This window comes from Acinetobacter sp. TAC-1 (assembly GCF_029025845.1).
Taxonomy (GTDB): Bacteria; Pseudomonadota; Gammaproteobacteria; order Pseudomonadales; family Moraxellaceae; genus Acinetobacter; species Acinetobacter guillouiae.
Window position 1 is genome coordinate 230,687 of record NZ_CP118892.1, and the last position, 115,343, is coordinate 346,029.

The following is a 115,343-nucleotide window of genomic DNA, read 5'->3' on the forward strand; positions in this document are numbered from 1 at the left end:
TGCGGACCTTGATTATAAGTAGAAGACAATGCCCAGATATTATTGGTTTTTTCTACGCCTGCTTTACCTGTGCTTGCATAATCCACATCGACAGGACCAGTTGCAGAATAGGTATTGGCATTTTTATCAAACTTGGTGTGATAACCACTGAAATCGAAAGTTAAAGAACTTTGATTTGCCAATGGGTATTTATAATTTGCATTGATATAATGACGTTCTAACGCATTTTTAGAATCTAAACCATAATAAGACGCGCTAAGCTGGTCATCAAATTTGTATTTAGCACCCCAAACAATCGCATCATCTAATTTATTACCATCAGTACTGATCTGATCAGACATTTGGTCTTTAGTGAATTTACCCGCAACAAGTTCTAAATTTTTAATTTCATGGCTGGTTAATAACGTACCTGTAAAATATTCAGGAACAAGACGTGTTGTATTACTTGCCAGTACAGGTAAATCTAAAACTTGCGTACCATAACGTACAGTCGTATTTGAGAAACGAGCTTTTACGTTTGCACCACCACGCGTCCATTGATCATAAGGATCAACTCGACCATTTGCATCTCTTGCACCATTATTTTTAAGTGCAATCATATTGTTGCCAGCATGGGTATTTGGACCGATTTTAAAAGAAAAATCACCAACTGCACCAACACCAAAACCGACGATACCTGGAGTGAAGCCTGAATCTAAATCAAAAATTGCCGTTTGTGCAAATGAGCTTTGATCATCAATACCATGTTTTTTATCGCGAAGAATATAACCTGTACGAAACAATACAGAACCTTTGGCATCTTCAACGAACCCTTTTGCTTCACTTTGTTCGCTAGCAAATGTAGGGGATATTAGAACCGCGTTAATTAATACAGCTAAAGTAAGTTTTGGAGCATTCAACATGAATTGCCTCGTGAACGAGAATAGATTGCACTGACTGATTGAATTCAGAACAGATTGTGGATGAATTGTATATTTAATCTATAAAAAGGGAATCTCTTTTGATCAAAAATATTACATTTCTGTAATCTTTTACGCAATATTAATTTCTTTACTTATGAGAAAAAGTTCTAAAGATTTATTAAAATGATGATTTTATGTGAAATGTAAAATAAATTAGAAAATATGCTGAATTTATCTCCATGTTTTTTACCAAAAATTTAAAAACACAGTAAAATTCGCCTTTATTTATACGCCCACCTGTTTGCCATCATGAACTCACTTATTTCTAAACTGTTATGGGCAATGCCTATATGTATCGCGTCGTGCCCTACATTTGCTGACGAATCAAATGTCTTGGTTAAAAATGGCACGATCTCTGGAAATGTGGGACTGGTATCCAAGTATATCTATCGAGGTGGAGTTGAAAATGATGATATTGCTGCACAAGGCGGTTTAAGTTATGCACATAAAAGTGGCATCACAGTGGGGTATTGGGGTTCTACACTGAGCTATAACCCCGCAGATGATACGCAAAATCATGGTTTTGAAAATAATTTTTATTTAGCTTATGCTCAGGAAATTGCGCAAAATTGGAGCTATAACTTAAAAACCACTGCATATGTTTATCATAAAGGCGGTACTGTTTATGCCGATCAAGCTGATCATCGTAAAACCACCTATACCGATTTATCTGCTGAGCTAAGTTATAAGAATCTAACTGCGGGTGCTTCAGTGATGTTAGCTGATGCATCTTCTGCCAATGCTGGTGATGTTTATCTCAGCATTGCGTATCGTCATGCGTTGGTTCAAGATTTTATTTTTAACACTTCTATTGGTGCATCTCTATATAACAGTCATCATGATGACAGTATTGTGCAAACCGAACAGAATTTTGCATTGAGCGAAATACGCTTGGGAGTCAGTAAAGCCATTGCCAATACAGGTGTTGCTGCTTCATTAGACTATGTGATTGGCGGTAAAGATCGTTTAGGTGAAGCGTATAAGGACAATCTGGTCTTTGGTTTAGCTTATAGTTTTTAACATGAATATGCGTGAGTCATTCAGCCTGACTCATTTTATTTAAGTGTATGACTGAACATTGGGCATGCACTTTTTTTAGGCATTTTTTAAACTGTGTGCTTTTTCTGAGCAAAAACAATATCCACCCCTAAAATCATCCTATATAAAAAGCCTAAAGCAATATTTATACGCTTTTTATGATAACAATAAAGCACATTATAGAAAATTTACGCTTAGATTTTTCATACTACTTTGCATTAAAACCATGTTTAAAGTAGGTCGGTATGAATCAGTTCCATCAAGTGATGCTTGAAATAGCATGTGTTCAACAATTGAAGAATAAAAAAAATTATCCACAATATTTTAATTTTAAAATATTGATAATCAATAGATTACTGCGTATTTCTGAATTTTATAAACAGCTTGAGTTTCATCTTGGCATGGCAATTGCTAATTGCTTAGGGAGTTCATCAAATTTTAGCATAACAAATAAACATCGTATGATGGGGGAGCACTTAAGATGAAATTCTCAACTAAAGCACTAACATTGGCAGTTCTATCGTCTACAGCAACAATGGCAATGGCGGAAGACAACGCACTGTCAAAATTAGGTTTAAGCTTTTCAGGTAGTGCTGCCGTAACGAGTGACTATCGTTTCCGCGGTATGACTCAAACATTAAGTGACCCAGCAGTACAAGCGGGTTTTACCTTGTCGCATAGTTCAGGTTTATATGCGGCTCTTTGGGGTTCAAATGTAAATTTTGGTGAGGCAGATCCACATTTAGAATTAGATCCATCTATTGGTTATACAACAGCATTGGCATTATCTCCAACCTTTAAACCGACTTTGGATGTTGGTGTTGTTGAATATAATTATCCAAGTGCAACAAGTGATTTTAACTGGACTGAGTTTTATGCAAAATTAATATTTGCCGATGTATTGGTTAAAGGCAGTAGTTTATTGACCAATGTGAACTATACCAATGACTGGGCAGCAGTTGGTGGAAACAGTTGGAATTTTAACGTTGGTTATTCAGCGCCATTTGGTGATACAGGGTTTGGTGGGCTTGCCAATGTGGGCTATACCACAATGGATAAAAAAGCATTACCTGATGGTAAAGACAATTATGTCGACTGGAAAGTTGGGGTGAACTATGCAGTTAAATCTATTCCAGGAGTAACAGCGGAACTTGCAGCAGTCGGAACCAATATTGATACTGATGGATTCACTAATTCTGGGAAACGTGGTGTTGAAACAGGTGCGGTGTTTACTTTAACTAAAGCGTTCTAAGCGCAAATTAAAATCTATAAAGGTGACCTTGAGTCACCTTTATTTTTTGCGATTTTGAAATAAATTAGGCTTTCACTTCAAATGCTGGATGATATTTTACCGTTCCTTGTGGAATGCTTTGGTCAAAGCTAAGGACTTGAAAATATTCAGCAGGGACACCTTCAAGGATCAAACTGTCATGTGGTTGAAAGCCAAATTTGGAATAATAGGTAGGATCGCCAAGGACCACACACCCAGCAGCGCCAAGTTGTTTTAGTTGCTGTAAGGACTGTTGTATTAACGCCTTACCCACACCTTGGTGTTGGTGTTCTGGTGCAACTGAAATTGGACCTAAACCATACCAATGTTGTGCGCCAGAAGAAATCTCCACAGGTGAAATTGCCACATGCCCAATAATCTGTTGATCCAATTCAGCAACAACTGAAATGGTTAATTGATTTGCCTCTCTGAGTGCATTGACGATCAAGTGTTCTGTATGGTCAGTATGCGCTGCATTTAGAAAAGCCAGTTGAGTGACATTGAAAATATTTTCAATGTCGTCTGCATGTTCGTTGCGTAGGGTTAGATTTAGCATGTCATTTATCTTCTATACGTCATAGTTTGGATTCTAAGATTGAGTTCCCCGATATGACAAGGCTTCGGTTAAATGGGTACTTTGGATTTGCTCACTTTGAGCCAAATCTGCAATGGTCCTTGAAACACGTAAAATACGATGATATGCCCGCGCAGATAAATTCAAACGTTGTTGTGCCATTTCCAGCATCTGCTTGGATGTTTCATCTAAAATCACATATTTTTCTAAGTCTTTTGGCGATAAGTTGTGATTTAAATAGCCTTGTCTTTGAATTTGAAAATCGCACGCATCAATCACCCGTTCCCGTACTGTTGCTGAATCTTCGACAGGCGTTTGATTCTGTAATTCTTGGGCTTTTAATGGTGGCACATCGATATGTAAATCAATGCGATCCAATAATGGACCTGAAATTCGATTTTGATAGCGCTTAATTGCTTCAGCCGAACATTGGCAGCGACTGTCTTGATTAAATGCATAACCACAAGGGCAGGGGTTCATTGCTGCAATCAATTGAAAGTTGGCGGGAAATGTAATTTGGCGTGATGCTCTAGAGATAACGATTTCTTTAGATTCAAGCGGTTGCCTTAAAACTTCGAGCACTTTTTTGTCAAACTCAGGCAGCTCGTCTAAAAATAGCACCCCTAAGTGCGCCAGCGTAATTTCTCCGGGTTTGGGATTTGAACCGCCACCGACAAGAGCGATTGCAGACGCGGTATGGTGCGGGGCACGAAATGGGCGCTGTCCAAAATGGTGTTTGGTCTTGGCAATTGAATAAATACTGGCAACTTCAAGATTTTCTTGTGGATTTAAGGCTGGCAAAATACTCGGTAAGCGTGACGCTAACAGGGTTTTACCTGTACCCGGTGGGCCTTTAAATAAAAGCGAATGTCCACCTGCTGCTGAAATTTCTAAAGCGCGTCGTGGGCGTAATTGCCCTTTGACATCTGCCAAATCAAATTTGTAGGTATTGTCTTGCGGTATTTTTTGCCGAGCGGTTGCATCAATTTTTTGTAAATTTAAGAAATGCTCACAGACTTGTTTTAGGTGCTGTGCAGCAAATACCTGAAACTCAGGCAATTGCGCTGCTTCAGCAGCATTTTCCTGCGGCAACATCAATTGATGCTTGGCCATTTGACATGCCATTGCAATGGTTAAGGTCCCTGTAATTGGTCTTAAGTGTCCATCCAACGCTAATTCACCAATAAACTCAAAATGATCTGTGACATTTTCAGGAAGTTGCCCTGTGGCAATCAAGATACCGAGTGCAATGGGCAGATCTAAACGAGAGCCATCTTTAGGAAGATCCGCAGGTGCGAGATTGATGGTTAAGCGCTTGGTAGGGAATTGATAACCACTATTAATAATGGCAGATCGAACACGATCCTTACTTTCACGAACTGCTGCTTCAGCTAAGCCAACAATTGTTAAAGAAGGCAGCCCTGCACTAACATGGACCTCAACTTCAATTAAAGGTGCATGCAGCCCGAGCAAACCTCGGGTATAAATTTTGGCTAAAGACATTGTTGTTTTCCACTTTTGCTTTATTTTTAATCATTATTATATTTTTTGCACCAATAATGTGCAAATTTAGTTTATTTTTTATCCTGAATCAACACCTCAAGTGCTTTGACCTGTTCTTGTAAATCGGTCAAGCGTAAATTGGCATTATTTAGTGCAGTTTTTTGACGTTCAATTTCGTCTTTTGAAACGATATCCATTTTAGAAATGGCTTCATTCAGCAAGGCACGTAAATTATGTTCTATATCTTTTTTAGGCTGATCAACCTGTTCCAAAATTGCTTGTAATAATGTTTCAATCATGAGGAATCCAAATGAGTAATGTTCTTTGCCTAGTGTAACATCGCGTATTGATTTTATTTAAGTAATTTTTTATCCGATGCGTAAAGCATGATGTCTCCTATAATTTAGCAATGAAATCTAAAAAAACACGCAATATTATGTGTTTTTTAAAGTTGCAACTTCACCTAAGTATATACAATAGGTTATAAAGGCAATGCATGTTGATTGAATTAATCACCCCAACCATTAATAAGATTGGCATGAAAATTGAACATAAAACCTTACTGGTGAAATAAGCCGAAGGAAAACAATATGAAGCTCGTAACTGCAATTGTAAAACCGTTTAAATTAGATGACGTGCGTGAAGCACTGTCTGATATAGGCGTTCAAGGGATTACCGTAACTGAAGTTAAAGGTTTTGGTCGTCAAAAGGGGCATACTGAACTTTATCGTGGCGCTGAGTATGTTGTTGATTTTCTGCCTAAAGTGAAAATCGAAATCGCAATCAGTGATGATATGGTAGATTCAGTGATTGAATCTATTACACGCGTTGCTAGCACTGGCAAAATTGGTGATGGAAAAATTTTCGTGACTAATTTAGAGCAAGTAATTCGTATTCGTACAGGTGAAACAGGTCCAGACGCTGTTTAATTTGGCACGAAGATTGCTGGTTATGTATATCAATACATAACTCACAAAATTAGGTTGGGGGATACGAATGAAAAAAATGCTATTAGCGCTCAGCCTGTCTGGCGCACTTCTTGGCGGATCAGTTGCGTGGGCAGAAGAAAACGTAGCTGAGCCTGCATCTACAGCTGTTGCAACGGCAAGTGATGTGACTGCAACAGTCGCCGATACATCGGCAACCGTTGCGCCTGAAACGGTGACTGCCACAGCTGCGCCAGCAGCAGAAGCAGAAAAACCAACTTTAAATACAGGTGATACAGCGTGGATTCTTGTATCTACAGCACTTGTATTGCTAATGACAATTCCCGGTTTAGCATTGTTCTACGGCGGTATGGTTCGTAAGAAAAATGTGCTTGCCACCATGGCGCAAAGCTTTACTGCCGCAGCAGTGGTCAGCATCGTATGGGTGGTCATTGGTTATTCACTTGCATTTGGTTCTGGTAATGCTTTTATTGGTGGTTTCGATAAAATCATGTTATCTGGAATTACAACAGATGCGCTGAGTGGCACAATTCCAGAAATTCTTTTCGTTATTTTCCAAATGACTTTTGCGATCATTACCGTTGCCATCATCAGTGGTTCTGTGGCTGATCGTATGAAATTTAGTGCTTGGATCACATTCATTACGATTTGGGTCATTATTGTTTATGCACCGATTGCACACTGGGTGTGGGGTGGTGGCTGGTTAATGAATGATGGCGCGCTTGATTTTGCTGGTGGTACTGTTGTTCATATTAACTCGGGTGTTGCCGGTCTAGTTGCTGCGTATTTACTGGGTAAACGTATGGGCTTAGGCAAAGAATCTATGGCACCACATAACTTAACTTTAACTGTATTGGGTGCAAGCTTGGTATGGGTCGGTTGGTTTGGTTTCAATGGTGGTTCTGCTTTAGGTGCCAATGGTTCAGCAGCGTATGCTTTGGTCACAACTCAAATCGCGGCCGCAGCGGCAGCAATTGCTTGGTTAGTGGTTGAAAAAATTGTTCGTGGTAAAGGTTCAGTATTGGGTGCAGCATCGGGTGCAGTTGCTGGTCTGGTTGTGATTACGCCAGCGGCAGGTTTTGTGACAGTAAGTGGTGCGTTGATCATGGGCTTAATCGGTGGTGTGGTGTGCTTCTGGGGGATCTCAGGTCTTAAACGTATCCTTAAAGCAGATGACTCATTGGATGCATTTGGTTTACATGGTGTAGGTGGTATTGTTGGTGCGATTTTAACAGCAGTATTTGCCAGCTCATTCATTATGGGCGACAAAGCACCGACAGATGTCATGCATCAATTATGGGTACAAGTTGAAGGTGTGTTAGCAACAATCGCATACTCAGCAGTTGTGACCTTTATCCTACTTAAAATTATCGATGTGGTGATTGGGATCCGTGTTGAATCTGATGATGAACGTATGGGTCTTGATTTAAGCCAACATGGCGAACGTATCGAATAAGCAATCTAATTAGAATAATAACTATATATAGTATAAAACAGTCCGTAAGGGCTGTTTTTTTTCCATATCTTGCGAAAGGCTCAACAAAATCTGGTTTTTTTGCTACACTAGCTGAAATCATGAATTTTGTTCAATAAAACCACTATGCATTGTCCATTTTGCAACGCTGCAGATAGTAAAGTAATCGACTCTCGTTTGGCCGCTGAAGGTAGCCAGATTCGTCGACGTCGTGAATGTATCAGTTGTGGCGAACGTTTTACGACATTTGAGAGTTATGAAGTGGTCATGCCACGCGTGACCAAGTCAGATGGTAAAAATGAACCGTTTGACGAAGCAAAATTACGACGCTCTTTAATGCACGCCTTACAAAAAAGACCCGTGACTCAAGAACAGATTGAAACCGTCATTAGTGATATTCAATTGCAAATTCGCCGCCTCGGTGAACGTGATGTACGTTCACGCACCATTGGTGAAATTGTCATGAAATCTTTGTTTGCATTGGATCATGTGGCTTATGTGCGTTTTGCATCGGTGTATCAGGATTTCCAAGATATTGATGCGTTTCGTCATCAAATTGAACAAATGCAAGATCGTGGGCAAGACCACTAATTTATTTTTGAACGTTATTGATTAGGAATTTTATGTCTGAGTTTGATTCAAATTCTAAACCCGAAGATTATGTCAACATAGATCAGGTTTGGATGCAGAAAGCAATTGAGCTCGCGAAGCTTGGACAATATTCCACACGACCAAACCCGAACGTCGGTTGTGTCATTGTAAAAGATGGGCAATGGGTGGGAGAGGGTTTTCATCCTAGAGCTGGTCAACCTCACGCCGAAGTTTTTGCCATGCGTCAAGCAGGCGAGTCTGCGAAAGGTGCAACCGCTTATGTCACTTTGGAACCTTGTGCGCATTATGGTCGTACACCACCTTGTGCCAAAGGCTTGGTTGAAGCAGGTGTCAGCAAAGTTGTCGTTGCATGCGCTGATCCAAATCCTTTGGTGGCGGGAAAAGGCGTGGATATTTTACGTCAGGCAGGGATTGAGGTTGAAACTGGGGTTTGTGAGCAACAAGCGGCACAACTCAATCAAGGCTTTTTAAAAGCAATGGCAACGGGTGTGCCTTATGTACGGTTAAAGGTGGCGTCAAGTTTAGATGGCCGTACGGCAATGGCGTCTGGTGAGTCTAAATGGATCACTGGGGCTGAATCACGTCAAGATGTTCAGCATTGGCGGGCCATTTCAGGTGCAGTAATTACCGGGATCGATACCATTTTGGCAGATGACCCTCAATTAAATGTGCGTTCATTGGGCGATATTGATATTGCAACGATTGTCCAGCCTAAGCGGGTGATTTTAGACCGACAAGGGCGTTTGCCGCTCAATGCTCAAATTCTTAGCGCACCTGAAACAGTGATGGTTATGGGACCATTTCGTCAAGAACTTGCCAAGCTGGGCGTGGTACAATTAGAAGTTCAATCTTTAAAAGATTTGCTTACGACTTTAAAAGATTTCCAAATTTACGATGTGTTGGTTGAAGCAGGTGCGACATTATCCACTGCATTTTTGCAGGAAAAACTGGTGGATGAATTAATCAGTTATGTTGCGCCAACCTTTTTAGGACAATCAGCACGTGCCATGTTCAATGCCGAATTTGAAACGATGGCACAACAATTACGTTTTAAGTTACAAGATGTTCATCAGTTTGGTGATGACATTCGCTTAAGACTTATCCCTTCACAAGAGTCAGTATGAATCCAGAGTCAACATCATCGGTTTACCATAAACGTCGTCATGCTGCGCGTACAACAGATGAATATCTTTTTCATCAGTTGGTTCCCTATTTGGGAAACAAACGTCGTTTGTTGCATCTGATTCTTGAAGCGCTTGAAATCACAGGTACTTTGAATCCTAAGGGTAAACGTGCCCCGATTTTTGCCGATTTTTTTGCAGGCAGTGGGGTGGTTTCACGTTTAGCACGTCAAAATGGCTATCGGGTGATTGCCAATGACTGGGAACCGTATAGTCATGCATTAAATCATGCTATTTTGGCATGTACAGATGCACCTGCATTTAAAGAATTGGGTGGGTATCAAAAAGCCATCGATTATTTAAACCGCTTGCCTGAAGTGAAAGGATGGGTTACGCATAACCTTTGTCCGCGGAATGATGAAATTTATGACCCCGCACGAGACCGTTTGTTTTTTAAACGCCGTAATGGGATGCGTATAGATGCAATTCGCCAGCAAATTGCCACTTGGCAAGCACAGGGTGCAATTGACGATGTAGAAATGAGTGCCTTATTGGCACCTTTGCTCTATTCAGCAAGTTTTGTCAGTAATACCAGTGGTGTATTTAAAAGCTTCCATCATGGTTGGGGTGGTAAGACTCAAACTGCGCTGGAGCGGATTGAGTCGTTATTGTGGCTTACCCCCAGCCGCTTTAGTGAAGTTGGGCAGAATAAACAGAAAACCCCAATGGCAGAAGTGTGGTGTGTCGATGCACAACACTTGGCAAATCAAATGAGTGGTTTTGAAGTCGATGTGGCTTATCTAGATCCACCGTATAACCAACATGCCTATAGTAGTAATTATCATGTACTCAACTCGCTAACATTGTGGGATCAAGTTGATTTACCGACACCGGATACCAAAGGTTTTAAAAGCGGGATTGACCGTGCATGGCGTAAAGAACGTCCTAGTCCTTATAATTCTTCTAAGCATGCACAAGAAGCTTATGAGAATTTGTTGGAAACCATTAATGCGCGCTATATTCTCACCAGTTACTCAACCGATGGAAATATTGAGGCCAAAGACTTATTGGCGGCCAATCTGAAACGTGGCAAAGTCACCTTATTGACTCAGGATGTGCCTCGTTATCGTGTCAGTAAACAGCGTCAGTCTGAACGTGCACGTGTGCTTGAGTTTATTGTGATCACTGATACCCATGCCAAGTCTGGACCACCATTGCGTCAGCTGTTGGGACAACTTTATCATTTTGCGGAATTGGGTGGTGTGGATACTTCGGGTGTAAGTACACAACTGGCCTTATGGTAACAACTCGCCTTTACCATTAAAATATGGGGCGAGTGCAAATAAACACGATTGAACTTCATCAGTTCCTCTCACTGCAGCAGTAGGTAGAATTATGTTCACAGGTATCATTGAAAGTTTGGGTAAAGTCGAGAGTTTACAAAATGTAGGCGGTGATGTGCGCTTACGCATTCAGACAGACTTGGATATGTCTGATGTACATTTGGGCGACTCTATTGCAACCAATGGCATCTGTTTAACTGTGATCGACTGGGGTGAAAATTGGTACGCAGCTGATGTATCCCGTGAAAGCTTAAATCGTTCGACTTTAGCAAGTTGGAAAGCGGGGCAAGCGGTCAATGTGGAAAAAGCAATGTTGCCGACAACACGCTTCGGTGGACATATCGTCAGTGGACATGTCGATGCTGTGGGTGAAATCACCGTAGTGCGTTCAGATGCTCGCTCACTGTATTTCGAAGTCACTGTACCTGTTGAAATTGCTAAATATTTGGCTGAAAAAGGGTCTGTGACTGTAGATGGAATTAGCCTCACCATCAATCATTTACGTGGAAATATCTTAAGTTTAAATTTAATTCCACATACTGCTGAACGGACCAATATTGCAACGTGGAAAGTGGGCTCTCAAGTCAATTTAGAAGTCGATGTATTGGCACGTTATATAGAAAGGTTGTTGCTTGGTGATAAAGCTGCTGAGCCAAAAGCAGAGTCTAAACTCAGTATGGAATTTCTGGCAGCTAATGGTTTTTTAAAGTAAATAAAAACCAAACCCGATTAAAAAAAGCCTAATTTATTTAGGCCTTTTAATATATACATGATTAAATTAGGCTAATATATCGTGAATTCTTCTGTAAGAGAGTTGAGTATTGCTTGAATTTTTATTGCATTTAGAACAATTATTGCCCACTTTTTTAGAAAATTACGGGCTGTGGATTTATGCCATTTTGTTTCTAATCATTTTTGCAGAAACTGGCTCAGTCTTTATGTTTTTTCTCCCAGGCGATAGTCTATTGATCGCTGTTGGTGCTTTATGTTCTACCGCTGAATCTGTGCATTTGCACTATATGGGTGTGTTGCTGATTATTGCTTCAATTTTGGGGTATATGGTGAACTATTATACGGGACGTGCGCTGGGTTTTAAGTTTTTCCACGCGCATTCACGTTGGTTTAAGCCTGAATATATTAAAAAGACCAACCATTATTTTGAAAAGCATGGTGGGAAAACCATTCTGGTTGCCCGTTTTGTGCCTTTTGTTCGTTCTTTTGCTCCTTTTGCAGCGGGTGCAGGGCATATGAAAATGCCAGTATTCATGTTGTATAACATTTTAGGCGGATGGATTTGGATTGCGCTGTTGCTTGGTGCTGGTTATGGCGCGGGCAATTTATTATCTTTGCTGCTCGATTCATTTTAATCAGATTCAAACCGTCGTAAACTGCCCCGATGAATAAGCCGAATGCTGATCCTCAACATTCGGCTTATTTATATTGAGAATAGAATAAAACCACTCGTGGTTTTATTTAAGAAATCAGCTGTATTTATTAGAATAATCTGCTGCTATTTTTACGCACTGACACAAAAAAATAGCCAGAAAGTGCAAACAGAAAAAGCTTTCAAATCGCCAAAGTGCTAACATTTTGCAAGTTTTAAAATCTTAATGCTGGTGAGCAAAAATGTTAATACAACGTGGTGGGTTAAAAGTTGTGGCTGGGCTTGGAATTTCAGGCGTTTCAGCCGTAAATTTTCTTCATGAAAATGGCTACCGTGTTGCAGTCACAGATTCTCGTGAAGTTCCACCAGGACATGAGCAAATTCCAGCAGCAGTTCAAACCAGCTTTGGTCAACTCGATCAAGATTTACTTTTACAAGCTGAAGAAATTGTCATTAGCCCGGGGTTAGATCCTCAGTTGCCAGCAATTCAAGCTGCGATTGCAAAAGGTATTCCCGTCATCAGTGAAATTCAAATTCTCCGCCGTGCTACAGATAAACCGATTGTGGCGATTACTGGTTCAAATGCAAAAAGTACCGTGACCACTTTAATTGGTTTAATGGCACAAGACGCAGGGGTTAAGGTTGCGGTAGGGGGTAACTTGGGGCGTCCAGCTTTGGATTTAACCCATGATGATCCAGATGTTTATATCCTTGAACTTTCCAGCTTTCAATTGGAAGCAACCTCAAGTTTAAATGCAGAAGTGGCTGTGGTCTTGAACATGAGTGAAGATCACTTGGACCGTCATGGGGATATGGCAGGTTACCATGCGGCAAAACATCGTATTTTCCAAGGTGTGAAAAAAGTCGTATATAACCGTGACGATTCATTGACGCGTCCATTGGTGCCAGATGTCACACCAATGCAAAGCTTTGGGCTCAATGCACCTGATTTAAAACAATACGGTATTCTAAGAGAAGATAACGGTACGATTTGGTTAGCGCGAGGTCGTGAGCGTTTACTTAAAAGTTCAGAGATGTATATCCAAGGAACGCATAATGTTGCCAATGCTTTGGCATGTTTAGCTTTGGGTGAAGCGATTGGTTTACCAATGGACAAAATGCTTGAAACCTTAAAAACCTTTAAAGGTTTAGAGCACCGTTGCGAATTCGTTAAAGAAGTGAATGGCGTTCGTTATTATAATGATTCTAAAGGCACCAATATCGGTGCAACTTTAGCAGCATTGGACGGCTTAGGTGCTGCAATTGAAGCTCAAGGTGGTCAGGTTGCAATTATTTTGGGTGGTCAGGGCAAAGGGCAGGACTTTACTGCACTACGTGAGTCTCTGCAAAAATATGCCAAAGTTGCGGTACTGATGGGTGAAGATCGCTCAATCATTGAAAATGCCATTGCAGGGACAACAACGCTGCTACATGCAGCATCTTTGCAACAAGCTGTAGAACTTTGTCAACAACATACGCATGCGCAAGATGTAGTGCTATTATCACCTGCATGTGCAAGCTTTGATATGTTTACAGGCTATCCTGAGCGTGGTCATCGCTTTGTTGAATATGTAAATGCTTTAAACTAAAAAGAATCATAAGGAAATAAGTATGGCTGGGTTAGCTCAGACGACTATAAGTAAGATTCACCAAGTGTATGATCGCTGGATGCCAAAATTGCCGGCAGAGATTACACCGCGTAATGTACTGATATTTTGCGTCATTTCATTGTTGTGTATTGGTACGGTGATGGTGGCTTCGGCTTCAATGCCTTATGCCGAACGGATGCATGAAAACGAATTTCACTATGTGATTCGTCATGCAATTTCGATCGTGGTGGCTTTTGTTGCGGCGGCAATTACCTATCGAGTTTCACTCAACCTTTGGTTTAAAAATACATTTCCATTGTGGTTGATCACCATTGCTTTATTACTCGCCGTCTTGGTGGTGGGTACAGAGGTCAATGGTTCAACACGTTGGATTCGTGTAGGTGGATTTACCTTGCAGGCAACCGAAGTCGCCAAGGTGATGATGGCCATATTTACCGCAGACTATGTGGTTCGTCGTGCTGAAGAAGTCCGTAATAATATTAAGGGCTTGGTACGTCTAGGTGTGGTGATGTTGCTGACGGTCGGACTGATTATTGCAGAGCCTGACTTAGGGGCAACGGTGGTGATTGCTGTTTCGATGCTGGGTGTGTTCTTCTTGGCTGGCGCACCCATGATTCAGTTCGGCTTTGCATTCGGCGCGATTTTGGTGGCATTTGTATCCTTAATCGTGTTTGAACCATATCGTTATGAACGCTTAATGTCATTCTCAAACCCTTGGGCTGATCCGTTGGGCTCTGGTTATCAATTGTCAAATGCCTTGATGGCCTTTGGTCGTGGTGAATGGTTTGGGGTGGGCTTAGGACATAGTATTCAAAAAATGTCTTATTTGCCTGAAGCACATACTGACTTTATGTTGGCAATTTTAGGTGAAGAATTCGGTTTCTTTGGTATTTCGACCGTTTTGCTGCTCTCGTTTGTGATGTTGATTTGCTGTATTCGTATCGGTCAGCGTGCGCTCAATCATCAATATTTGCGCGCAGGTTACTTGGCTTACGGGATCAGTATTATTTTCTTATTACAGATCTTGGTGAATGCGGGTATGAATATGGGCATGTTACCGACCAAGGGGCTAACGCTTCCATTTATTAGTTATGGTGGTTCATCTTTAATTATGTGTGCGGTGATGATCAGTTTAATTCTCAAAATTGATGCAACCACCAAGGATGCCAATCCAGCGCGAGAAGAGTCTAGTTTTTAATTTTTTATTGAACTTAAATAGACAAGCCATTTGATCACAAATGGCTTTTTTTATGGGTAATTTATTTTGGATTTTGCGTATTGCAATATTTTAATGCTGATCGGGTGGTCTTAAATTTTACCCAATCCCAAGTTTGATAACCGGACTCACTCAGTCGTAATACATCTATCGCTGTTGGGGAATAATAAAACGAAGTTTCCAATACACCATTGGCATAAATCTTGATCTGATGTTTTCCAGAGGTATTTGCAAGTTTAAGTTTGATTGGGGTTTTGTGATCGACCTTGATGATTGCAGAGTGATCAACTTGAACTGAATAAGTTGGTAATGGTTTACCCCATTGTTCACGTGGCGCGCCACTCATTTCATCAACAACAGCAGTTTTAGAAATCGGGGAAATACATAAAATTGCCATTTGTGCATAGACCTGTGTAAGGCCCATGAGCATGAGAAAACTCAGCGTTATTAGTTTTTTTAAAAGGTTCATCTCAATCCTGAATGATGTTGGTATTCTTATGTTGGTATTGTTGCTTAATCAGGGATTACTGATAAATGGATTGTAGCGTTGTCCCTTGAGGAATGCGAGAGATATCCCATTGAGCGACAGCTTGAGCCAACATGAGATCTGGCTGATCTAGGTCTACTGGAGCTTGTCCAAGTGCTATAATCGCTTGTAACAGCAATTCAGGTGCATGTTTGAGATCAAGCGCTTGCGCTAGGTTTTGTTTAGAGAGTTTCTGCCCCAAATGATTCATGGCGAGGGGTAAGTGCATATATTCAAGAACGGGATAACCCAAAAGCTGTCCTAGCCAAATTTGACGTTCAGTATTATCCAATAAATCCGCACCACGCACGACATGGCTGATTTCTTGTAAATAATCATCGACAACGACTGCCAGTTGGTAATTGATAATGCCATCACGACGTTTAAGTACAAAGTCACCCAAATCGTGTTGTAAGTTCGCGCAATGTTGTCCTTGTAAGCGGTCATTGAAACAAATGTTTTGATCAGAAACTTTTACACGAATGGCTTGGTCTTGAAAGTCGAGCTGTTTGTCTCGGCAGGTGCCAGCATAGATATGATTTGAGCCTAATATTTTGCGGGTACATTCACAGGCATAAACACAATGTTTTTGTTTGAGTTGTTCGATTACAGATTGATAAATGTCTAAGCGATGTCGTTGATAAATGATTTCAGCATCGGATTGGAAGCCAAAAGCATCTAGGCATTTTAAAATATGCTGTTCACTATCTGGGTAAATACGTGGGATATCCGTGTCTTCGATACGGACGATCCATTGCCCATGATGCGCTTTAGCGTCGCAATAGCTCGCGACAGCGGTCACTAAGGAACCAAAATGTAACGGCCCTGTGGGTGAGGGTGCAAACCGACCTTTGTATACGGTACTCTTCCTCCCTCCCTTTGGAAAAGAGAGGGTTGGGGAGGAATTTGACACAGTATTAACCGTTATTTTGCTTCTCTTTGATCTCTGCAAGGGTTTTACAGTCGATACATAAAGTTGCAGTTGGTCGTGCTTCTAAACGGCGTAAACCAATTTCGATACCGCAAGTTTCACAGAAACCATAGTCATCATTTTTAATCGCTTCAATAGATTGCTCTATTTTACGAATAAGTTTACGTTCACGGTCACGGGTACGTAATTCGATGGCAAACTCTTCTTCTTGCGTCGCACGGTCATTTACATCAGGTAAAGAAGAAGATTCATCTTGCATTGTATTTAGGGTGCGATCCACTTCCGACATCAATTCTGCTTTCCATGCCAGCAAAATTTTACGAAAATGTTCGAGTTGCCCCTCAGACATGTATTCTTCATTTTTCTTTGGCTGATAAGGCTCGATACCGAATAGACTTGCTGTAGTACCGTTTTCATTGGTCTTCGGCTTGGTTTTACGCACTCGCTTTACAGACTTATCATCTGCAATTGCTGTTTGTTCTTCCAAGACTTGATTTTGGTTGTCATTCGCCATAAAGGGCATTCCTCATCATATACGTATTATCTATACGCAAAAAATATGGTGATATGCAAGTATTTTTATCACTACCAACAGAATGAATCTATCGGGGGCGTCATCATATAGATTTTTTTACCAAGATGAAAGTCACCTAACCCTGAATTCGACTTTCTGCATATCTCGTTGGACGAATAACTTAATAGAAAAAAACCAAAATGAAAAGCTAGTAACCTGAAATTTCTTCATTAATTGTAACTTTGAAGTGATCCAAGCGGTGTACAGAGGTCTCAAATTCACCATTGGCTTTTAAATGTAAGCAACGGTAACCAGGTGCAATCGGATCAAATGAAAACTCTTGGCTGAGGGGTTTAAATTGTACACACGTTGCAGGAGTAGAAATAAACTGTATTCCATTCCACAAGTTATAGGATTCTTGATGGACATGACCATGTAACACAGCTTTGATATTATCAAAGGGTTCGAGTACGGCCTTTAATTCATCGGCATTTTTGAGCTTATGTTGATCGAGCCATTTGGAATGCATATCAAAAGGATTGTGATGACAGGCGATAAGGATAAACTTGTCACGCAATTGTTCCAATAGCCGTTTTAGATGGACCAATTGTTCTGTTTGAATGTTTCCATCGGTACGTCCACCCACAGCACTATTCAACAAAATGATACGCCATTGATCTAACTCAATCACTGCTGGAATAGGTTCTGGCGAATGGAACGGGAACAAGTTTATATTGTCGTGATTTCCCGGAATTTGGTAAAAATCGACACCAAAACGCTGCATATATTCTAAATAGCGCGCATAAGTTTCTGGAAATGCAGCTTGAGCCAAATCACCAGTATGTAAAATCAGATCGATATTTTTATAACGTTGCTGAATATCATCCATGACGGCATGAAAGCTTTCTTCAGGATTAATCCCGACAAACTCTGCATCAGGTTTATCCATCAGGTGTGTATCTGTGATTTGGATAATCACTCTATCTTTATCTGTTTGCGGCAATATCTCTGATTGCATGCCTTTCCCCTAGACATCTTCAAATGCATGCAAGTGCTGTTGTAGCCATTGCAAAGCCATAATCACAGGTGCATTTTTTAAACGATTACTTTTTAATAATAGACTCAAATCTGAATAATCAATGATATGAAGTTGGATATTTTCACCTTCATCTGGCATACCAAACACACCACCTTCAGCAGGTAATGCGGCTTGTGCTACATAGAGATGAAAGATTTCATCACATGCGCCAGCAGATGGATAGAAGCTAAACAGGTGTTTGATTTGGTTTAATTCACATCCAGATTCTTCGATGCTTTCCCGTCGAATGCAACTTTCTGGAGATTCATCTCCATCAAGTACGCCTGCAATGATTTCGAGTTGCCAAGGTGAAATTTCATCATCAATTGCCCCTACACGAAACTGTTCAATCAATGCAAATTTTTGTTGTTGATCATTATAAATCAGTACACCAGCAGCTTCTTTACGGCGAATTAATTCACGTTGAATGGCTGAGGTATATTCAGTTTGATTAAATAATCGGTGTCGCAAGCTCACTTTTTCGACTTGAACAAAACCTTTAAAGGCATATTCACGAGATTGTATTTCTACATCATTATGGGTGTAGGTTGCTTGCTGAATGATGTTCATGTGCACAGTTAGGATGAAACATATTCACTTCATCCTAACTGAGAAATAGTGAAAGACAAAAGTTTTTTTTAATCTTTACACTTTATGGTACAACTTTTGCCCTTGTTCCTGATAAACGGATTTCATGGTTTTGAGACCATCTTCTATAAGCGTTTCGCTATTTACAGGGTGGGCTGCATTTTGTTGATTTTGTGCATAATCTCGCACGTTTTGGGTGATTTTCATCGAGCAGAACTTAGGTCCGCACATTGAACAGAAGTGCGCAGACTTATGTGCTTCTTTAGGCATCGTCTCATCATGCATCGATCTAGCAGTATCTGGATCTAAGCTGAGATTGAATTGATCTTCCCAACGGAACTCAAAGCGTGCCTTAGATAAAGCATTGTCACGAACTTGTGCGCCCGGATGACCTTTGGCTAAATCCGCTGCATGGGCTGCGATTTTATAGGTGATAATCCCGTCTTTAACATCTTTCTTATTGGGCAGACCCAAATGCTCTTTGGGAGTCACATAACACAACATTGCAGTGCCGTACCAACCAATCATCGCTGCACCAATTGCCGAGGTAATATGGTCATAGCCCGGAGCAATATCGGTGGTGAGCGGACCAAGAGTATAGAAAGGTGCTTCCTGACAAACTTCAAGTTGCAAGTCCATATTTTCTTTGACCATATGCATTGGCACATGGCCTGGCCCTTCGATCATGACCTGAACATCATGCTTCCATGCCCGATGGGTCAGTTCACCTAAAGTGCGTAATTCGGAAAATTGCGCTTCATCATTGGCATCCTGAATACAGCCCGGACGTAAACCATCGCCTAAGCTGAAAGACACATCATAGGCTTTCATGATTTCGCAGATTTCATCAAAATGCGTATAGAGGAAGTTTTCTTCATGATGTGCCAAACACCATTGCGCCATGATCGAACCGCCACGTGATACGATCCCCGTTAAACGATTGGCTGTCATCGGCACATAACGTAATAAGACCCCAGCGTGAATGGTGAAATAATCGACACCTTGTTCAGCTTGTTCAATCAGGGTGTCTTTAAAGATTTCCCATGTCAGGTCTTCAGCAACACCATCGACTTTTTCAAGTGCTTGATAAATTGGTACCGTACCAATTGGAACTGGTGAGTTGCGGATAATCCATTCACGGGTTTCATGGATATTTTTACCCGTCGATAAGTCCATGATGGTGTCAGCACCCCAACGGGTTGCCCAAGTCATTTTCGACACTTCTTCATCAATCGATGAACCCAAAGCTGAGTTGCCAATATTGGCATTGATTTTTACCAAGAAATTACGCCCAATGATCATGGGTTCGCATTCAGGATGGTTAATATTGGCTGGAATAATGGCACGGCCTTCAGCGACTTCTTTACGCACAAATTCAGGGGTAATCTCCATGAGGTTGTGTGCACCAAAATTTTGTCCTGCATGCTGGCGCATATCGACACCTTCATGCTGGCGCTGATTTTCACGAATCGCAATGTATTCCATTTCAGGCGTGATGATGCCTTGTTTGGCATAATGCATTTGTGTGACATTGTTGCCTGTTTTTGCACGACGTGGTTTTTGAATATGGGCAAAACGGATTTCAGCAGTACGAATATCTTTCAGACGTTCTTGGCCAAATTTAGAGGTTAAGCTGGCTAAATGCTCAGTATCGGCACGTTCTTCAATCCAAGTTTCACGGACATTGGGTAAGCCTTTATTCAAATCAATGTGTACGTTGGGATCGGTATAAACACCTGAAGTATCATAGACCATAATTGGTGGATTTTTTTCACCACCAAGGCCTGTCGGAGTATCCGTGAGTTCAATTTCACGCATCGGTACTTGAATATCTGGGCGTGAACCTTGAATATAAACTTTTTTAGATGCGGGTAAAATTCGAGTCAGATCTTTGGCTTCTTGCTCGTGTTGAGCCAATTGATCAGCAGGGGATAGATTCGTTAATTGGTTCATTACAATGATCCTTATGAATGACATCAACGAATCAAGCACGACCAAAAACGGTGGCAAATTTAGTCTATTTTATCTGCTAAATCCATCATCAGAATAAAGCGCTATTGCGAAAAAATAGATAAATTATGGGCTGTCAGTTTTTAGATGCTTGATTCCTACGCAGGTCTTAACCTGATCAGGTTCAACGGTACTTTAGTTTAAGTTTTGGCAAGGAGATGCAAAACTGACTAAATCTCAGCGAGGAATTACTCGCGCTCCGTCAAGCGATGTTTAAATCTTAGCATGTTCTCATTGAAAATATGCTGGCATGCAGATATCAATTTCAATTATTTTTTTGAGCCAGAATTTCCTCGACAGATTTTCTAATTTTTTGTTCAAATGCTTCACGTTGTGCTCGGATCTCTTGCTGTTCAGGTGAGTTATCTTCAGGATACTGTCTAGATGGTTTTGGCATTTGCTGCCAAAGCGTTTCACTTGCGTTGATTAAATTCACAAATTTCTGTGCAGTTTGGCTACTTGCAGTTTTACTTTTTGCAATTTTTTCAATCGCTTTGATTGCTTGTTCATCTGCAATTTTATCGTCATCGAACCAAAGCGTACGGGTGTTGTCGTCGCCTTGAAAAAGTGCACTACGGTATTGTTCAATGTTCTCTACGACTTGAGGTTTAAAATGGTTGTTGGGGTAGTCTTTATTAAATTTTTCCCAATATAACAGTCGATTGGCCACTTCATCAAAACTAATTGCTAGCCCTGCATCCATAATATAGTTAGCACCTGTATACTCTTTACGGATCTGTTTAAAGTAGACCTGATCTGATTTTTCTAAATAGGGTGCAAAAATATCCAGATTATATTGTGGATGCTGTACAAAGGTGTATTCACCTTCACCGATATAAAATTTTGCTAAATATAAGTCCTTTGCGTGATCAACTAAATATTTCTCACGCGGTTTTAACTTTTTATACAGTTCTTGTTTTTGTTGAGCTGTCATAGACTGACCGTCTGCAAGTGTATCGGTCATATATTGAAAGACTTCAGGCGAGGCATCGGCAATGAGTTTTTGATAAATGTTTTCAATTTTTGCTTGCCATTGATAACGTGTTTTTAACGGTGCAGATGCGAGGCATTTTTTTAGTAATTGATTGAGGTCATTTAAATCTTCAACGATGACCGTTTTTTCTAATTTTTTGATGCTTGTATCTATCTCGTTACAGTCTTGTGGAAGTGCTGGTATTTCAGCTGTACTGGTCTGAGTCGCTTTAGAAGCTGCTTTAGTTGTCTCAATTGTTTGATTGTTCTCGTGCTTTTGGCAAGCGCTGAATAGGGTACACAGGCAGAGTGTTGTGAGTGATAGATGTTGTTTTAAAGCTTTCATAGTATGACTGTTGTTGTGTATTTTTGAATGTCACAAGGATAATAAAAATTGAGCTAAAATAACATCTAACTGTTAGAACAAATCGCATCACTAAAGCAATCTTTTTTAACATGCTTAAAGTCGATCGGGCTTAAATTTAGATATTGATTGAGCTGGGACAGCGCCAATAATTGAGGGATATTTTCCAGTTTAGTGCGTTCTTTTTCACTAATTTGAATTTTTTGCTGTCTTTGCTCTTTGCTCATCGCTAAAAAATGAACAAACTTCTTGGCCTGAGCTGAAAGCTCACCATCATTGGATTTTGCCAAGCGTTCAATCACCAACCAGCTGGCTGCATCGATATCAGTTTGATTTTCAAAACTGCTCGATATAGGTGCTTCTTCAGTGCCTAAAAACAATAAACTGCTATAGGCATTTTTTAAGAACTGCGCATCATGTAAAAAAGGGCTATTGGGATAAGTTTGCAGATATTCTTGCCAAAACTTAGCTCTTTTTGCAATTTCTTCAGCCTCAATATCGGGTTTGTGGTTTTTAAAAAGCGGTTGGGTATTTTGTTGTGCAAGATTTTCGATAAAAACTTGTTCAGGTGCAGTCAGATACGGCGCGAAAACTTTTGCTAAATATTGTGGGCTTCTCCGATAGACAATTTTATCATCTGTTTGTTCGGTCAATTCGATATACGCTTGGCCTTTGTGACGTAATAAATATTGGTCACGCAGATTAAGTTGTTCAAATTTACTCTGTTGAATGGTCGGGTATGCAGCTTGATCTAAAGCATAGTTTTCAAATGCTTGTTGTTGTTCTGAAGTGCGCTCAATTTGTAAAAATTGTTGATACATACGTTTCGACTGATGCATCAATTCCATTTGTTCCGCAGGTTTCATCAAGGGCAAACACATACGAATATCTTGATTGACTTGTTCTATCGCAAGCGTGGTTCTTTTTGCATTGATTGCCAGCATCTCATTTTTGAGATTTTGGCAAATTTGGGTTAAATCAGGAATTGGATTTTCTTTTTGCGGCGCTTCTTTAGATTCTTTGACAATGTCAGTTGTGGGTTTTTGACACGCGATAACCACCATGCAACTCAAGATAACGAGTATGCCTGAAATGAGAAAATGAAGGGTATTGCGAGGAAATTTCATTCGACCAGCATTTAAAAGAAGCTCAGTTTTGTTCGATGCCATTGTCGCTGAATCGAGGCTAAATAAATGAAATATTTTGTAGTTTTGTGATAATGAAACGTTACTTTTTGCAAGAAACTGAGTCATGTGTCTGATTTAAGATCTGCAAAAATTAAGCTGAGTACAGCATCGTGAATTTGCGATAAATGGATGCTCACAGCAAAGTGACATATGTAAATTCAGCAAATTGTAGTAGTATCTTTACTCTAAATTGCTTTGATCAGAAGTGAAATGAGCGATATTGAGAAATTCATTTGAAAGAAAAATACTTGTCATAAAACATTCATAATGAATATGCTTTAATATTAACCCATAAAAATAGTTTTTGTTGCGTGTGGAGCATCTGACCTTGAGCCCAAGTAATCCTGTATTAAACCATCATATATCTTCTCAATTTAATGAGGACTTACAGGATGTGAATACCAAATTTATGACCATGGGCGGTTTGGTAGAACAACAAGTCGCAAATGCAGTGCATGCTTTATTGGATACCAATGCCAATATGGCGATTGATGTTCAATTTCAAGACAATACAGTCAATCGTTATGAACGAGAAATTGATGAAGCACTGACTTTGATTTTGGCGCGTCGTCATCCAGCTGCAATCGACTTACGTATGGTGATTGCCATGAGTAAAGCCAATACCGATTTAGAGCGTATTGGTGATGAAGCTGCAAAAATTGCCCGTATTGCACAGACTTTATGTGAAGAGGGCGAATCGCCACGTGGCTATATGGAAACACGGCATATTGGCAATCAAGTGCGTGTCATGATTCATGATGCTTTAGATGCTTTTGCGCGTGTGGATGCAGAACAAGCATTAAAAGTTTTGTTGGCCGATGCCGATATTGACCGTGAATATCAATCCGCGACGCGTACACTGATGACCTATATGATCGAAGATCCACGTCATATTAGTCGTGTCATCAATGTGATGTGGGTATTGCGTTCACTGGAGCGGATTGGTGACCATGCACGTAACATCTCAGAACAAGTGATTTATATGGCAAAAGGTTTTGATGCGCGACATACTAGTGTTGAAGAGATTGAGCAAAAAGTTCAAGGTAAATAATTGAATTTAGAATAAGCAAAAAGACCTGAATGATTCAGGTCTTTTTATTTGAAAAATTTAAGATCACAAAAAGAAAATTACACTTGAGCAAGTGCTTGTTCTAAGTCTGCAATCAAGTCATCAATATGTTCAATCCCCACAGATAAACGCACCATATCAATACTCACGCCTGCTGCTTTTAGCTCTGTTTCATTCAGTTGACGATGAGTGGTGGTTGCTGGATGACAGGCTAAACTTTTTGCATCGCCAATATTCACCAGACGCGTAAACAGCTGTAATGCATCGATAAAACGGGTGCCACCTTCACGACCATCTTCAACACCAAAAGACAGAATTGCAGATGGTTTACCTTTGACGTACTTTTGTGCCAAAGCATGTTGTGGATGATCTTTTAAACCTGCGTAGTTGACCCATTTTACTTTTGGATGTGCCTGTAAATATTCAGCAACTTTTTGTGCATTTTCAGTATGGCGTTCCATACGCAAATTGAGTGTTTCTAAGCCTTGTAAAATTAAGAATACGCTGAGCGGGCTGATCGCTGCGCCTGTATTTCTTAATGGAACAACACGTGCACGGGCGATATATGCCGCAGCACCTAAAGCTTCTACATAGTTCACCCCGTGATAACTTGGATCTGGGGTATTTAAGACTTTGAAGCGCTCGGGATATTTGCCCCAAGGGAATTTACCACTATCGACAATCGCACCACCAATTGAATTACCATGACCGCCAATATATTTGGTCAATGAATGCACCACGATATCTGCACCATGTTCAAAAGGTTTTAGTAGAGCAGGTGTTGCAACGGTATTATCCACAATCACGGGTACACCATATTCGTGTGCGATTTTAGCAATAGCATCTAGGTCAATAATATTACCCAGCGGATTGCCAATCGACTCAACGAAAACCAACTTGGTTTTTTCATCAATCAAGCCGCGCAATGCTTCAGGATCTTGGTAATCAAAGAAACGTACTTCAATGCCTTGTTTTGGCAAAGTGTGGGCAAATAAATTATATGTTCCACCATAGAGTGTTGAAACCGATGCAATATTGTCACCCGCTTCTGCAATGGTCTGGATAGAATAGGTGATCGCAGACATACCTGAAGCCAATGCTAAAGCACCAATACCGCCTTCAAGTGCGCTCAGACGTTGCTCAAGCACAGCGGTCGTTGGGTTCATGATCCGTGTATAAATATTACCCTGAACTTTGAGGTCAAATAGATCCGCACCATGTTGGGTATTATCAAAGGCGTAAGAGGTGGTCTGATAAATTGGAACGGCGACCGCTTTAGTGGTTGCTTCTGGTTCATAGCCTGCATGTATGGCAAGAGTTTCGTCTTTATATGTCATGTTCTTCCGTCAACTTTTTATTAAATTTCAATAGAGTGTAACAAATAAATATATGAAGTAAACAAGGGTTTATATATTTTAAAATCATAAAAACAGATAAAGCCAACAATACAGCCCGAGATAAATTGAGTTTCAGCGAGGAAAAACAGACCGAATATGGCTGAGTTTGTGAGCTGTCATTGTGGTGTCATTTGCTGAAACTAGCATAACAAATTCCATAAATTCAGTTATTAAAAACACAATGAAAAAAGCAGCAATAAATAAACTGACCCGCCATAAAAGCACTTTAACTTTAGTCCTCTGTAGTTTACTGGGTTTGACCGCATGTTCTGATGATGATCAAGATTCAACAACACAGAAGACCTTAACCCAAAATATAACATTGGCATTTGGTGATGAAGCCTGTGTAATGGGGGGAACACGTATTCAGAGCGGTTTAGATCGCAATGGCAATGGCAAACTTGAAGCCAGTGAAATCACTAAAACCGAAAACAGTTGTAAGCCCAATTTGTTTGCACAAGGTGTAGCATTGCCATTTAACGTACTGGGACGTTACTCTGCGAATGGTACGACCATTGATAGCTCGTTTGATATTCGTCAGGGTGGTTTTGGTTCTGATGTTGCTGCACATCCAAGTAATAAAAGACAATTTTATGCATTGACTGATCGGGGGCCAAATGCTGACTTTACTGATAAATTATATGGTGCTGGTAAGGTTTTCGCCATTCCAGACTATGTGCCGAAAATTGGTTTATTTGAAGTTCAAGACAATGGTACTGTGAAATTAATTAAAACCATCAATTTAAAAGATATTAATGGAAAAGACATCACGGGATTACCCAACACTTCTGCTTTAGGCGGCACAGGGGAAACACCGTATGATGTCAATGGGAAAGTAATTACTGTAGATCCAACCAAGCCTTACGATGTGGTGAATAATCCAATTCGATTGGATGATTATGGCTTGGATAGTGAAGGGCTCACTGCACTTAACGATGGAACGTTCTGGGTCAGCGATGAATATGGACCGCATATTGTGCATTATGATGCCAATGGTAAAGAAATAGGGCGTATCAACCCATTTAAGGCGGATAAACGCAACAATTGGACTTTGCCGAATGAGTTTAGTTATCGCCGTGCCAATCGAGGGATGGAGGGCTTAACCATTAGCCCAGACCAAAAAACTTTGGTTGGGATTATGCAATCGACCATGAGTTTACCGAATAAAAATGTCAATAAATCAACGTTGACGCGTATTGTGACGATTAATCTTGAAACAGGCAAAGTCGCACAATATTTATATCAGCAAGAGATAGCTGAAAATTCAAACTCTGCCATTATTGCCCTCAGTGCAACACAATTTCTGGTTTTAGAACGAGATGGACTGTTTTATAAAGATACGCCCAATGTGATGAAAAATGTCTATCGTATTGATTTAAGCAAAGCCACCAATTTAGAAGATATTCAAACACAAAATGATGTCAAACAAGATGAAAAGCTTGGTTTAACCATTGCGGGCAAGACCTTAGAAGAATACCAATTGGATAAAGGCTGGGACGGTTTAAAAGCATTTAATATTGTTCCTGCACCTAAAACATTGGTACTGGATATGGGGAAAGCGGTTAAATATCCACATGATAAAATGGAAGGTCTCTGGTTGATCAATAGTACGACACTTGGGATTTTAAATGATGACGATATGGGGCTTTGGAATAATGCCAAAGGCATGGAGCCAAAGTATCTGGATGCGGCACGTACACGTATTGATATCAATACCTTATACATCATGGATAAATTGAATTTAAAAGGTCAATAGTTGCATAACAACAGCCGCCCAAGAGGCGGCTTTTTCTATAACCATCATTTAAAAATAATAGGTTCCTCAATGAAAAAAATAGCCATTCTCACCGTTCTAACAAGTTTAATCACTACAACTACTTGGGCTGTACCGCAAGTGACATCGCGTGAATATAAATTGTTGTTACAGCCAGACAAATTTAGCTATGCCAATGAGTCCGCTAACGTAAATAGCTATATGCAACAAGCCAAAACGGTTATTGCACAACAAATTAACCGTACAGTTTCAGGAACGATGATCTTAGACAAGCAACGCCAAATACGTTTTTATGATTCACCCAGCAGTTGCCTACTCAATAATATGGGCTATAGCTTTCGAGAACGGATTGAAAACGGAGCATCTGAAGTGACGCTTAAATTTAGAAGCTATGATCATTATCTGTCTGATTTTTCCGATTTGAGTAGCTCGACTGCGGGAGCCAAAACCAAGCTTGAAGATGATATCACGCAAACAGCAACACAAGGATTTTTGGTGGGTTCCAGTAAATCCACCACAGTGGCAAATACACGGACAATCAATAAGTTTTTAGACATCCATACGCATTTTCCAAAATTTAAAGAAACCTTTGCCATCAGTGATAATCAGCTGTTATCACCTGTAGGTGGACTCACCCTTTATGAACGAAGTTATCGTGGGGTCAGCATTGATTTAGGCGAGTTTGATGCAGAGGTAGATATGAGTTTATGGTATACCCAAGCACCTTATGCGGGATTAAAACCTGCTGTAGTTGAAGTCTCGTTTAAGTACCAAGACCCAAATGCAAATTACACCAATAAGGTTGTACAACGTGCTGCTATTAGTTTTTCTGCTTTGAAATCATTGTCAAACTACAATGCGCCAAGTTCAACTCAAACCAAGACGCAATTTGTATATCAGTATCAGCCGGATTTTTGTTCGTGATCATGTGTGAGATCGCGATTTGATTACATGCATTGGTGTGGAAAAATGTTTTCTTGATGCTTTTAAAATATCTCAATCAATTGGACAAATCTGAACAAAAATAGATAAATTCAGCGTATAATTGACGGTATTTATTTATTCGCATTTTGCGAATTTCTATTCATTATAGAGGAGTCCTACGTGGCCCAATATATTTACACGATGAACCGTGTGTCGAAGATGGTTCCGCCTAAGCGCGAAATCCTAAAAGACATCTCTTTATCATTTTTCCCAGGTGCAAAAATTGGTGTACTTGGTTTAAACGGTGCAGGTAAATCTACCCTACTCCGTATTATGGCTGGCGTAGATAAAGATTTCTCAGGTGAAGCTCGTGCGCAACCAGGTATTAAAATCGGTTATCTAGAGCAAGAACCACCATTAGATCCAAATAAAGATGTGCGTGGAAACGTTGAAGATGGTTTACGTGAACCATTAGATGCATTGGCACGTTTAGACGAAGTTTTTGCTGAATATGCAGCTGAAGATGCTGACTTTGATGCACTTGCAAAAGAGCAAGAGAAATTAGAAGCAATTATTCATGCTTGGGATGCACACAATCTTAGCAACCAAATGGATCAAGCTGCAGCAGCATTGAATCTTCCAGCATGGGATTCTGACGTAAGCTTACTTTCAGGTGGTGAACGTCGTCGTGTAGCATTGTGTCGTTTGTTATTGTCTAAACCAGACATGTTATTGCTGGACGAACCGACTAACCATTTGGATGCAGAATCTGTATCTTGGTTAGAACGTTTCTTAAAAGACTTTGCTGGTACAATCGTTGCGATTACCCATGACCGTTATTTCTTGGATAACGTTGCAGAGTGGATTCTTGAGCTTGACCGTGGACATGGTATTCCTTACCAAGGTAACTATTCTTCTTGGTTGGAACAAAAGAATGCACGTTTAGAGCAGGAAAATAAACAAGAAGAATCTTTTGCTAAAGCATTGAAAAAAGAATTGGAATGGGTTCGTTCAAATGCTAAAGGTCAGCAAAAGAAAAACAAAGCACGTATGGAGCGCTTTGAGGAGCTTAACTCACGTGAGTTCCAACAACGTAATGAAACCTCTGAAATCTATATTCCACCTGGTCCACGCCTAGGGAATAAGGTTGTAGAAGTTGAAGGCATCAGCAAATCGTTTGATGGCCGTCTACTCTATGAAAACTTATCGTTCACAGTACCACCAACTGCGATTGTTGGTATCGTTGGTCCAAACGGTGCGGGTAAAACCACTTTATTCCGTATGATGACAGGCGAACAGCAACCAGATACCGGTACAGTTGTATTGGGTGAGTCTGTAAAAGTTGCTTATGTTGGTCAGATTCGTGACACTTTAGATAACAATAAAACAGTTTGGGAAGAAGTTTCTGGCGGTTTAGATATCTTAAGAATTGGCGAATACGAGATCGCATCTCGTGCCTATATCGGTCGCTTTAACTTTAAAGGTCAAGATCAGCAAAAACGTGTTGGTGAATTGTCAGGTGGTGAACGTAACCGTTTACAACTTGCGAAGATCCTTCAGATGGGCGCCAACGTAATCTTACTGGATGAGCCATCAAACGACTTGGATATTGAAACTTTACGTGCGCTAGAGGATGCAATTCTTGTATTCCCTGGTACTGTCATGGTGGTATCGCATGACCGTTGGTTCCTTGACCGTATTGCTACACATATCTTGTCATTTGAAAATGAACAGCCAGAATTCTACGAAGGTAACTATGCTGAATATGAAGCATATCGTTTAGCGCGTTTGGGTGATGCTGCTGTGCAAAAACGTACCAAATACAAAAAAATTGGTGGTTAATCACTAATTTTGTAGATCAAAAAAACCAGCTTTCGAGCTGGTTTTTTTATTGTAAATAAAGCCGATAAAGTTGGTGTTGTGCTTCGAGATGACCTTGATTTGCAGCAAGCAATAACCATTTGTATGCATTCTTTTTATCTGGCGATAGGCCGAGTTGGCCTTGTAGGTAAATCATGCCCAATTTATATTGGGCCGTGCTATATCCTTTAAGTGCTGAATGTAAAAAATACCAAATCGCGTTGCGTTGATATTTTTGAATTTTTTCATTTAACAGCTGATCTAAATCAAGAGGGTCACGCTGGTTAAGCGCCAGATGTTCATAACTGGTTGCGCGATGGTAAGTATGCATTGATTCAGACATTTTAAATGCATGATAGGGGCTGGAATAATGATATTTATGGCTGACAATTTGGTTGAGCTTCCGTATTATTTTTATTAAATCCATAATGATTCACGCTTATTTTTATGAAATTACCCTTATAAGATTAAAGCAAATAACCAGAATAAGTAATCCCAATAATCATGATTTTTTTTCATATAAAAGTATTGCTAAACTGATTCGAGATTAATCATTTATTCAATTTTTGATGGCAGTAGGCTTCTTTGAAATTTTTTAAAACCATAAATCAATAAACAGCCCCCTCATCCTAGCCTTCTCCCAAAAGGAGAAGGGACTTTCAATACCAATATGATTCACTCTAAATGATCGTTTTTTGATTGATGAACTAGTAGGCCTATTGAGTTTAAGGCTTGGTACTTTGTATAAAATGAGCTACGAGGAGCTATTTAAAATCATATGGATTGTTTATCAGTTTTATCTTGGTGTTTTAATTCTCGGTATTTTAATTTTTGCTATTTGAATCAGACTAAATCAATTGCATATATAAAAGAATGCCAAAATAACATTCTTCTATATATGTGCGCTCACAATCAATTAGAGGCGCATTTCAATCCCTTGTTCAGCAAGGTATTGTTTCGCTTCAGGAATAGAGTATTGACCAAAATGGAATATCGAGGCTGCCAATACAGCATCGGCACCACCTTTTAAAATACCATCTGCTAAATGTTGTAAATTACCCACACCGCCTGATGCAATGGTCGGAATGGTGACACGATCATTGATTTGACGCATTAAACCAATGTCATAACCCGCTTTCGTCCCATCCGCATCCATAGAGGTAACCAATAATTCACCTGCACCGAACTCTGCCATTTTGACCGCCCATTCAATCGCATCTATGCCTGTTGGTTTACGACCACCATGGGTGAAAATTTCCCATTTATTTTCACCCGTTCTTTTCGCATCGATTGCCACAACAATACATTGTGCACCAAAGCGCTGAGACGCTTCTTGAACGAACTCAGGATTAAATACCGCAGCAGAGTTGATGCTGACTTTATCTGCGCCTGCATTTAATAACAAACGAATATCTTCAACTTTACGAACACCACCACCGACTGTAAGTGGAACAAACACACTTTCAGCCATACGTTCAACCGTACGGTAAGTGGTATCTCGGCCATTTGATGTTGCGGTAATGTCTAAAAAGGTGATTTCATCTGCACCTTGCTCATTATAACGACGGGCAACTTCTACAGGATCTCCTGCATCACGGATATCCAGAAACTGGACACCTTTCACCACACGACCATTATCTACGTCCAGGCAAGGAATAATACGTTTAGCGAGCATAATTTTTTCCAAAAATAACAGGCGATTATGAAAGTTCGTGACTTAGGTGCTACACCTCGATAGTCGAAGCGGTTATTCTATCAAACTTATGTAAGTTTTTTCGCAGGTTTTCTATGTCGGTTTATACCACTTTGAGTTTAAAAGAAGTTCAGCACTTTGCAGCACCTTATGGATTAGAGGTGGTTGAACTTAAACCAATTCAAGGCGGTGTGCAAAATACCAACTATTTTATCATTTGTGCTGATGGAACACAGTTTGTATTAACATTATTTGAAAATATGGATGCACAAGCAGCAGGGGAGTTAATTCCTGTCTTAGAACACTTGGGGCAACAAGGTTTGGCAGTTCCTGTTCCGTTAAAACATAGCGGTCAGTCGATTCATAGCTTAAAAGATAAGCCTGCACAAATTGCGCCACGGATGTCAGGTAAACATCCCATGCCTTCTACAATCGCTCAAGTTGAGCAAATTGCTGTAGCACAGGCCAAAATGCATGTGGCGTTACAAGACTTCCCATTACAGCGTCAAGTGGCGCGTGATCATGCCTATTGGTATAACGTTGCTCAACAAATTAAACCAACGTTGGATGTGGCGGATAGTGCTTTGCTGAATAACCTTTTAGGTTTATATGAAGCACTGACCATGATGTATCCAAATCGACCGAAAGGTTTTATTCATTCGGATTTGTTCCGTGACAATACTTTGTTTGAAGGTGATGAGTTAAAAGGCATTCTTGATTTTTATGAAATGAATCAAGATGAATTACTTTTTGATATTGCGATTACCTTAAATGACTTTTGCACAGAATATCCGAGTGTTCGCTTGAATGAAGCCAAAGCAACGGCTTTCTTAAATGCATATACTTCGATTCGTCCTTTGACTGAAGATGAAAGAGCTTGTTTAGAGTTATATTTGGCGATGGCCGCAGGTCGCTTTTGGATGATGCGTTTACAAATCGCTCAGATGAATGCCGCTGAAGCACGCACAGGTGATGATATTTTGCAGAAAAATCCGCAAGAAATGCGTAATATGTTGATTGAAAGATTAAAGTTCGTGACTGCTTAATAGTTTTTTGTGGGAAATAAAATGCGTGATCAAGGTCGTTTAGTTGAATGGTTCGATGATAAAGGCTATGGCTTTATTCAACCAAATGATGGTGTAAAAGATCGCGTATTTTTACACATCAAAGATTTTGCACAAAAAGGGCCACGCCCAATCGTGGGCTGTGCCCTTGAATATGTGGTGCAATTAGATGGTCAAGGGCGTTATAAAGCAAAACAAGTCACGTATTTAAAAGCCACACAAATGGCGAAAGTGACAAGCCAGCAAGCGGCTAAAGCCAAGCAGTTGCATGCAGCAAAGCAGGCTAAATTACAGCCGATGCAAATTCTGTGCGCTGTTTATATTATTGCTTTGGCAATCTTGAGCATAAGCGGTTTGCTCAATGGTATGTTTATTCTTTTTGTCAGTATTATCAATGTGATGACCTATTGGTTTTATGCACAAGATAAAGAAGCCGCACAGAGCAATCAGCGTCGTGTTCCTGAAAATACCCTGCATATTTTAGCTTTTTTAGGTGGTTGGCCTGCAGCTTGGTTAGCACAGCAACGCTTACGACATAAAACACAAAAACAACCCTTTAAAAAGATTTATTTGTGTACCATATTCTTTAATATTTTATTGATTTTATGGTTAATTTCGCCTTTGAATATGTTTAAGATTTAAACGGGCGTTAGCAAATTGAAAAGGGCTTACAATGAATAATTATGTTGATCCAAATAATAGTAAATCTCTGACTTTAATTTTATATATCCTTTATATTGTTGCAATTTTTTCTGCGGGAATTCTTGCAATCATTGCATTGATTATCAATTATGTAAAATTGAATTCAGTCCGTGGTACGATTTTCGAAAGTCATTTTAGATGGCAAATTCGCACTTTTTGGTGGTATTTAGTCTGGACGGTAATTGCATTTATTCCGTTTATTTTTCTATTTTTCACCATGGATAATGTCAATGCCTTTGCCGGTGTTGCTGTGGGTGCTACAATTTTTTGTGCTGCCACTTTATTTATTTCTTGGATATGGATTGTCTATCGCGCCATTCGAGGCATTATTGCGCTGAATGATGATCAAGCCTTACCAATATAACTGAATCAATAATGCTTGATGGATCTTGTTGCCGAGCAATACAGCTTGATCAAAGCGTAATTTTAGTGAAAACAGCGTTCTGATTAAGAACGCTGTTTTTCTATCTCAACTGAGTTTTCTTTAAGCTGCCGTGTGTATAAAAATTTGGGTCTCCATTCACTGATGATCACCCCCAATACCACAAGTAAACCGCCAAAAAGAGCCAGCAATGGCAAGCGCTCACCTGCAATTCTGCCAAATAAAGCCGCCCAAACTGGTTCGCCAGCATAAATCACGGCCGCTTGAGAAGGATCGACAGAGCGTTGTGCCCAATTCATCGTCAATTGTAATAAAGCACTGGTTAAGCCCAGTCCAACTGCAAGCATCACCAATTGCCATGAAAAGGGTGGAATATGCAGCTCACCGACAAAAGGCATACTGGCAAATGAAATCAATGAAGCAAAGGCAAGCTGAATCACCGTTACACGCTGAATATTGACCTTCCCTGCAAAGTGCCCGATGAGAATAATCTCCATAGCAATTGCAAACGAACCAACCAATGTAACGATTTGCCCCGTATTTAAATCAATGTGATGAAAACCATTTCCTGTCAAAAAAATTAAACCGATAAACGCCAGTAAAACACCGAGCCAAGTCATGATATGTGGTCTTTTGCGAAAAATCACCCAGATAAGAATCGGTACAAGGGGGACATATAATGCTGTTAAAAAGGCAGACTCACTGCTGCTGATGGTTTGCATACCGACAGTTTGCGAGCCATACCCTGCGGCAATCATACCGCCAATCAGTGCACCAGCGATGAGTTCTTTTAAATTGATACCTTTTAGATATTTATAAGACAGTAATCCAACAGCAATAGTCGCTGCAGCAAAACGACAACCGACAAAAAACATAGGAGAACTATAGTTTAGGGCATAATGTACAATGACAAATGTACCACCCCAAATCATGGTCATCAGAATCAGTGCAATTTGAGGCGTTCTAGACTTTAAAAATAAAGCGAGGGGAGAGGAAGACATAAAATAAAGTAATGTAGAAGAGCAGGGCTATTTTACGCGAAAGCGCAGTATTGTGCAGATGTTAAGCTGAGTAATCGGGTATTTAAATCACTCAATTGTCATGCAGTCGTGCTAGCATATTGAATTAAAATTTTGATAAAGAGAAATAAATCATGGTGATCGAACAGGCTTTATTTCATATTGTTGATGGTCAACAAATGGCTTTTGAAAAGAAATTTTATGAATTATCAGACACCTTCCGGAATGCCCAAGGTTGTGAAAAATTTAAATTGATTCGTGGTATAGAAGACAATCAAAAATATATTCTACAAATTCACTGGATTGATCTTAAAACCCATACAGATGTTTTTATGAAAACAGATGAATTTAAACAGTGGTTTACGGCAATGAAGCCCTTTTTAGCAAGTAAAATTGAAATGCAACATTTTGAAAATACATTGGTTTAAATATCGATATGTTGATTTAAAGACCACTTTTTAACGCATAAAAAAGAGAACATCTCGGTTCTCTTTTTTAATCCAATCTAGGCTGGGAACTTAAAAGCCTTGTTCATCCAATAACAGCTGTGCTTCACGTAGGTTTAATGTGCCTTCGTAAATTGCACGACCTGTGATCGCACCTAAAATACCCGGTTTACCTTTTAAATTACGCACATCATCCAGATTGGTTACACCGCCTGAGGCGATCACTGGAAGACCTGAGTATTGTGCGAGATTTACTGTCTGTTCAACATTGACACCCTGCATCATACCGTCACGTGCGATATCGGTATAAACAATACTCGATACACCGGCATCTGCAAAACGTTTTGCAAGATCAGTGGCTTTTACATCAGTGACATTTGCCCAGCCATCAGTTGCAACCATACCATTGATCGCATCAATACCGACAATAATGTGTCCCGCAAACTTCTTACAGGCTTCTTCAACAAATTCAGGATTTTGAACTGCTTTGGTCCCGATGATGACAAAAGAAACGCCCGCATCTAAATAATGTTCGATTGTTTCCAAAGAGCGAATACCACCGCCAATTTGGATTGGCAGTTCAGGCTGTGCTTTTGCAATTGCTTCAACGACAGGTTTATGAATTGGTGTTCCAGCAAAAGCCCCATTCAAATCAACCAAATGCAAACGACGAGCGCCTTCATTTACCCAATGCTGTGCTGTTGCAACAGGATCATCAGAAAATACGGTATCGTCTTCCATACGACCTTGTTTTAAACGAACACATTTACCATCTTTCAGGTCAATTGCCGGGATGATCAGCATGCTTTCGCTCCTTGCTTAATCTCAATGAAGAATTTATTGATCTTCATCTTAGCAAAAACTTGATCAATTTCTAAGTGTCAGTTTAGGCTTTTATTGGCGCGAATGCTCAATTTAAGCTGAGTATGTGTGATCGTGTCAGGTATTAAGTCTAAATCCAGTAAGGCTTCGAAAATTAAGAGTGCGGCATAGGCATCGGCTGCTGCATATTCAATTTGTGGCGTTGTGAGGATTTTACGTGCCCAATTTGAGGTGCTAATTGATTTACTTTTAGGGAAATTGACTTGAAATAGCAATGCCATGGCATTTTTAATCCCTAAAGGATTATTGAAGCCAAAACTCGAAAAGCATTTTGAAAGTTCGATGACACTGTTGAGTTGCATGCCTTTTTTACGAAATAAATGTGCATCATTTTTTAAGCCAAAACCGACTTTAATCTGATCAGGATTTTCAAAAAAGGGCGCTAGAAAAGCCAAAATATCTGCTGAAACTTGAAATAAATAGGCTTTTTCAAATGTCGCCAGTTGAATAAGATGTGGGCCAGTTTGTATTTCACCTTTATTAAAGGTAGGTTTGGACTCAGTATCGAAACCAAAAATGTGCGCCGTTTTTAGTTCTGCTTCAATTGCTTGGCATTGTTGCAAGCTATTAATCACAACAATGTTACTCAAAGGCAAATTTTGAAAACGGGGAAAGCTCTGAATTTGTTCTTTACTAGGAAGTTGCTGAGTTTGAATATTCACAAATTTAAGCTCACAAATTTTAGTCGACCAGTTTAAGCATTAAAAATATTAACCATATTGTGTTATAACAAACTTTGAATAAAAGATGATAGTTTTGTGGGTCAAAAACACAGGAATAAATTGTATGGTTGAAAAAGATGATGATCTTTTTATAGAAGGCGCCAAGCGTTTAAAGCAATTAATTCAGGATAAAAATATAAAAGCCAGTGATATTGTTAACGTACTCGAGACTTCAAAAGGAACCATGACCAAATGGTTGCAAAACTCAACACCGTCGAGTGCGCAAAGCTTAATTGAATTGGCGCGTTTAGTTGGGATGACTGAACGCTGGAATATGGAATCTAAACAGCAAGATAAAGCAGATCTGGTGACCAAAGCGTATGCTGAGTCTGAATTGGATTTAAGCCATGTCACCATGGAACAGTTGATTAACGAAATTAAAGACCGTTATGCAGCTTTAAATTTAAAGGCAGATATTAAAATTAGTGTTGAGCCATTAGAAGGTGGTTTTGTCACCAAAGAGTAAAATAACCACCTTATAAAAATAGGGTGGTTATTTCGGCTGATTTATTCAGATTGATTGATTTGTTGTTGATATTGCTGAAATTGTTGCGCTTGGTCAAGGTAACTTTGATATGCTGGAATTGCTGTAACTGCAAGAATTAGAATACTAATCGGGAAGATCACAATATAAATCCAAGCCAATACTTTTTCCCAACCACGAGTAATTCGAGGTGCGCCATAGTTATTTGTCCCAGCATCTCCTTTTGCGCAGCTTAAATAAACAAAAAAGAATAAATTCACCAAAGGTAAAAGCATAAGAAGAGATAACCAGCCACTTTGGTTTTTGTCATGTAAACGACGGATTGTAAAAATAAAACTAAAGTAGATCACTGCGATATAAATAATAATCGCAACTGCGCCGAGTATAAAGATGAGCGTATTTGAAGGTGAGTTACTTAAAGCTGGGATGAATAGTGCAGCGATAATACCCAGTACAAACATAGATAGACCCAACAACATATTCCAGCCCAAATAGGATAATCGACCAAAACGGCCACTGGCACTTAAAGCTGAATCATGGGTTTGAAAATTAGAAGACATTGTTATGTTCCTAGAATGAATTAAGGTTTTTAAATCAATTTTTAAAATCAATTGTTGGATTTTTATTCAATTTGGTTGAATCATAATAAACAGACGATAAAAAATAAAGTCAAAATAGAATAAAAAAATCAAGCCAATCTCAATTGACTTGATTTTTAGAGATATAAATTGGGATGAAATTGACCTGAATAAATCAGATTTTCCATTCCACAAAGTTTTTCAGTAACTGTAAACCTGCTGTATGGCTCTTTTCAGGATGGAACTGTGTCGCAAATAAATTTTCTTTATGAATAGCCGTACAGAACTGCAAACCATAATCACATGTTGCAGCAACAAGAGAAGAGTCTTTGGGTTCGACATAATAGCTATGTACAAAGTAAAAACGGCTATCTTGATCAATATCTTTCCACATTGGATGATTTGGATCTGCCTGATGGACTTGGTTCCAGCCCATATGAGGGACTTTTAAGCCGTCCATATCTGGAAAATGTTTTACCACACCTTCAAAAATACCCAGTGCTTGAGTGCCTGCATTTTCTTCTGACGATTCAAGCAAAGCTTGCATGCCAACACAAATGGCAAGTACCGGTTTATTAAACGCAGCATGGCGCACAACCTCATCAATACCTGCTTCATGCATCCCCTGCATACAATCACGCATTGCCCCTACACCTGGAAATACGATTTTATCTGCCTGAGCGATTAATTTTGGATCATTTGTGACATCTACAGTTGCGCCAACATGTTCGAGTGCTTTGGCTGCTGAATGAAGATTTCCCATGCCATAGTCAAGAAGGGCAATACGGGTCATTACAAGGTTCCTTTCGTCGATGCAACAGTATTTTCTGCACGCGGATCAACTTCACAGGCCATGCGAAGCGCACGTGCAAATGCTTTAAAAACACTTTCAATTTGGTGATGGCTATTTTTGCCTTTTAAATTGTCAATGTGCAAAGTCATTAAAGCGTGATTTACAAAGCCTTGGAAAAACTCGGAAAATAGATCCACATCAAAACTGCCGATACGGGCGCGTGTAAATGGGATATCCATCCATAAACCTGGGCGACCTGATAAATCAACCACGACACGGCTTAAAGCTTCATCAAGTGGTGCATAGAAATGACCATAACGTTTTAAGCCTTTTTTATCACCGAGTGCTTGCGCAAATGCTTGGCCTAGTGTGATTCCACAGTCTTCTACAGTATGGTGATCATCGATTTCTAAGTCGCCATCACAATGAATATCGATGTCAAATAAACCATGACGCTTGATTTGATCAACCATATGGTCTAAAAAGGGAACACCTGTATTGAGCGTGCCTTGACCAGTACCATCAAGATTCACACGAACTCGAATTTTAGTTTCGTTGGTGTTTCTTACCACTTCACTGATACGTTGCGCCATAGACACGTTCCTCAAAAAACGTCAAAAATTAAAAGTTTGATGTAAAGATATTTCGCTGTGACGAAAGTGACAGCATATTAGATTGCTCAGGAGGGTTAATCAATGCCTATTACCGTACATGCTAAAACTTCACTAGAAAATGAAGAAGTTCGCGATCAGCTTGAGCGATTATATGACACCAGTCCCGAGTTTGGGGATGGTCATGATGCCATAGAACAACTTGAGCAAAACTTGGCTCATTATACCTTACTTTATGTCGCAGAATTTAATACAAAGATTATTGGTGCGTTATGGTGTACGGGACAAGGTGAAAGTCGGACTTTGGAAAATATTGTGGTACATCCTGCTAACCGCGGACGTGGTGTTGCAGAGCGTTTGGTCGAAGAAGTTTGTCGTATCGAGGAAGAAAAGGGCATTAAAAACTTTGAGCCGGGCTGTGGAGCAATCCATCGTTGTTTAGCTCACTTAGGTAAAATCTAAGATGATCTTGGAGCTTTGACCAATTTAAGCAACCTGATCCGGTTGCTTTTTTATTTGGCTATTTTTCCATAACTATAAAGTTAAGCTGATCTCAGTAGCATATTGCAGTCACGAGCAAAACACTTTGGGGAATAATTAAATCGAGTTTGCAAAACTTAAAGCAAGGAGGAGTACCTTCGCTCAGCAAATTAAGCGTGCCAAAATTTGCGTTCCAAAGCTGAAAAATGTATAAAAAACAGCCTTATTTAGAATAAATAGGTGGTTTTTGTTGTAAAAATAAACTATTGAATGATTTTAGTGATTTCAACGCTTGACGACTAAACCATTAAATTGTTTAATACGCCCCATCGGCGTGATAGCTCAGTAGGTAGAGCAACGGATTGAAAATCCGTGTGTCCCCAGTTCGATCCTGGGTCTCGCCACCATATTTAAAATCTTTGAGATTTCAATCCCTGATCCCATCAGGGATTTTTTTTGGGTAAAAAATATTCGGTTGAATAAAAAAGTCATGATTTTTATTGACTATTGAACTGAGATACGGCTTAATACACCGCATCGGCGTGATAGCTCAGTAGGTAGAGCAACGGATTGAAAATCCGTGTGTCCCCAGTTCGATCCTGGGTCTCGCCACCATATTTGAAAAACCTCAAACATTGTTTGGGGTTTTTTATTGCCTGCTTTTTATCTTCAATTCAGAAATTGATGTTCATCATTAAAACAGCATGTCATTTTGAATGCGTAAATTGAACCCATTGTCTTACAAAATATCTTGCTATGGACTATAAATATCGTAAGATAAACCTTTGGTAAGTGAAATAGATTGTTATAAGAACAATGAAAGATTTATTTTCATCAGGCAGCCAGCTTTATCTGCAAGCTCGACCGAGTTATCCGCAAGAAGTGGTTCAGGAAATTTTAAATCATGTTCCAGAGCGCGGTTTTGCTTGGGATTGTGGTGCGGGTTCAGGTCAATTTACTCAATTGCTCAGCCCCTATTTCGATCATGTTGTTGCAACGGATATGAGCGAAAAACAATTAAACCTTGCGCCTTATTTCGACAATGTCAGCTATCAAGTCCAGTCTGCTGAACAGACTTCATTTACAGCACAGAGTTTTGATTTGATTTCAGTGGCTCAGGCTATTCATTGGTTTGATTTTGATGGTTTTTATAAAGAAGTTGAACGCACATTAAAACCACAAGGTATTCTTGCTGTGATCGGTTATGGCTTAATTCATGTCGAAAATGCAGCCATCAATACCATGATTCAAAACTTATATGCTGAAAAACTAGATGGTTATTGGGATGCGGAGCGCCGTTATATCGATGAAGAATATAAAACCATTCCCTTTCCTTTTGATGAAATAAACGTTGCTGAGTTTAAGATGCAGTATCAGTGGTCCTCTGCACAACTGTTAAAGTATTTATCTACTTGGTCTGCAATTAAACACTATTGTGAAAGAAATCAGGATCATCCATTACTTGATCTAGCTGAAGCATTAACCAGCGAGCTTGCAGATTTGACCATCACATTCCCAGTTTTTTTAAGAGTGGGTAAAATTAAAAAATCAAAGAAAAAATGCTTTATGCACAAATAAAATAAGGATCGCATTTTATCTTCGATTACAACAGATATAGCTAACAATATACTTACTTATATATTATTTAAAAGTAAGATAAATCATGAAAGCTCCAGTTAAAATATTATCCATTGCTGTATGGCTATCGGCATTCAGTTCTACCGCTTTTGCAACGACAGGCTATTTTATGCATGGCTATGGGGTAAAAGCCCAAGGCAATGCAGGGACTTCAATCGCTCAATTTCAAGATGCATTAACGATTACCAATAACCCAGCAGGTTTAAGCTGGATTGGTGATCGTATAGATGTGGGTGCAACCGTGTTTTCACCTGATCGTTCAGCTGAGATTACCGCGAATCAAATGCCACAAGCTTACCCCAACGCCAATGGTCGATATGATGGCAATGGACGCAAATACTTTGTACTCCCAGAGCTTGCATTCAACCATCAAATCAATGACCAAGTTGCTTTAGGTTTAGCAATATATGGGAATGGAGGAATGAATACGGGGTATAAAAATAATCCATTTGCAGCATTTGGCAACAGTGGAACAGCAGGAGTGGATTTAACCCAGGTTTTCATTACTCCAGCAGTTGCTTGGAAATATGCAGAAAATCAATCTATCGGCATTGCAACCAATATTCTCTATCAACGTTTTGAAGCACGGGGAATTGCTGGGTTTAGCGGATTTTCAGCCGATGCTTCAAATTTAAGCAATCGTGGTAAGGATTCTGCGACTGGCATTGGTGCACGTATTGGTTGGGCTGGAAAATTCTTTGATCAACGTTTAACCTTAGGCGCAAATTATTCTTCAAAAATTAATGCAGATCGCTTTGATCGATATCGTGGGTTATTTGCTGAACGCGGTGACTTTGATGTTCCTGAAAGTTATGGTGTGGGTGCAGCTGTCAACATCACACCTCAATTAACAGTGGCTGCGGATATACAACGAATTAACTATTCGGATGTGAAATCGGTAGGAAATCCTTTTGATCTTGCACAATTACAACAAGGTCATGCTTTTGGTACATCACAAGGGCCAGGATTTGGCTGGAATGATATCAATATCTATAAACTGGGTGTGTCTTATCAAGCCCATCCAAAACTCACACTAAGAGCTGGTTATAGTCATAATGATCAACCGATTCCAGACAGTGAAGTGTTTTTAAATATTCTTGCTCCTGGGGTAATTCAAGACCACCTCAGCGTGGGTGCAACTTGGAATCTCGATCAACATCAAGAAATCAGTATTGCCTATACACATGCCTTGGAAGATGAAGTAAAAGGCAAAATTTCCCCTGCGTTTGGTGGGGGTGAAGCGAAACTCAAAATGAGTCAGGACATTTTAGGGCTGTCGTATGGCTATAAATTCTAAGTTTTTCTGTCAATCGCCATGAAAGCAGATGGATTCGAGAGATTTTTAATCTGAAATAAGACGTTTACCCAAACACACGACTTCGATTTCTTCATAGCCGAGTTGCTCATAAAAGCTTTGCACATCAATATTATCCTTACGGATTAACAGTTGCAGTTTGGGGCAACCTAATGCAACTAAACGCTTTTCAAGTTGTTGTATCAATGCCGTTGCAACACCATTACGTTGATCATGAGGATGGACAGCAAGATAATTGACCCAGCCCCGATGCCCATCATAGCCCCCCATAACCGTAGCGATCAATTGATCATCTTTGACCGCCAATAGAAACAATCCGTCTTTTTGTGCGACTTTACGGAAGATATCAATTTCTGGGTTGTTCCAAGGACGGGTTAAATCGCAGACTTCCCACAGTGCGATGACTTCGTCTAAATCGGTTTCCTGAAACTGTCTGATAATAAACATAGAATTTTTATCTCTTGTTTTTTAAAACAATCTTTACAGCAGATTAATATAAAAAACCGCAGTTGATAAGTTTATTTTTTAGACAATGCGTAAATACTTTTTGCTGAGTTTGTTAACTTATAAAAACGTTATAGGCTGAGAATAGTGATTTTTTATTGATTGAAAGTGTGCATAATAATGGAGGCATAATTTAAAACAAAAAAGGAACTTCACGTGAATAAACAGGAATTTGATTATATTATTATCGGTGGTGGAAGCTCAGGCTGTGTGTTGGCTGGGCGTTTATCAGAAAACCCGCAAGTTTCTGTTTGTCTGCTTGAAGCTGGGGGCTCAGGAGAGGGTTGGAAAGTAGAAGTTCCTTGTGCAGCAGTGATTAGCATTCCAACCAAGATCAATAACTGGGCCTTTGAAACTGTACCGCAAAAGGGCCTAAATGGTCGTAAAGGTTATCAGCCTCGTGGAAAATGCTTAGGTGGTTCGTCGGCAATTAATGCCATGGTGTATATCCGTGGGCATCGACAAGATTATGATGATTGGGCAGCCTTAGGCAATACCGGTTGGTCATATGATGAGGTCTTGCCTTATTTTATTAAGTCTGAAAATAACCAAAGAATTAAAAATCAATATCATGGCAATGCTGGCCCACTTTCAGTTATTGATTTACGTAGTGATAATCCCTTACAGCAAAAATATATCGCAGCTGCCAAAGAGCAGGGTTATCGAATTCTGGATGACTTCAATGGAGAAGAGCAGGAAGGTTTAGGCGTTTATCAAGTGACCCATATCAATGGGGAGCGTTGTAGTTCTGCGCGGGCTTATTTATTTCCACATCGAGATCGTAAAAATTTAACGGTGGAAACCCATGCACAGACTCAGCGAATCTTGATTGAAAATGGCGTGGCTGTTGGGGTGGAATACAAGCAAGGCGGTCAGCTGAAACAAATCTTTGCACGTCGAGAAGTGTTATTGAGTGCGGGAGCGATGCAGTCGCCACAGATTCTGATGCTGTCAGGTGTTGGCGACCAACAAGAACTCGCGCAACACGGCATTGAGGTAAAACAACACTTGCCTGGTGTGGGTAAAAATTTTCACGATCATCCTGATTTTATTTTTGGTTATAAAGTCAGTGAAATTCAAGGCACCTTTGGCTTATCTATTCCAGGTTCAATTGATTTATTTAAACAAATTGGACGTTATCGTAAAGAACGCCGTGGCTTGTTGACTACGAATTTTGCTGAATGTGGCGGCTTTATTAAAAGTTCAAATGAGCAAAGTCTACCGAATTTACAATTACATTTTGTGATTGCACTGGTGGATAACCATGCACGAACCATGCACACAGGGCATGGTATTTCTTGTCATGTCTGCCTTTTAAATCCAGTCAGTCGTGGTTCGATTAAGATAAGTGGGCCAAGTATCGATGATCCTTTATTGATTGATCCGAATTTTTATGGTGAAGAATCTGATTTAGAAGAAATGGTAAAAGGCTTTAAACTCACTCAGAAATTAATGCAATCTGATGCTTTTAAAAGCATGATTAAAGAAGATTTATTTACAGCCACGGTAAAAACAGATGAGGACATTCGCCAAGTTTTAAGAGATCGCTCAGATACCGTTTATCACCCTGTGGGAAGTTGTAAAATGGGGGTAGACGATATGGCTGTGGTTGATCCACGGTTACGCGTTTATGGTATTCAAAACCTGCGTGTGGTCGATGCGTCAATCATGCCAAAAGTGGTGAATGGCAATACCAATGCCCCTGCAATTATGATTGCAGAGAAAGCGGTTGAGATGATTAATCAGGACCAAGCTGGTGTGGCGTTTATTGAAAAGAAAGATAAAGTGCGTGTTGCAATCTGAGTCTTTAGATATTTAAAAAATCAGTGGGTGGGCATTCAAACCCAAATAAGCCCATAAAAAAACGCCCTGAAGGGCGTTTTTACTTTTTATATCAGATTTAAAATCTTATGCAGATTTTTTAGCTTGATCTTCTAAAGAAGCAAGCATATGGCCTGTTTCTTCAAAGTTATAGTGCCAAGAAAGTGCTTCGCGAAGAATATGCGGCGTTTGACCGCCTTTTTCACATGCACGATCAAAGTAATCATTCAATGCATCACGATACATTGGGTGAGCACAGTTGTTGATGACTGCACGAGCACGTTCACGAGGCGCTAAACCACGTAAGTCAGCAAGACCTTGTTCAGTCACGAGAATATCAACATCATGCTCAGCATGGTCGATATGTGAAGCAAATGGAACAACAGAAGAGATGTCGCCACCTTTTGCAATTGATTTGGTCACGAAGATTGCTAAATGTGCATTACGTGCGAAATCACCTGAACCACCAATACCATTCATCATCTTGGTACCGCAGACATGGGTCGAGTTGACGTTGCCGTAAATATCGAACTCAAGTGCAGTATTGATCCCGATGATGCCTAAGCGGCGAACCAATTCAGGATGGTTTGAAATCTCTTGTGGACGTAGAACCAGTTTGTCTTTGTATTGTTCTAGGTTGTTAAATACTTTTTCGCCATATTTAGCAGAAAGGGTAATTGATGAACCTGAAGCAAACTTCATTTTACCCGCATCAATCAATTCGAAAGTACAGTCTTGCAGTACTTCTGAATACATCACCAAATCTTCAAAGTTAGAATCTTTAAGACCAGTTAATACCGCATTGGCAATCGAACCGATGCCTGCTTGTAAAGGACCAAGATTCGAAGGTAAACGACCTTCTTCAACTTCTTTTTCAAAGAATACGATTAAGTGGTTGGCAATACCTTGAGTTTCATCATCTGGTAGTGTCACTGTTGATGGAGAGTCATGATATTCGTTGTTAATTACGATACCCACGATTTTTGCAGGATCAATATTGATTGCAGGTGTACCAATACGTTGATCAACATGCGTCAAAGGAATTGCTTGACGTGTTGGGCGGTAAGTTGGGATATAAATATCGTGTAAGCCTTCAAAAGCAGGGCTTAAGTTGGTGTTGATTTCAACAATCACTTTTTCAGCAAAAATTGCAAAGCTTGCAGAGTTACCCACAGATGTTGTTGGAATGATGCCACCATCTTCAGTAATCGCAATCGCTTCAATCACCGCAACATCAGGTTTTTTCAACTGAAGGTTACGCATTTGCTCAACAGTTTCAGACAAATGCTGATCGATGAACATCACTTCACCGTTGTTGATGGCTTTACGTAAAGTGTTATCGACTTGGAATGGTAAACGACGCGCAAGTACACCAGCTTCAGTTAATTGTTTGTCTAGGTCATTACCTAAACTTGCACCTGTGATTAAAGTAATCTTCAACGGATTCACTTTGGCTTGTTTTACCAGCGCTAAAGGTACAGCTTTTGCTTCACCTGCACGAGTAAATCCACTCATCCCCACAGTCATCCCATCTTGGATAAAAGTTGCAGCTTGTTCTGCGCTCATGACTTTGTCATGGAGAGATGCTAAACGAATACGATCTAAAGACATGGTTTACGCTCAATTCTTGTTCAAAACTAGACGGATTGTACCGCCCTCAAACTGAATTGTGCATGCCTCTAATGCTAAGGTCTAATTTTTTCAATAAATGCAGGTATAAATTCTGATGATGGTTTTTAAGTTATTATTTATTAATAAAATAATGATAGCTGTTTGTTAAATAAACAAAGTTAAGTGTTGGTTTATTGAGCAATCACTAAAAGTGATCACTCAAGCTTTGTTTGATTTTTTGAATTGGATTTGTAGGTATCGGTTCTTCCTCAACTTTTATTGAAGTTGGTAGTGAAATGATGGCTTGTAAGCCGCCTTCAGGACGGTTGGAAATCAACAGTTCACCTTGATGAATATCAACAATTCGTTTGACAATGGCCAAACCTAAACCACTCCCTTGCACTGTACGTGCAGCATCACCACGGACAAAAGGCTGCATAAGCCCTTCAATTTGGTCTTCGGGAATGCCTTCACCATTGTCTGCTACACAGATTTTAATATGCTCATCTTCTACAAAAGCACTGAGTTCAATGGGTTCTGCACCATAGCGTTTTGAATTGTTGATGAGATTACCAATCAAACGTTTTAACGACAGTGAGCGCGCGGTAATGACGGGTAATTCTTGCGGTGTGAACTGAATATCTAAGGGTTTAAACTGAATGATCAGCTCTTGTAGCAAAGCATTGATATTGGTGTCTTGAAGCTCTTCATCTGAGCCATCACGCATATAGGAAATAAACTGGCTTAAAATGGCATCCATATCATCGACATCATAAATCAAACCTTCTTTTAAGAAGTCATCATCAGACATCATCTCTGCACTTAAACGGATCCGTGTTAGCGGTGTTCTTAAATCATGCGAGATACCTGCCAACATGATTTGGCGATCACGTTCAGTTTGTTCAAGTGTATAGATCATCTGGTTAAAAGCTTGGTTTACCTCACGGATTTCTTGTGGTCCATGATTGGTTTCCAAGTAGGGCGCTTTCCCTGTTTTACTGTAGCTATTCGCAGCATGTTGTAAGCGACGTAAAGGGCGATTAAGCTGTCTGACCAGTGTCAGGATGATCGCCGCAGCAATCAGTGGAATACCCAATAACCAAGCTAAAATGAGTTCAGGACTATAGTTGGCATAGGTATTCAGAGGTTCACGGACCCAATTGCCATTCATTTCAGGGGTTTGGACCCAGATGCGTGGACTGGGTTTAAACTGGAAATAAACCGTCACATCTTTAATTTTTAATTCTTCTGCAAGCTGATTCTCAATACGATTGGTAAAGAAATCTGCAATAATTTTGTCTTTTACATTTGGGTATTCTTTGGGATCTGTAACATATTCAACCCCAACCCGTTGCTTTAACCATTCGTCAATATCGAGTTGAATCTCATCATGGTAAATCTGCAAGCGCGGATTATTAACCATTTCCAGCTCAACCGCCAAAAAACGTGCATGCTGTTGAATTTCAGGTAAATAAAGTGTTTTCCAAAAAAACCACAATGACATAAATAGGCTAAAGAACACCACGAATACCACCAATACCGTAGTACGCATTGCTGCCGAACGCGGTTTAACTTTATCGAGGAAGCGTTCCCAAGGTGTACGTTTGCGTTCTTTGTAGCTGACAAAGTCGGTAAATTCTTGTGGGTCTATGGGTTCTAATTTCACAGGAGCATTCCAATCTGTGCGATATTGTTAATCTATGGATTTCAGTTTAAAGGATGGCAGATTTATCGCAATATTAAAAATGTTAGGTTACTCGGCTTTAACTTATTTATGGTCATAAATACTCGGATTTAAAATATTTAAACTCAACAAAATAAGAGATGCATGGCATTGAGGTCACACCGTTTTTGTAGAATCGCCAAATATGCTTATATTTAAAATACCAGTGAAATCATCAGTAAAGCGTCGCTCTAGGGCAAAGCCATCAAGACTATTGTTTTGGATGAATAAATATGGATAAAAAAATACTGGTCACATGCAAAACCAAATATGTGACCAGTACTTTTGAAACTGATTCATGCTATCGAATCAAGATCTATTTATTCCGCACCATCTGGAACGAACACATAACCTACGCCCCAAACTGTTTGAATATAACGTGCACGTGCAGGGTTTTCTTCAATCAGACGACGTAAGCGAGAAACTTGAACATCGATTGAACGTTCCATAGCACCCCATTCACGACCACGTGCAAGATTCATCAACTTGTCACGTGTTAATGGTTCACGTGGGTGCTGAACTAATGCCTTCAAGACCGCAAACTCACCTGTGGTTAATGTGACCACTTGCCCTTCACGCGTCAGGGTACGTGTTGATAAATCTAAAGACCAAGGGCCGAAAGACACAACTTCTACGTTTTGACTTGGTGCACCTGGAACTTCACGAACCTGACGACGCAGTACGGCACGAATACGTGCTAATAACTCATTTGGATTAAATGGTTTTGGCAAATAATCATCCGCACCAGCTTCTAAGCCAGCAATACGGTCAGAGTCACTGCCTCGTGCGGTCAGCATAATGACAGGTGTATCTATATTTGATGAGCGTAAACGTCTACAAATACTTAAACCATCTTCTACAGGAAGCATAAAGTCTAAAACGATGAGTGAAAATAACTCACGTTGTAATAGGCGATCCATCTGCGTTGCGTCGTGGGCCGTTTTTACCACAAAGCCTTTATCTTCAAGGAAACGCTGTAAAAGGGTACGTAAACGCACATCATCATCGACCACTAAAATGCGTTCGACACGGTCAGTTTCGTTTTGTACGATATCTGTATTTTCAGCAGGTACAACCAAACTCATGATGTACTCCCTTAATGTTGTAAATTATAAATATTCGTCAATCTCAGTATACTGCCTAAGCTCTTGTTAAGACTATGTATCAAATTGCTCAAAAATACAATTTTCAGGCTGTTTTGAAACCAAAAAACAACATCTATAACGATTTGAGATGATTCTATGTTTATAAATAAAAAGATATACCATATGCAAATGAAAGTTTTATGTATTTTGGCAATAAGTTTTGCTTTAAGTGCATGTATTAGCCGACTTTCCAGACCTGAAATCTCAGGACAAGTGATTGACCAATTTGACCAACCGATTGGTCAGGTCCAAGTCGGTGAAACGCAAACCGACATGCAAGGCAACTTTCGACTCAAGGAGCGACGCTATGCTGCATTTTTGCTGAAAGAAATCATGTATATGGAAGCGCCACCAGTATTTGTACAAGAACGGCTAAATAAACAGGGTTATCAGCCATGTGATTTGCAATATTTCAATTCTCATGGCGGTGGACAGCGTAAAGGCGCGCAGTGGAAAGTTGGAAAAATTATTTTACAAAGCAATTTAAATACAGCAAAGCAGGATGAAATACCCGATTGCACTGTAAAAACTCAAGAAAAATGATCTTTTATCACTTTTTTCACTGCTAATTTGCAAAACAATTGTGGATTTTATGGTCTTGGTCTTTATAATCACTAACTTTTAGTCCTTATCCTTGTGGAATTAAACACGATGACTGACTTAGTTCAGCAGTTGGCAAGTGAACTTGCCGTACGTCCAAACCAAGTAGAAGCTGCCATTAAACTGATAGATGAAGGCTCTAGTGTTCCATTTATTGCACGTTACCGTAAAGAAGTAACGCAAGGCTTAGACGACATCCAATTACGCCAACTTGATACACGCCTTGTTTATCTACGTGATTTATTTGAACGCCGTGAAAAAGTAATCGAATCATTAAAAGAACAAAATAAGCTCTCTGATGACTTACTTGCTCGGGTCAATGGCGCTGAAACAAAAAATGCATTAGAAGAACTTTACGCACCGTACCGTCCAAAACGTACCAGTAAATCATTCAAAGCAAGAGAAGCAGGATTAGGGGAATTTGCTGAGAAAATTATCGCAGAGCAAATTGATCCGACTGAAGCTTTGGCTGGTTTTAGCCATGAAGAATACCCAGATGTTGAAAGCCAATTAGACGCGATTCAACACATCATCATTGATGACTGGGCACAAAATATTTCATTAACCACAGAACTTAAATCAACATTCGCCAAAACAGCGATGTTAAAGAGTTTAGTGGCGTCTGATGAGAAAAAAGAAGTCGGTAAGAAATTCCGTGATTACTTTGATTTCTCTGAAAATTTAAATAAAGTGCCTTCGCATCGTTTATTGGCAATGCTACGTGGCCGCCAAGAAAATGTATTGGGACTTAAAGTTGATGGTGATGATCATGCACCACTTGCACGTATTGAAACTGAATACGCGCTTGAAAGTGTGCAACCACAAGCACGTCAAGATTTCTTAAAGCAAATCGCAAAGCTGTTTTGGTTAGGTAAAATTCGCCCAACGATAGAGCATTCTTTGTTGACTGAAAAGCGCCTTGCAGCTGAATCAGAAGCAATGGACGTGTTTGCAGAAAACTTACGTCATTTATTACTCTCTGCACCTGCAGGTTCACGTACAACTTTAGGTGTTGACCCTGGTATTCGTACAGGGGTGAAACTGGCGGTTGTTTCAAATTCAGGTGATGTGCTTGCACATAGCACGATTTATCCATTTGCACCCAAAGAAGATAAAGCCGGCTCGATTGCTGAACTTGCACGTCTTTGCCGTGAATTTAATGTGGATTTAATCGCGATTGGCAATGGTACTGCGAGTCGTGAAACTGAAGCTGTTGTTGCAGAAATGATGGCTGAAAATGCGGATCTTACATTAACGCGTGTTTCAGTAAGTGAAGCGGGCGCATCTGTTTACTCCGCATCAGAATTGGCTTCTGCTGAACTGCCTGAGCTTGATGTTGCGATTCGTGGCGCTGTTTCAATTGCACGTCGCTTACAAGATCCATTGGCTGAACTGGTAAAAATTGATCCTAAATCTATTGGTGTTGGTCAATATCAGCATGATGTGAATCAAACCAATTTGGCAAAAACATTGGATGCTGTGGTTGAAGACTGTGTGAATGCGGTAGGTGTAGATGTAAATACAGCCTCTCCAGCAATCTTGGGCTATATCGCAGGTTTAAATAAAGCCATTGCTCAACAAATTGTAGATTATCGTAAAGAAAATGGTCGTTTTGACAATCGTCAAGCATTGAAAAATGTACCACGTTTAGGCGAGCGTACCTTTGAGCAAGCTGCTGGTTTCTTACGTATTCAAGATGGTTCAGAACCTTTAGATGCATCATCTGTTCATCCTGAATCGTATGGTTTGGTCAACAAAATTGTTGAAGCAAAAGCGACTACAGTGAAAGATATCATTGGTAATACTGAAATTATTCGTCAAGTGAAAGCAGAAGATTTTGCGGACGACAAATTTGGTCTACCGACGATTCAAGATGTGTTAAGCGAGTTGGAAAAACCAGGTCGTGACCCCCGTCCAGAATTCCGTACAGCAAAATTCCGTGAAGATATCACTGAAGTCAGTCAATTGACTGAAGGAATGCAGCTTGAGGGTGTGATTACCAATGTGACTAACTTCGGTGCATTCGTCGATGTTGGTGTACATCAAGATGGTCTAATACATATTTCAGAACTTGCCAATGAATTTGTTTCTGATCCACATAAAGTGGTGAAACCAGGGCAAATCGTACAAGTACGTGTATTGACTGTAGATGCTGAGCGAAATCGTGTGAATTTATCGATGCGCCCAGAAGGTTCGGAAGCACCAGCTAAAGCACCACGTCAAAAGCGTGAGTTCAATAACAATGAACAACGTGGTGAGCGTAAGCCTCAGGGTAAACGTCCACAGCAAGGTCGTCCAAACCATGACAATAAAGACAAAGCACCACGTCATGACAAGAAACCACAAGCAGCTAAACCTCAAGAAAACAAAATTGGTGGTTTAGGTGCATTGTTATTACAAGCAGGGATTAAAGGGTCTAAATAAGCTTTAATTTCTCCATAAAAAAACCGCCGTAAGGCGGTTTTTTTATGGATTAGACAATTGCAGAAAGATCACAATCTTTTTTAAATGGACATGCTTCCCCAACCACAAGATTTTCAAGTAGATTTTGAATATTCTGTAATTGGAGAATTTTTTCACCAATGACACTGAGCTTGTCTTTTAAAATCATATGAAATTGTTCTGCTGGAATTTCATTAACGTTGACCAAGTCTAAAATCTGTTTAATTTCAGCCAAAGTAAAACCTAGATTTTTAGCGACTTGAATCAGTTGTAATTGCTGTAAGTCTTGTTTTGAATAATCCTTATAACCATTATTTCGTGTCAATGGGCGGATAAGATCAAGCTTTTCATAAAAACGAATGGTATCCCGACTGAGATTTAATTGCTCTGATAATTCACCGATTAACATCACTTGCTCCAAATTTTATGTATTTGCAAGAAACACTTGACTGTGGAGTGTACTCCATCCTTTAGCTTAAGTGCGAGCATATAAAGGGTGTATAAAGTGATGCAAAATAATCAAAGTGTAGAAAAAGTTGCCTTGGTGGTTGGTGCAACAGGGTTTATTGGTAAATTTCTTGTAGCGCGATTACTTCAAAGCAATGACCAAGTTTTTGCCTTGTGCCGTCGTCTCGATCAGCAAGAGCCGAGTTTGAGAATGTGGCTGGAAAAACAAGGAATAAACCATCAAAAATTATTCTGTTTACAAGGCGATGTTACCTTGCCTGATTTGGGTATTTCAGTTGAAGATTGGAAACGGCTTGCTGAGCTAAATTATTTATTTAATACCAGTGCATTATTTGCATGGAACCTTTCAATACAACAGGCAAGGGAAGTCAATGTTAAGGGCTTAATCAATTTACTTGAATGTGTGAACGAACATTGCCAATTGAAACGGGCAATTCATCTTTCTGGCTATATGTTGACACTCACTCAGCACTTACAGGATGCTGGAGTCTGTTTAGAAAATATCGAGAGTACGAATTGGAGGCAGGTGTACCAAAAACTGGGTGCTTATGAGGCTTCTAAAATTGAAGCTCATTTTGCGTGGGTGAAATGCGCTCAACAGTTGAACATTGACTGGACAGTGATTCATCCTGCAACAGTAGTAGGGGATGAAAATTATGGTGAAATTGCAGAAAACCAGCCAATTGCTCACCTGATTACCCAGCTTAAACAGGGTAAAATGACCGCAATTCCTGCAACCCCTCAGCATTATTTACCTTTGGTTTCCGTGACAATGTTGGTCAATGCGATATGCAAAGCATCTCAGGATCAACTTGCAATTCATCAAGCTATATTGATTGCCAATCCTACTCAGATTTCTTTACAAGCGCTTATTCATAATGCAGCTCACAGATTAAATCTAAAAGCACCGCAATATTTCGTCTCGCTGAGCATTTTAAAAGTGATTTTAAAATGGAAGTGGCTTGCTCAAAAGCTGGATCTATCTGCTGAGATGTTGAATTTCATCCGAACTGAGCAATTAAATATGGATCAGTTTTTAACATTAAATCAGAAATGGCAAATACCAGAAACCAATCTTAAACAGAGCATTGCACTGACTGCAGAATGGGTGGATCAGAATCATCAGATCTAGCAATAAATTGCCCATTTCAATAAATGGGCAATTTATGATTATCGTGTCGTATAACCACCATTGGCAAAAATAGTCTGACCTGTAATCCACCAACCCTCTGTCACTAAAAAACGTACCAAAGGTTCAATATCTTCAATCTTGGTTAGACCACCCAGTGCAGAGGCAGATTTATGATAGGCCACCGCTTCAGGTGCTTCTTGTCCATAGAAAAATGGTGTATCCATTGGACCCGGTGCAACAGCAGTGACGGAAATACCACGATCGCCGTACTCTTTCGATGCTGCACGTGTATAGTGCTCGACAGGTGCTTTTAAGCCTTCATAGGTTGAATACAATCCTGTATAGGCTGCTAAAAGGCTGGTCACGATAGAACAAATTTTTCCACCATTGTTAAGATGTTTACCCGCAGACTGAATGAAGAAATAGGCAATTTTATTGTTAATGTCATTCATCGAATCAAACTCTTGTTCAGTTGTTTCAATCAATGGTTTTTTGAGTACTCGCCCTACGGTATTAATCGCGATATCGACACCACCAAAGATTTCTTTGGCTTTGATGAACAATGTTTCGATATTTTGAATATTGGAGAGGTCTGCTTGTATCAAGGTTGCATTAACGCCAAGTTGTTCAATGGCTTTGAGTGTTTCTTCGGCATCTTTTTGGGTTTCTAGGCTGTTGTAGTGAATGACAAGATTTGCACCTTGTTCTGCAAATTTACGTGCGATCAGACCACCTAGGTTTTTAGCGCCACCTGTAATAATCACTGTTTTGTCTTTTAAATTGTGCTGTGCCATTGTTATTTTCCAGTTTTGATAAATGATGCTGAAATTCTAAAAGCTATTTTTTATTCTAAATAGTGATTAGAATCGAATAGATTGTTTGAAAAAATTGAATAATAAATGGATAAAATTGAACGGCTAAAAATTTTTTGCTTAGTTGCAGAAAAGCATTCATTTGCCCAAGTTGCTAAAGCGCTGGATTTACCACGTTCAACAATTACCTATGCAATACAAGGCTTAGAAAAAGAATATCAAGTCTTGTTGTTTAATCGCACCACGCGGAAAGTTAACTTAACCAATGATGGGGTTCAGTTTCTTAAAGAAGTTCAACAATTGATTTTTCAGGCTGAAGGGCTGAATAAGTTTAAATTAAAAAATCGCCAATATAAGGGGCAAGTTAAAATTGGCTTACCATTAAGAATAGCAACGCAATATCTTCTCCCTGATCTGCATGAATTCTATGCAAAGTACCCCAATATTAAAGTCTCAATTTATAGCCACGATCATTATTCAGATTTAATTGAACAACGACTAGATTGTGTGCTTCGTGTTGGAAATGTGATGAATGAAAATCTAATTGTGAGACCTATCACAGAGGTTGATTTATATACGGTGGCTGCTCCAAAATACTTAAATACATTGGAGAATATTCTAGAAACAGCGCCGTTAAATCAACATATTATGATCGGTTATCAAATGAAAAATATGGATTCAGATTTTGGAAGTCTGGTATTTAAAGATAGCCAGATCAAACTTCCTTATCAACTTTCAGTTGAGGATACCGAAAGTTATTTACATGCGGGCTTGCAAGGGTTGGGGATTATCCAGATTCCAGCTTTTGATGCAATCCCGTTTATCGAGACCAAACGATTAACTCGAATATTTGAGCAAGAAGCATGCTTAAAAATACCCATTAATTTTCTTTTTTTAGAAAGAAAATATCGACCCGTATATTTTCAATTCTTTATTGATTGGTTAGAGAATTTATTGAAACAGAAGCTTGCGAATCATACTGAGCTGTTGTCGTTTAAATCGTGAAAATTGTTGCTGAGTAATAGTTTCGGTACTCAAGGTGGGCTTAATAGATTGGTCAGGTAGTTTTGTTTAAGTGTTAATTGTTCAATGACCAGTTGTTCTGAGTCATGATTATTTTTGAGTAATTCAATATCCGCAATCGTTTGAGACAACAAGGCTTGAAAATCATCTGCTTGTAATAAATGTTGAGAGAGGGTAATTGCATCTGTCTTAAAATCATAATTTAGACTAATTTTTTGCAGGAGGTTTAATGCAAAAGGCGGACAAAGTAGCGCATCGATGAAAAGATAGCTGAATTTTAAGTTGGACAAGTATAGTTGTTTTCGTTGAACAAAAATCCAAGTGATATTGATCAGGTTAATCGCATAAATGCTCAGGATTAAAATTGCTAAATATAGATAACTGCTTTTATAAATCAACGCAATAGGTAATAAAACCAGTGTTAACACTGTATTTAAATAAATCATCGGCTGCAACGGTTTTAAGATCTTTTGTAGATTTAGAATAGCCCCGATCTCGTTGTCCGCAACTTGTTGGTGATCTTGATGATGGGTCAGTTGCCAGCGAACTTTAAAGCATAAATAATGTGGGCAAAATGGCTGAGGAATAATCAGAAATTTTTTGAAGATGCTGACGTGATTGACCAGCATCTGTGACTTAAACTTTGCGGTAAAACCGTTGAGAAGATAAAATTCATTATAGAAACAAAGTTTGGCCGAATCATAGAGATAAAATCCGACTAAACCCAAAATAATAAGATAATCAAATGCGATCATTATTCTTTATTTCTTTTAAAAATCTTCCCGATAAAACCAATGCAAGCAGCAACGCCAACAAGGATAAACTTCCAAGTCGCTGCAAAGAAAGCAGCAATGACCGCCCAAAAACCTTTTTTAGTCGCAACGGCGGCAGCACCACCTACCACTAAAGCAGCTAGACCATATTCTGCTACTTTGTCGCCTGCTTGGAATTCGGTGTAACGTTCGCCTGAGTTATATTGGAAGCCTTTGATGGAGTTTTTAAAGGCTTGAATATTTCTATCTAGATTTTCAGGATCCGATACCAAGGTTGCACTCATTACACCGGTACGCCCCAGAAGACGTACGGTATAGTTTATGGTTTCCATATTATCTTCACCACGGACTTTTAATGCCCATTCAAGATGTTTAGATACAGGATCATATTTTGGAGGGACAGCCCAACTATCTGTATAAAGTTTATCAAGCCCTAAACGCACACGTTCAGCATTGGCTGCTTCATCATAAGATTTTAATTCTTTTAACAATGCATCAGCATCAATTTTCTCATCATCTTTGACGTAGCCTGACGGTTCAAAGTCAAAGGTCGCCCACCATGAATCATCCTCTGCGACCAGTACATTGGTACTGCCTGAAGTGAGATTACCAGTAAGCTCTAAAAATTTATCTGAATTTGAAATATCAAGAAAACCATCACCTTTGATTGTGTTTAGTGTGGCGACATCAGCAAGATTTTCCTTTTTGGGTCCAATTTGCCAATTCAGTTTGGAATATGGGCTTTCTTGCTGCGTTTGTGTACTTTGGTCAGGTGTCGTGCTTTGTTCTGTTGTTGTGGTCGTTTCCGCATAACTATAAACAGGTATGAGTGTGCTCGTGCTTAAACTTAGACAAAGCAAAACGGCATGAGTAACAGGTTGAAGCTTTAAGTTAAATTGTTTTTTTAACATGGTGGTCTCATTTTCTAATTGGTTATGTCTCTGATTATTTGAATAGCTTCGTGTTGTTAAATTTAAAATCAATGATTTTTTCTTTAATATTGAATGCGTGAAGTTATTCTTAGTGCTTAGTTTTTCTAATATTATTTTATTTATTCAAGATTTTCAATGTCTGTATTTGAACGGATAGTCTACTCAGTCGAATATCCGTTCAATGGCTTAAATTACCAATGTTCACCAGGGAACAAACGCGCATATGCTCTTTGTACCAGATTCAATTTTTGTTGCTCACCTACAGAAGCAGTCGAACTTGGGAACAAATTAAAGCCAATTGACATTAATTTGTTATTGATTCCAGGTGCAATCGAATACGTAATAGAAGCTAAACGGCCTAAGTTTGTCGCAACTTTCTTCGGACGTTTCACAATCGCATAAGCCACTAAATCTGCTGCTTGTTCGGGCGAAAGTGTTGGTACATATTTATAAATTTTAGTTGGTGCAATCATCGGCGTGCGAACTAAAGGCATATAAACTGAAGTAATCGCAATTTTATGAGAATGTACTTCCGCAGATAAACAACGGCTAAATGCATCCAATGCTGCTTTTGATGCAACATAAGCAGAGAAACGAGTTGCGTTTGCCAACACACCAATTGAACTGATATTGATAATTTGACCGTCTTTACGAACCATCATTTGCGGTAAAATATTCAAAACTAAACGAACTGCGCCAAAGTAATTCAGCTGCATCGTACGTTCAAAATCATGGAAACGATCAACAGATTCATGTACCGCGCGGCGAATCGAGCGACCTGCGTTATTGATCAAAATATCAATATGATCAACAGAGGCAATGATTTGTTTAGACACTTCATCAATAGCATCCATATCATTTAGGTCGCAAGGGAAAATATCAGCCTGTCCACCTTCAGCCTGAATTTCAGCTTGAACTTCTTTCAATGTTTCTTCAGTACGAGACACTAAAAGTACATGTGCACCTGCTGCTGCGAGTTTTTTTGCAACCGTTAAACCGATACCACTAGATGCACCTGTGATTAGTGCAATTTTACCTTGAACCTTTTTTTGAAAAAGTTGCTCTAATTTTTGATTCATAGCTATTTTCCTGATTCTACTGGCATAAATATATGCTGTATTTTTTTGTTTCGGGTGATTGGGTCTTTGTTTAAAAGATGATCACTTTTGTTGGAAGGCAATAATATACAAAAAAAATAAAAATACTAGTATTAAGTGACTGAATTTATAAAATATTTTTAGAGTAAATACTCTATTATATTTTTACTTATTTCGTGATTTTTACCATATAAAAATGAGTATTAAAAGCAAAAAATCAATCTTGCTGTATAAAACATAACCAAATAAATTCACTTGAAAATTTGAATATATTTTTAAGTAAACAGAGTTGATTTCAACTCTGTTTATAGATGGATATATGTAATATTTTTATCGTGATTTACGAAAAAGCAAGCTCATCATATGCTTTTTTTAATTGTTCTTTGGCGTGGGTATGACCTTGATGTGCAGCTTGTTCAAGCCACTTTTCTGCATGACTATAACTTCGGTCTAACCCAAGTTGTCCATTTAAGTAGCTGAGTCCCATTTTATACTGAGCTTCTTGATCTCCACGCAAAGCAGCTCTTAAATAGCACCACATCGCATTACGATTTGCGATTTCATCTAAACTTAGATTTTGATCTTCAAAATGATGTGCTTGCGCTTTTTCGAGAGCAGCTTCGGAAGCATTCTGTTCAAATGCTCGACGAGATGTTGAATCTCCTAAAAAACGGTTAAAAATATGTACCAACATATACAACCTCCTTGCTAATCCATTAACAAAGTAAAAGAGACTGCTAATCACAAAAAAATGATTAGATATAATTAATCTAGCTGATTTTTTACACTTTGCAAATAGTTAAATGTAATTTGTCAATTGCGATTTTTACACATTTGTTAAAAAATACATTATTTAACAAACCAACAATTTTTATTTAAATGATTAAATCACGCACTGTAATTTTATTACATTGAGAAAATTTGCTATATTTAGGTTGTTTTTTGATTTCGGATAGAATCTGTGAAACGCTCAAGTGTTTTCATCACAGTCTTGCTTAGTTTGTTTATGTTCCAAAGTCTTTGGAATGTAGCGGCAGCTTTTTGTGATCATGAAAGCACTACACTTCCATCGCAAAGTCTGATGAGTCAGCATTTTGGACACCATAATGCACCTGATTGTACTCAGGATCAGCAGCAGCATCCGCAGCTATTGGATGTGTATGGGATAGATAAACCGATTTCAGATCAGTCCGCATTCAAACAATTATCAGCACATCAACATGATGTGCGTTCCAGTGATTTCCTCAATCATATAAATGATGATCATCGTGACCATTTGCCTTCCTTTGCGCATTTTATTGTGGTTGATGATCAGCAACAAACAGCGCAGCCTAAGTTTATAGGCTACCCTGAATCTCGCTTTATTGGCTGGAATAATTTGTACCAGTCACCTGATCTATATTTGCCTAATCCTCCGCCTCTCTCATCCCCGCTATAAGGTGGGGTAGCCAAAAAGATTGCCCACCGCTAATGGTTTAATTTAGTGGGGCATTTTTATGTCAAAAGAAATACGTAATTTAGTACAAAAGCCTGTATTTGGTTTTAGGCCGTCTTTGCTCAGTGCACTGATGTTGAGTGTGATCTCATCTTTTAGTTGGGCAGACAACACATCTCAAGCATTAACCTTACAACAGGCAATTGCAAAAACTGAGCAATATCAGCAAACGCAAAATGTCTGGCAAACGCAGCAGCAAATTGCAACAGCGAACATTAAACAAGCAAAACTGTGGACAAATCCAGAGTTATCCGTATCGCAAACGGGTTTTGGTTCCAATCAAGATCAAGAGCTTTCAATTGGTGTTTCTCAACGATTGGATATTTTTGGTGAACGTAAGTCAGCACAGAGGTTGGCGCAACTTTCAAAAGATCAAAGTGACTTAAATCAGCGGATTTATCAGGCTCAACTTGAATTGGCTGTGAAATACCAATGGTCACAGCTGGCGATTTTTGAGTTAGAACGCAACGTGGTCCAAGAGCAGCTCAACGTCAGTGAAGAAAATCTGAATGCGATTCAGAAGCGCTATCAAGCGGGGAGTGTGGCTCAGGTTGATGTAGATCGTGCCAGACTGAGTCATGCAGAAAATGCACGCTTATACCGTCAAGCCGATTTGCAGGTGCAAGTTGCCAAGCAGCAATTGTCCAACCTTTGGGGGGATGCTGATAAATCGATTCGTATCGGTTTAAATCCTCAATCTTTATGGCCGTCTTCGACACACCAACAGGTACAAGAATATCTCGCAGACAATCTTTTTGAAAAATCACGTCAGTTACAGGTGTTGCAAGCAAAAGCGACAGTGGCGCAACTCAAAGCTTCGGCACGGCCTAATCCAACTGTGAATTTAGGCGTGAATCGTACTCGATCACCTGAAACCTCGACTGACAATGCTTTAGTTGTGGGGGTTTCTATCCCATTGAATATTTTCAACCGCCAGCAATATGGTGTGCAAATTGCGCAAGCAAAGCAGGATTTACTCAGTAGACAACAGGAATTTTATCTCCGCCAAAATGCTTTGCAGGTGGGAACCTTGTTGACTGAATTGCAAGGACTGGAAGTACAGTTTAAAGCAGTCGATGAGTCTCAGATTCCGCTTGCAGCTCAGGTTCAACGTAAAACTTTGCAGGGGTTTACTGTCGGTAAATTTGCCGTTAACGATGTGCAACTCGCAACGTTACAGCTGCAAGAAGTGCGTTTGAGAAAAGTGCAATTATTGAAAGATGGCTGGCAACGTGCCATTGAAGCGGAAAGTCTGAGTCTCGGTATTGAACCAAGTCAAATCATGGCAAAAGACGCTTTAGCACAGATCAATCAGAGTTTATGGCAGGACACACAAGCTTTACCAATCGTGGGTGGGGGAAAATAATATGCTGAATCAATTTAAATCTTTTAAACTTCAGAAAGGCAAAATTTCTCAACGCCTACTGATCATCATCACTATTGTGATGACTGCTCTTATTGCTATGGGTTTGTTCTTTTCATCTAAAAAAGCAAGTAGCAAAGATGCTGGTGAAAATGAAGCTGGGCATGCTGAAGAAGGGCATTCACATGAAGAAAATGCTAAGGGAACCACCAAAGACGGTGCGGAAGAAGCGAAGCACAGTGAAGAAGAGGGTGGCGAGAAAGAGAATGCTGAAGCCATTAGCTTGACCGCGCAACAGATCACTGAACAAGGAATCAAACTTGCTAAAGTAGAGATGGGGACCGTTATAAAATCGGCTTCTTATCCTGCAAAAGTCATGGTCAATACCGATCGTCAAGCACATGTATCACCTGCATTTAGTGGGCAGGTGGTTGCCGTCAATGTTGAGTTGGGACAGCGTGTGCAAAAAGGGCAGGCATTGGCGACCTTGGTGGTGCCTGATTTGGTTGATCAGCAGGCAAATTTACAGGTTGCACAAACAAGCTTAGAGCTGGCACGTCAGGACTATGAACGAGAGCGCCAGTTATGGTCACAAGGTATTTCTGCCAAGCAGGATTATCAACGGGCTTACAATGCTTACAAGCAAGCACAGATTCAGGTACAAGCCACCAGATCTCGTTTATTTGCTTTTGGTGCCTCATCAAGCAGTAATGGTCGTTATGTTCTCACAGCACCAATTGCAGGCATTATCAGTAAAAAAGACTTGGTCATGGGTGAAAATGTACAGCTTGCTAGCCAGTTATTTATCATTGATCAACTGGATCAGCTATGGCTTGAATTTATTGTACCAAGTTCTGAGTTTTCAGCGATTGCACCCAATCAACAGCTTGAATTTAAGTCACTGCAAACGGGGAATACTTTTAAAGCACAGATTCAAAGTTTAAATAGTGAAGCTGATGTGCAGACTGGACGTTTACAAGTGCGTGCCAAAGTGCTGTCAAATGCAGCTGAATTGCGCCCGAATTTGATGGTCAATGTTCAGCTACAACAGCAAGGCACTGCTCAAGCATTACGTGTACTCAAAAGTGCCATACAGAAAGTTGAAGGAAAGGATATTGTTTTCGTTTCCAGTGAGCATGACAAGAAAATCGAGTTTACTGCACAGCCTATTGTACTGGGTCAGGTATCCGGTGATGGTCAGTGGATTGAAGTGAAGTCTGGTCTGACTCAAGGGCAGCAATATGCTGCTCAGGGCAGCTTCTTGCTGAAATCTGAATTAGAAAAAGGAGAGGCGAGCCATGGGCATTAATGATTCTTCTGATTCTAAGTTAGATCTCGATGCGGATTCAGCATTACCTCAACCTGAAGGATTATTTGATCGACTGATTCAATTTTCGATTAAAAATGCCATTTGGGTCATGCTGTTTATTGTGGCATGGATTGGCGTAGGGATTTACGGTTATCAAAAATTACCGATTGATGCTGTACCCGATATTACCAATACCCAAGTGCAAGTGAATACCCAAGCGGCTGGTTTTACCGCATTAGAAGTTGAACAAAGGATTACCTATCCCATTGAAACTGCGATGGCGGGTTTACCCAAGCTAGAATTGACTCGTTCTATTTCCCGTTATGGTTTATCGCAAGTGACCATTATTTTTAAAGATGGGACGGATATTTATTGGGCACGACAACAGATTAATCAACGCTTACAAGAAGCTCAAACCGAACTGCCAGATGATATTGCACCGACAATGTCCCCTGTATCGACAGGGTTGGGTGAGATTTATCAATGGGTGATCAAGGCTGAGCCGAATGCGAAAAAACCTGATGGTACACCCTATACCGCAATGGATTTACGTGAAATTCAGGACTGGATTGTACGACCACAGCTACAACGGGTTCCCGGCGTTGCAGAGGTCAACTCGATTGGTGGCTTTAATAAAACCTATGTGGTCACACCTGATTTAAATCGTTTGCAACAATTACAAATCCCTGTCAGTGATCTACAAAACGCTTTAACTGGAAACAATGAAAACCGTGGTGCTGGTTTTATTGAAACCAATGGGCAGCAATTGACAGTGCGTGTTCCAGGAACCTTAAACAATATTGAAGACATTCAAAATGTAAGTATCGGCAATAAAAATGGTTTTCCGATCCGAGTTGCAGATGTAGCGACTGTTTCGATTGGACATGATCTACGTACAGGTGGTGCAACTTACAATGGCGAGGAAACAGTACTCGGTATCGCCATGATGATGATGGGTGAAAATAGCCGTACTGTGGCGAAATCAGTGGATGCCAAAATCAAGGAAGTTCAGCAATCTTTACCGAAAGGTATTGTGATCCAAACTGTATATGACCGGACAGCTTTGGTCGAACGTGCGATTAGTACAGTGCAGAAGAACCTTGTAGAAGGGGCAATTCTGGTTATTGTTATTTTGTTCCTATTTCTTGGTAATTTCCGTGCAGCGTTAATTACTGCATGTGTGATTCCGTTATCGATGTTGTTTACTTTGGCGGGTATGGCCGAGCAGAAAATTAGTGCCAATCTGATGAGCTTAGGCGCACTGGATTTTGGGATCATTGTGGATGGTGCGGTTGTTATTGTTGAAAACTGTATTCGGCGACTGGCAGAGGCACAGCATGCAAAAGGCAGATTACTCTCACGAGCAGAACGGTTTAAAGAAGTTTTTCTTGCGGCTAAACAGGCACGTCGCCCTTTAATCTTTGGTCAATTAATTATTCTGGTGGTGTACTTACCTATTTTTGCCCTGTCTGGTGTTGAAGCGAAGCTCTTTCACCCAATGGCTATGACGGTGGTATTGGCACTGGTGGGTGCAATTATTCTTTCAGTTACTTTTGTCCCTGCTGCAGTGGCCTTATTTGTTAATGGTGAAGTTAAAGAAACAGAAAGTCGCTGGATGCTGTGGTTAAAGCAAAAATATGAAAAACTACTCAATTTAGCCTATAACTTTAGAATGTTAGTCGTCACCCTTGCGGTGAGTATTCTGTTTTTAACGGGCGTGCTTGCCACGCAAATTGGCAGTGAGTTTGCACCGACCTTGAGTGAGGGCGATTTTGCAGTGCAGCAAATGCGTTCGCCAAGTACTGGTCTAGAGCAGTCTTTACGTATGCAGGAGAATACTGAAAAGTTATTGCTCAAAGAATTTCCAGAAATCAAAGCCATATTTGCCCGTACAGGGACGGCAGAAGTGGCAACAGATGTCATGCCACCTAATATTTCCGATGCTGTGGTACTGTTAAAGCCACGTGATGAATGGAAGAATCCAAAGCAAACCATTGATGAGCTACGGCAACGTATGATTGCATTTCTTGGTACATTACCCGGAAATAATAGTGAGTTTTCTCAACCGATTGAGCTGCGTTTCAACGAATTAATTTCTGGTGTGCGAAGTGATGTGGGGATCAAGATTTTTGGCGATGATATGGAGGTGTTGAATCAGCAAGCCACTAAGATTGCACAACAAATCAAAGGGATTACTGGCGCAACTGCCGTCAATGTGGAACAGACTTCAGGCCTACCACTTTTAAATGTTGAAGTGAACAAAGCCGCGGCAGCGCAATATGGTCTATCGGTGAGAGCGATTCAAGACTTGGTGGCAACCAGTGTCGGCGGGCAGAATGTTGGTCAAATCTTACAAGGTGACCGTCGTTTCGATTTTGTGATTCGTCTGGATGATGCTCAACGTACACCTGAGCATCTGGCCGTTTTACCTATTCAAACACCAAATGGTGGTCTAATCCAACTTCAGGATGTGGCTAAAGTTGAAAATATCCTCGGTATTAATCAGGTCAGTCGTGAAAATGGTAAACGTCGTGTGGTCGTGACTGCCAATGTCGAAGGGCGCGATTTGGGCTCATTTGTCACCGAATTACAATCGACTTTGGCGAAGCAGGAAATGCCTGCGGGTTATTGGTTGAGTTATGGTGGACAGTTTGAAAACCTAACCTCTGCGAAGGCACGTATGCAGCTGGTCGTTCCGCTGGCACTGATAACTATTTTTGTGTTGTTGATGGCCGTTTTTCATAACTTTAAGGAAAGTTTGCTGGTGTTTACCGGTGTGCCATTTGCACTGTGTGGCGGTTTGATTGCACTGTGGCTTCGCGGTATACCATTGTCGATGTCTGCAGGTGTGGGCTTTATCGCGCTCTCAGGTGTGGCAGTATTAAATGGTTTGGTAATGTTGACCTTTATTAAGGAATTACGTCAACAACTCGATGTTTATCAGGCCACATGGCAAGGTGCAATTTTACGTTTAAGACCCGTATTGATGACGGCTTGTGTGGCATCGTTAGGTTTTGTGCCGATGGCGTTGGCTACAGGGACGGGTGCGGAAGTTCAGCGTCCACTGGCAACCGTGGTGATTGGCGGCATCATGTCATCCACTTTACTGACTTTGGTGATTTTACCAGTGATTTATCGTTGGATGAATGAACGTAAAGTTAAAGCACAAACGAATGGTTGATCATTAATTTAAAAATAACCTCACCGTTCTTAGCCAAGAAGGGTGAGGCATTGAAACTGTATAGACAGTTTATTATTGACTGACAGGCAATACACCTAAACTAATGATGGTGTAATTTTGATTTACAGGTTGAGTGGTTTTGTTAAATGCTTCACTGACTTCAAGCAGATATTGCCCTGAATAAGGAAAAGTGACTATTGCTGAACCATCTTGAGCAACTGGAACTTTTTGTGCTTGTTTATCGGTTTGCCCTTGAGCACGGATGAGCAGTTCAGCATTTTTGAGTGCTTGTCCTGATTTTTTAATCAAGATTTGTACAGGTTGCTGCGCAGTAATGCTGTTGGGATGGGTTTTAAATTCGACTTGTATTGCAGCATCAGTGTTGTTTTGAATAGGTGACGTTTTTTCTTTAGAAATATAGCTTTGGATTGACCATTCTCGGTTAATGGTGATTGGTACAGGCGGTTTCTTAAAGTCAGCAGGAATCACATATTCGCGTTCAGCGATCTTACCTGCTTTCTCAGCAGGGACATCAAAAAGCATTTTCCATTCTTTATTATGTTGGACATATTTGAGTGGGAAAGACGCTTTACTGAACAGGTGATAGGTGCCTGCTTGTGGTAAGGCTAAGTCAAATACTGTAGCCGATTTTAAAGTGCTTGCAGCTTCAACTTGTAACTTGCTTTGATTTGGTTGAATCACGTTGAGCGCGGTTTGTTTCATGGCATGTTCTGCATTCAGTGCTTCTTCAGCATAGGATGCAATCACTGGGATTTGTGTATTTGTGGTGTTATAGCCCAGAGGTGCAACATAGGGTTCATGTGCATAACTATAAGAGCAAAGAAGTACAGAAAGGTAGAGGTATTTTTTCATTGTCGATATTCCATTAACAGGGGTATTTTAACTGTGGAAAATATAGTCGCTATTATATAGAAGAAACTTTATTATTGATAATAATAATTATTATCAATAATAAATAGAAAAAATATTCAATATTTTGATAAAACAAAATCAGAGGTATCAACATGAGTGAACAACAAGGGCATGATCATAGTCATGCTGTCGCCACAGAAGGAAATGTAAAAAAACTAACCTTTGCATTGGCGTTAACCAGTACCTTTTTAATTGTTGAAGTGATTGCGGGTTTCATGACGCAAAGCTTGGCTTTATTGTCCGATGCCGCACATATGTTTACTGATGCCGCAGCATTAGCAATTGCATTGGTTGCGATCAAAATTGGTAAATTACCCGCAGATGATAAACGGACCTTTGGCTATCAGCGTTTTGAAATTTTAGCAGCGTTGTTTAATGCCATGATGTTGTTTGTCGTTGCAATTTATATTCTCTATGAGGCGTATCAGCGCTTTAGCCAACCCCCTGAAATTCAGAGTGTTGGTATGATGGTTGTGGCGGTTATTGGGTTGGTGATTAACCTCATTTCAATGAAGATTTTATTCTCCAGTTCAAAGGAAAGTCTCAATATCAAAGGTGCTTATCTGGAAGTATTGAGTGATGCACTCGGTTCCGTGGGTGTGGTTATTGGGGGGGCAATTATTTATTTCACTGGCTGGATGTGGGTGGATACGATTATTGCTGTACTCATCGGCTTCTGGGTTTTACCACGAACATGGGTTTTGCTAAAACAAAGTATCAATATTTTACTGGAAGGTGTGCCTGAGGAAATTGATATTGAAAAATTACGTAATGATCTTTTATCGGTTAAAGGTGTAGAAAGTATTCATCAACTTAAGGTTTGGGCCATTACATCTAAAAATGTCCATCTGACAGTGCATTTATTTGCACCAGCAGCGGATCGGAATCAATTGTACCAACAGGTCATGGAAATGCTCAGTCATCAACATGGGATTACTGAGATGACGCTACAAATTGAAGACAATGCGTGTATGGTGCATTCGCATGAGTCAGATGGGCATGATCACAGTAACGCTGATGAAACACATACAGATGAAGCAAAAAACCATTCACATTAAGGTGAATGGTTTGATTTGAACATCAGGCAAAGCTGAAGAATTAGATTTGCCATTCATGATTGCAGTCACGGCACTTCCAGCTTTTATTGGCTTGCATAAATGACTGCATTGAGATTTTAAAATCGGGCAGATCACGCCAAAACATTACCCCTGCAATCACAGCTGCAATGAAGACCACGACTGTTGCAATTTGCAATGTTTGACCTGCGCCGTTGCTGAAAATCCACATCACAATACTAATGACAACCAATAACAATAAAATAAACAGTAATGGAATCAAAAATACCAAGCTTTTTGGAACAACAGGGCGTACAGCAGGTGTATTCCCATGGGTAACAGGCAAGATTTTTCGACTTTGGCACTTTGGGCATTGGTATTGCATGGTGGCTCCACATTTATAATCTAAGCATATTCTAATCGTTCTATTTTAGAATGCAAAAAAGACTGAATAGCAGCTTAAAAGCAAAATTTAGGCAATAAAAAACCCAAGTCACGATGCTTGGGTTTTTTACAAAGATGTCGCCATCTTGAATATGGCGTCCCTACGGGGATTCGAACCCCGGTTACCGCCGTGAAAGGGCGATGTCCTAGGCCTCTAGACGATAGGGACAAGTGAGGCAACACAGGTAAAACATTTGGTGGAGTCAAGGAGGATCGAACTCCTGACCTCTACAATGCCATTGTAGCGCTCTACCAACTGAGCTATAACCCCCAGTCTGTGTGAGCGCAATATTAGGGATATTGCGCTCACACGTCAACAGAAAATTTAATTAAGCTTCATCAACTGCATCATTTTTCGGCAATTTGATGCTTTCGTTCAGTTTTTCCCAAACTTTTGCTTCTTTTTTGCTCGGACCACCCACAATTTCAAGTGCATGACGTAAACGGGCAAAGGTTAAATCAGGGCCAATGGTGACCATCGATTGCATCACAGGAGTAGATGATGTTGAACCAGCAATTGCGATAAAGAATGCTGGCATGAAATCACGGAGTTTGATTTCCATTTGATTCGCCAAATCCATCAAGGTTTGGCTTACAGTATCGTTGTTCCAAGTAAACAAGCTTTCTAAACGCCAAATCGCAAATTGTAAGCTTTGACGAACTTGTTCTTCAGTCAGCTTTTTGCTGTCAAATTGCTCTTTGGTCAATGTTGGGAATTGGTTGAAGTAAAAACCAGCCCAATTTACCGCTTCAGACAGTAAGTTAATACGTGGTTGAATGGCCGCAGCAATATCTTCTAGGGTTTGGCGATCAGATTTCCAAGCCAAAAGTGTATTTAACAGTTCAGCAGGGCTGAGGGCTTTAATCCATTGTCCATTGAGCCAGTTTAGTTTTTCAACATCAAAAATTGGACCACCCAAAGACACACGCTGGATATCAAAGTGTTCAATCATTTCAGCCAAAGAGAATTTTTCTCTTTCATCTGGCATTGACCAACCCATACGGCCTAAATAGTTCAGTAAGGCTTCAGGCAGCACACCGATGTCTTTGTAGTAGTTGATTGAGGTTGGATTTTTACGTTTAGACAATTTTGACTTGTCTGGGTTACGCAGCAATGGCATATGGCACAATGTTGGCATGTCCCAACCAAAATATTGGTAGAGCAACTGGTGTTTTGGCGCAGATGGAATCCACTCTTCGCCACGAATCACATGAGTGATTTCCATTAAATGGTCATCGACCACATTGGCTAAATGATAAGTTGGCAAACCATCTGTTTTGAGTAGGATTTGCATGTCGACTTGTGCCCAAGGGATCTCCACTTCGCCACGAAGTAAGTCATTGAATTGGCAAACGCCTTCTTCAGGGACTTTCATACGGATCACATGAGCTTCACCCGCAGCCAAACGCTGTTGTACCTCTTCTGGGGAAAGTTTTAAGCCACGACCGTCATAACCAGGGGTTTCACCACGGGCTTGTTGTTCAGCACGCATTTGATCAAGCTCTTCCGCCGTTGCGAAACAGTAAAAGGCATGACCCTTTTCAACAAGTTCTAAAGCATATTGTTTATAGATTCCCATTCGCTCAGATTGGCGATAAGGAGCATGAGGTCCGCCGATATCTGGCCCTTCTGACCAATTTAAACCTAACCAACGCAATGAATCTAAAATCATTTTTTCAGATTCAGGGGTTGAGCGGAGTTGGTCGGTATCTTCAATACGAAGAATAAATTCGCCACCATGTTGTTGTGCAAAGCATAAATTAAACAAGGCGATATAGGCAGTGCCTACATGCGGAAAACCAGTTGGAGAGGGTGCAATACGAGTACGGACTTTCATAACTAAATATTATTCAGAATGTAAATTGAAACTATTATAACGAAAAAGCCCAACTGCTTAAGGGTTAATTCACCAATAAACGATTGGGCTTCTAAATTCTTTTGAGGAGCGTAGAATTTATTATTCTAAATCAAATTTTTACAAAGTATGCGGTTGGAATAAAGCTTGTACAAAACAAGAAAATTTCTGATGTTGTTCAGCTAAAAAGTTTTGTGAGGCTGTGGTTTTAATCGACGTTAAAACTTTAAGCTGATCTTTATCTGAGATCAGTTTATTCTCGCCACGCTTTTGTTGATTGAGCGCTTTTTCAATCGGTGATTGTTTATCTACCACAACAATTAACGATTGTATTGGCTTGGTCGTATCTTTAATTGCAGCAGTATGGCCTGTCTGTGCCATCACTGCGAGTCCTAGACTTAAGCCCAAGATCTTTAAATAAGAATCATTCATTCCATCGGCTCCCCTTGATGGTCAAATTTTTGTTCTTGAACATGGTTATTGTAGCAAAACAACTTACAAAAAGCATAACTACGTCACATTTTTTAATAATACTACACAAAAAATGTTTAAAAAACAATCATTGAAACGAAATGTAATATTTTAATTGATAACACATAAATGTGGATGAATCGTGAAGAATTCAAGTTTAGGTTAAATTGTGTAAAAAATATACCAAATAATTTACATGAGTAATACACATTTTTAGATATCTTAAATTATGAATAAGATAGTTTAAATATTTATAAGTAATTGATTGTTAAATTAAAATAATAAAAATATAGTGCTTCTAAATCATTAAAAATCGAGAAAGAAATGAAAAAACTACTGCTTTTAAGTGCGATCAGTTTAATCGTCACGGGGAATGCTTATGCAGCGAAAGAATTTTTAAATGTATCTTACGATCCTACCCGTGAATTTTATCAAGAATATAACAAGAGTTTTGGTCAATTTTGGAAATCAAAAACAGGCCAAGATATTGAATTTAAGCAGTCTCATGGCGGTTCTGGTAAGCAAGCACGTTCAGTGGTAGATGGTTTGCAAGCAGATGTGGTCACACTGGCTTTGGCCAATGATATTGATGAAATTGTCAATGCGGGTTTGATTGAAAAAGGCTGGCAAAAAGAATTTCCAAATAATTCTGCACCCTACACATCTACCGTTGTTTTTTTAGTGCGTAAGGGCAATCCCAAAGCAATTAAAGATTGGAATGATCTGGTAAAACCTGGGGTTGAAATTATCACACCAAACCCTAAAACAGGCGGTGCACCGCGCTGGATTTATTTATCAGCGTGGGGCTATGCATTAAAACAACCGGGTGGCAATGATGCAAAAGCGCGTGAATTAGTCAAACAAATATATAAAAATGTCAAAGTGTTAGATTCAGGCGCACGTGGCTCGCTCACAACATTTGCGGATCGTGGTATTGGCGATGTTTTGTTGTCTTGGGAAAATGAAGCAATTTTGGCGACGTCTGCTCCAGATAAAGACAAATATCAAATTATTTATCCATCCATTTCAATCCTAGCTGAGCCTTCAGTCGCAATCGTCGATAAAGTGGTTGATAAAGATGGTAATCGTAATTTAGCAAAAGGCTATTTAAATTATCTTTATTCACCTGTAGGGCAGGACTTGGCAGCAAAATATAATTTCCGTCCGCGTAATGCCAAAGCTGCAGCCAAATATTCGGCAAAATTTCCAAAAATTAAACTCTTTACCATAGATCAAGTTTTTGGCGGCTGGGCAAAAGCGCAAAAAACCCATTTTGCCAATGGGGGGATTTACGATCAATTTACGGCTGAAAAGTAATTTGAATCAAATACAAACAAGTCCTCTTTGATCAAAGGGGGCTTTTTTTAGCTTTATGCATTTGTGATAAAGAAATAAATAAAACAGACAAAATATAAACCACAGCGATCTTGAGCGCTTTCATCAATTAAAACCATAGGTTGATTTTTAATCTGTGCTAAGTTTGCGGGTATTTCGCTTTTTGATTGAAGTTTATTCGCTTATTTCATATATTTAGAATAATTTTAGCGATGTTAGCACTCATAATATGAAAACTAATTTTAAAGCACTGATGAGTGCTGTGGTTATTGCGACGGGATTAACTGTTGCAACGACAGCAAGTTATGCTGCTGACCGTGAATTTTTAAATGTGTCTTATGATGCAACGCGTGAGTTTTATGATGAGTTTAATAAATCATTTGGCGCTTACTGGAAATCTCGTACAGGTAAGACTGTTGATTTTAAACAATCGCATGGTGGTTCGGGAAAACAAGCGCGTGCCGTGGTTGATGGCTTAAAAGGTGATGTGGTGACCTTGGCTTTGGCCAATGATATCAACGAAATTGTGAAATCAGGCCAAATTAACCCAGGTTGGGAAAAAGAATTTCCAAATAACTCAGCACCGTATACGTCTACCGTTGTGTTTTTAGTACGTAAAGGTAATCCTAAAGGCATCAAGGATTGGACAGATTTGACCAAATCTGGTGTACAAATCATTACCCCTAACCCTAAAACGGGCGGTTTACCACGCTGGATCTATCTCTCAGCTTGGGGCTATGCACTTAAACAACCGGGTGGTAATGATGCTAAAGCACGTGAGTTTGTTTCTAAGATGTACCATAACGTAAAAGTTATGGATCCAGCTGCGCGTGCATCGATGACCACATTTGCTGAACGTGGGATTGGTGATGTTTTACTGACTTGGGAAAATGAAGCCATGGTGAGTAAGAAAGCATCTGGCAATAAATTTGATATAGTCTATCCATCGATGTCAATTTTGACTGAACCGTCAGTGGCAATTGTTGATAAAACAGTAGAGAAGAATGGCAATAAATGGTTAGCAACGGGTTATATTAACTATTTGTATTCTCCAATAGGTCAAGATATGGCAGCACGTCATTTCTATCGCCCGCGCAATGCAAAAATCTTAGCTAAATATTCCAACCAATTCCCTGAACTGAAAACTTTTACCATTGATGAAGTCTTTGGTGGTTGGGCAAAAGCACAGCAAACTCACTTTGCCAATGGCGGTGTTTTTGATCAGATTTATAATAGCAAGCGCTAAGCATCCACTATTTTGATTGAATCAACCTCCTTTTTTAGGAGGTTTTTTCATTCTGTTATGAATCAGTTAGACTAGGGTCTGTTGACAATTCGTCTCTGTTTGCGACTAAGTGTGTTTTTTAGATGATACAAGGCACGAAATATGAAATTTAGTCATTCTAAATAAATAGTTCGTAACGATGTAGCAGCAAAAAACACTCTAGTCCCGAAGGGTTGTGGCTAAAATTATCTCAGTCTGCGTTATGAAACTCGAAAATAGTCTCGCTATTCTCTTCGTTTCATGCCTTGCCTGCTCAATTTTAGCCTACAACGCAAGCCATTTATGAAATGCCAGCAGACCCTGATATCAAAGTGAGTAATCAATTTAAACTATGGATATTACGCTAAGACTCGCGACTAAAGATGATATTGATGTTATTTTTGATATACGAACGTCAGTCAAAGAAAACCATTTGTCAAAACAACAACTGACTGAACTGGGTATCACTGAGTTGGTCATATTGGATTTAATTCAAAATACTTCGACTGTCTGGCTTGCAGAGCTGCAGCATCAAGTGTGTGGTTTTTCGATCGTAGATTTAACCGACGGCAGCGTATTTGCCATGTTTGTCCACCCTGATTTTGAAGCCAAAGGTGTCGGAACTGCGCTTTTGAAAAAAGCAGAAGATTTATTATTTGAATCTTTTCAAGAAATTTGCTTGGAAACCGATCAAAAAAGTCGTGCTTTTGAATTTTATCTCCGACAAGGTTGGCGTGTTTCAGCGTATTTTGACAATGGTGATGTAAAAATGCATAAGACACGATAACGCTTTGTCGCAGGATGGATGCGCTATTTTTTGTACTGAACTTTTATAAAAAGCATTTTAAAACGGTTTTCTCTATAAAAAGTAATATTTCCCTACAAAAAGTCGTTTGGAGCTTTGGCAAAACAAGGTAATAATGTGCAGTTACTTTTTTTGCTTAAACTGAAACCATAATTATGTCTCATATTTCTGTATTACTACATGAAACTGTCGATGCTTTACTTGCAGATCGCAATACAGGAATTTACGTGGATGGGACATTTGGACGTGGTGGACACACCCGTTTATTGTTGTCTAAATTAGATGAGCATTCAAAAGTTTATGCTTTTGATAAAGACCCACAAGCGTTAGAAGTGGCATATCAGTTAGAAAAAGAAGATCCTCGTTTTAAAATTATTCATGCCAGTTTTGCAGATTTACAACAAGAATTAAATCAATTAGATATTTATCAAGTCGATGGGATTATGGCAGATTTAGGGGTGTCATCACCACAGCTAGATCAAGCAGACCGTGGTTTTAGTTTTATGAAAGATGGACCACTTGATATGCGTATGGATAATTCTCAAGGACAAACAGCCGCAGATTGGCTCGTGGATGTAGACGAAGAACATTTGGCCAATGTGATTTTTCAATATGGTGAGGAGCGTTATAGTCGTCGTATTGCACGTGCGATTAAGCAAGCAGGTTATATTGAAACCACTGGAAAATTAGCGGAAATTGTGAAAGTTGCGCATCCTAAGTGGGAAAAAAATAAACATGCTGCGACACGGACATTCCAAGCTATTCGTATTGAAATTAATAAAGAACTCGATGACGTACATACCTTTTTACCTCAAGCCGTAGATTTGTTAAAATCAAATGCACGTTTGGCCGTCATTAGTTTCCATTCACTTGAAGACCGAATTATTAAACAATTTATTCAAAAAGAATCAACGTTGCCAGAAGATAATGGCTGGGGATTACCGCAAAAAGTACAAGATACTCGTCGACTGAAAAAAGTTGACAGAGTTCGTGCCAGTGAGGAAGAAGTCAAAGCCAATCCTCGCTCACGTAGTGCTTGGCTTCGAGTTGCAGAACGCTTAGAACAAAAAGGCGCAGAATGAAACAAGAAATTATAGAAGAATCAAGTCATAAGCTGGCAATAAAAAAAGCGATTGTTTATGGCGTATTGGTTATTGCAGTGTTGATCAGTGCCTTTATGGTGGTGTTGCAAGTCTTTGCTTATCGTCATGATTTTCGTGATTTAAATAGCTATATGCGTGAACGTGAAGATATCAATGCAGAATGGGGACGTTTGCTCATTGAACAACAAACATTTGGTGCAACTGCGCAAATAGGAACACGTGCAGTAACACAATTGAGAATGTATTCACCGCCAGCTGCGCAAACAGTTGTCATTTCATTACCAACTGAATCAGAGCAGAAGAAGTAAGGCATCTGTATGGCAGATAAGCAAACTAAACCGACTCGGCAGCCACGTAAAAAGCAGCCATCCATTACCCAGAAAAGTACTGTATCAATAGATATGTGGCGCTTCTATTTAATGTGGGGCGTGGTGCTTTTATGTTTTGTCGGCTTGGTCGGACGTGCATTTTATGTGCAAGTGATTAATAAAGACTTTTTACAAAATAAAGCCAATGCCAACATTCTACGTTCTGAAACATTAAAAGCCATGCGTGGTGTGATTAGTGATCGTCATGGCGTGCCTTTGGCAATCAGTTCTCCAATCATGAAAGTGGTGATTGATCCACGTGAATATTTTGAGACTAAAAAACAGTTTGATACCATCACGGCTGAATTACAGAAGACACCCAACAGTCGTAAACTTAAACGCCAATTGCCTGATGAAAATTTAAATTTAGATGAATTGGCAGATGCGGTCGGTCTTGATCGTGGAGACTTAAAAAAACGTTTAAATGAACGTCCACGTTCTCGTTATTTGGTACTTAAAAAAGAAGTTCCGCCACCACAAGCAGATTTTATTACCCAACATAAATTTGCTGGCGTTTATGCCGAGAAAACCTATAAACGTTATTATCCTCAGCCACAGCCCAATGCGCAAATTATTGGTCTCACCAATAGCGAAGGGACGGGGATTGAAGGTTTAGAGATGCAGTTAAACTCACGTCTGGCTGGTGAAGATGGTGAGCAAAAGATTTCTCGTGATAAACATGGTAACCGTATTACCACCCCTGAAGTTGTAAAAGAAGTGAAAGCAGGGGAGAATATCACCTTAAGTATTGACTCACGTTTGCAATATATTATGTATCGTGAGTTGACTGCGGTGGGTGTTGCCAATAATGCACGTTCTGCTTCTGCAATTGCTGTGGATGTAAAAACGGGCGAAATTCTGGCTATGGCGAGTTGGCCTTCTTATAATCCCAACGATAAAAATGGCTTAAGTAATAAAGATGCCATGCGTAACCGTGGTGCAATTGACATGTTTGAACCTGGTTCAACCATGAAACCTTTTACCATTGCAGCGGGTTTGGAAAGTGGCAAATATACCCCAAACTCGGTGATTAGTACCAGCCCAGGTTCGATGCGTTTAGGTTCCCATACCATTCGTGATACGCATAACTATGGTTCGTTGACCGTTACTGGTGTGATCATTAAATCCTCGAACGTCGGTTCGGCAAAAATTGCTTTGTCTTTACCAAAAGAAACCTTGCCAAGTTTCTTTAGAAAGGTCGGTTTTGGTCAGCGTTCGGCGGTTAAATTCCCGGGTGAGAGTGGAGGTTTAGTGCTTCCACCTGAAAAGTTAAATTCTTCGCAAATTGGTACAATGGCTTATGGCTATGGTCTAAATGCTACGATTTTACAGTTGGCGCAAGGCTATGCAATGTTGGCCAATCATGGTGTGGAATATCCTTTAAGTCTCTATAAATTAAATGATCAGCCCAAAGGTAAACAGGTTTTAGCGCCTAAAATTGCTGATGAAGTTTTGTTGATGTTAGAGCAAGTTACGATGCCTGGTGGTACTGCAAAACAAGCCAATATTCCCGGTTATCGCGTGGGTGGTAAAACAGGTACAGCACACAAGTTGCGCCCTGACCATAGAGGTTATTCGAATACTGAATACCGTGCTTTATTTGCCGGTGTGGCGCCGATTAGTGATCCTCGTTTGGCGGTTATTGTTGTAGTCGAAAATCCGCGTGGACAATACTATGGTGGTTTGGTTGCCGCACCAGTGTTTGCCCGAATTATGCAAGAATCTTTACGTTTAATGAATGTGCCTTTAGATAAACCTCTTGAAACGGCTAAGGCCAAGCCATAGGTAAACTATAATGATTAATTTTCAAGATATTTATAAAGTTGATAATACAAAGGCTTGGATGTCTGAGTCATTTAATGGCTTTTCTCTAGATAGTCGTTATGTACAACAAGGGCAAATTTTTATTGCTTTGACCAGTTATTCGCAACCAGAAAAAACCGCACAATTTGCTCAAATCGCTTTAGACAAAGGCGCATTGGGCATTATTAGTGAAACAGATTTAGGCTTTGAATCTGCATTGATCTGCCCAGATGTGCGTCAGTTGATGGGACAATGGCAAAAACAATATTTACAAGCGACATCCCCTGTAAAAGCTGCACGAATTCTTGCAGTCACGGGAACCAATGGTAAAACCACGATTTCACGCCTCATTGCTGAATTACTGGCATTACAAAATAAAAAATGTGCAGTAATGGGAACCACGGGCAACGGGATTCTGCCAAACCTAGAAGCGTCTTCGCATACCACTTTAGATGCGTTGCATTTACAAAATCTTCTGCATGATTTTGCTATGCAAGGTGCTGAATTCGCTTCAATTGAGGCAAGCTCGCATGGTTTGGAACAAGGTCGTTTAAATGGTTGTGATATTGAGATTGCTGCATATAGTAATCTAAGTCGAGATCATTTGGATTATCATGGGACGCTTGAAGCCTATGCTGAAGCGAAAGCGTTACTGTTTAAATTTGCTGCGTTAAAAGTTGCAGTAATTAACATAGACGATGCGCATGCAGATCTAATGATGAATGCGGCAAGTAGCAATCTGTCACACCCAAAAGTATTGACTTATTCAACCTCTAAAGCGGCTGATTACCAAGTATTTGGGATTAAATATAGCTTAGATGGGGCAACATTCCATCTCAAAACAGCCAAAGCTGAATTTACCGTGAATAGCCCATTGCTTGGGCATTTTAATATTGAAAATTTGGTGGCCAGTTTAATTGTTGCTGAACAAGCAGGTTTTGATTTAAAACAACTTATCGCAACTGTACCCAACATAAAAGGTGCACCTGGACGTATGCAGGTGATTCGTGATCAGGATCGTCTGTTTGTGGTGGATTATGCACATACACCAGACGCTTTAACTCAGGTTTTAAAAACCTTGAAACGCCATGTTGAAAATCAGCTTTGGGCTGTCTTTGGTTGTGGTGGTGATCGAGATCGCGGTAAACGCCCATTGATGACCAAAGCAGCTTTGGAACAAGCCAATCCCGTGATGATCACATCAGATAATCCGCGTACAGAAAATCCTGAGCAAATTTTTGCCGATATGAAGCATGAAATTGATTTTAGCCAGCATGAGGTTCACGAAATTCGTGATCGCCGTGAAGCAATCAAATATGCAGTAAAGCATGCCCAATCAGGTGATATTGTTGTGATTGCCGGAAAAGGTCATGAAAATTATCAAGAAATTGATGGTGTTCGTCATTGGTTTGACGATGTCGTTGAAGTGCAATCGGCAATAGATGCACAACACCATAAACCCAATTCAGCTTATCCAGCTCATTAGGAATAAGAGATGCACACCTCTACCACCAGTACTGTGCCTTTGGAGCCATGGTCAGCAGCACAACTTGCTGAAGCAACTCAAGGTTATTGGTATTTAGATCAAGCACCACAAGGTGAAATTAAACGTATTTTGACTGATTCACGTCATGCTGAATTAGGTGATGCTTTTTTGGCGCTCAAAGGTGAGCGTTTTGATGCACATGATTTTGTTGCTCAAGTGGCTGCGAATGGCTGCCAAATTGCCATCGTGAGCCATCCTGTTGATGTAAATATCTGTCAACTTGTCGTGGCAGATACACGTTTGGCATTGGGCCATTTAGGCGCGTATCGTCGTGCTCAACATCCACAATTAAAAGTGATTGCACTTACAGGCAGTAGTGGCAAGACCACCACCAAAGAGATGTTGGGGAGTATTCTTTCACGTTTAGCCCCGACCTTGATTACACGTGGCAATTTAAATAATGATCTTGGTGTGCCAATGATGTTATTGGAGCTGCGTTCAGAACATCAATATGCGGTGATGGAACTTGGTGCAAGCCATCAAGGTGAAATTGATTACACCTCAAATCTTGTGCAGCCACATGTTGCCGGTATTTTAAATATTGGAACTGCACATTTAGGCGAATTTGGTGGACGTGATGGAATTTGCCGTGCCAAATCTGAAATTTACCGTCATATTGATCAAGCTGGAATAGCAATTGTTCCTGCTCAGGATGATTTTACCGATACGATTCGTCAAGTGATAGACACTGAGCAAGTGTTAAGTTTTGGTCAGGGTGGTGAAGTCTTTGCGACAGATGTTCAGTTACACGCACAGTCTGCAATCTTTACCCTTAATACACCTCAAGGTGCAAGAACAGTCAATCTTCCTTTTGCAGGCGAACATAATGTCCATAATGCAGAAGCAGCGACTGCATTTGCCTTGGCGATTGGCGTTGATTTAGACGATATTGTGATCGGCTTGGAGTCGGCACAAGGTGCAAAAGGGCGTTTGAATTTTATTCATAAGCACAAGCATTTATTTATTGATGATACCTATAATGCCAACCCGACTTCAATGCGTGCAGCAGCAGAAGTACTTGCGCAACAGCAAGGGATCAAAGTGATGGTGATTGGCGATATTGGCGAACTGGGTGATACTGCTGCGCAGCAACACTATATGTTGGGTCGTGATCTAGTTTCAGTGGATGGGATCCAATTTGTTGTCGCGGTAGGGGAGTTTGCTCCTGCTACACAAGAAGGTGCGCGAAGCACTCAATATGGTAAAAAATTACAAGCTTTTCTTAGCCAAGAACAAGCTTTACCTTTATTGTTAAGTTTAATTGCAACACATCAACCACAGTCCATGAGTTTCCTGTTTAAAGGTTCTCGCTATACCCATATGGAAACGTTGATGGCTGATTTGATGGAGAAAGTTTAATGCTGTATTGGTTATTTCAACACTTGGCGGGTTATGAGAACGCGTTCCAAGTTGTTCGATACTTATCGTTACGAGCATTGCTCAGTGTACTGACTGCACTTGCGATTGGTTGGGCCTTGGGACCAGTCATGATCCGTAAATTACAAGCGCTCAAATATGGTCAGGCTGTCAGTTCATATGCACCTGAAAATCATGCCAAAAAAATGGGTACGCCAACAATGGGCGGGATTTTAATTCTGCTTTCAATCGGGATCAGTACTTTGCTTTGGGCAGATTTATCCAATCCTTATGTGTGGATTGTCTTGGCTGTTATGGTGATCTTTGGTGCTGTAGGTTGGGCGGATGATTGGATTAAAGTCCGTTATAAAGACAATGCGGGTTTACCTGCCAAGAAGAAATTCTTTTGGACTTCGGTTGGCTCTTTGGGGGCGGGTATTGCGTTGTATATCATTGCAACTCAGCAAGACAGCCCTGTACATACAGCGAATATGCTGGATTTATTGATACCATTTTTTAAAAATCTGAGTATTCCATTGTCTTCAATTCCATTGGGTATTGGCTTCATTATTTTTACCTATCTGGTAATCAATGGTGGGTCAAATGCAGTGAATTTGACAGATGGTTTAGATGGTCTGGCGATCATGCCGATTGTTTTGGTTGCCGCAGGTTTAGGTGTTTTTGCATACTTGGCAGGTGATATACGCTTTGCCAATTATTTACATATTCCCTATGTAAAATATACCTCTGAGCTGGTGATTATTTGTGCTGCAATGATTGGAGCAGGCTTAGCATTTCTTTGGTATAACGCGCATCCTGCCCAAGTCTTTATGGGAGATGTCGGTGCATTATCATTAGGTGCAATGCTGGGCACTATCGCGGTAATGGTTCGTCAAGAGATCGTCTTTGCAATTATGGGCGGGGTCTTTGTGGTAGAAGCAATCTCGGTATTCTTGCAAATCGGATCATTACGTATGCGCAATAAACGTGTATTTCTTATGGCACCGTTGCATCATCATTATGAGAAAAAAGGCTGGCGTGAGACTCAAGTGGTGATCCGTTTTTGGATTATCACAATTATGCTGGTAGTTTTAGGTCTAATGACATTAAAATTACGCTAAGCCAAAGTGATTTGAAAAGTCGGCATTTGCCGGCTTTTTTTTATGGCCTAAAAATATCTTTTGGAGAATACAATGAATTTGTTGATGTGCCCTGTATGTCGTGAGGCATTGAGCCTATCGGATCGGACTTGGCGCTGTGTAAATAATCATAGTTATGATGTGGCAAAACAAGGCTATGTAAATTTACATGTAGTACAACATAAGCATAGTAAAAATCCAGGGGATACCCCTGAATCTGTACAAGCACGCCGTGGATTTTTAAGTGGTGGATTTTATGCACCTTTACAGCAAGCCGTGGTTGAGAAAATTCGTGAGTTACGGGTTGAAAACCTGCTGGATATCGGCTGTGGTGAAGGCTACTATACTGATGCAATGCAACATCAAGTGATGCAATGTATTGGGGTTGATATTGCAAAAAATGCAGTTCAGGTTGCTGCAAAACTCAATAAAGATGTGACATGGATTGTGGGGACAGGAGCGACGCTACCTGTTTTGGATCATTCGATTGATTTGTGTACCAGCTTATTTAGCCCGATCCCAGAAGAAGAAATACTCCGAGTACTTAAGCCAAAGGCTTATTTGATGGTGGTAACACCTGCACCAGAGCATTTATATGGGATGCGTGAGGGTTTGTTTGATGAAGTTAAAGCCCATGAGCCGCAAAAGTTTGTTGAGCAATTACAAGCATCTTTTGAGTTAATAGAGCAGCCGATTATCGAAACAACGTTTGAGTTGGATCAAGCACAACTCAAGAATCTAATTGCGATGACCCCTTATGCTTATAAAGCAAAATCTGAAAAGCGTTTAGTTTTGGAAGCACAAGTTAAAACGACGTTAAAGGCGGCCTTCCAAATTTATATCTTTCAGAAAAAATAATAGAAATTTAAGCCATAAAAAATGCCATCAATCGATGGCATTTTTTATTTGAGAAACTAATTATTGAACTTCATTAATCAAATTCTCAAGAGAATCACTTTCTCGTTTCGCACTGCCTTGATTCATTGCCGGCGGTGTTACTTTGTTCGGTTTGAGCGGTTGATCTGTACCTTCATCAGGTAAGTCTTCAAAGTCATTTGATGAATTACGTGATGGTGTAACAGGCGCAGGTTTAAAGATTGGACGTGCTAAAGGTGGTGATGAACCATAGCCTTCGTTTTGAGTCGCACCTTCAACTTGTGTTTGATTACGTTCTTCACGAGAAATTGGTGCTTTGGCATTTTTGTCAAAATGTACCCAAGCAGATGGTGTATCTTTTAAGGCTTTACCCATAAAACCAGTCCAAACTGGCAGTGCTGCGATCCCACCATATTCACGACGGCCGAGAGTGGAAGGCTGGTCAAAACCGACCCAAGCAATCGCAACTAATTTGCCGTTGAAGCCAGCAAACCACGCATCTTTAGCATCGTTGGTTGTTCCTGTTTTACCGCCAATGTCATCGCGACCAATTTTAAGTGCTGCACGACCAGTACCATGCACAATCACATCACGAAGAATATTTGCCATATCAAAAGCAGATTGTGATTTTAAAATCCGTTGTGCTTGACGATATTTACTTTGTTCTTCTTTGCTTAATGGGGTTTGAACCTCATCCACTGTAAGGTTTGTACCTTCAATGGCTTCGTCATCAGGGGTGGTTGCAGTATTGGCCACAGTTTCTTTTTGATTGATACATGGAATACACGCATATTCAGGCGCTGCTTCATAAATGGTTTTGCCATAAGCATCTTCAATACGACTGATGAAATGTGGTTGAATGCGATATCCACCATTGGCAATTGCGGCATAGCCTGTCGCCATTTGCACAGGAAGTACTTGTGGAGTACCAAGCGCGATCGTGAAATTACGCGGGATTTGATCTTCTTGTAGGCCAAAATCCATCAATAATTGGCGCGCACGTTCTACACCTACGCTTTGTAATAAACGCACAGAAACGGTATTACGAGATAAGTACAACGCACGACGCAAAGGAATCATGCCTAAATAACGGCCATCAGAGTTTTTAGGTGTCCAGCGACCAATAGTGATTGGACTGTCATTAACCATGGTGTAAGGGGTCATACCGCGTTCAAGCGCCAGTGCATAGATAAATGGCTTAATGGTTGAACCCGGTTGGCGCCAGCCTTGTATTGCGCGGTTAAATTTAGATTGGAAAAAGTTGTATCCACCCACCACTGCTTCAATTGAACCATCATTGGGGTTGATTGCAATCAGTTGACCTTGTGCTTTCGGGGTTTGAACCAATGACCACGCGGTTTTATTTTCATTGGGACGTAAACGGATAATATCTTTAACAGTTACAATCTGCGAAGCGCGGCTTGGTGCACCACCAACGGCATTGGCATTGATATATTTTCTTGCCCAAGACATACCTGACCAAGGTACAGTCACTGTTGAACCATCTTGCATTTTGGCATCAAAACTATTGCTGCCTACTTTGATGACTTCTGCAGGGTAGGTATTGGCATAAGGGATGAATTGTTTTAAAGGTTTATCATGTGCTTCAGCACCACGCCATCCATGACGACGATCATAATCTTCCAAGCCTTTTTGTACTGCATCTTCTGCATATTGTTGGCGTTGGCTGTTTACGGTTGTATAAACTTTATAACCTGAATCAATTGCTTGTTCACCAAACTTTTCAACTAGTTCAGAGCGAACCATTTCGCCTACATAGGGAAATCGATTACTTAAGCCGCGATCAGGCATACTCAAGTTAATTGGTTCAGCGACAGCTTTTTCGTATTCTGCTTGTTTAAGATAGCCGAGTTGTAACATACGACCTAGAATCCAGTTACGGCGTTCTAAGGCGCGTTCAGGATTCACTACAGGATTGTATTTTGACGGTGCTTTAGGTAAGCCTGCAATCATCGCCATTTGTGCGACACTGAGTTGATCTAAGCTTTTGTCATAATAAATTTTTGCAGCAGCAGCAATACCATAGGCATTTTTACCCAAAAAGATCTTATTGACATATAAAGATAAAATTTCTTCTTTGGAAAGATTTTGTTCTATTTTCCGTGCCAAAAAAACTTCAGTAAGTTTGCGCTTAAGTGTTCGTTCAGGGGATAGATAATAATTTTTAGCCACCTGCATGGTAATTGTTGAGCCGCCTGTTTGTACATTTGACCCAGTAACACTTTCACTCACGGCACGCCCTAAGCCTTTAAAGCTAATCCCGCTATGTTCGAAGAATGATGAATCTTCAGCAGCAAGGAAGGCATGAATGAAATGCGGCGGGATCTGATTGTACTCAACAGGCACCGAAAGCTTGCCACCATATTCAGCGATCAGCTGATTATCGGCTGAATAAACTTGCAAAGGTTTAAGCAATGGCGCCTTTTTTAAAGAGCTCATTTCTGGTAGTGATGGGGCAATATATAGATACATTCCATAAAAGCCCATCGGAATTGCGACTAAAATAATGATAATCAGCAAAAAAAAGGGATGAATATAACCTGAACAAGATAGCTTTTTCATAACAAGTAAGTTTTAATAATAGCTAATGGCAAACTAATTGCGTTCAGTATAGCTTCTCATGTGATGGATTGTTAGATGGGATATTGTATCTGTAAAAAATTAAGACCAAATGCAGTCGGTTTGTGTTATTTATTGGGGATAAAAAAATAATAGGAAATCAATCGTGCTTAGACTATATCGTAAGCCAAATAAGGGGTTAATAGGAGTAGATATTAGTTCTACTACTGTAAAGATTTTAGAGCTCTCTGTTAAGAACGGTCGTTACTGGGTTGAAAGTTATGGATTAAGTCCACTGCTGGATGGGAGTGTTGTTGAGAAAAACATTCTTAATCCTGAAGCAGTTGCTGATGCGTTGGAAAGAGCAGTCAATATTGGCAATCCTCAATCGCAAAATGTCGCGGTTGCTGTACCTACATCTATGGTGATTCACAAAATCATCGAAATGGATGCAGATATGTCAGATGAGGAAAGAGAAGTTCAGATTCGAATGGATGCTGAACAATATATCCCTTTCCCACTGGATGAAGTCAGTCTAGATTTTGAAGTGTTAAAAGATAAGCTGGCAAATCCAAATCGAGTCAATGTGTTACTTGTTGCAACACGTGCAGAGAATATCGATTCTCGTGTTGAAGTTTTAGAAATCGCGGGCTTATCACCTAAAATCGCAGATGTAGAAAGTTATGCAATTGAGCGTGCTTTTGATGTCTTTTCCGATACCTTGCCAATTGGTGTAAATCTTGTGGGTATCCTAGATATTGGTCATACCATGACCACTTTGTCTGTGATGCAAAATGGCAAGATCATTTATACCCGAGAGCAAGTTTTTGGTGGCAAGCAGCTGACTCAAGATGTACAGAACCGTTATGGTTTGTCTTATGACGAAGCTGGTCGTGCCAAAAAAGATCGGACTTTACCTGACGATTTTGAAACAGAAGTCTTGATGCCGTTTTTAGAAGCAGTTGTACAACAAGCTGCTCGCTCATTACAGTTCTTCTTTTCATCTTCTCAGTTTAACGAGATCGACCATATTTTATTGGCGGGTGGTAATGCCAATATTCCTGGTTTGGCAAAATTATTACAACAAAAACTCGGTTATCGCGTCACGATTGCAAATCCTTTCTTGCAAATGGGGTTTTCACCACAAATTGACTTAAAAAAAATAGAAAATGATGCACCTTCTTTAATGGTTGCATGTGGTTTAGCTTTGAGGAGTTTTGATTAATGGCAAAGATTAACTTACTCCCTTGGCGTGATGAGCTAAGAGAACAGAAGAAGAAGCAATTCGTTGCGATATGTGTTGGGGTTGCACTGATTGGTTTAGTGACAGTGTTATTGGCGTGGTTCTATTTCGACCATAAGTTGCAAGATCAGGAGCAAGCCAATCAATTGGTGACCAGTACCAATCAAAATTTAGATACCCAATTAAAAACTTTAGATGGTTTACAAGAACGTCGTAATGCCATTATTGAACGTATGAAACTGATCCAAGGCTTACAAGGTCAGCGTCCTGTGATTGTTCGCCTCGTTGATGAGTTGGTTCGAATTGTCCCTGCACAAATGTACATCACAAAATTTAGTCGTGTGGGTGATAAATTTACCATTGAGGGCAAAGCTGAAAGTCCAAATACAGTTGCTGAATTGTTGCGTGGATTAGAGGCGTCTGAATGGTATCGAAATGCATTTATGAATTCATTCTTAGCTGCAGATGAAAATAAAAATAAAGTGCAGACTTCGGTGATCCCTCGTGTAGAAGAATCATATGGAAGTTTTGTTGTGACTGTAGATATCGGTGAAATAGCAGCGACTACAGATGGGGATACAACGAAAGCTGGACAAGTTCCAGCTGCTGGGGGTGCAAAATGAGTCGTGAAGATTTTGAGCAATTAGAATCATCTGTAAATGATGCTCCAAAAAAGAACAAGATGACTGTTGAGAAGTTTTTTCAACAGTTCAATACCTTGGATATGAATAACTATGGCAGTTGGCCTTTATCCGTTAAAGTCACCTGTTGGGTATTCTTGTTTTTTTTGGTGTGTGCAATTGGCTATTTTTTAGCAATTAGACCTAAATTAGATGCAATTGATCAAGCACGTACAGTTGAACAAAATTTATTAACTGAGTTTAAAGAAAAAGACTCTAAATTAAGAAACTTGCAGCAATATCAAGCACAATTGCAACAAATGGAAGCAAATTTTAATCAGCAATTAGAGCAACTTCCTAAAGAAACTGAAATTCCGAGTCTAGTTGAAGACATTAACGTGACAGGGGTAAGTTCTGGTTTGAAATTTAAAAATATCAAATTAGAACCAGAAGTGAAGCAGGAGTTCTTTATTGAGCAGCCGATCTCGATTGATGCAACAGGGGATTATCATTCATTTGGCAGTTTTGTCAGTAGTTTGGCTGCTTTACCACGTATTGTCACTTTGCATGATTTCACAATTACAGGAACACCTAGTCAAGACAATAAATCTGATGTGCCAGTGATTGACTATACAATTAAAGCAAAAACCTATCGTTATATTGGTGCTGATGAGCAGAAGATAAATAAATCTGCGAATGCTGTAGCACAGAAAACAACGACACCTCAGCAAGGAGGGAAGCCACAATGAAACAGCTCAGTAAAATAGTTTGTGGAATCTCATTTGCAATGCTGTTGGTGGGGTGCGATTCTCGTATTGATGCCGTTAACCAAGAAATGGCAAATATTAGAAATCAGCAACCATTGCCGATTGAACCTGCACCAGTATTTAATCCTGTACCAAGCTTTAATTATTCAGCTCAACAATTACGCAGCCCATTTTTGCCAAATTCATTGGCAAATGAATTGAAAATCATGTCAGGCAAGCGTGTCTACCCGAATTTTTCAAGACAACCACAGCCGCTTGAAAGCTATCCTTTAGAGTCGTTAACACTGAAAGGAAGTATGAAAGGAGCTGTTGGGCAAACAGTGGGGTTGATTCAAACACCTGATGGTGAGATTGAGCGAGTACAACTTGGCAACTACATGGGTATGAATCAAGGGCGAATTATTGAAATTACGCCGACCCGTATTGATTTATTGGAAATTGTTCCAGATGGTCGAGACGGTTATATAGAAAGACCACGGAGTCTAGTCCTAATCGGTCCAATAGATTAAAACGGAATAAAGGAATAAAAATGAAAAAGAGTTTGAAAAATATCTTTAACGGGGATGGTAAGTTTATGAATAGTCAACTTCGTCAATTTACTATGGCGGCAGTGTCAATTGCGATTATGCAGGTTGCAGCAGCGCAAACAACCATGACCAATATTGTACCGATGAAAATACCGGGGCAAGGTACAGAAATTCGTGTGATGTTTAATGGCTTACCGCCACAGCCTCAAGCCTATCAATTGGATAATCCATCTCGACTGATTTTAGACTTTGATCAGGCGAAGCAAACAATCAATCAATCATCCATTGCTGTGGCGAGTGAAGAAGCGTCGACTGTAGATATTGCGGCCGATGATCAACGTTCACGCTTAACAGTAAATTTAAAAAATAGTGGTTCTTTTACAACGCGTGTTGAAGGGAATACCTTTATTTTAAAGATTAACAATGCCAATCAAGCTGCTGCTTTACCGACTTATGCATCATCTGCATCTATACTGAATAAGCAAAATCAAGGCATCGCAGATATCGGTTTTCAGCGTGGCAATGCGGGTGAGGGACAGGTTATTGTAAATCTGTCTGGTGCAAATACACCTGTAGATGTGCAACAACAGGGCAGTAAAGTTGTTATTCGAACATTAGGGAATAAAATTCCAGCACATTTAATTCGTCGTTTAAATGTCAATGATTTTGCGACCCCAGTTTCTTCTGTGGATGCTTATAATGATGGTTCCAATGGTGTAATCACCATTCAATCTTCGGGGAGCTATGAATATATGGCTTTTCAAGCGGAAAATAAATTGACCGTGAGTTTAAAGCGCCCTGTAGAAAATAAAGTAAATCGTCCCAATGTGAGTCAATCTTATACGGGTAAGAAAATCTCACTGGATTTTCAAGATATTGAAGTACGCCGTGTGCTACAGCTGCTTGCTGATTTTACCAGTATTAATATGGTGGCTGCGGATTCAGTTCAAGGTAATATCACTTTACGTTTAAAAGATGTACCTTGGGATCAGGCCTTAGATATTATTTTAAAAACCAAAAATTTAGATAAGCGCCGTAATGGGAGTGTGATTTGGATTGCGCCTGTCACCGAGCTGATTAAAGCAGAAGAAGATGAAGCCAAAGCAATTGCACAAAGTGTAAAATTAGCACCAATTCAAACTGAATATATTCAGCTTAATTATGCAAAAGTTGCAGAAGTTCTTAAATTGTTACAGGACTCTAGAAACCCTAAAGGTGCGCAGACAAATAATACCAATAATACAGATTCTTTAGCTTTAGAAAGTCTACTGAGCTTAAGAGGAAGTGCGGTTGCAGATACAAGAACAAATACATTAATTATTAATGATACTGCAAATAATATTGATAAAATCCGTAAAATGATTGATCTATTGGATATTTCGGTAAAACAAGTCATGGTTGAAGCACGTATTGTTCGTGCTACGACAGATTTTACCAAAGAAATGGGGGTAAAGTGGGGCATTTTATCTCAAGGGATTACCAAGAATAATGATTTGCTGGTTGGTGGAAGTGATCAAACACTTTGGGATTTAAAAACCCCAGATAGTAATGGCAAATATACCATTACTCGCCCTGATAATTTAAATGTCGATCTTGGTGTGACGACTGCGGGTGCAAGTAAGATTGCATTTGGTTTAATTAGTATGTCTGATTTTATGTTAGACCTAGAATTATCTGCATTACAAGCTGATGGTTATGGGGAAGTGATTTCAACACCAAAAGTAATGACTGCCGATAAACAAAAAGCCAAAGTTGCTTCGGGTCAACAAATTCCATATCAGTCAACGCAAACGGCAGGAGGCAGTGCCGTTGCAACAACTGAATTTAAAGATGCTTTGCTCAGTTTGGATGTTACACCAAGCATTACTCCAGAAGGGAAAGTACAAATGCAGCTAAATGTCACAAGTGACTCAGCTGGCCAAATAGTGAATGGAAATGTGGCGATTAACAAGAATGAAATCAATACCAATGTCTTAGTCGATGATGGAGAAACCGTGGTATTAGGTGGCATTTTTGAACAAGAAACTAAAAACAGTCAGACCAAAGTTCCATTTTTAGGTGATATTCCTTATTTAGGACGATTATTTAGAAAAGATGTAAAGTCTGATAATAAACGAGAGTTACTAATCTTTGTGACACCAAGAATTGTTAATGACAGTCGTACCAGAAATCATTAATATACTTTCAATGAAAGCAATTCGATAGGTGACTCCTTGCCAAGCAAAGAGTTGGAAACCCTACCAAATATTTATTTGGTAGGGCCCATGGGAGCAGGAAAAACAACAGTTGGTCGGCATCTAGCGGAACTGTTAAGCCGTGAGTTTTTAGACAGCGATCATGAAATAGAAAGAAAAACTGGGGCATCTATTCCTTGGATTTTTGAAAAAGAAGGCGAACAAGGTTTCCGTACAAGAGAAACAATCGTGATTGATGAGCTCACATCAAAAAAAAATTTAGTGGTTGCAACAGGTGGTGGTGCTGTCACTCAAGCTATGAATCGAGAATATCTCAAACATAGAGGTATTGTGATTTATTTATATACCCCTGTAGAAATCCAATTATTACGTACACATCGAGATAAAAATCGTCCTTTATTACAAGTCGAGAATCCTGAGCAAAAGTTAAAGGATCTACTTAAAGCACGAGATCCACTTTATAGAGATGTTGCACATTATATTATTGAAACCAATCAGGGTGCTGCGCGAGATTTAGCGCTGAGAATATTGCAACTGATCGTTTCAAAAGAAATTATTTAGTCAGTAAATTATCATTCATTGTTATTTGGCAGAATCATGCAAACTTTACATGTTGAACTGGGTGAACGTCGTTATCCAATCTTTATTGGTAGTCATTTGAATCCTCAAGAATTACTTGAACCTTATATTCAGGGACATCAAGTGATGATTGTTACAAATACCACAGTTCAGCCTTTGTATTTGTCGCACTATGTTGAGGCGATTCAACAATTGGGTAAGCAGGTTAAAACATGTATTTTACCTGATGGTGAGAAATATAAAGATATCCAGCACCTCAATTTGATTTTTGATGCTTTACTTCAAGCTGGTTTTAATCGTGATTGTACGGTTTTGGCTTTAGGTGGTGGAGTGATTGGTGACATGGCAGGTTTTGCTTCCGCCTGTTTCCAGCGAGGCGTGTATTTCATCCAAGTTCCGACCACATTATTGTCTCAAGTGGATTCGAGTGTTGGTGGGAAAACCGGAATTAATCACCCTTTAGGCAAGAATATGATTGGTGCATTTCAGCAACCTCAAGTGGTTTTGGCTGATATGGCACAACTTAAAACCTTGCCTGAACGTGAGCTTTCAGCAGGTTTGGCTGAGGTGATTAAATATGCGTTACTGGGTGATTTAGACTTTTTAGCATGGTTAGAAGAGTATATGGATGGGCTGATTGCCCAAAATCCAGAATTATTGGCTGAAGCTGTTTATCGTTCTTGTGCGCATAAAGCAAGAATTGTGGCCAATGATGAGAAAGAGCAAGGTGAACGTGCTTTATTGAATTTAGGCCATACTTTTGGTCATGCCATTGAATCGTATCTCGGTTATGGGGTGTGGTTGCATGGGGAAGCAATTGCAACGGGTATGGTGATGGCTGCTGATTTGTCTCAGCGTATGGGATGGATTTCATCCGATGATCTGGAACGTACAAAAAAAATCATACAACGTGCCCAATTACCTGTAGCATGTCCTAAAATTCCGCTCGATGAATTTTTGGCATATATGTCACATGATAAAAAAGTATTAAATGGTCAACTTCGTTTAATATTGATAAAACAACTCGGCCAAGCCATCATTACTAAAGATTTTGATGTTGAGTTGATGAAACAAGCGATTCTCGCGAATCAGATATAGAAAAGGTTAGTTCCAAATGGCAGCAATTCGTACAAATTGGCAAAATATTCGACAATATATTTGGTTGGTTGGTGGATTAATCTGTCTTTTGGTGGCACTGATTTTTTGGGCAGTGACCGACACCAAAGATCTGGTCACTGTAGTCAATCCGATTGAAGAGTCCCAAGTTCAAATTCAACCTGAAAAAGTTGCCGCAACATCGCATTTAGGCGCTTTGATGGATGAAGTACGTCCACTTGAAATGACCACACGTATTGTGACTGCGGGTAGCCATGATGCAGAATTTCGTGGTACAAAATTTTTTCAAGAAAATAAGAAAGCTTGGACCATAGAGCTATTTAAGACCTCAGATGAAGATGTCATCTTGGGCTTTTTACAGAAACAAGCGGATCGTAAAAATTTTATTTACTTCCGTTTAAGTGGTGAAGATCAAGCTGAGCAATATGTTTTAGCCTATGGTTTATTTAAAAGTGATGATCAGGCCAAGAGCCAGTTACAACAATTAAATCTAAAATTGCCTGCATCTATTCATCCTCAAGCGATCCAGTTTGAAAAATATAGTGCTTTAATTAATGATCTGGGCTCAGATGAAATGGCAAGTGCAAATAAACTCTATCAAGTAAAATTAAAATCTGCACCTTTACCTGTAGTTGATGAAACGCTATTGGCTCAAGCAAAATCGGCCTTGTCTTCTTTAACAGGTTCAGCTCCTGCAAATCAGACCACCAAAACCACAATTACCCGTCGTGATGCATCTGGCAATGTGGTAGATGTACAAAAGTCACAATCTCGTGCACAGCCTTCAAGCAACAATAAAGAAACCGGTGCTACTGCTGATAAAAAGCCAGCTGAGCATGAAGTCAGTGATCCATTTAATTAAAATTAGCTCTAAAATGAAGCAGAATTAATTATTTAATTTTATATTTGCACAAAAATGGTGCTATAAATGCCTTTATAAGACGCTTAGAATTTTAAAGAATATCTTTATTTCACTATCTTTTAGTGATTTGGTGAACAAAAATAAAATTTGGCATATTTTTTGCTTTATTGTTGCGCTAATTGAGTTGATTGTCCCTGTTTTGGAGCGAAATGATTCAGTTGGTGTGCGATTTAAGTCTGATTGAGTGCTTTATTTCAGTGCGGAAGTTGTAAAACAATCTTGCAATTAAAGTAAAAACAGACTGGTATTCGATTCTGACTCAGTGGTTTACTTGAGCTAAGAAAATACTTAAAAATCGTAATTGAGTGTTCGAATGTTTTTCGCCCTTTCATGGGCCTATGTAGAAAGAAGGGTACGCTATGCACATGCCATCGCCTAACACTGTAGCTCCCGCTCAAGGTTTATACCAACCGGATGAGTTTAAAGATAACTGTGGTTTCGGCTTGATTGCCCATATGCAGGGTGATGCGAGTCATGATTTAGTCAAGACCGCGATTCATAGTCTAAGCTGTATGACGCACCGTGGTGGTATTGCCGCAGATGGTAAGACCGGTGATGGTTGTGGCTTGCTCTTGGCTATGCCTAAAGCATTCTTCCGTGAAGAAGCAAAAAAGATCAGTGACATTACACTGAGTGAAATTTTTGCGGTCGGGACGATATTTTTAAATTTAGATCCAGCACTTGCGGCCCATGCAAAGCAAATTCTAACCCATGAAATTGAAGAAGAAGGCTGTCGTGTGATTGGTTGGCGTGTTGTTCCAACCAATAATGATGCCTTGGGTTCAATCGCAATGCAGTCTTTACCTGCATTTGAACAAATTTTTGTCAATTGCCCAATGGGTGTGACTGAGGTTGAATTTAACCGTAAGTTACTTATGGCACGTCGTCGTGCAGAACAACAATTAATAGCTGATCCCTATTTTTATGTGACTACACTGTGTTCTACAGTGATCACCTATAAAGGCTTAATGATGCCTGCATATATTGCAGAATTCTATACAGACCTTGCTGATGAACGTTTGGACTCACACATTGTTGTATTCCATCAACGTTTCTCGACCAATACTTTACCCCGTTGGCCATTGGCACAGCCGTTCCGTTATTTGGCACATAATGGTGAGATTAACACCATTACTGCAAACCGTAACTGGGCAGTGGCACGTACACCAAAATTTGAAAATCCATTATTGCCAGGTATTACTGAACTGAGTCCAATTGTAAACCGTACAGGCTCAGACTCATCAAGTATGGACAATATGCTTGAGTTGCTAGTTGGTGGCGGGATGGATTTATTCCGTGCATTACGCATGCTTGTTCCACCAGCGTGGCAAAACGTTGAAACATTAGATGCTGATTTACGTGCGTTTTATGAATTCAACTCTAAGCATATGGAAGCTTGGGACGGTCCTGCGGGTCTGGTGATCCAAGATGGTCGTCATGCAATTTGTATGTTAGACCGTAATGGCTTACGTCCGGCACGTTGGGTGATCACTAAAAATGGTTATATCACTCTGGCATCAGAAATTGGTGTGTGGGGTTACGAACCTGAAGATGTGATCTCTAAAGGCCGTGTAGGTCCTGGTCAAATTCTGGTGATTGATACATTGACTGGAAAATTGCTCGATACTAAAGATGTGAGCAATCATCTGAAAAAAATGCGTCCTTACCGTGAATGGTTACGTGAAAACTCAGTTCGCTTACAAGGTAGTCCAGAGCTTGAAGAATATTTATGTGATCAAGGCTTAAAAGGTGATGACCTTAAAGCGGCTCAAAAAATGTTTATGGTGACATTTGAAGAGCGTGATCAACTGCTTCGTCCAATCGCTGAAAGTGGACAGGAAGCTGTCGGTTCAATGGGTGATGATACACCAATGGCGGTATTGTCTCGTCAAGTACGTCATGTGACAGATTATTTCCGTCAACAATTTGCGCAAGTGACCAATCCACCGATTGACCCATTACGTGAATCAATCGTTATGTCATTGGAAACCTGCTTTGGTCGTGAGCAAAATGTATTTGAACAAGGTCCAGAGCATGCAGATCGTTTAATTGTATCGAGCCCTGTACTGTCAAACTCTAAAATGCATCAGATTCGTACCCTTGGTCGTAAAGGTTACGAAATTGCAGATATTGATTTGAATTATCCTGTAGCTGAAGGTCTTGAAGCCGCGATTTCACGTATTTGTGAAGAAGCTGCACAGGCGATTCGTGATGGTAAAACCTTATTGGTCATTTCAGATCGTAAAATCCGTGAAGGCTTTTTACCTGCAAATGCAGCAATGGTGACGGGTGCAATTCATCACTTCTTGATTAATGCTGGTTTACGTACCGATGCAAACATCATTGTTGAAACTGCACTTGCACGTGATGCACACCAGTTTGCCGTGATCTTAGGTTTTGGTGCAACTGCGATTTACCCTTATTTGGCTTATGATGTGATCAATGATTTGATTGCAAAAGGCGAATTATTGGGTGATCCAATTCACGCACAAGCGAACTTCCGCAAAGGTATTGATAAAGGTTTACTCAAAGTCCTCTCAAAAATGGGGATTTCAACAGTCGCATCTTATCGTGGTGGGCAGTTATTTGAAGCAGTCGGCTTATCTGAAGAAGTTGTTAGTAAGTGCTTTACAGGTGTGCCAAGCCGTATTAAAGGTGCAACATTCATTGACCTTGAAAATGACTTAAAAAAACTAGCAGATATTGCTTGGAAAGCACGTAAGCCAATTGAACAAGGTGGTTTGCTCAAGTTTGTCTTTGATAAGGAATACCACGCATTTAACCCTGATGTGATCAATGCGTTGCATAAATCAGTGCGTTCAGGCAATTATGCTGACTTTAAAGAATACGCAGAGTTGGTGAACACCCGTCCAATTGCGACGATTCGTGACTTATTAAAACTCAAAACTGATCATTCTATTCCATTAGAAGTAGTTGAATCAGTTGAAGAAATTCTGCCGCGTTTTGACTCTGCTGGTATGTCTTTAGGTGCATTGTCACCAGAGGCACATGAAGCTATTGCGATCGCAATGAATACGATCGGTGGTCGTTCGAACTCGGGTGAGGGCGGTGAAGATCCTGCACGTTATGGTACTATTCGTAACTCTAAAATTAAGCAAATTGCTTCAGGTCGTTTTGGTGTAACACCTGCATATTTAACATCTGCTGAAGTGTTACAGATCAAAGTAGCGCAAGGTGCAAAACCAGGTGAAGGCGGTCAGTTACCGGGCGGTAAAGTGAATGGCTTAATTGCGCGTTTACGTTACTCGGTTCCAGGGGTGACTTTGATTTCACCACCACCACACCATGATATTTATTCTATTGAAGATTTATCACAGCTCATCTTTGACTTAAAGCAAGTCAATCCACAAGCCATGGTGTCTGTGAAACTAGTATCAGAGCCTGGGGTGGGAACAATTGCAGCGGGTGTAGCAAAAGCCTATGCAGATTTCATTACCATTTCTGGATATGACGGCGGTACAGCGGCTTCACCTTTATCCTCTATTCATCATGCGGGTTCGCCATGGGAATTGGGTCTTTCAGAAGCGCATCAAGCACTTCGTGTCAATGACCTGCGTGGTAAAGTACGTGTACAAACTGATGGTGGTTTGAAAACAGGCTTAGATGTGGTTAAAGCTGCGATTTTAGGTGCGGAGAGCTTTGGTTTTGGTTCTACACCAATGATCGCGCTTGGGTGTAAATACTTGCGTATTTGTCACTTAAATAACTGTGCAACAGGTGTGGCAACTCAGCAAGATCATTTACGTCAAGAGCATTATATTGGCGAGCCAGAAATGCTGATTAATTTCTTCCACTTTATTGCGGAAGAAACACGTGAATGGTTGGCTGCTTTAGGTGTTGCATCATTGAAAGATTTGATTGGTCGTACTGATCTACTTGAGATGTTGCCCGGTGAAACGGATAAACATGCACATTTAGATTTAAGTGCATTGTTAGAATCACATCCATCTGCGGAAGGCAAAGCGCAATATTGCCAAGTACAAGGCAATGAACCATTTGATAAAGGTATTCTTGCTGAGAAAATGGTGGCAGAAATGTTACCTGCGATTGAAGCAAGTACCGGTGGTGAGTTCCATTTTACTGTGGGTAACTGTGACCGTTCAATTGGTGCTCGTCTTTCAGGTGAAATTGCCAAACGTTATGGCAACCTCAGTATGGAAGCACATCCTGTTAAAGTGAATTTAAAAGGAACTGCGGGTCAGTCATTGGGTGTTTGGAATGCGGGTGGTTTGCATATCAGCCTTGAAGGTGATGCAAACGACTATGTGGGTAAAGGTATGGCAGGTGGTCGAGTATCGATCTTCCCACCAAAAGGTTCACCATTCCAAACTCAAGAAACGGCAATTATCGGCAATACCTGTTTGTACGGTGCGACAGGTGGTAAATTATTTGCTGCGGGTACAGCGGGCGAGCGTTTTGCTGTGCGTAACTCTGGCGCATTTGCGGTCATTGAAGGTGCTGGCGACCATTGCTGTGAATATATGACAGGCGGTATCGTGACTGTACTGGGTAAAGTTGGACACAACTTTGGTGCAGGTATGACGGGTGGTTTTGCTTATGTACTTGACTTAGATAACGACTTTGTTGATTACTACAACCACGAATTGATTGAATTAAACCGTATTTCTACAGAAGCGATGGAAGAACATCAAGAATTCTTACTTCGTATCTTAGATGAACACATTGCTGAAACAGGTAGTGCTTGGGCGTACAAGATTCGCAACGAGTTTGATTTCTATAGCCGTAAATTCTGGCTGGTGAAACCAAAAGCGGCTAATTTACAAACGCTTTTGAAAACAACTCAAGCAGATCCACAATAATTCCACTACTCAAATTTTAGGTAGGTGTGGATAACTTCGCAGATATACACAAGCGAATGAAGTTATCCACGCTCACCCACGGAGAGAGACATGGCTGAACGCCTGAATAATGACTTTCAATTTCTGGATGTAGCACGCCAAGATCCAGAGAAAAAAGATATTAATGTCCGCAAAGCAGAGTTTGTGGAAATATATAAACCTTTTACAGCGGAAGTTGCAGCAAACCAAACCCACCGTTGTTTAGGCTGTGGTAACCCATATTGTGAATGGAAATGTCCCGTACATAACTATATTCCAAACTGGTTAAAATTGATTGCAGAAGGACGTATTTTCCAAGCGGCTGAGCTTTGCCATCAAACCAATACCTTGCCTGAAGTGTGTGGTCGGGTATGTCCACAAGACCGTTTATGTGAGGGTGCTTGTACCCTGAATGATGGTTTTGGTGCTGTGACCATTGGTAATGCAGAAAAATATATCAACGATACCGCCTTTGCTTTGGGCTGGCGTCCAGATATGTCATCGGTAAAATGGACCAACAAAAAAGTTGCCATTATTGGTGCAGGTCCTGCAGGTTTAGGTTGTGCAGATATTTTAGTCCGTAATGGAGTAAAACCTGTTGTATTTGACAAGCGTCCTGAAATTGGTGGATTGCTTACATTTGGTATTCCAGAATTTAAAATGGAAAAAGATGTGATGAAACGCCGCCGTGAAATTTTCACAGGCATGGGTGTTGAATTCCGCTTAAATACTGAAATTGGTACAGATATCACTATCGATCAATTGCTTGCAGACTATGATGCTGTATTTATGGGTATGGGAACCTATACCTATATGAAAGGCGGCTTTGCAGGTGAAGATTTTGATGGTGTCTATGATGCACTAGATTTCTTGATTGCAAATGTTAACCGTACACAAGGCTGGGAAAAAGATCCATCTGAATACATCAGCGTTCAGGGCAAAAAAGTCATCGTTTTAGGCGGTGGTGATACTGCAATGGACTGTAACCGTACTTCAATCCGTCAGGGTGCAGAGTCAGTAACTTGTGCTTACCGTCGTGATGAAGAAAATATGCCAGGTTCACGTCGTGAAGTGAAAAATGCGCGTGAGGAAGGGGTGGACTTCCAGTTCAACCGTCAGCCAATCGAAATCGTTGGTGAAAACGGTAAAGTGACGGGTGTAAAAGTTGTGACTACCCAGCTGGGTGACCCTGATAGCCGTGGTCGCCGTAGTCCTGAACCGATTCCAGGCTCTGAAGAAGTTTTACCCGCAGATGCGGTATTGCTGGCTTTTGGTTTCCGTACTAGCCCAGCAGAATGGTTTGCAGGTGCAAATATTGGGTTAGATGGTTCTGGCCGAGTCATTGCTGCTGAAAAACAACAATTTAAATTCCAAACCTCTAACCCAAAAATCTTTGCGGGCGGAGATATGGTACGTGGTTCTGATTTGGTGGTGACTGCAATCTGGGAAGGTCGTGAAGCTGCTGAAGGAATTTTGGATTATCTTGATGTTTAATTTTAGACATTAAATAACATCTATTTAAGAGCCCGCAGTCATGCGGGCTTTTTAATGTAAAAAAAATCAAAAAATTAATCTGAGTCAATCGTTTGCAGATAATGACTTAACTTCAAGCTATGTTGTTTTGCTCGAGTTCTGATTTCAGCGTGTGTATGTCCTAAAACAGTTGAAATATCATATAAGAACACGGGTTTTAAATATTCCATTCCGGTATAAAGTGCTGATTTTTGAATTGGAGATAAAAAGTCCTCCAATAATGAATGCTGTTGTTCTGTACTAAAATTCTGCTCAGGTTGGCCAATGGTCATACTCAGCAAAAGCTTTTTATTTTTAAGCTTGTCTCCTTTGGAACCATAGGCGAATTGATAGGTAAATACCTGATCAAACCAAATTTTTAAAATGGCAGGTATACTGAACCAGTACATAGGACATTGTAAAATGATCAGCTCATGTCTTAATAGTGCACTTTGTTCTGCAGCAATATCGACTTGATAATCTGGATATAAATCATGGATATGGCGAATTTCTAAATCAGTTTGAGTTCTTGATAATTCATCGACAATGGTTTTATTTGCGACAGATTCAGTAAAACTGGGATGCGCTAAAATCAGTAATGCCATCTTGGTTTTTCCAACTATAAAAATTATAGTGAATATAAATATTATAGTTTTTATGTACAATAACTATCCATTTTGATAGCTGGCAGAAAAATGAATACTGAGCAAAACACCTGTGAAGTGACTTTTCACGATAAGACCTATCATTGCCCGATTAGTATGGTGATGGATTTAATCGGTGGGAAATGGAAAACCGTGATTCTTTATTATCTAAAGGAGGAGTCAAAACGTTTTAATCAACTTAAACGTGATATGCCAGATATCACTGAAATGACCTTAAGTTTGCAACTCAAGCAATTGGAAAAGAATGGTTTTATTTCCAGAACCGTATTTGGTGACAAGCCTCCAGTCAAAGTGGTGTATGAATTAACTGCATTTGGTCAAACATTTATTCCTGTATTAGACGCTTTATCTGCTTGGGCACATGGCTTTTCAGCGCAAAGCTAATTCAAAGTGATGGCGTTGAAAGAAGCAGTTTTAAGGCTTAAATCGGCTATGGAAAAGCGACGAAAAGTGCAATTTAGCAATAAAATTTGCCAATTACACTAAAGCAATAGTTTGTTTTTTTAATACAAAAAAGTTACTAGACGAATCATATTTGTTTGGGTTCTATAAAACACATGCTTTTTTGTTGAATGTTTATATGACGTTGCAAGCATAAATATTGATACATTGAGTTCTAATTTTGAATGGATCCTATGTGATTGTTTTAAAAATTAAAACACAACTAAACCTGATCGAAAAATGTCATTTGAGTCAATAAAAGCATGCTTATAAATCTCAATTTTAGGCTTTGTGTAAACGATAAAGCACTTTTTTGTGAAGATAAGAAATATATTTATTTTTAATAAATATAATTATATCAATAATTTATATTTTTAATTTTTTTAGGTTTTCAATTGAGCCATGTGTTTTTTTGAAAATGATATTTTAGGTCAACTGTGTGGATGATTCTGCAATATACAAATATTGAGATTGTGCCAATATAGCTTAAATTCAGACAAATGTAGGATTATCCTTATGTCAACAGTTCAAGCGACGGCAGAAAAATCATATTTAAATCGTCCTAAAGCTATTGGTATCAAAGTCCGTAAACCAAGCTTTAACCCAAAAGCAATTCGCAGACATTTTTTTGCCAATTCTCCTGTGATGTCACATTTATTGACTGCGCTTTCTTCAACATTTCCGATTGGTGAGCAGTTCTTTGTACATAGTGTGCGTAATGTACGTGACAAAATCACGGATGAAAAATTGCAAGCGCAAATTGCAGCATTTATTGGTCAAGAGGCCATGCACTCCAAAGCCCATACTGAATTCAATGATGCATGGCGCCGTGATGATTATAACTTAGACAGTTTTCAAGCATGGTTAGCACGTCGAGATGCACTGATTAAAAGTGTACATCCAAAATTACAACTTGCAGTTACCGCAGCTTTTGAGCATTTTACTGCATTATTGGGTGGCTATATTCTTCGTCATCCTGAAGTTTTAAGCACTCTGGATGATGATGCGGTTAAACTTTGGGTATGGCATGCAATCGAAGAAATTGAGCATCGTGCAGTGGCATTTGATGTATATCAGGCGATTTATAAAGATGATCGTACGCGTCGTACAGTGATGCGTAATGTGACTACGGGTTTTGCAAGTTTAACGTTTTATTCGGCTACCCGTTTGTTTATGCAAGATTGGAGAAAAAGTTTACCTAAAGTGCCGCAAAATATCTTTGGGGTATATATGATTTCTAAAATGTTGATTTCATTGATTCCTGAATATTTATCTTATTACAAATCAGACTTTCATCCGGATGAAATTGATTATTCGAAGATTGTGGCGTACTGGAAAGAAAAGCTGGCAGATGATTATGGAATGGAAAGTTTCCAAGAAGAAGTTCATCTGCCGTTATATAGTTAAGACAATGCTTTAGATCAAAGCGTCAATTTATAAGATTGGCTCTTTTAGTTTTCTAGCTGACGTTGATGAATACTTTCTAAAGTATCGACCATAGTGCGGGTCATTTGGTCAATTTCATAATTGAGTTTGCCACCAATTTGGACATGTTTAAATGTCGTCAAACGTAAGGTTTCTGGGATTAAATCCACTGAAATTTCATTGGTTTTCCGATCCACGCGATTGACCGTCAAGCTGCAACCTTGCAGTCCAATAAAGCCTTTTTTAAAGAAGTATTTGATATTGTCATCTGGAATAACGATATCAATGTGTAGTGTTTCACCGGTATGAACCACATTTTTAATGGTTGCCATACCTTCGATATGCCCAAAAATATTATGCCCACCGTTTTCCATACCAGCTTTGATAGATCTTTCGATATTGACTTCATCACCAATTTTTAAAAATTGTAATGTGGTGAGAGACGTGGTTAGTGCGGAAACATCAAATGAGGCTGTATTTGCAACAGCATCAAAACTTGTTGCGGTTAGGCATGTACCATCGATCGCAACACTGGCACCAATAAAAACATCATTTAAAAAGCCATTTTCATTGGAAATATAAAGGGTTGTAAAATTATCACCTTGTTGGATGTTTACAACTTTTTCTAAGCCTTGAACGATACCTGTATACATCGCTGATCTCTTTTATTTAGCTGATTTTTATTGTACAGATTTCATTGAAGAGGACTAGGGCTGAATTTTAGATTTATGTTGTATAGAAGAGCCTAACATCATACTTAGATGACTTTTTAAAAGAGAATGAATATAGCAGTAAGAATTGCACAGGCTTATTTTATAGAGAAAATTTTATATAGTTTGATGATAATGTATTTCAGACGATCTAAACTTGGTTGTGGCTTAAATCGGACTAAGTCAATATGCATTTACACTCAGTCCAATTTAATTTAGCCAACCAACCAATCAACAATTAGTCAGAAAATGAATCAAATCTTATCTTTAAACTGTTTTATGATCTTTTGACGTTGCCATGGTAAAGGACGATTAATTGCTTCAGGTACATCACCAGAGGTTGAACGCAGACGTAAATGAATTGCTGCCTGAGCAATCAAGTTTGCTGATACTGGGGCTGTAATAAAGGCAAGCAGTGTGATCAATAACTCTGCAAAACCTAAACGACTGTTAAATGCTGCGTAAATCATTCCCGCGATTAAAAAGCTGCCTAAACCCAAGGTACTGGATTTTGTTGGTGCATGTAGACGCATAAATAAGTCTGGTAATTTGACCATACCTATGCCACCCACCAAAGTAAAAAACGCACCAACAATCAAGAAGAATGAAACGATGATTTCCATGACTATTTGCATATTATTTTCCATGTACTTTCTCCTTAATCAACCACATGACCCGTTGTAAAATAACGAGCCAGTGCAGCAGTTGAAACAAAGCCCAGCATTGCAACCAATAATGCGCCTTCAAACATTGAGGTACTTGCCCAATAAATGCCAAGAATGACAACTAAGCAGGTTGCATTTAAAAACAATGTATCCAGTGCCAATAATCGATCTACGATAGAAGGGCCCATCACCAAACGAACCAAACATAACAACATGGAGATGGTCACTGCGAGCAGGCAAATACCAAGTGCATAAGGTAAAATACTCATGAACGTGCTCCTCGTTGCAGGTCAAAGATTTCGATTAAAGGAACTTCATAGCGGGCTTTAATCGCTTGAATTTCTGCGTCTACATCATCACAACTTAGTGCATGAACCAAAATATCACCACGTTCTTGATCAATCCCAGCACTGACTGTACCTGGTGTGGTGGTAATGATCATCGCCAATAACGTATTGACATGTTCATGGTCGGTTTCCAAAGGAACTCGAAACCATTTCGGGGTGAGATTTTTGGTTGGGCCTAAGACTTGTTTAGCAACTTTAATATTACTGACGACGATGTCCCATAGCACCACAAAAAATAATTGAATGGCGCTTTTCCAATGAATATTGGGCGTATGAATGATAAAGGGTTGAATCAGTTTAGGAATGATTAATCCCAAACTGATTGCCACAACAAAATCAAAGCTTTCAGCACTATGGTTCAACATCAGCCAACTCATTGCCACAATCACCGACACAAAAGGATGCGGTAAAATACGAGCGAATAATGATTTATTTTGCATTTATTGCTCCATTGGCTTGAGTTGAGCATTTTCAACATGTTGTTGCTGTTCTTGCCCCTGAATTTGGCGTTGCTTAAATTCAGAGATATGTTCACCTTTTAGGGTTTCTGGGCTAATGATATAGGGAATATAGTGTGCATTTGGATCAACCATTTCACCATTATATTTTGTTTCAGGTACATAGTGCGGATCGAAAGGTTGTACACTGATGGTTTCACCATGCCCATCCAATTTTAAAATACGCTGTTGATAAAGTGATGCATCAGAAACTTGCAGCGCAGTTTTTTCAACATAATTTAAAATTGGAGCAGCACAAACGACATAGACAATCAGTCCTGCCAATAGCAGGTAAACGCTTTTGTCATTGCGTGCAGGAGCTTGCTCGGGTAAGTCTTGATAGGCTGTATAAGCCTCTTCTTTCGGGTTGTCCTCAGGTGTCGTCGCTCGCCAAAACAGGATAAATCCGACCCGTGTAAATGCCAGAATACTTAAAAAACTTACAATCAAGATAATCGCAATAATCCAGCCTTGTGCAGCCAAGTTTGCAGTTGCCTGTAAGATTAAGACTTTGCCTAAAAAACCACTAAATGGCGGCAAACCTGCCATCATCAAAGCGATAAGAAAGAACGTCATGGCAATGACTTTGTCTTGCTTCATCTTTGGTGCGACTTTGAGATGATCTTTCATTGCACCACGCTGTGAAGTAATCCAACCACAGAGCAAATAGAACGAAGCGGCAATGATGGTACTGTGAACAAGGTAATACAACCCAGCAGCCCATGCCGGTGTGTTAAACATGGCAATGGCAACTAAAATCGTTCCGACTGAGGATAACACCATAAAGCCAACAAAGCGGCGTAAGCGTTCAGCTGCGAGTGCACCGATCACACCATATAATGATGTGATTAAACCAATTGGCAATAAGTAGTTGCTAAAGATCGTTTGTCCAAGCTGATCATTAAAGACAGTACCATTGACCCGTAAAATTGCATACACACCCACTTTGGTCATGATAGTGAAAATAGCAGCAACAGGTGTCGCGGCAACAGCATAGGTTTTTGGCAACCAGAAACCCACAGGTAACATGGCTGCTTTGATGCCAAATACAACAAATAGAAGCAAACCACCTGCTATAGCAAGACGATGTTGATCATGTTCCAAGGTCGGTAATAAACGACCGACATCGGCCATATTCAAACTGCCCACACTGCCATAAATCATACCTAAACCGATGAGGAATAGAGCAGAAGCCAGTAAGTTGATGGTGACGTAGTGAATACCTAATTGGAAACGGGCTTTGCCTTGACCATGTAACAGCAAGACATAAGATGCCATCAGTAATATTTCAAAGAATACAAACAGGTTAAATAAGTCACCTGTTAAGAATGCACCAGTCAGACCCATTAAAAGAAGATGGAACATGGCATGAAAATAACGCCCACGTTCATCCCATTCTTTGCTGGCAAACCACAATACAGGCGCGGCAAGTGTGTAGGTGAGAACCAGCATTAATGCGGATAAACGATCCAGTACCAAGACAATCCCAAATGGTGCAGACCATTCAGCAAGTTGATAAACAAAGATTTTCCCGGTATTGGCTTGAATCAGGTAAGCAGTCGCAGTGGCGAGTCCAAGCATAACCGAGATTAAGCTAATACCACGGCGCCAAGGTTGTCGCCAATCATGTTTTAAAGCGCCTGAACCAGGATTGCCTAATAAAATCAGCATAAAGCCTGTAAATGCAGGAATTAAAATACTCAGGATTGGAGAATGAGCATACCAAAAATCTAAAAAGCTGGTCATTATGGCTCATCCTCACGTGGGTCAAAATTACTCGGTTCCTCTTTGGTGTCTACATGGTCTGTCCCAGACTCATAACGACTGCGTAATGCCAATTGAACGATAAAAGCAGTCGTTGCAAAGCCAATGACAATTGCGGTTAGCACTAAAGCTTGAGGCAAAGGGTCAGTGACTTTGCTGGCTTGGGTTAAAATCGCAGGTGAACTGATTTGTATTCTTCCCATCGAAAACAGGAAGATATTGACTGCATAGCCAATCATGGCTAATCCAAGAACGACTGGAAAGGTACGTGCACGAAGAATCAGATAAATTCCTGAGGCAACCAATAATCCAATCGCAGATGCAATTAAAAATTCTAAACTGATCATGCATTACTCCTTGGGTACTGGACCAGACATGCTTGAATGTCTAGAGTCGCCTAAAACAGAAATGAGTAACATTGCTGCACCAACAACCGTGACGTATACGCCAAGGTCAAATCCTGCAGCAGAGGCCAGATGAAATTTGCCAAACAATCCTGATTCCACATAAACATGTGCACTGGTGAGAAATGGACGTGCCCAGAACCATGAAGCAAGACCTGAAAGCCCAGCAATGATCAGCCCTAAACCAATCCAAATTTCATATAAACGACCAGATTGAGCACGCAGCATTTTTTCAGCCTGATCTTGTCCAATCGCGATATATTGAATCACCAATGCCATAGAAGTAATTAAGCCTGCAATAAAGCCACCACCTGGATAATTATGTCCTCGTAGGAAAATATACAGACTTACCACAAGTGCGATCGGCAGTACCCATGAAGCCGTCATACGGAACATCAGCGGCGATGGATTGAAACGATAGCTCAGACCTTGAGTGATCGTGGTGCCATGTGCACGCATCCCATCCATCATGCACAGCGCACCAATGGCTGCAATGCCCAATACGGCAATTTCACCAAAAGTATCGAAACCACGGAAATCAACCAGAATGACATTGACGATGTTTGAGCCACCGCCTAACGGAATTGACTGCTGAACAAAGAACCATGAAATCGAATTATGATCACGTGTCATGATCAACCAGGTAATCCAACCAATACCAATACCGCCACCAATTGCAATGACTGCATCACGCCAACGACGGGTTTGGCTGGACTCATAAGGGGTTAATTGAGGAAGCAGTGATAAACTCATCAACAATAGAACTGTTGTGACAACATCCACAGTAATTTGTGTCAGTGCTAAGTCTGGCGCAGAGAGCGTGATGAAAATCATTGTCACGACCAAACCAATTGCACCACTAATCAGAACTGCTTTGATACGTTCATGGTGGAACCACAGCATCATCCAGCAGGCGGAGAACAATAACAGCCATAACACGATTGCAGTAAAGGGTGCATGTGTGAGTTCCCGTGTTCCTGTGGTTAAATTTTGGTTGATCAATGGTGTGGCAACCACGGCAATACTTAAGGCCAAAATCCACAATAAATAATTTTGTAATGAGCCAGTTTCAGTTTTTTTCTTAATTTTGCGTGAAATCAGCAGGAGATTTTTAAGGAAATCTTCAAATAATAATTTGCCTTGGAAACGACCTAAGTGTGGATCAAGATCAATTTCACGAATTCGCCCGCCTTTGGCCAATGCGAAATAAAAAATCACACCACCAATTAAGGCAATTGCACTCATCAGTAACGGTAAATTAAAACCATGCCAGATGGCTAAATGAACCCCTTCAAAACTGGCAATTTGTGTTGATGCGCGTGTTCCGGCATTGACAATGTTTTCAACCAACAGTGCAGGAATGATCCCCACTAAAATACATAAAGTTGCCAATATGATTGCTGGAATTCGCATACCGATTGGCGGCTCATGGGCATTTTTATTGGGAACATCACGCCCCACATCACCATCAAAAAATACACCATGTACCAGACGAACTGAGTAAGCGACCGCAAATAAACCTGCCAATGTCGCAACAATTGCTGCCAACACAACATAGCCACCAGATAAGTTTGCCAATAGCTCAGTAAAAAACATTTCTTTTGAGATAAAGCCATTGGTCAAAGGTACACCCGCCATACTTGCAGCGGTAATCATGGTTAATGTTGCTGTAAATGGAAGAAGTTGCCAAAGCCCACTTAACTTTCTTAAATCCCGTGTACCAGATTCATGGTCAATAATCCCAGCGAGCATAAATAATGCCGCTTTAAAGGTTGCATGATTGATAATATGGAAAACTGCAGCAGCCACGGCTAAAGGTGAGCCTATACCCAAAAGGCACATGATCAAGCCTAAATGACTGATGGTTGAATAAGCCAGTAAGCCTTTTAAATCTTCTTTAAAGATGGCAAAAAATGCTGCCATACATAAGGTCAGCAGACCAATTGTGGTGACAAGATTATGGAACAGTGCCGAGCCAACAAAGATTGGCAGTAAGCGTGCAACCAGAAAAATCCCTGCTTTTACCATGGTTGCTGAATGCAGATAGGCTGAGACAGGGGTTGGTGCTGCCATGGCATTGGGTAGCCAGAAATGGAAGGGGAATTGCGCACTTTTGGTAAACGCACCCAATAAAATCAACAATAAAGCGGGAACAAATAAACCACTATTTTGAATTGTACTCGCCATCATGGTGAGTTGGTCAATTTGATAGGTTCCTGCGATTTGACCAATCAGAATAAAGCCACCCAGCATGGCTAAGCCACCCATACCAGTGATGGTCAGCGCCATCCGTGCACCACGTTGCGCGGCGTCGTAGTTACTCCAATAGCCTACTAACAAGAATGATGAAATACTGGTTAGTTCCCAAAAAACCAATAAAATAATTAAGTTATTCGACAAAGAAATGCCCAACATTGCGGCCATAAACAGCATCAACAATGCATAGAGCTTACTCAGAGAATTTTTCGGGTTTAGATAATAATAGGCATAGATATAAATCAGTGTGCCGATCCCCGTGATCAGCAATGAAAAAATTAAACTTAAAGCATCTAATCGGAAACTAAAATCAATACCAATTTGAGGTAGCCATTGCCACTGCTCTAAAACGGCTTGTCCACTTAATACTGTTTTCGCTTGAGTCAGCAGCAGGATAAAACTGCTTAAACTGACCCCGATTGCCCCTAAGGCTGTTACCCCGCGAGAGAATTGCTTCAGCCACAGAACAACGATAGTGCCAAGTATTAATGGTAAAAGAATAATAATCGGAAGCACACGCGTATCCATTGTCGTGAATAGGTCGTGAAACCTATGTGAATCTTATCTTTCAAGGATTTGAGGAATGCAAGGAACAGTCCAATAACTTAAATCTTGAAAGCCGAATTAAATTAGTAATTAAAAAATGAGTTGTGTTGCGCAACTTGAGAAAGCGATTAGAAAATCAATTTGCATTGAAAAATCTAATTTAAATTGATTTTTTCATCTTATTACATGAGTAGAATAACATCAATTTATTTTGTCGTTTTTTACGCAAACATTTGTAATTATACGCTTCATGTAACTTTTTGCTGCTTGAAAATCATGCGGTAACCATCAATCTAGTGTGTTTGGAATTTTATAGAACAATGAATATGAACGTGAATATATTCATGATTTGAGAATGGAGTATAAAAGACAGTGTCATACGATTGATGATCATTCACTGTCTGCTATTGACGGGTGTAGGCTGAGGTATTTCTATAATAAGAACTTATGTGACGTTTGGTCATCACCAGACTGCATTAAACGTTTTAATTCGGTCTTTTGTTCTTCACTCAGGTGTTTAAACTGCTCAAAAAGCTGTTGAACATTTACTGGTAGATTGGGTTCGGGTTCAAGCAAATCCTGTTCAGCGCTTTTGGGAACTTCTTTGAGCAAGTTTGCATAAATATCTTGGTATTCTTGCCATACTTTATTGTTCTGAATTTCATAAAGCTTTTTATTGTCCAGTTTAAAACATTGATATTCGTCAGCTTGCTCAAGCAGCTCTTCATGACTGGCTGTAGCAATGATCTGTAAACGAGGAAAGGCTTGATTTAAACGATCGAGAATTAACTGAAGGCCAAATTGGTCTAAATCAACATCAATTTGATCAATCAGTAAGATGCCTTCACCTTCTTCACAAGGATAAAGACTTAAAGGATTGAGTATGCACATACGACGCACTAAATCACCGACTAAGGCCAGCCAATTTTTAACCGTATTCGACAGTTGTGAGTAAGTTAGGCTTTGATTTTTATAAGTGACCATCAGTTGTAATTTGGGCTGATACTCTAAATAGAGATCTGTGACTTCAGGAAGGACAATACTCAAGCTTTGCTTTAAGGCTTTTAAGCTGGGTGCATGTAACTGAGCACGGGCTTGAAATAAAATACTTTGAAAATCCTCATCACTTTGATTTGAAGATTCTTTTTGCGCTAAAACACTTTGAAAAAGTTGCGCGATTTGTGCATTTTCGATATCACTGATTTCGCGAAACCATTCGAAAAATCGTGCAAAGGTGGTATATGGAATCGGTACTAACTCATAGGCATTGTGCGCTTGTAAAATAATGGGATTATTTTTATTGAGAATATTCACTTCATTTACAAATCGTTCAGCAGGGTAGTAGGCAATTAAAGGTAAGCCTTGAACAGGATCTTTTTTGAGCACTAGATTATAACGTTCTACCAATTGTTCGAGTTGTACTAAGTCAACTTTACTCAGACCAACACCAGAACTATTTAAGGTTTTATATAATTGCCAATGACAAGTTTGCGGATCTTGTTCTGCTGTTGCAGTGCTTTCTGCGAGTTGACCAAACTCTATTGGGAATTTGATTTTAACATCTATTTTAGATTGCACTCGATCTAACATAATGTCTTGGTCGAGCATCACCACACCAGGTGTGCGCAAATCTTTTAGACGTGCAGGAAACCAAGTCAAAGCTTGGTAAATATTTTTAATAATTGCCGTTTTTCCACTGGCTTGTTCGCCAACAATTAAACTGATTGGTTTGTTTTTATAATTAAAGTCGATTTTTAAATCAGCAAAATGGTATGTATGGCGAAAATGAATTGCTGCTAGTTTCATAGGATACCTGAAAATTTACGGACAGCATAAAAGCTGTTGATATTTTCACCTTGCGATTTTTTCGCTAATACAGATGAACTGCTCAAAACCCTTATGCTGTTGCTTTATTTTTAAATGGCGCTTTTACTTTCAATTGTTGCACGAGATCATAGATGTGATGAATATTTAAGCTGACCTTTGCCCGTGTACAGGCGACATATAACAGTCTTAATTCTTCATCGCTGATTTTATGTTCTAAACCGTTTATTTTAAATTGGTAATCATCTTCGATATGGACACGATTCCATTCTAGCCCTTTGGCCTTATGTGCAGTTGAAATCACATAATCAGCTTGCTCTATTGGGGTTATTTTAGCAAGTGCTTTTTTGAGCGGTTCCGTACCGTGATCGTCAACCAATTTGACTAAGGGTTTGATATCACTACCGTCATTGGTTTCACAGTATTCATGTACATCATGCCAAGAGTTAAACCAAGCCAGTTCAGGCACATCCACAACACGTTTACCTTGTTTAAGCAAACTTGCCGCATCAACAAAACGATTGAGTTTTGCATGATCGGCTTGTAGTCCAACCTTATCGCCTTGTACGAGACCAGAAAGAAGCAACTCCATCGCACGTGCATTGGTGCGACATAAAATCGCATCACGCATTTTAGTATGTGGTTTATTGACCACACTCGATTTCATTTCAGGATTGCCCAATAAAGGCACAGTTTCATCCAATGCACCGAGCAAATGATTGGCCACATCTGCAATCGCATCACCAAAACGGAATGAAGTGGTTAAACGAGATTCAGGGAGTGGCATTTGTTGCATGGCATTGACCGCACCACGCCATGCATAAATTTGTTGATGTGCATCACCCACATAAATCACTTGGGTATTACGCTGACGCAATAAAATACCAAGCATTAATGGATCAGCATCTTGTGCTTCATCAAAGAGCACATAATCTGCTGGAATAAATGGATCTGATAATGCCCAGAGTTTTAAATAAATATCATGCCCTATGCCTGCTTGATGATTGGTATCAATCGATTCTAACCAACGTCTTTCTACAGCAGGGTAAAGGTGTTTTTGTAAAGACTCGATATCATCTGCATGCAGCCAACTTGGTGCTTGGATATGACGTGGTGCTGGGTATTGTGAGCTGGTCGAGCAGAAATAACTTACAGCATTGGCAACTAAACTTGCCAAACGGCTGGGCATTAGCACATATTTTTCATAACGCCCGCCCATTAAACGTCGAAGCGTGATGGGTTCGAGACGATATTCTTTGGCAATAAAACTGGGACTTAAACGCGGCAGACGTAATTTATCGGTTACTCCACGTGAGACACTACGAAACGCCAAAGAGTGGAAGGTGCGACAATCTACATTTTGATGAAATTTATTCTGTGCTTCTGTGGCAATTGCCTTATTAAAGGCCAAATACATCCCACGGCGCTCCGTCATCGCATCACTGATTAACTGCAAAGTCGTGGTTTTACCTGTGCCAGCATAGGCAATCACTTTAAATGATTGTCCTTTTTTCGCTTCTGCGATTGCAAAGCTTTGCTCAGATGTGGGTGTAAAAGAATAAGGCACAGTATTTATAAAATCTTATTAGCTTGAAAATTCAATATGGGAAAGAGTATAGCAAAAATTGCTCAGCACTAGGGTGAAATCTAACAAGATGTTATTTAAACGACTGTGCTAAGAATCTGTGGAGCGTATCCTGATCATTTTTATCATAATATGAGGTATTGGGGCTTTTGTCTTTAAAATGACTTAAAAGTGAAACTAGATTGTCATAACTGCTTTCTAAACTGAGCACGGGAAAATTCTAAAACATATTCGGATAAAGTTATGACAAATTCAGCCAGCCGACATACACGCCGTGAAGTGCTTACTTGGTTAGCCAGCATTCCATTTCTTCCACTTGGGGCAATGGCAACTTCAGCCACACTTGCAGGTTGTAATGATGATGATAAAAATACTGCAGTTAAACCACCGATCAATCCAGCTAAATTAAAATCTGCAACATTTATACCAATGGATGCACCGACAGTTGTTGCAGCAATGGCTACTACAACATGTACTTCAAAACTTTCGATTAATTGGGATGATGGTAGCTCAACTACTTATCAACTGGGATATAAGCCATTCTTCTTAACAGGTACTGAAGTTCCAGATGGTAAAGGTGGTAAAGTTATAGCAGGTGGTTATTATGATATTAAAAACCAACCTATTATCGATAGATCTGTAGCAGGCAAAGAGCGCCAATTTTTCTCTGACTGTCCAGATGGTAGTTCTCTAATCAGTTTTAAACAAGCAACTGGCAAAGACTTTACCGATGCCGATAAAAAAGCTTTGGGTGTAACAGGAAATCCAGTATTCCATGTGGTTCAATTTGAATACCTTACTAAAGATCAAGCAGGCGGAGATACTTACGGTAAGTTGTCATCACCAATTGCAGTCCTTACTCTAGATCAAGATCCTAAAACAGGTCATTTAACTTTAATTAAATACCACAATGTAGATACGTCTAGTGCACATGGTCTATGGATTACGTGTGGTGCGAGTTTATCACCTTGGGGAACACATCTTTCAAGTGAAGAATACGAGCCAGATGCATTTAATCAGGGATTAGGTCAATCAGCAGCGACACTTAAAGCATTCAGTAAAAATATATATGGTGATGAGACCTCTGCAAATCCATATAACTATGGGCATTTGCCTGAAATTACAGTAAAAGCTGATGGTACAGGTTTAGTGAAAAAGCATTACTGCCTAGGTCGTATTTCACATGAGTTGGTACAAGTATTTGCGGATAATCGTACAGTACTTATGGGTGATGACTATACCAATGGTGGTTTGTTTATGTTTGTTGCAGATAAGGAAAAAGATTTATCTGCGGGAACACTGTATGTTGCAAAATACACAACGCAATTAACCGATACAACATCGGGTAAAATTTCTTGGATTAAACTCGGTCACGCAACCAGTGCAGAGATTGAAAACTTGATTAAAAGTGGTATTAAATCCACTGATATTTTTGATTCAAAATTACAGATTGCAAAATATCCAACAGATGCTACGGCTGATGAAAAACAAGCGATTGATGCTTCAAAACCAACTGCTGACCAAAAATTATTGGCAGATGCAGCAAAAGCTCGTTTGAAAACGCAACAGACCAACCAAAAAGCAGAATTGGAAGCTCAAGGTTTTAAATTTACTTATTTAAGTAAAACAGGTGTTTATCTGAAATTGAAAGATAACTCTGATAAAACTAAACTTGCAGCAGCATTCCTTGAAACACATCGCTATGCTGCTTTTGTTGGTGCATCGATGGCATTGACGAAAAATGAAGGAACAACAGTAAATACCACAGATAAAAAAGCTTACTCTGCTTTAGCAAACATTGTTGACTCAATGGTTGAAGGCGGTAGTGGTTATCTTGCTGAGCACAATGTGAAGTTTCCTAAAATTACCGCTGGTGGTATTTTAGAGCATAAATTGTCTGGCGGACAAATCGACAGCACAAATGTAGCAATTAATAGTGAATGGGTTCCAAGTGAATCAAGCGTATTGCTTAAAGGAAAAGACATCAGTTTTGATAGTTTCGGGAATACTGCAGATCCATCACAAATTGCTAGTCCTGATAACTTGAAGTTCTCTGAAAAGTTACGCGTGTTATTTATTGGTGAAGACTCAGGTAATCATTTGAATAATTACTTGTGGGCTTATAATGTAGATACGAAGAAATTGGATCGTGTTTTATCTGCACCAGCAGGCGCGGAATCAACAGGTTTACATGCTGTTGATGAAGTAAATGGTTGGACATATATCATGAGCAACTTCCAGCATCCAGGTGATGAATGGTATCGCTTCTATAAAGATAATGAAGATGGTTCACGTAACGGTTTAAGTAAAGACATGCTTGCTCAACTTGATGCAGCGATTAACACCAACTATAACAACAAGTTCGCAGCGGCTGTTGGTTATATTACGGCAGACCCAATTGCACCTTCGGTTGAGAAAAAATCTTCTTAATTTCGATTTTGAATAAAAAAAG

Annotated in this window: 103 protein-coding genes, 4 tRNA genes and 1 riboswitch (1 of these 108 cut by a window edge); of the genes, 59 read left to right on the top strand and 48 right to left on the bottom strand. The window is 39.9% G+C overall.

The features are described 5' to 3' along the window. A protein-coding gene (locus tag PYV58_RS01040) for an OprD family outer membrane porin (RefSeq protein ID WP_034612675.1) crosses the window boundary here: on the bottom strand, positions 1 to 902 show its 5' portion. It extends 424 nt beyond the left edge of the window; 902 of the gene's 1,326 nt are visible here — the first part of the coding sequence; the start codon lies at positions 900 to 902; its stop codon lies off the left edge, out of view. 309 nt (positions 903 to 1,211) lie between these two features. Here PYV58_RS01040 and PYV58_RS01045 point away from each other — a divergent pair, with 309 nt between their 5' ends. The 3 genes from PYV58_RS01045 (at position 1,212) to PYV58_RS01055 (ending at position 3,252) form a co-directional block, all read left to right on the top strand. Further along, the gene (locus PYV58_RS01045) at positions 1,212 to 1,982 is read left to right on the top strand and encodes a TorF family putative porin (RefSeq protein ID WP_034612672.1); all 771 of its coding nucleotides are present in this window, start codon (positions 1,212 to 1,214) and stop codon (positions 1,980 to 1,982) included. A gap of 263 nt (positions 1,983 to 2,245) precedes the next feature. Next, complete coding sequence (locus PYV58_RS01050; RefSeq protein WP_034612669.1) at positions 2,246 to 2,485, top strand: hypothetical protein; 240 nt, start codon at positions 2,246 to 2,248, stop codon at positions 2,483 to 2,485. Beyond that, on the top strand, positions 2,482 to 3,252 hold the full coding sequence (locus tag PYV58_RS01055) for a TorF family putative porin (RefSeq protein ID WP_034612664.1): 771 nt from the start codon (positions 2,482 to 2,484) through the stop codon (positions 3,250 to 3,252). The genes PYV58_RS01050 and PYV58_RS01055 overlap by 4 nt, the downstream gene beginning before the upstream one ends. 64 nt (positions 3,253 to 3,316) lie before the next feature. On the opposite strand, the gene PYV58_RS01060 is transcribed toward PYV58_RS01055, so the two are convergent. The 3 genes from PYV58_RS01060 to PYV58_RS01070 all read right to left on the bottom strand — a co-directional run bounded on the left by PYV58_RS01060 (position 3,317) and on the right by PYV58_RS01070 (position 5,646). Beyond that, complete coding sequence (locus PYV58_RS01060; RefSeq protein WP_275059689.1) at positions 3,317 to 3,826, bottom strand: N-acetyltransferase; 510 nt, start codon at positions 3,824 to 3,826, stop codon at positions 3,317 to 3,319. A 33-nt stretch (positions 3,827 to 3,859) separates the two neighbouring features. Beyond that, complete coding sequence (locus PYV58_RS01065; RefSeq protein WP_034612656.1) at positions 3,860 to 5,347, bottom strand: YifB family Mg chelatase-like AAA ATPase; 1,488 nt, start codon at positions 5,345 to 5,347, stop codon at positions 3,860 to 3,862. A gap of 71 nt (positions 5,348 to 5,418) precedes the next feature. Next, the gene (locus tag PYV58_RS01070) at positions 5,419 to 5,646 is read right to left on the bottom strand and encodes an accessory factor UbiK family protein (protein ID WP_004725282.1); all 228 of its coding nucleotides are present in this window, start codon (positions 5,644 to 5,646) and stop codon (positions 5,419 to 5,421) included. Positions 5,647 to 5,937: 291 nt separating this feature from the next. Here PYV58_RS01070 and glnK point away from each other — a divergent pair, with 291 nt between their 5' ends. From glnK to ftsW, 9 genes are all read left to right on the top strand, one after another. Next, the gene (glnK, locus tag PYV58_RS01075) at positions 5,938 to 6,276 is read left to right on the top strand and encodes a P-II family nitrogen regulator (protein WP_004725283.1); all 339 of its coding nucleotides are present in this window, start codon (positions 5,938 to 5,940) and stop codon (positions 6,274 to 6,276) included. Between the two features lie 67 nt (positions 6,277 to 6,343). Further along, the gene (locus PYV58_RS01080; protein ID WP_004816553.1) at positions 6,344 to 7,750 is read left to right on the top strand and encodes an ammonium transporter; all 1,407 of its coding nucleotides are present in this window, start codon (positions 6,344 to 6,346) and stop codon (positions 7,748 to 7,750) included. A 144-nt stretch (positions 7,751 to 7,894) separates the two neighbouring features. After that, positions 7,895 to 8,359 (top strand): transcriptional regulator NrdR, encoded by a 465-nt coding sequence (gene nrdR / locus PYV58_RS01085; protein WP_004725286.1) that lies wholly within the window; start codon positions 7,895 to 7,897, stop codon positions 8,357 to 8,359. A gap of 32 nt (positions 8,360 to 8,391) precedes the next feature. Beyond that, positions 8,392 to 9,504: a bifunctional diaminohydroxyphosphoribosylaminopyrimidine deaminase/5-amino-6-(5-phosphoribosylamino)uracil reductase RibD gene (gene ribD, locus PYV58_RS01090; RefSeq protein WP_004816555.1), complete on the top strand. Its 1,113-nt coding sequence runs from the start codon at positions 8,392 to 8,394 to the stop codon at positions 9,502 to 9,504. Continuing rightward, positions 9,501 to 10,805, top strand: a complete 1,305-nt coding sequence (locus tag PYV58_RS01095) for a DNA adenine methylase (protein ID WP_004725289.1) — start codon at positions 9,501 to 9,503, stop codon at positions 10,803 to 10,805. Before ribD ends, PYV58_RS01095 begins: the two co-directional genes overlap by 4 nt. Before the next feature lie 91 nt (positions 10,806 to 10,896). After that, a complete protein-coding gene (locus PYV58_RS01100) occupies positions 10,897 to 11,556 on the top strand; it encodes a riboflavin synthase (protein ID WP_034612647.1) in 660 nt (219 codons plus the stop codon). 109 nt (positions 11,557 to 11,665) lie between these two features. Continuing rightward, entirely contained in the window at positions 11,666 to 12,211 is a 546-nt protein-coding gene (locus tag PYV58_RS01105) for a VTT domain-containing protein (protein WP_004725292.1), read from the top strand. A gap of 259 nt (positions 12,212 to 12,470) precedes the next feature. Beyond that, complete coding sequence (gene murD, locus PYV58_RS01110; RefSeq protein ID WP_034612643.1) at positions 12,471 to 13,817, top strand: UDP-N-acetylmuramoyl-L-alanine--D-glutamate ligase; 1,347 nt, start codon at positions 12,471 to 12,473, stop codon at positions 13,815 to 13,817. Positions 13,818 to 13,839: 22 nt separating this feature from the next. After that, the gene (gene ftsW, locus PYV58_RS01115) at positions 13,840 to 15,036 is read left to right on the top strand and encodes a putative lipid II flippase FtsW (RefSeq protein WP_004725295.1); all 1,197 of its coding nucleotides are present in this window, start codon (positions 13,840 to 13,842) and stop codon (positions 15,034 to 15,036) included. Positions 15,037 to 15,097: 61 nt separating this feature from the next. Here the strand turns inward: ftsW and PYV58_RS01120 are convergent, their stop codons facing one another. From PYV58_RS01120 to PYV58_RS01155, 8 genes are all read right to left on the bottom strand, one after another. Further along, on the bottom strand, positions 15,098 to 15,523 hold the full coding sequence (locus tag PYV58_RS01120) for a hypothetical protein (RefSeq protein WP_004816560.1): 426 nt from the start codon (positions 15,521 to 15,523) through the stop codon (positions 15,098 to 15,100). A gap of 55 nt (positions 15,524 to 15,578) precedes the next feature. Next, complete coding sequence (gene gluQRS / locus PYV58_RS01125; protein WP_034612640.1) at positions 15,579 to 16,493, bottom strand: tRNA glutamyl-Q(34) synthetase GluQRS; 915 nt, start codon at positions 16,491 to 16,493, stop codon at positions 15,579 to 15,581. A gap of 4 nt (positions 16,494 to 16,497) precedes the next feature. After that, entirely contained in the window at positions 16,498 to 17,025 is a 528-nt protein-coding gene (dksA, locus tag PYV58_RS01130; protein ID WP_004725300.1) for an RNA polymerase-binding protein DksA, read from the bottom strand. A gap of 208 nt (positions 17,026 to 17,233) precedes the next feature. Next, complete coding sequence (gene cpdA / locus PYV58_RS01135) at positions 17,234 to 18,043, bottom strand: 3',5'-cyclic-AMP phosphodiesterase (RefSeq protein ID WP_004816563.1); 810 nt, start codon at positions 18,041 to 18,043, stop codon at positions 17,234 to 17,236. 9 nt (positions 18,044 to 18,052) lie between these two features. Further along, on the bottom strand, positions 18,053 to 18,673 hold the full coding sequence (locus PYV58_RS01140; protein ID WP_004816566.1) for an NUDIX domain-containing protein: 621 nt from the start codon (positions 18,671 to 18,673) through the stop codon (positions 18,053 to 18,055). A 75-nt stretch (positions 18,674 to 18,748) separates the two neighbouring features. Continuing rightward, positions 18,749 to 20,644: a phosphomethylpyrimidine synthase ThiC gene (gene thiC, locus PYV58_RS01145; protein ID WP_034612636.1), complete on the bottom strand. Its 1,896-nt coding sequence runs from the start codon at positions 20,642 to 20,644 to the stop codon at positions 18,749 to 18,751. A 135-nt stretch (positions 20,645 to 20,779) separates the two neighbouring features. After that, positions 20,780 to 20,913: riboswitch (TPP riboswitch) on the bottom strand. Between the two features lie 53 nt (positions 20,914 to 20,966). After that, on the bottom strand, positions 20,967 to 22,019 hold the full coding sequence (locus PYV58_RS01150) for a hypothetical protein (RefSeq protein ID WP_034612631.1): 1,053 nt from the start codon (positions 22,017 to 22,019) through the stop codon (positions 20,967 to 20,969). Between the two features lie 65 nt (positions 22,020 to 22,084). Continuing rightward, complete coding sequence (locus tag PYV58_RS01155; protein WP_004725311.1) at positions 22,085 to 23,290, bottom strand: hypothetical protein; 1,206 nt, start codon at positions 23,288 to 23,290, stop codon at positions 22,085 to 22,087. 262 nt (positions 23,291 to 23,552) lie between these two features. Here PYV58_RS01155 and phoU point away from each other — a divergent pair, with 262 nt between their 5' ends. Next, positions 23,553 to 24,275 carry a phosphate signaling complex protein PhoU gene (phoU, locus tag PYV58_RS01160; protein ID WP_004725313.1) on the top strand — a complete coding sequence of 241 codons (723 nt, stop codon included), beginning with the start codon at positions 23,553 to 23,555 and terminating at the stop codon, positions 24,273 to 24,275. Between the two features lie 77 nt (positions 24,276 to 24,352). Here phoU and PYV58_RS01165 read toward each other — a convergent pair whose 3' ends face one another. Further along, entirely contained in the window at positions 24,353 to 25,630 is a 1,278-nt protein-coding gene (locus PYV58_RS01165) for an aminotransferase class I/II-fold pyridoxal phosphate-dependent enzyme (protein WP_004725315.1), read from the bottom strand. A 241-nt stretch (positions 25,631 to 25,871) separates the two neighbouring features. Here PYV58_RS01165 and PYV58_RS01170 point away from each other — a divergent pair, with 241 nt between their 5' ends. From PYV58_RS01170 to ettA, 3 genes are all read left to right on the top strand, one after another. Continuing rightward, positions 25,872 to 27,446 (top strand): esterase-like activity of phytase family protein, encoded by a 1,575-nt coding sequence (locus tag PYV58_RS01170; protein WP_034612626.1) that lies wholly within the window; start codon positions 25,872 to 25,874, stop codon positions 27,444 to 27,446. 69 nt (positions 27,447 to 27,515) lie between these two features. Next, a complete protein-coding gene (locus PYV58_RS01175; RefSeq protein WP_034612623.1) occupies positions 27,516 to 28,388 on the top strand; it encodes a hypothetical protein in 873 nt (290 codons plus the stop codon). 180 nt (positions 28,389 to 28,568) lie between these two features. Further along, the gene (ettA, locus tag PYV58_RS01180) at positions 28,569 to 30,230 is read left to right on the top strand and encodes an energy-dependent translational throttle protein EttA (protein ID WP_004816581.1); all 1,662 of its coding nucleotides are present in this window, start codon (positions 28,569 to 28,571) and stop codon (positions 30,228 to 30,230) included. Positions 30,231 to 30,276: 46 nt separating this feature from the next. Here the strand turns inward: ettA and PYV58_RS01185 are convergent, their stop codons facing one another. Together PYV58_RS01185 and hisF are read right to left on the bottom strand one after the other, a co-directional pair. Further along, complete coding sequence (locus PYV58_RS01185) at positions 30,277 to 30,591, bottom strand: sel1 repeat family protein (protein WP_227504220.1); 315 nt, start codon at positions 30,589 to 30,591, stop codon at positions 30,277 to 30,279. Between the two features lie 573 nt (positions 30,592 to 31,164). Then, a complete protein-coding gene (hisF, locus tag PYV58_RS01190; RefSeq protein WP_303576666.1) occupies positions 31,165 to 31,926 on the bottom strand; it encodes an imidazole glycerol phosphate synthase subunit HisF in 762 nt (253 codons plus the stop codon). Between the two features lie 110 nt (positions 31,927 to 32,036). On the opposite strand from hisF, the gene PYV58_RS01195 reads away from it, so the two are divergent. From PYV58_RS01195 to PYV58_RS01205, 3 genes are read left to right on the top strand one after another with little or no spacing between them, the layout of a single operon-like run. Then, positions 32,037 to 32,987: a homoserine kinase gene (locus PYV58_RS01195; protein WP_004725326.1), complete on the top strand. Its 951-nt coding sequence runs from the start codon at positions 32,037 to 32,039 to the stop codon at positions 32,985 to 32,987. Between the two features lie 21 nt (positions 32,988 to 33,008). Then, the gene (locus PYV58_RS01200) at positions 33,009 to 33,647 is read left to right on the top strand and encodes a DUF1294 domain-containing protein (protein WP_034612616.1); all 639 of its coding nucleotides are present in this window, start codon (positions 33,009 to 33,011) and stop codon (positions 33,645 to 33,647) included. Between the two features lie 31 nt (positions 33,648 to 33,678). Beyond that, positions 33,679 to 34,071 (top strand): hypothetical protein, encoded by a 393-nt coding sequence (locus PYV58_RS01205; protein WP_004725331.1) that lies wholly within the window; start codon positions 33,679 to 33,681, stop codon positions 34,069 to 34,071. Positions 34,072 to 34,154: 83 nt separating this feature from the next. Here PYV58_RS01205 and PYV58_RS01210 read toward each other — a convergent pair whose 3' ends face one another. After that, on the bottom strand, positions 34,155 to 35,090 hold the full coding sequence (locus tag PYV58_RS01210) for a DMT family transporter (RefSeq protein WP_004816588.1): 936 nt from the start codon (positions 35,088 to 35,090) through the stop codon (positions 34,155 to 34,157). A gap of 152 nt (positions 35,091 to 35,242) precedes the next feature. Between PYV58_RS01210 and PYV58_RS01215 the strand changes: the two genes are divergently transcribed. Then, on the top strand, positions 35,243 to 35,536 hold the full coding sequence (locus PYV58_RS01215) for an antibiotic biosynthesis monooxygenase (protein ID WP_004725336.1): 294 nt from the start codon (positions 35,243 to 35,245) through the stop codon (positions 35,534 to 35,536). Between the two features lie 90 nt (positions 35,537 to 35,626). Here the strand turns inward: PYV58_RS01215 and hisA are convergent, their stop codons facing one another. Both hisA and PYV58_RS01225 read right to left on the bottom strand, forming a co-directional pair. Then, a complete protein-coding gene (gene hisA, locus PYV58_RS01220; protein WP_004725338.1) occupies positions 35,627 to 36,358 on the bottom strand; it encodes a 1-(5-phosphoribosyl)-5-[(5-phosphoribosylamino)methylideneamino]imidazole-4-carboxamide isomerase in 732 nt (243 codons plus the stop codon). Positions 36,359 to 36,435: 77 nt separating this feature from the next. Continuing rightward, complete coding sequence (locus PYV58_RS01225; protein ID WP_034612610.1) at positions 36,436 to 37,098, bottom strand: 3'-5' exonuclease; 663 nt, start codon at positions 37,096 to 37,098, stop codon at positions 36,436 to 36,438. Positions 37,099 to 37,222: 124 nt separating this feature from the next. On the opposite strand from PYV58_RS01225, the gene PYV58_RS01230 reads away from it, so the two are divergent. Continuing rightward, the gene (locus tag PYV58_RS01230; protein ID WP_004725342.1) at positions 37,223 to 37,624 is read left to right on the top strand and encodes a transcriptional regulator; all 402 of its coding nucleotides are present in this window, start codon (positions 37,223 to 37,225) and stop codon (positions 37,622 to 37,624) included. A 41-nt stretch (positions 37,625 to 37,665) separates the two neighbouring features. On the opposite strand, the gene PYV58_RS01235 is transcribed toward PYV58_RS01230, so the two are convergent. From PYV58_RS01235 to hisB, 3 genes are all read right to left on the bottom strand, one after another. Further along, the gene (locus tag PYV58_RS01235; protein WP_004725344.1) at positions 37,666 to 38,202 is read right to left on the bottom strand and encodes a DUF805 domain-containing protein; all 537 of its coding nucleotides are present in this window, start codon (positions 38,200 to 38,202) and stop codon (positions 37,666 to 37,668) included. A 193-nt stretch (positions 38,203 to 38,395) separates the two neighbouring features. After that, a complete protein-coding gene (gene hisH / locus PYV58_RS01240) occupies positions 38,396 to 39,013 on the bottom strand; it encodes an imidazole glycerol phosphate synthase subunit HisH (protein ID WP_034612605.1) in 618 nt (205 codons plus the stop codon). Then, positions 39,013 to 39,606 (bottom strand): imidazoleglycerol-phosphate dehydratase HisB, encoded by a 594-nt coding sequence (gene hisB / locus PYV58_RS01245; RefSeq protein ID WP_004725347.1) that lies wholly within the window; start codon positions 39,604 to 39,606, stop codon positions 39,013 to 39,015. Before hisB ends, hisH begins: the two co-directional genes overlap by 1 nt. Positions 39,607 to 39,708: 102 nt before the next feature. On the opposite strand from hisB, the gene PYV58_RS01250 reads away from it, so the two are divergent. From PYV58_RS01250 to PYV58_RS01270, 5 genes are all read left to right on the top strand, one after another. After that, entirely contained in the window at positions 39,709 to 40,086 is a 378-nt protein-coding gene (locus PYV58_RS01250; protein ID WP_004816597.1) for a GNAT family N-acetyltransferase, read from the top strand. Positions 40,087 to 40,435: 349 nt separating this feature from the next. Then, positions 40,436 to 40,511 (top strand) — tRNA-Phe (locus tag PYV58_RS01255). Between the two features lie 132 nt (positions 40,512 to 40,643). Beyond that, a tRNA-Phe gene (locus tag PYV58_RS01260) sits at positions 40,644 to 40,719 on the top strand. Positions 40,720 to 40,920: 201 nt separating this feature from the next. After that, on the top strand, positions 40,921 to 41,682 hold the full coding sequence (locus PYV58_RS01265) for a class I SAM-dependent methyltransferase (RefSeq protein WP_034616854.1): 762 nt from the start codon (positions 40,921 to 40,923) through the stop codon (positions 41,680 to 41,682). Between the two features lie 85 nt (positions 41,683 to 41,767). Next, positions 41,768 to 43,039: an outer membrane protein transport protein gene (locus PYV58_RS01270; protein WP_034616851.1), complete on the top strand. Its 1,272-nt coding sequence runs from the start codon at positions 41,768 to 41,770 to the stop codon at positions 43,037 to 43,039. A gap of 45 nt (positions 43,040 to 43,084) precedes the next feature. Here the strand turns inward: PYV58_RS01270 and PYV58_RS01275 are convergent, their stop codons facing one another. After that, the gene (locus PYV58_RS01275) at positions 43,085 to 43,504 is read right to left on the bottom strand and encodes a GNAT family acetyltransferase (RefSeq protein WP_034616847.1); all 420 of its coding nucleotides are present in this window, start codon (positions 43,502 to 43,504) and stop codon (positions 43,085 to 43,087) included. A 213-nt stretch (positions 43,505 to 43,717) separates the two neighbouring features. On the opposite strand from PYV58_RS01275, the gene PYV58_RS01280 reads away from it, so the two are divergent. After that, positions 43,718 to 45,364 (top strand): GMC family oxidoreductase N-terminal domain-containing protein, encoded by a 1,647-nt coding sequence (locus PYV58_RS01280; RefSeq protein ID WP_034616844.1) that lies wholly within the window; start codon positions 43,718 to 43,720, stop codon positions 45,362 to 45,364. Between the two features lie 105 nt (positions 45,365 to 45,469). Here the strand turns inward: PYV58_RS01280 and PYV58_RS01285 are convergent, their stop codons facing one another. The 3 genes from PYV58_RS01285 to ompR form a co-directional block, all read right to left on the bottom strand. Beyond that, complete coding sequence (locus PYV58_RS01285; RefSeq protein ID WP_034616841.1) at positions 45,470 to 46,993, bottom strand: acetyl-CoA hydrolase/transferase family protein; 1,524 nt, start codon at positions 46,991 to 46,993, stop codon at positions 45,470 to 45,472. Between the two features lie 205 nt (positions 46,994 to 47,198). Next, complete coding sequence (locus tag PYV58_RS01290) at positions 47,199 to 48,659, bottom strand: ATP-binding protein (protein ID WP_004816608.1); 1,461 nt, start codon at positions 48,657 to 48,659, stop codon at positions 47,199 to 47,201. Between the two features lie 377 nt (positions 48,660 to 49,036). Further along, a complete protein-coding gene (gene ompR, locus PYV58_RS01295) occupies positions 49,037 to 49,801 on the bottom strand; it encodes a two-component system response regulator OmpR (RefSeq protein WP_004816610.1) in 765 nt (254 codons plus the stop codon). A 183-nt stretch (positions 49,802 to 49,984) separates the two neighbouring features. On the opposite strand from ompR, the gene PYV58_RS01300 reads away from it, so the two are divergent. Next, positions 49,985 to 50,404 carry a carboxypeptidase regulatory-like domain-containing protein gene (locus PYV58_RS01300; protein WP_275059690.1) on the top strand — a complete coding sequence of 140 codons (420 nt, stop codon included), beginning with the start codon at positions 49,985 to 49,987 and terminating at the stop codon, positions 50,402 to 50,404. 108 nt (positions 50,405 to 50,512) lie between these two features. Beyond that, the gene (locus PYV58_RS01305) at positions 50,513 to 52,885 is read left to right on the top strand and encodes a Tex family protein (RefSeq protein WP_034616838.1); all 2,373 of its coding nucleotides are present in this window, start codon (positions 50,513 to 50,515) and stop codon (positions 52,883 to 52,885) included. A gap of 49 nt (positions 52,886 to 52,934) precedes the next feature. On the opposite strand, the gene PYV58_RS01310 is transcribed toward PYV58_RS01305, so the two are convergent. Next, on the bottom strand, positions 52,935 to 53,312 hold the full coding sequence (locus PYV58_RS01310; RefSeq protein WP_004725368.1) for a MerR family transcriptional regulator: 378 nt from the start codon (positions 53,310 to 53,312) through the stop codon (positions 52,935 to 52,937). 99 nt (positions 53,313 to 53,411) lie between these two features. Between PYV58_RS01310 and PYV58_RS01315 the strand changes: the two genes are divergently transcribed. After that, a complete protein-coding gene (locus tag PYV58_RS01315) occupies positions 53,412 to 54,503 on the top strand; it encodes an SDR family oxidoreductase (RefSeq protein WP_034616835.1) in 1,092 nt (363 codons plus the stop codon). 38 nt (positions 54,504 to 54,541) lie between these two features. Here PYV58_RS01315 and PYV58_RS01320 read toward each other — a convergent pair whose 3' ends face one another. Further along, complete coding sequence (locus tag PYV58_RS01320) at positions 54,542 to 55,297, bottom strand: SDR family oxidoreductase (protein ID WP_034616832.1); 756 nt, start codon at positions 55,295 to 55,297, stop codon at positions 54,542 to 54,544. Positions 55,298 to 55,402: 105 nt separating this feature from the next. On the opposite strand from PYV58_RS01320, the gene PYV58_RS01325 reads away from it, so the two are divergent. Continuing rightward, positions 55,403 to 56,320, top strand: a complete 918-nt coding sequence (locus PYV58_RS01325; RefSeq protein WP_034616829.1) for a LysR family transcriptional regulator — start codon at positions 55,403 to 55,405, stop codon at positions 56,318 to 56,320. Positions 56,321 to 56,349: 29 nt separating this feature from the next. On the opposite strand, the gene PYV58_RS01330 is transcribed toward PYV58_RS01325, so the two are convergent. The 4 genes from PYV58_RS01330 to PYV58_RS01345 form a co-directional block, all read right to left on the bottom strand. Further along, a complete protein-coding gene (locus tag PYV58_RS01330; RefSeq protein ID WP_051671089.1) occupies positions 56,350 to 57,093 on the bottom strand; it encodes a hypothetical protein in 744 nt (247 codons plus the stop codon). Further along, positions 57,093 to 58,022, bottom strand: coding sequence for a DUF2167 domain-containing protein (locus PYV58_RS01335; RefSeq protein ID WP_034616857.1), 930 nt, complete (start codon positions 58,020 to 58,022; stop codon positions 57,093 to 57,095). Before PYV58_RS01335 ends, PYV58_RS01330 begins: the two co-directional genes overlap by 1 nt. A gap of 212 nt (positions 58,023 to 58,234) precedes the next feature. Further along, the gene (locus tag PYV58_RS01340; RefSeq protein ID WP_034616823.1) at positions 58,235 to 59,122 is read right to left on the bottom strand and encodes an SDR family NAD(P)-dependent oxidoreductase; all 888 of its coding nucleotides are present in this window, start codon (positions 59,120 to 59,122) and stop codon (positions 58,235 to 58,237) included. 358 nt (positions 59,123 to 59,480) lie between these two features. Further along, the gene (locus PYV58_RS01345) at positions 59,481 to 59,834 is read right to left on the bottom strand and encodes an SEL1-like repeat protein (protein WP_004816626.1); all 354 of its coding nucleotides are present in this window, start codon (positions 59,832 to 59,834) and stop codon (positions 59,481 to 59,483) included. A 267-nt stretch (positions 59,835 to 60,101) separates the two neighbouring features. On the opposite strand from PYV58_RS01345, the gene PYV58_RS01350 reads away from it, so the two are divergent. From PYV58_RS01350 to PYV58_RS01365, 4 genes are read left to right on the top strand one after another with little or no spacing between them, the layout of a single operon-like run. Beyond that, complete coding sequence (locus tag PYV58_RS01350) at positions 60,102 to 60,578, top strand: hypothetical protein (protein ID WP_004816629.1); 477 nt, start codon at positions 60,102 to 60,104, stop codon at positions 60,576 to 60,578. A gap of 58 nt (positions 60,579 to 60,636) precedes the next feature. Then, the gene (locus PYV58_RS01355; protein ID WP_034616820.1) at positions 60,637 to 62,001 is read left to right on the top strand and encodes a TolC family protein; all 1,365 of its coding nucleotides are present in this window, start codon (positions 60,637 to 60,639) and stop codon (positions 61,999 to 62,001) included. A gap of 1 nt (position 62,002) precedes the next feature. Beyond that, positions 62,003 to 63,307, top strand: a complete 1,305-nt coding sequence (locus tag PYV58_RS01360; RefSeq protein ID WP_034616817.1) for an efflux RND transporter periplasmic adaptor subunit — start codon at positions 62,003 to 62,005, stop codon at positions 63,305 to 63,307. Beyond that, positions 63,297 to 66,488, top strand: coding sequence for a CusA/CzcA family heavy metal efflux RND transporter (locus PYV58_RS01365; RefSeq protein WP_034616814.1), 3,192 nt, complete (start codon positions 63,297 to 63,299; stop codon positions 66,486 to 66,488). The genes PYV58_RS01360 and PYV58_RS01365 overlap by 11 nt, the downstream gene beginning before the upstream one ends. 72 nt (positions 66,489 to 66,560) lie before the next feature. On the opposite strand, the gene PYV58_RS01370 is transcribed toward PYV58_RS01365, so the two are convergent. After that, a complete protein-coding gene (locus PYV58_RS01370; RefSeq protein ID WP_034616811.1) occupies positions 66,561 to 67,361 on the bottom strand; it encodes a DUF4198 domain-containing protein in 801 nt (266 codons plus the stop codon). 152 nt (positions 67,362 to 67,513) lie between these two features. Here PYV58_RS01370 and PYV58_RS01375 point away from each other — a divergent pair, with 152 nt between their 5' ends. Further along, positions 67,514 to 68,479 (top strand): cation diffusion facilitator family transporter, encoded by a 966-nt coding sequence (locus PYV58_RS01375; RefSeq protein WP_034616808.1) that lies wholly within the window; start codon positions 67,514 to 67,516, stop codon positions 68,477 to 68,479. A gap of 40 nt (positions 68,480 to 68,519) precedes the next feature. On the opposite strand, the gene PYV58_RS01380 is transcribed toward PYV58_RS01375, so the two are convergent. The 5 genes from PYV58_RS01380 to PYV58_RS01400 form a co-directional block, all read right to left on the bottom strand. Continuing rightward, positions 68,520 to 68,861, bottom strand: a complete 342-nt coding sequence (locus tag PYV58_RS01380) for a hypothetical protein (RefSeq protein WP_004725393.1) — start codon at positions 68,859 to 68,861, stop codon at positions 68,520 to 68,522. A gap of 152 nt (positions 68,862 to 69,013) precedes the next feature. Continuing rightward, a tRNA-Glu gene (locus tag PYV58_RS01385) sits at positions 69,014 to 69,089 on the bottom strand. 26 nt (positions 69,090 to 69,115) lie between these two features. After that, positions 69,116 to 69,191: transfer RNA gene (locus tag PYV58_RS01390), tRNA-Ala, on the bottom strand. Between the two features lie 58 nt (positions 69,192 to 69,249). Beyond that, on the bottom strand, positions 69,250 to 70,758 hold the full coding sequence (gene gltX / locus PYV58_RS01395) for a glutamate--tRNA ligase (RefSeq protein ID WP_004725395.1): 1,509 nt from the start codon (positions 70,756 to 70,758) through the stop codon (positions 69,250 to 69,252). 138 nt (positions 70,759 to 70,896) lie between these two features. Further along, the gene (locus PYV58_RS01400; protein WP_004725398.1) at positions 70,897 to 71,208 is read right to left on the bottom strand and encodes a hypothetical protein; all 312 of its coding nucleotides are present in this window, start codon (positions 71,206 to 71,208) and stop codon (positions 70,897 to 70,899) included. 363 nt (positions 71,209 to 71,571) lie between these two features. On the opposite strand from PYV58_RS01400, the gene PYV58_RS01405 reads away from it, so the two are divergent. From PYV58_RS01405 to PYV58_RS01450, 10 genes are all read left to right on the top strand, one after another. Then, a complete protein-coding gene (locus PYV58_RS01405; RefSeq protein ID WP_034618336.1) occupies positions 71,572 to 72,564 on the top strand; it encodes a sulfate ABC transporter substrate-binding protein in 993 nt (330 codons plus the stop codon). A 247-nt stretch (positions 72,565 to 72,811) separates the two neighbouring features. Next, a complete protein-coding gene (locus PYV58_RS01410; protein ID WP_034618337.1) occupies positions 72,812 to 73,828 on the top strand; it encodes a sulfate ABC transporter substrate-binding protein in 1,017 nt (338 codons plus the stop codon). Between the two features lie 370 nt (positions 73,829 to 74,198). Next, entirely contained in the window at positions 74,199 to 74,633 is a 435-nt protein-coding gene (locus PYV58_RS01415) for a GNAT family N-acetyltransferase (RefSeq protein ID WP_034615069.1), read from the top strand. 173 nt (positions 74,634 to 74,806) lie between these two features. After that, positions 74,807 to 75,733 carry a 16S rRNA (cytosine(1402)-N(4))-methyltransferase RsmH gene (gene rsmH / locus PYV58_RS01420; protein WP_034615067.1) on the top strand — a complete coding sequence of 309 codons (927 nt, stop codon included), beginning with the start codon at positions 74,807 to 74,809 and terminating at the stop codon, positions 75,731 to 75,733. Then, positions 75,730 to 76,062, top strand: a complete 333-nt coding sequence (gene ftsL / locus PYV58_RS01425; protein WP_034615065.1) for a cell division protein FtsL — start codon at positions 75,730 to 75,732, stop codon at positions 76,060 to 76,062. Before rsmH ends, ftsL begins: the two co-directional genes overlap by 4 nt. Before the next feature lie 9 nt (positions 76,063 to 76,071). Then, the gene (gene ftsI, locus PYV58_RS01430) at positions 76,072 to 77,907 is read left to right on the top strand and encodes a penicillin-binding protein PBP3 (protein WP_034615063.1); all 1,836 of its coding nucleotides are present in this window, start codon (positions 76,072 to 76,074) and stop codon (positions 77,905 to 77,907) included. Between the two features lie 7 nt (positions 77,908 to 77,914). Further along, positions 77,915 to 79,411 carry a UDP-N-acetylmuramoyl-L-alanyl-D-glutamate--2,6-diaminopimelate ligase gene (locus PYV58_RS01435; RefSeq protein ID WP_034615061.1) on the top strand — a complete coding sequence of 499 codons (1,497 nt, stop codon included), beginning with the start codon at positions 77,915 to 77,917 and terminating at the stop codon, positions 79,409 to 79,411. A gap of 9 nt (positions 79,412 to 79,420) precedes the next feature. Further along, on the top strand, positions 79,421 to 80,830 hold the full coding sequence (gene murF, locus PYV58_RS01440) for a UDP-N-acetylmuramoyl-tripeptide--D-alanyl-D-alanine ligase (RefSeq protein WP_034615060.1): 1,410 nt from the start codon (positions 79,421 to 79,423) through the stop codon (positions 80,828 to 80,830). Continuing rightward, positions 80,830 to 81,948, top strand: a complete 1,119-nt coding sequence (gene mraY, locus PYV58_RS01445; RefSeq protein ID WP_004725416.1) for a phospho-N-acetylmuramoyl-pentapeptide-transferase — start codon at positions 80,830 to 80,832, stop codon at positions 81,946 to 81,948. The genes murF and mraY overlap by 1 nt, the downstream gene beginning before the upstream one ends. 72 nt (positions 81,949 to 82,020) lie before the next feature. Then, positions 82,021 to 82,824, top strand: a complete 804-nt coding sequence (locus tag PYV58_RS01450) for a putative RNA methyltransferase (protein ID WP_004816656.1) — start codon at positions 82,021 to 82,023, stop codon at positions 82,822 to 82,824. Positions 82,825 to 82,884: 60 nt separating this feature from the next. On the opposite strand, the gene ponA is transcribed toward PYV58_RS01450, so the two are convergent. Next, positions 82,885 to 85,425, bottom strand: a complete 2,541-nt coding sequence (ponA, locus tag PYV58_RS01455) for a penicillin-binding protein PBP1a (protein WP_034615058.1) — start codon at positions 85,423 to 85,425, stop codon at positions 82,885 to 82,887. A 163-nt stretch (positions 85,426 to 85,588) separates the two neighbouring features. On the opposite strand from ponA, the gene PYV58_RS01460 reads away from it, so the two are divergent. The 10 genes from PYV58_RS01460 (at position 85,589) to PYV58_RS01505 (ending at position 99,744) form a co-directional block, all read left to right on the top strand. Beyond that, on the top strand, positions 85,589 to 86,647 hold the full coding sequence (locus tag PYV58_RS01460; protein WP_004816660.1) for a pilus assembly protein PilM: 1,059 nt from the start codon (positions 85,589 to 85,591) through the stop codon (positions 86,645 to 86,647). Then, positions 86,647 to 87,288: a PilN domain-containing protein gene (locus tag PYV58_RS01465; protein WP_034615056.1), complete on the top strand. Its 642-nt coding sequence runs from the start codon at positions 86,647 to 86,649 to the stop codon at positions 87,286 to 87,288. The genes PYV58_RS01460 and PYV58_RS01465 overlap by 1 nt, the downstream gene beginning before the upstream one ends. Beyond that, on the top strand, positions 87,285 to 88,034 hold the full coding sequence (gene pilO / locus PYV58_RS01470; protein WP_004816666.1) for a type 4a pilus biogenesis protein PilO: 750 nt from the start codon (positions 87,285 to 87,287) through the stop codon (positions 88,032 to 88,034). The genes PYV58_RS01465 and pilO overlap by 4 nt, the downstream gene beginning before the upstream one ends. Next, the gene (locus tag PYV58_RS01475; protein ID WP_034615053.1) at positions 88,031 to 88,561 is read left to right on the top strand and encodes a pilus assembly protein PilP; all 531 of its coding nucleotides are present in this window, start codon (positions 88,031 to 88,033) and stop codon (positions 88,559 to 88,561) included. The genes pilO and PYV58_RS01475 overlap by 4 nt, the downstream gene beginning before the upstream one ends. 20 nt (positions 88,562 to 88,581) lie before the next feature. Then, positions 88,582 to 90,756: a type IV pilus secretin PilQ family protein gene (locus PYV58_RS01480; protein ID WP_034615050.1), complete on the top strand. Its 2,175-nt coding sequence runs from the start codon at positions 88,582 to 88,584 to the stop codon at positions 90,754 to 90,756. 36 nt (positions 90,757 to 90,792) lie between these two features. Beyond that, positions 90,793 to 91,335, top strand: a complete 543-nt coding sequence (gene aroK / locus PYV58_RS01485; RefSeq protein ID WP_004725433.1) for a shikimate kinase AroK — start codon at positions 90,793 to 90,795, stop codon at positions 91,333 to 91,335. Positions 91,336 to 91,371: 36 nt separating this feature from the next. Next, positions 91,372 to 92,451 (top strand): 3-dehydroquinate synthase, encoded by a 1,080-nt coding sequence (gene aroB / locus PYV58_RS01490; protein ID WP_034615047.1) that lies wholly within the window; start codon positions 91,372 to 91,374, stop codon positions 92,449 to 92,451. Positions 92,452 to 92,467: 16 nt separating this feature from the next. Then, positions 92,468 to 93,331: a hypothetical protein gene (locus PYV58_RS01495; RefSeq protein WP_004816673.1), complete on the top strand. Its 864-nt coding sequence runs from the start codon at positions 92,468 to 92,470 to the stop codon at positions 93,329 to 93,331. Positions 93,332 to 93,756: 425 nt separating this feature from the next. Next, complete coding sequence (gltB, locus tag PYV58_RS01500; RefSeq protein WP_171077786.1) at positions 93,757 to 98,232, top strand: glutamate synthase large subunit; 4,476 nt, start codon at positions 93,757 to 93,759, stop codon at positions 98,230 to 98,232. 90 nt (positions 98,233 to 98,322) lie between these two features. Further along, complete coding sequence (locus PYV58_RS01505) at positions 98,323 to 99,744, top strand: FAD-dependent oxidoreductase (RefSeq protein WP_004725441.1); 1,422 nt, start codon at positions 98,323 to 98,325, stop codon at positions 99,742 to 99,744. Between the two features lie 74 nt (positions 99,745 to 99,818). Here the strand turns inward: PYV58_RS01505 and PYV58_RS01510 are convergent, their stop codons facing one another. Continuing rightward, on the bottom strand, positions 99,819 to 100,367 hold the full coding sequence (locus PYV58_RS01510) for an NAD(P)H-dependent oxidoreductase (protein ID WP_034615042.1): 549 nt from the start codon (positions 100,365 to 100,367) through the stop codon (positions 99,819 to 99,821). Positions 100,368 to 100,457: 90 nt separating this feature from the next. Here PYV58_RS01510 and PYV58_RS01515 point away from each other — a divergent pair, with 90 nt between their 5' ends. Both PYV58_RS01515 and PYV58_RS01520 read left to right on the top strand, forming a co-directional pair. Further along, positions 100,458 to 100,811, top strand: coding sequence for a helix-turn-helix domain-containing protein (locus tag PYV58_RS01515; protein ID WP_034615039.1), 354 nt, complete (start codon positions 100,458 to 100,460; stop codon positions 100,809 to 100,811). Between the two features lie 573 nt (positions 100,812 to 101,384). After that, positions 101,385 to 102,275: a metal-dependent hydrolase gene (locus PYV58_RS01520; RefSeq protein ID WP_004725446.1), complete on the top strand. Its 891-nt coding sequence runs from the start codon at positions 101,385 to 101,387 to the stop codon at positions 102,273 to 102,275. A 44-nt stretch (positions 102,276 to 102,319) separates the two neighbouring features. Here PYV58_RS01520 and PYV58_RS01525 read toward each other — a convergent pair whose 3' ends face one another. The 9 genes from PYV58_RS01525 to PYV58_RS01565 form a co-directional block, all read right to left on the bottom strand. Next, positions 102,320 to 102,946, bottom strand: a complete 627-nt coding sequence (locus tag PYV58_RS01525; RefSeq protein WP_034615035.1) for a riboflavin synthase — start codon at positions 102,944 to 102,946, stop codon at positions 102,320 to 102,322. 311 nt (positions 102,947 to 103,257) lie between these two features. After that, positions 103,258 to 103,638 (bottom strand): Na+/H+ antiporter subunit G, encoded by a 381-nt coding sequence (locus PYV58_RS01530; RefSeq protein WP_034615073.1) that lies wholly within the window; start codon positions 103,636 to 103,638, stop codon positions 103,258 to 103,260. A 23-nt stretch (positions 103,639 to 103,661) separates the two neighbouring features. Beyond that, positions 103,662 to 103,937: a monovalent cation/H+ antiporter subunit F gene (locus PYV58_RS01535; protein WP_004816687.1), complete on the bottom strand. Its 276-nt coding sequence runs from the start codon at positions 103,935 to 103,937 to the stop codon at positions 103,662 to 103,664. Then, a complete protein-coding gene (locus PYV58_RS01540; RefSeq protein ID WP_034615032.1) occupies positions 103,934 to 104,455 on the bottom strand; it encodes a Na+/H+ antiporter subunit E in 522 nt (173 codons plus the stop codon). The genes PYV58_RS01535 and PYV58_RS01540 overlap by 4 nt, the downstream gene beginning before the upstream one ends. After that, positions 104,456 to 106,258: a monovalent cation/H+ antiporter subunit D gene (locus tag PYV58_RS01545; RefSeq protein WP_034615029.1), complete on the bottom strand. Its 1,803-nt coding sequence runs from the start codon at positions 106,256 to 106,258 to the stop codon at positions 104,456 to 104,458. After that, positions 106,258 to 106,623: a Na+/H+ antiporter subunit C gene (locus tag PYV58_RS01550; protein ID WP_004725457.1), complete on the bottom strand. Its 366-nt coding sequence runs from the start codon at positions 106,621 to 106,623 to the stop codon at positions 106,258 to 106,260. The genes PYV58_RS01545 and PYV58_RS01550 overlap by 1 nt, the downstream gene beginning before the upstream one ends. A 3-nt stretch (positions 106,624 to 106,626) precedes the next feature. Continuing rightward, positions 106,627 to 109,464: a monovalent cation/H+ antiporter subunit A gene (locus PYV58_RS01555; RefSeq protein WP_034615026.1), complete on the bottom strand. Its 2,838-nt coding sequence runs from the start codon at positions 109,462 to 109,464 to the stop codon at positions 106,627 to 106,629. Between the two features lie 450 nt (positions 109,465 to 109,914). Beyond that, entirely contained in the window at positions 109,915 to 111,288 is a 1,374-nt protein-coding gene (locus tag PYV58_RS01560; RefSeq protein WP_034615023.1) for an AAA family ATPase, read from the bottom strand. A gap of 91 nt (positions 111,289 to 111,379) precedes the next feature. Beyond that, a complete protein-coding gene (locus PYV58_RS01565) occupies positions 111,380 to 112,873 on the bottom strand; it encodes a UvrD-helicase domain-containing protein (protein ID WP_004725463.1) in 1,494 nt (497 codons plus the stop codon). Between the two features lie 261 nt (positions 112,874 to 113,134). Here PYV58_RS01565 and PYV58_RS01570 point away from each other — a divergent pair, with 261 nt between their 5' ends. Further along, on the top strand, positions 113,135 to 115,321 hold the full coding sequence (locus PYV58_RS01570; protein ID WP_034615020.1) for an alkaline phosphatase PhoX: 2,187 nt from the start codon (positions 113,135 to 113,137) through the stop codon (positions 115,319 to 115,321). Positions 115,322 to 115,343 lie beyond the last annotated feature (22 nt).

Bases quoted from the DNA above. Each gene is read 5' to 3' on its own strand.
- PYV58_RS01045 (WP_034612672.1), top strand. From the start codon at position 1,212: ATGAACTCACTTATTTCTAAACTGTTATGGGCAATGCCTATATGTATC.
- PYV58_RS01050 (WP_034612669.1), top strand. From the start codon at position 2,246: ATGAATCAGTTCCATCAAGTGATGCTTGAAATAGCATGTGTTCAACAA.
- PYV58_RS01055 (WP_034612664.1), top strand. From the start codon at position 2,482: ATGAAATTCTCAACTAAAGCACTAACATTGGCAGTTCTATCGTCTACA.
- PYV58_RS01060 (WP_275059689.1), bottom strand. From the start codon at position 3,826: ATGCTAAATCTAACCCTACGCAACGAACATGCAGACGACATTGAAAAT.
- PYV58_RS01065 (WP_034612656.1), bottom strand. From the start codon at position 5,347: ATGTCTTTAGCCAAAATTTATACCCGAGGTTTGCTCGGGCTGCATGCA.
- PYV58_RS01070 (WP_004725282.1), bottom strand. From the start codon at position 5,646: ATGATTGAAACATTATTACAAGCAATTTTGGAACAGGTTGATCAGCCT.
- glnK (WP_004725283.1), top strand. From the start codon at position 5,938: ATGAAGCTCGTAACTGCAATTGTAAAACCGTTTAAATTAGATGACGTG.
- PYV58_RS01080 (WP_004816553.1), top strand. From the start codon at position 6,344: ATGAAAAAAATGCTATTAGCGCTCAGCCTGTCTGGCGCACTTCTTGGC.
- nrdR (WP_004725286.1), top strand. From the start codon at position 7,895: ATGCATTGTCCATTTTGCAACGCTGCAGATAGTAAAGTAATCGACTCT.
- ribD (WP_004816555.1), top strand. From the start codon at position 8,392: ATGTCTGAGTTTGATTCAAATTCTAAACCCGAAGATTATGTCAACATA.
- PYV58_RS01095 (WP_004725289.1), top strand. From the start codon at position 9,501: ATGAATCCAGAGTCAACATCATCGGTTTACCATAAACGTCGTCATGCT.
- PYV58_RS01100 (WP_034612647.1), top strand. From the start codon at position 10,897: ATGTTCACAGGTATCATTGAAAGTTTGGGTAAAGTCGAGAGTTTACAA.
- murD (WP_034612643.1), top strand. From the start codon at position 12,471: ATGTTAATACAACGTGGTGGGTTAAAAGTTGTGGCTGGGCTTGGAATT.
- ftsW (WP_004725295.1), top strand. From the start codon at position 13,840: ATGGCTGGGTTAGCTCAGACGACTATAAGTAAGATTCACCAAGTGTAT.
- PYV58_RS01120 (WP_004816560.1), bottom strand. From the start codon at position 15,523: ATGAACCTTTTAAAAAAACTAATAACGCTGAGTTTTCTCATGCTCATG.
- dksA (WP_004725300.1), bottom strand. From the start codon at position 17,025: ATGGCGAATGACAACCAAAATCAAGTCTTGGAAGAACAAACAGCAATT.
- cpdA (WP_004816563.1), bottom strand. From the start codon at position 18,043: ATGCAATCAGAGATATTGCCGCAAACAGATAAAGATAGAGTGATTATC.
- PYV58_RS01140 (WP_004816566.1), bottom strand. From the start codon at position 18,673: ATGAACATCATTCAGCAAGCAACCTACACCCATAATGATGTAGAAATA.
- thiC (WP_034612636.1), bottom strand. From the start codon at position 20,644: ATGAACCAATTAACGAATCTATCCCCTGCTGATCAATTGGCTCAACAC.
- PYV58_RS01150 (WP_034612631.1), bottom strand. From the start codon at position 22,019: ATGAAAGCTTTAAAACAACATCTATCACTCACAACACTCTGCCTGTGT.
- PYV58_RS01155 (WP_004725311.1), bottom strand. From the start codon at position 23,290: ATGACTCAGTTTCTTGCAAAAAGTAACGTTTCATTATCACAAAACTAC.
- PYV58_RS01165 (WP_004725315.1), bottom strand. From the start codon at position 25,630: ATGACATATAAAGACGAAACTCTTGCCATACATGCAGGCTATGAACCA.
- PYV58_RS01170 (WP_034612626.1), top strand. From the start codon at position 25,872: ATGAAAAAAGCAGCAATAAATAAACTGACCCGCCATAAAAGCACTTTA.
- PYV58_RS01175 (WP_034612623.1), top strand. From the start codon at position 27,516: ATGAAAAAAATAGCCATTCTCACCGTTCTAACAAGTTTAATCACTACA.
- PYV58_RS01185 (WP_227504220.1), bottom strand. From the start codon at position 30,591: ATGTCTGAATCAATGCATACTTACCATCGCGCAACCAGTTATGAACAT.
- PYV58_RS01195 (WP_004725326.1), top strand. From the start codon at position 32,037: ATGTCGGTTTATACCACTTTGAGTTTAAAAGAAGTTCAGCACTTTGCA.
- PYV58_RS01200 (WP_034612616.1), top strand. From the start codon at position 33,009: ATGCGTGATCAAGGTCGTTTAGTTGAATGGTTCGATGATAAAGGCTAT.
- PYV58_RS01205 (WP_004725331.1), top strand. From the start codon at position 33,679: ATGAATAATTATGTTGATCCAAATAATAGTAAATCTCTGACTTTAATT.
- PYV58_RS01210 (WP_004816588.1), bottom strand. From the start codon at position 35,090: ATGTCTTCCTCTCCCCTCGCTTTATTTTTAAAGTCTAGAACGCCTCAA.
- PYV58_RS01215 (WP_004725336.1), top strand. From the start codon at position 35,243: ATGGTGATCGAACAGGCTTTATTTCATATTGTTGATGGTCAACAAATG.
- hisA (WP_004725338.1), bottom strand. From the start codon at position 36,358: ATGCTGATCATCCCGGCAATTGACCTGAAAGATGGTAAATGTGTTCGT.
- PYV58_RS01230 (WP_004725342.1), top strand. From the start codon at position 37,223: ATGGTTGAAAAAGATGATGATCTTTTTATAGAAGGCGCCAAGCGTTTA.
- PYV58_RS01235 (WP_004725344.1), bottom strand. From the start codon at position 38,202: ATGTCTTCTAATTTTCAAACCCATGATTCAGCTTTAAGTGCCAGTGGC.
- hisH (WP_034612605.1), bottom strand. From the start codon at position 39,013: ATGACCCGTATTGCCCTTCTTGACTATGGCATGGGAAATCTTCATTCA.
- hisB (WP_004725347.1), bottom strand. From the start codon at position 39,606: ATGGCGCAACGTATCAGTGAAGTGGTAAGAAACACCAACGAAACTAAA.
- PYV58_RS01250 (WP_004816597.1), top strand. From the start codon at position 39,709: ATGCCTATTACCGTACATGCTAAAACTTCACTAGAAAATGAAGAAGTT.
- PYV58_RS01265 (WP_034616854.1), top strand. From the start codon at position 40,921: ATGAAAGATTTATTTTCATCAGGCAGCCAGCTTTATCTGCAAGCTCGA.
- PYV58_RS01270 (WP_034616851.1), top strand. From the start codon at position 41,768: ATGAAAGCTCCAGTTAAAATATTATCCATTGCTGTATGGCTATCGGCA.
- PYV58_RS01275 (WP_034616847.1), bottom strand. From the start codon at position 43,504: ATGTTTATTATCAGACAGTTTCAGGAAACCGATTTAGACGAAGTCATC.
- PYV58_RS01285 (WP_034616841.1), bottom strand. From the start codon at position 46,993: ATGTCTTTAGATCGTATTCGTTTAGCATCTCTCCATGACAAAGTCATG.
- ompR (WP_004816610.1), bottom strand. From the start codon at position 49,801: ATGAGTTTGGTTGTACCTGCTGAAAATACAGATATCGTACAAAACGAA.
- PYV58_RS01300 (WP_275059690.1), top strand. From the start codon at position 49,985: ATGCAAATGAAAGTTTTATGTATTTTGGCAATAAGTTTTGCTTTAAGT.
- PYV58_RS01305 (WP_034616838.1), top strand. From the start codon at position 50,513: ATGACTGACTTAGTTCAGCAGTTGGCAAGTGAACTTGCCGTACGTCCA.
- PYV58_RS01310 (WP_004725368.1), bottom strand. From the start codon at position 53,312: ATGTTAATCGGTGAATTATCAGAGCAATTAAATCTCAGTCGGGATACC.
- PYV58_RS01315 (WP_034616835.1), top strand. From the start codon at position 53,412: ATGCAAAATAATCAAAGTGTAGAAAAAGTTGCCTTGGTGGTTGGTGCA.
- PYV58_RS01320 (WP_034616832.1), bottom strand. From the start codon at position 55,297: ATGGCACAGCACAATTTAAAAGACAAAACAGTGATTATTACAGGTGGC.
- PYV58_RS01325 (WP_034616829.1), top strand. From the start codon at position 55,403: ATGGATAAAATTGAACGGCTAAAAATTTTTTGCTTAGTTGCAGAAAAG.
- PYV58_RS01330 (WP_051671089.1), bottom strand. From the start codon at position 57,093: ATGATCGCATTTGATTATCTTATTATTTTGGGTTTAGTCGGATTTTAT.
- PYV58_RS01335 (WP_034616857.1), bottom strand. From the start codon at position 58,022: ATGTTAAAAAAACAATTTAACTTAAAGCTTCAACCTGTTACTCATGCC.
- PYV58_RS01340 (WP_034616823.1), bottom strand. From the start codon at position 59,122: ATGAATCAAAAATTAGAGCAACTTTTTCAAAAAAAGGTTCAAGGTAAA.
- PYV58_RS01345 (WP_004816626.1), bottom strand. From the start codon at position 59,834: ATGTTGGTACATATTTTTAACCGTTTTTTAGGAGATTCAACATCTCGT.
- PYV58_RS01355 (WP_034616820.1), top strand. From the start codon at position 60,637: ATGTCAAAAGAAATACGTAATTTAGTACAAAAGCCTGTATTTGGTTTT.
- PYV58_RS01360 (WP_034616817.1), top strand. From the start codon at position 62,003: ATGCTGAATCAATTTAAATCTTTTAAACTTCAGAAAGGCAAAATTTCT.
- PYV58_RS01365 (WP_034616814.1), top strand. From the start codon at position 63,297: ATGGGCATTAATGATTCTTCTGATTCTAAGTTAGATCTCGATGCGGAT.
- PYV58_RS01370 (WP_034616811.1), bottom strand. From the start codon at position 67,361: ATGAAAAAATACCTCTACCTTTCTGTACTTCTTTGCTCTTATAGTTAT.
- PYV58_RS01375 (WP_034616808.1), top strand. From the start codon at position 67,514: ATGAGTGAACAACAAGGGCATGATCATAGTCATGCTGTCGCCACAGAA.
- PYV58_RS01380 (WP_004725393.1), bottom strand. From the start codon at position 68,861: ATGCAATACCAATGCCCAAAGTGCCAAAGTCGAAAAATCTTGCCTGTT.
- gltX (WP_004725395.1), bottom strand. From the start codon at position 70,758: ATGAAAGTCCGTACTCGTATTGCACCCTCTCCAACTGGTTTTCCGCAT.
- PYV58_RS01400 (WP_004725398.1), bottom strand. From the start codon at position 71,208: ATGAATGATTCTTATTTAAAGATCTTGGGCTTAAGTCTAGGACTCGCA.
- PYV58_RS01405 (WP_034618336.1), top strand. From the start codon at position 71,572: ATGAAAAAACTACTGCTTTTAAGTGCGATCAGTTTAATCGTCACGGGG.
- PYV58_RS01410 (WP_034618337.1), top strand. From the start codon at position 72,812: ATGAAAACTAATTTTAAAGCACTGATGAGTGCTGTGGTTATTGCGACG.
- PYV58_RS01415 (WP_034615069.1), top strand. From the start codon at position 74,199: ATGGATATTACGCTAAGACTCGCGACTAAAGATGATATTGATGTTATT.
- rsmH (WP_034615067.1), top strand. From the start codon at position 74,807: ATGTCTCATATTTCTGTATTACTACATGAAACTGTCGATGCTTTACTT.
- ftsL (WP_034615065.1), top strand. From the start codon at position 75,730: ATGAAACAAGAAATTATAGAAGAATCAAGTCATAAGCTGGCAATAAAA.
- ftsI (WP_034615063.1), top strand. From the start codon at position 76,072: ATGGCAGATAAGCAAACTAAACCGACTCGGCAGCCACGTAAAAAGCAG.
- murF (WP_034615060.1), top strand. From the start codon at position 79,421: ATGCACACCTCTACCACCAGTACTGTGCCTTTGGAGCCATGGTCAGCA.
- mraY (WP_004725416.1), top strand. From the start codon at position 80,830: ATGCTGTATTGGTTATTTCAACACTTGGCGGGTTATGAGAACGCGTTC.
- PYV58_RS01450 (WP_004816656.1), top strand. From the start codon at position 82,021: ATGAATTTGTTGATGTGCCCTGTATGTCGTGAGGCATTGAGCCTATCG.
- ponA (WP_034615058.1), bottom strand. From the start codon at position 85,425: ATGAAAAAGCTATCTTGTTCAGGTTATATTCATCCCTTTTTTTTGCTG.
- PYV58_RS01465 (WP_034615056.1), top strand. From the start codon at position 86,647: ATGGCAAAGATTAACTTACTCCCTTGGCGTGATGAGCTAAGAGAACAG.
- pilO (WP_004816666.1), top strand. From the start codon at position 87,285: ATGAGTCGTGAAGATTTTGAGCAATTAGAATCATCTGTAAATGATGCT.
- PYV58_RS01475 (WP_034615053.1), top strand. From the start codon at position 88,031: ATGAAACAGCTCAGTAAAATAGTTTGTGGAATCTCATTTGCAATGCTG.
- PYV58_RS01480 (WP_034615050.1), top strand. From the start codon at position 88,582: ATGAAAAAGAGTTTGAAAAATATCTTTAACGGGGATGGTAAGTTTATG.
- aroB (WP_034615047.1), top strand. From the start codon at position 91,372: ATGCAAACTTTACATGTTGAACTGGGTGAACGTCGTTATCCAATCTTT.
- PYV58_RS01495 (WP_004816673.1), top strand. From the start codon at position 92,468: ATGGCAGCAATTCGTACAAATTGGCAAAATATTCGACAATATATTTGG.
- gltB (WP_171077786.1), top strand. From the start codon at position 93,757: ATGCCATCGCCTAACACTGTAGCTCCCGCTCAAGGTTTATACCAACCG.
- PYV58_RS01505 (WP_004725441.1), top strand. From the start codon at position 98,323: ATGGCTGAACGCCTGAATAATGACTTTCAATTTCTGGATGTAGCACGC.
- PYV58_RS01510 (WP_034615042.1), bottom strand. From the start codon at position 100,367: ATGGCATTACTGATTTTAGCGCATCCCAGTTTTACTGAATCTGTCGCA.
- PYV58_RS01515 (WP_034615039.1), top strand. From the start codon at position 100,458: ATGAATACTGAGCAAAACACCTGTGAAGTGACTTTTCACGATAAGACC.
- PYV58_RS01520 (WP_004725446.1), top strand. From the start codon at position 101,385: ATGTCAACAGTTCAAGCGACGGCAGAAAAATCATATTTAAATCGTCCT.
- PYV58_RS01525 (WP_034615035.1), bottom strand. From the start codon at position 102,946: ATGTATACAGGTATCGTTCAAGGCTTAGAAAAAGTTGTAAACATCCAA.
- PYV58_RS01530 (WP_034615073.1), bottom strand. From the start codon at position 103,638: ATGCAAATAGTCATGGAAATCATCGTTTCATTCTTCTTGATTGTTGGT.
- PYV58_RS01535 (WP_004816687.1), bottom strand. From the start codon at position 103,937: ATGAGTATTTTACCTTATGCACTTGGTATTTGCCTGCTCGCAGTGACC.
- PYV58_RS01540 (WP_034615032.1), bottom strand. From the start codon at position 104,455: ATGCAAAATAAATCATTATTCGCTCGTATTTTACCGCATCCTTTTGTG.
- PYV58_RS01545 (WP_034615029.1), bottom strand. From the start codon at position 106,258: ATGACCAGCTTTTTAGATTTTTGGTATGCTCATTCTCCAATCCTGAGT.
- PYV58_RS01550 (WP_004725457.1), bottom strand. From the start codon at position 106,623: ATGATCAGTTTAGAATTTTTAATTGCATCTGCGATTGGATTATTGGTT.
- PYV58_RS01555 (WP_034615026.1), bottom strand. From the start codon at position 109,464: ATGGATACGCGTGTGCTTCCGATTATTATTCTTTTACCATTAATACTT.
- PYV58_RS01560 (WP_034615023.1), bottom strand. From the start codon at position 111,288: ATGAAACTAGCAGCAATTCATTTTCGCCATACATACCATTTTGCTGAT.
- PYV58_RS01570 (WP_034615020.1), top strand. From the start codon at position 113,135: ATGACAAATTCAGCCAGCCGACATACACGCCGTGAAGTGCTTACTTGG.